Genomic DNA, 115,343 nt, shown 5'->3' on the forward strand with positions numbered 1-115,343 from the left:
ATGAATGAATTCTGGCAGTCCTGCGTTCAGAAATTGGAGCAGGAGCTTCCCCCCCAACAAATAAGTGCGTGGATACGTCCACTGGTTCCCCTGGACTTCGACAGCGAAGCCGGGGTGTTGCGCGTTTCTGCTCCTAATCGTTTCAAACTGGATTGGGTCCGCAAGAATTTCGCCACTCGCATAGAGGAACTGGCTTCGGATTTCTACGAATGTCCCGTAACGGTTCAGTTCGAGCTGCCTTCGGCCAGCGCGGCGCCTCGTCGCGCCCTGGCCGATCGTGCCGCTCCTGCGCCTGCAGGCAGCCCCGCCGGTGAAAACCTGGCCCCTCCTGTTGCCAACCCGGCCATGACGGCGGTGGTGGATGCGGTACAGGATCGTTCGCGCCTGAACGCCGAACTGACTTTCGACAACTTCGTGACGGGTAAAGCCAACCAGCTGGCACGCGCAGCGGCCTTGCAGGTGGCCGAGAACCCCGGTGTCTCCTATAACCCACTCTTTCTGTATGGCGGTGTGGGTTTGGGCAAGACCCACCTGATTCACGCGATCGGCAATGCGCTGGTCGCCAATGGCAATGGTGTGCGGGTACGTTACGTCCATGCCGACCAATACGTGTCGGACGTGGTCAAGGCATACCAGCGCAAGGCGTTTGACGAGTTCAAGCGCTACTACCATTCGCTGGACTTGCTGCTGATTGACGATATTCAGTTTTTCGCCGGCAAGAACCGTACGCAGGAAGAGTTTTTCTACGCCTTTGAAGCGATGGTGGCTCAGCGCAAGCAGATCATCATCACCTCGGATACCTATCCCAAAGAGCTGGCCAATATTGATAGCCGCCTGATCTCGCGCTTTGACTCCGGCCTGACCGTGGCCATCGAGCCGCCCGAGCTGGAAATGCGCGTGGCAATCTTGTTGCGCAAGGCTCAGGCCGAAGGCATTGCCATGCCCGAAGAAGTGGCCTTCTTCATTGCCAAGCATCTGCGCAGCAACGTGCGCGAGCTGGAAGGGGCGCTGCGCAAGGTTTCGGCCTACGCGCGTTTCCATGGCCGCGATGTCTTGACGGTGGAGGTGTGCAAGGATGCACTGAAGGATTTGCTGTCGGTCTCCAATGGGCAGATCACAGTGGAAAATATTCAGAAAACCGTGGCCGATTTTTATAAAATCAAGGTCGCGGATATGTACTCCAAGCGCCGCCCCGCCAATATCGCCATGCCGCGCCAGGTGGCCATGTATCTGGCCAAGGAACTGACCCAAAAGAGTTTGCCGGAAATTGGCGATCTTTTCGGTGGTAGGGACCACACTACGGTGCTGCACGCGGTGCGCAAAATCTCGGATGCACGCACCAAGCAAGCCGAACTGAATCACGCATTACACGTACTGGAACAAACTCTCAAAGGATGACCATGCAACTCGTTCAAGCTACCCGCGACGCATTGCTAAAGCCCTTATCCACAGTAGTTGGCATTGTGGAGCGCCGCCATACTTTGCCGATTCTGGCCAACATCCTGCTGCGTAAAAACGGCTCTGATGTCTCTTTCCTGGCAACCGACCTGGAAGTGCAGATCACCACCAATGCCGACTTTGGCGTGGGTGAGGACAATGCAGCCACCACGGTGGCGGCCCGCAAGCTGCTGGACATTCTGAAAGCCCTGCCCGACTTTGGCGATGTGCGCCTGGGCCTGGACAGCGGCAAGCTGACCATCCAGTCCGGCAAGAGCCGCTTTCAGTTGCAGACTCTGGAAGCCGCTGATTTTCCAGTGCTGAACCTGCCAGAGCAGTGGGACGTGTCCTTGAGCATGCCCCAGCGCACTTTGAAGCACCTGTTCAATACGGTGCACTTTGCCATGGCGCAGCAAGACATTCGCTACTACCTGAACGGTATGTTGCTGGTGTTTGAACCCGGCCTGGTACGTACGGTTACCACGGACGGTCACCGTCTGGCTCATAATGCCACCGCAATTGACGGCGTGCAGGAACGTCACGACATCATCGTGCCGCGCAAGACGGTGCTGGAAATGCAGCGTTTGCTGGGCGATACCGACGATCTGGTCAACATTGATGTGTCCAGCCGTCAGATTCGTTTCCGCTTTGGCGATGTGGAGCTGGTCTCCAAACTGGTTGAAGGCAAATTCCCCGACTTTGCTCGTGTGATTCCTTCCAACTACACCCGCCACTTCGATGTCAGCCGTGAAGTGCTGCAAGGCAGTTTGCAACGTGCTGCCATTCTGACCACCGACAAACTGCGTGGCGTGCGACTGCAACTGTCGCAAAACCAGCTGAAGATTTCTGCTTCCAACGCTGAACAGGAAGAAGCCGTCGAAGAGCTGGATATTGATTATGAACACGAAAGTCTGGACGTTGGCTTTAACGTCAGCTACCTGCTCGATGTGTTGGCCAGCATCAAGGACGAAACAGTCCGCTGGTCTGTGCAGCCCGATGCCAACGCCTCTGTGTTGATGACGCTGCCCGAGCAAGAAGACTTCAAGTACGTGGTCATGCCGATGCGCATTTAATGCAGCATGTTTGACCGGTATGGCCCGCCGGGCCATACCCGCTTGAAGCAGACAGGCTATTACAAGGTTTTATGCTATGACCGATCAAACCACGACCACCCAGCCAGCCGATTACGGCGCTGATTCCATCAAAATGCTCAAAGGCCTGGAGGCCGTGCGCAAGCGTCCAGGCATGTACATCGGGGACACCTCCGATGGCACCGGCCTGCACCACATGGTTTTCGAGGTGGTGGATAACGCGATTGATGAGGCCTTGGCCGGTCATTGCGACGATATCGTCGTCACCATCCACTCCGACAACAGCATTTCGGTGTGCGATAACGGCCGCGGTATTCCAACCGATATCCACAAGGACGACGAACACCAGCGCAGCGCCGCTGAAATCGTCATGACCGAACTGCACGCCGGCGGTAAATTCGACCAGAACTCCTACAAGGTGTCTGGCGGTTTGCACGGTGTGGGTGTGTCTTGTGTGAACGCCCTGTCCGAATGGCTGTTGCTGACCATCTGGCGCAATGGCAACGAACACCAGGTCGAGTTCCGCCGTGGCGAGCGCACTGCGCCCCTGGCGGTGACCGGTCCTGCAGAAGGCCGCACGGGTACTTGCGTGCGTTACCTGGCCGACGTGGAAATTTTCAGCAATATCGAATACCACCACGAGATCCTGGCCAAGCGCCTGCGCGAGCTGTCCTTCCTGAACAATGGCGTGAAGATTCGCCTGGTTGACGAGATTCAGGGCAAGGAAGAAGACTTTGCCTTCCTGGGCGGCGTCAAAGGCTTTGTGGACTTCATCAACCGCAACAAGACCCCGCTGCACCCTAACGTGTTCAGCGTGGCAACCGAGTCCAATGCTGGCGGTACGCCAGTATCGGTTGAAGTGGCCATGCAGTGGAATGATAGCTACGCTGAAACCGTGCTGTGTTTCACCAACAATATTCCCCAGCGCGACGGTGGTTCCCACCTGACCGGTCTGCGTGCGGCCATGACCCGCGTGCTGAACAAGTACATTGCCGACAACGAACTGGCCAAGAAAGCCAAGGTCGACACCTCCGGTGACGACATGCGCGAAGGCCTGGTCTGCGTGCTGTCGGTGAAGGTGCCCGAGCCCAAGTTCAGCAGCCAGACCAAAGACAAGCTGGTGTCCAGCGAAGTGCGTCCCGCCGTGGAAGAAGCCGTTGCCCGCACCCTGGAAACTTGGCTGTTGGAAAATCCGAACGACGCCAAGGCCTTGTGCGGCAAGATCGTGGAAGCAGCCCGTGCCCGTGAAGCGGCCCGTAAAGCCCGCGAAATGACACGTCGCAAGAGCGTGCTGGAAGGCGCTGGCCTGCCCGGCAAGCTGGCCGACTGTCAGGAAAAAGACCCGGCCCTGTGCGAACTGTACATTGTGGAGGGTGACTCCGCAGGCGGCTCGGCCAAGCAAGGCCGAGACCGTAAATTCCAGGCCATTCTGCCGTTGCGCGGCAAGGTGCTGAACGTAGAAAAAGCCCGTTTCGATCGTCTGATTTCCAGCGAGCAGATCACCACCCTGATCACCGCCCTGGGTACCAGCATCGGCCCGGACTTTGATATCGACAAGCTGCGTTACCACCGCATCATCATCATGACTGACGCGGACGTGGACGGTGCTCACATTCGTACCCTGCTGCTGACACTGCTGTACCGTCAGATGCCCGAGCTGATCGAGCGTGGCTATGTGTACATCGCGCAGCCGCCCTTGTTCAAGGTTAAGGTTGGGCGTGAAGAGATGTACCTGAAGGACGAGGCGGAGGAAGCGGAATTCATGTTGAAGCTGGCCCTGCGCGATGCAGTGCTGACGCCAGCTGAAGGTGCAGCTCCCATCACAGGCGAAGCCTTGTCCGACTACGCTCATCGCTACGTGAAGGCCAAGGCCGTGATTGAGCGTCTGTCGCGTCATATGGACGGTGATGCCCTGTCAGCATTGGCTGAAGGCGTGAAGTTGAACTTGGACTCGCAGGAAGCCGCCGAACAAACTGCTAAGGATTTGGAGAAGGCCCTGTTCGACGAAGCTGCCCCCACCGTCGTCAAAGTCTTTGCCGCCTTTGATGAAGGGAGCGAGTCCTGGCGTGTGGTGGTGCAGCGTCTGCACCATGGCAACATCCGTGTCACGGTGTTTGACCGCAACTTCGTGCGTGGTGGCGATCACCAAACTCTGGCCCGCGCTGGCGAGACCTTTGCCGGTCTGATCGGTGATGGCGCCATGGTGGCTCGTGGTGAAGGCGAGAAGCGTCGTGAAACCGCCGTGGATGACTTCCGTGAAGTCATGCAATGGCTGTTGACCGAAGCCGAACGCGGGCTTAGCAAGCAGCGCTACAAAGGTCTGGGTGAGATGAACCCCAGCCAGCTGTGGGAAACGACCATGGACCCCACTGTACGTCGTTTGCTGCGTGTGCAGATTGCTGATGCTATCGATGCGGATCAGATCTTCACCACGCTGATGGGTGATCACGTTGAGCCACGTCGTGCCTTTATCGAGTCCCATGCCTTGCAGGCGGGGAACCTGGATATTTAAGGCTGTAGGATCCCGTTGGAGTTTAGATTTTTCCCAAGTTTTTTAGATTTAATTAAGAAGGCTGCTTAAAAAGCAGCCTTCTTAATTTGAGATTTGCTGAGCTGCGTAGACGCCACTAACAAGTGTCGACTTCCGGCCTATTGTGTTGAAAAACTCGACTTTTAACGCTCGAACTCGGATTGAGGAAAAATCGACCTTCCAGAATCGCTCACATGCCACGATCAGACGTCAGCCAAGGGTTAAAGCACCCCTTCGAATGGCCCAAAGGTTGTTGATTTGGAGTTTTTCAACACAATAGGCCAATTGCGGACATTGAGTTTGGGATGGCGAACGAACTTTCGTCACGCCGACCACGTGAAGCCTGTTCTTGACCGCTATCGCAGCTGCTTAATGCGCTCTTGTAGAGTCAGAGCGACTGGGATGTTCATAGCTGCAAGTGCAGCAGCTATCTCGATAAGCGCCTGCCGCGCCTGAGCGTGTTGAGACAGGGTCTGTACGTCGGAACTCAATGCTGCCGCCACGAACTCCACCAATGCGTCGCCTGTGCCCTCGCGGTACCAGCTACTGGACGGCTCGGTTTCCTTCAGCAAAGCGGCGAGCCAGAGAAGCCCGTCAAGCCGAAGTGGGGCTCCGAACTTTGTCGTCAGGAAGTGGCAGAAACGGGTGACGCATTCATTGTCGCGAGCCAGGTGCGCGGCGGCCCAGCGTTCGTATATATCCTTCATCCGCATAGCTGCGCCCGGGGGCAGCCGGGACAGCGCATTCTCGTTGCCGAAGCCGAGCAGGTCGCAAACCAAGCGCTCGCCATAGAACCATAAGCCAGGTTGAGACCAATCTGCTGCGAGACCGTACTCCGCGGTGGCCCGCCAGACGCGCTCGAATGCCTCCGGATCGGCACCTTTCCCGAGGCGCAGGAACAAGCCGCTAATGAAGTGCTGCAACGCGTAGTGTGCTGCCGGACCGTGGGCGAGAACGGCTTCCCAAACCGCGCGCGCTTCCCCTGCGGGCGCCGCGATCGACAGGGCTCCGAGCTTCAGAAGTATGTCGTAGCCGAGGTTCTGGCTCGGCAGGTCGTACTCGCCATGCTTCTTCTCGTGCGCCTTGGCGTGCGTGGCGTCGTAATCCCAGATACGCAGCGCCAGGCGCGTGTCGAGATCGAAGTCGCCAGTGCCACCGCCTTCGATGAGCCAGTTAAACAGGACTTCGAGGAAGTGATTGTCCAGCGAACCGCCTCGTTTGCGCTGCGGTTTCCCCCGCCAAGCCGGGTCGCCGGCATTGTAGAGCCGCGTCCGTCGCTGGAAGTCCAAGCGTTCGAGGCCCGCGACCACGCGCTTGAAATCAAGCTCATCCGGCGTCGCATTCGGTCCACGGAGTGGAAAGCGCCGCAGCCGTGCGAGCCACACCCTCCAAACGCGCTCCGCATCGTCGCCCTCGTCGTGGTGCGGGGCGAGCAGGATGAGGCCCGACCAGAAGAGCCCGGCGCGGAGCAGCCGCCACCATGCGGTGCCAAGCTTCTCTCGATTGGCGTGGGCGACGCCGACCACAACGGCGACCGCTCGGGTGTCGCCGCTCGTCAGAAGGCGCAAGACGGCGGTCTCCCACTCCTGAACGCCATCTCCGTCGGCGAGCCACAGGTGCATGACCGCGTAGGCGGTGAACTTCAACTCGTCGCGGAGACTTCCCATGTGCCGCCCGCGAATCTCTTCTCCTGTCGACGCGACCGCCGCTATACCGGCGCGCACGGCTTCGAGCGCGTGTTTCTGCGCTTCAGGGTTCTGAGCGAGCCAAGCGCCGCCCAACGCGACGAGCGTGCCGACAGCGGCGAAGCGGCATTTCGATTTCACGTCTTCATCGTCCCCTTCCTCCCCCGCCTCACACTCCTTAAACAGATTGAAGAGGTACGTGGCCTCATCGTCGGTGAGTGGTTGGTCGCTCCGAAGCCGCTGTTCGCACCGGTCCGGCACGAGAAGATATGCGAGGGTGGGCGCGCTATCGGTCTGCCACGACTGCACCTCAAGGCTCAGTTCGTCAGGGCAGACGAAGCTCTGATTTTCGGCGCCTGTCGCCGGATCGGTGACGGTCTGGTAGTTGGCCCGGTCGAGCGCGGCGAAGAGCAGCTTGAACTCCAACGCTTCCTTCCGGTCTTCAGGCAACGTCCAGGTCGGCAGCAGTGCCTGAAGACGCCGCGCAACGTCGTCATCGATCAACAGGAGTTCGACAACGACATCGAGGAACTTCCGCTCCCGATGGGGTGCCAGGGTCCAATCACGGGCGAAGTTGAACATTGCCTCGCCGCCCTGGAGCCAGCTCCAGCCGATGAAGTTGTAGCCAATCTGCTTCACCCGCACGCTGTCCCAAAAGAACAGGTTTGGAGACGTCAGCAGGGCCGCGAGCGGCCCTGCTAGCAGCGACGGTCGATACTTAGCGACGTTGAGAAGCACGCTGACGAGCGCCGCGGAGTTCCCCTCCCGGAGTATCCTCTCGATATCAGCGGTGATGTCCTCACCCGCGTCGAGCCGCAGCATAAACCAGCGCTCCAACGCATCGAGAGCGCAGTACAGGTTACCGTTGCGCAAGTCATTGGACTGCGGCCAGCCGAATACCTGCCGCCAGCCAGGGAAGGTTTTCTCCAACCCGCCCGCAAATCGTAGTGTCACCGCGGGAGCCTCACCGGCGCGCCCCTTCATGACCTCGGCGACCCAGCGCTCTGTGCAGAAGTTCACCAGCGCGATGAGCGAGGTGAGCGCCGTTTCTGGGGCCAGTTGGAGGAAGGGGAAGAACGGGCTCTTCCAAAAGGCCGTCGGGTACGCGTCCTGGGTGTATTCGAGGCCGAGGTCCATGTCGAGCTGCGCGGAACCGTACTCCCGTTCCGGCTGGTCTTCGATGATGAGTGCGAGCAGGACTTCGGCCGCCAGCTCAGGCTGCGCTCGCATTAGAGACTGGATGCCGTTCTCCTTGATGCAGGCGGTCCGGAAATCCCTGTCGACCTTGCCGCTGGCCCCCAGAGGCCAAGGCGGCAAGCGCTCGCGGAACGACCCGAGGGAGGGCGGTATCCGCTTTCGTTTTTCGTGCCGTGCCTTGTATTCAGGGTCTGTCTTTAGACGCTCGGTGTGTGCCTTCGCCTCCTGTCGTTGAACCTCGGCAATGCGCCGTTTGACGTCAGCGTCAATCTCTCGGCGTCCCGCGAGTTCGAGCGCCCAATTCCCAATTTCGGTTGGCAGGTCGGCCGCACCAGCCAGTGCTGCGGTGTACAGCGACGGTTCATCCATCAGGTAGATAACGCCGTGCCCCTTCTCGACCTGCACGGTCCGGGCCATGGCGAGCGCCATATCCGCCATCTCCAGGCGGAAAGGCATCCGATTGCCGTTGCTCAGCGTGAGCGGTGTCTTCGTCAGCCAAGTTTCGATGACCTTCGCGAGAGCGGGTGAAATCAGTCCTGCCAGTCGTTCCCGTTGCGCAATGAGGAAGCGGAGAACTGGCGGCCACCGACCAAACACGATCGAGCGGTACTGCGCCTCCATGTACAAGCCGACTGCCGCGCTCAGCCCTATTCCGCCGCTGGTCGGCATCGTCGCAATGTGGTGGAAGCGCAGGAGCAGTCGCGTGAAGTGTTTCGCTCCGTTATTGAGCAGGAGGTCGACGCGTTCGGTCAGGAAGCGTTCGGCGTCAGGGTCCAAGCAGAGGGCATCAAGCAGGATATCGCCCGCCAGCTCGTTCTTAACGGCCTCAGCGGCTCCGAGGGCGACGTCCCAGGCCGTACCATTCTCTGCCGGCTGTCGCATCAGGAACTGGCCCAGCATCCGGAGCGCGTTCGTCCAAAGCGGATTGCTGGACAAGGCAGCCCACTGAGGCGTGTCCGTCCAAATCTGTTTCAGGAACTGGAAGCGTGCCCAATCCGCCGCGAGATCGTGCTCGAACTCGATACGGTTGGTCCGCTCGTTCAAACGCAACGGAAGTTCATCGGGCCGTTGTGTGAATGTCGCCGTGTCCGCAGGCTCCAAGCCGGTCAGCGCGAAGCTGCGCTCGAATAATGCTTCTCGTTGGGCGAGGCGCATCATCAGCGCCTGCACGTCCGCACGGTCCTTCGTCCAGTACTTCCATAGGCGGTCGGCAATAACGGTGTGAGAAGTTAGTCCGCCGGCGTTCGGCCCCAACGCCGTGCCTGCCTTAATGACCCACGCCAGTGTCCGCAGGTTCGTCAGCGCCGCGATGGTGTCGTCATGCGCGGCCAACCAGCCCAAGATCGGCGAAGGCAGAAGCGCCAACTTCACTGCATCGCTCTTGAGCGCCTCGACCTCGACCAGGTGCGCCTTCCGCCCGCCGAGTATCGTCTCCTCGCCTTCGATCCAACTTTGCGTTTGCGTGATGATGACGACCCGCCACGCACCCTCAGTCTCTTCGCCGTCGTTCGGCAGGATGGCTTGAAGCAGCTGGCGGATGACGACGAACTCGCCGGCCTCGATGCGTTCCGCAGAATCGATGATAAGCACGTTCCGTGGCTTAGCCGTGGCGTTCAGTACAAGCGAAAGTTCATGCGTCAGAGGCAGGACGCTGCGGCGCGCCGCGCTGAGCGCCGTCTTCAGGTCTTCCGGACCGAACCACACCTGGTTCCAAGATGGGTACGCACCGTCCAACACCGCCTTGACCAGCGCCGACTTGCCCGAGCCCGACTCCCCGAAGACCACCGTGACCTTGTTGTTGGCGACCGCTGCCTGGAACGACGCCTTCTCCGCTGTCCGAGGGACGGCATAGCCAGACGGTAACGCCGTCTCTATCCGCGCCTTGCGGTCCGCGGTGATGTTGTAGAGCGTTTCCCAATCACGCTCAAAGTCCGGATGGTGGCGGAGGCCGAACCGCCCCCGGAGCAAGGACAACAAGTCCGGGACGGTGATAGTTCCGCTGCGAAGGCGCACATCTTTTGCGACGTTGACGAGCTCCTTCCAGAGAGTCTGTGCTTCGTCTTCATGGCCAGACGCGAGCAAGCGACGGCATTGCGCGATAGCCTGAGTCTCGTCATCGGAGTACGCGAACTGAAAGTCGGTCGGCAGCACGTGCAGGCGACGAATGAGTTCGATAGTCTCTTCGTCGGACATGCCGCCGGGTTTCTGGACGCTGTCGAAGACATGCGACTGCCTTGTATTGCTGCGGATGCGGCTCATCGTGAGCGCCGTATCCGTGCCGCTGCACGCATTCTTCACTTCTCGCCACGCAGGATCAAACGCCTGCTGGGTGCCGCGCGTCACCAAGGCCAGTCCGTCGGTCGTCCGGTTGAACGGTCCCTGCGGGTCACGCCACTGTTCCCAGGCGCGCGTCACGAAGTCAGCGGGAAGACCGGCCGCGGTCACCTGAAAGTTCCCCTTCGCCGAGATCGCCAGCCGCCGCGACGCGCCGGTCTCCTGGGACGTCAGCAGCAGGTCGTCGACGCGCCAGCCCAAGGTCGAGACTTGGGCTTGGACCTGCGTGACGACGCCTCCGATACCCGGTGCGTTCTCGCCTGACAGGGCCTTCGCCAAGTGCCAAGCACTTATCAGGTCCTCGAATTCGAACCCGGCACCACTCGTCGACCGTAGCGTCGCAGCTGCGCGTTTCGTGCTGCCGCCGCGAGGCGCTTTCGGCTTCGATGTGTTCCTAGGGATGGCCATTAGCTTCCGAATGCTTTTAGTTCTGAACTATTGCCATATCTGTTGGCGAGAAGCAGGGGAGAGGCTCGTCACAGCCTTATGGTGGGCTAGAAGCGCGTCGTAGGTCCCCGATTGCTAGTTCCGCACCACTGAGTTGCACCGATAAAGTGTACCGCAGAGGAGGTGTCGAAGCCATCGCGCCTGTAGTCAAAACATGCGGTGCGCACCCGGAACAGACCTCCGGAACGTCTCCAAAGGGTCGGAAACGGAAATATCGAAACTCTATCTGTAGCGCCCACTATCGGCCATAAGCAGTTGCGGCGAACTCAGCGTAGCCTAGCGAAAAACCTCCCCGGGCGTTCAGCTAGTATTGTCGGTTGGCCTTCGAAAAACCACTTCTCCATCCCTTGCTTCGGCAAGGGATGGATACCCCCCAGATGTCTGAATTCTGATCGATTGCCTCGCAAAATTAGGAAAGAATGTCTGAAAAATGCCTTATTACGGCTGGATGTGTCTGAATTTTGCTGATTCGCGTGGATGATGACCTCTTCGAAAATCGCCATCGTTGATTGATGCAAATGTTGCGAAAAATCACGCGACGGTTGCGAATATCGATTTGCTTGCTATACTACCCTAAGTATTTGATTTGAAAGAGAAATTCACCCTTGCTCTTCAGTGCGAATAGCGCTATTCTTTTGTCCACTATTACCTAGTGGGAAAGGATATGGAGACAAGGATTAAAATGGGACCTGATGCGACCGTGCGCACAATTTGAGCATTGGTATGGTCGGTTGCCAATGAGTCCTTTTGCCGTGTACCTTCGCGAACTGCGCCGTCAGCGTGGCCTGAAACAAAGGGACGCTGCGGATCTGCTCGGTTACGAGCAGAGCTATATCTCTGCGCTTGAGCGTGGCGCCAAAGGCCCACCTAAGCGGGATTTTATTGCTCGTCTGATTCGTGTCTTGGCACTAAACGATGCTGAGCAGACAGAGCTTGACGAGGCGCTACGCAAATCCAAGCGCCAGGTTTCTCTTCCCTGTACGGCCCCCGTCGAAGAATACGAACTGCTTCGTGAATTGGAGCCTCAACTCGGGCGGCTCCATCCAGTACAAATCAAAATGATTCGCCAAGTCCTGGCGCTTCCCCAAGTTTTTTTCATGACTGTGCCCAAGGGGGGCATCGCCACAAATTCCTCTTGTGAAACGGAGGCGGCGATGACGTAAACGAAAAAAGCGAGCCCTTAAGGCCCGCCTTCCGGTACAGCAATCATTCTTCAACTCGCACCTGAAGTATCGGTTGCTCTCTCCAAGGCGTCAAGGCCCGATTCCCTTTCCATACTGATTTTTCGCGAGTTTTGAACTCTGCGAGGGTTCACTTTTGCCCGAATTTTCAGCGTGGATTCCCGAATTATGACTATGCGCGGACAGGCGCAGGGCTCCCTATTGCCTGCCGCCAGGAGAAAGCAATCATGTTATCCAGACGAGTAATCACGAGAAGTGGCCGGCACTTCAGGGGCAGGTACCCATCTAGAAAGTTGGGCAGGATGGTGGCGTTTGAGTCGCTGATCGAGCGCGACGTAATCCTGTTGCTGGAGTTCTCCAGAGGAGTTCAAAGCTACCAGGAGCAACCGGAGCGAATTGTCTACAGCGACGGACAAACCATGCGGGAGTACTACCCGGATTTCGAGGCAAAGCTGGCTTCAGGCCCGCGGGTACACATTGAGGTCAAGCCCAGCGCAAAACTCGACTCTCCCAAGATCGCCAAGAAACTTCAGCAGATCGCGACGCATTACGCCCAGCACCGGGATGAGTATTTTCGTGTCATTACTGAACTTGACGCCCGCAAGGAGCCGCTTCATACCAACCTGAAAACGCTCAGCCCATTGCGTGCAAAACCGGCAGCCTCGCCTCAAGACTTTCCCGTGCGCCTTCATGGCAAACCCTGGCATGTCCTGGAAGCCTCGGTAGGTCGCGCTGTCCTATTGAAGCAGGTTGCCTTGGGCAACTTGGTGTGCGACCTCGCCAGCCCGCTTCAGGGTGATCTCATGGTTTTCACAGCACAGGAGGCAGCGCATGATTCGCTTTACCTATAAACGCGGCTTGGTCTTCATTGAGAGCCAGATGCGCTGGACGCTGGAGCGTTTGCTGGTCACCGGCAAATATCAGCTGATCTCCGATGCCGGCGAAATTCGGAATTTTTTCCCCGACGAATTGCATGCTCGTTGGCTCAAAGGGGAGATGGTGATTGACGAGACTTGTCTGGGCACCTTAGCCAATGCGACCTACCTGGCGACGCCGCGAGACTTGTCCACGTACACAGCCCATCAGCAAAAAGTTGCGTTGCGCAAGCTAGGTTATCTACTGGCCATTGATCCTGAAAAGAATCGCTACAACCCGGTTCTATGGAAAAAGCTCATTGACGCACATGCAGCGGAAACCGGAGATACAAAGCCACCTTGTCCGTCGTCCGTACAGAACTGGTGGCGCAGGTATCGCACAACAAAATCGGTCCATGCGCTGATTCCTCAAAAGAAAGGTCGTGCAAAACCGTACCATGGGGATCGCTACGCCCTCTTCGAAGAGGCGGTTGCTGATGTTTACCTCACCCTGCAAAAACAACCCAAGTCCGCGGTTTATGAGCGTGTACTGCGTCACACCAATTCTTTGAATGCGTCCTTGCCGCCGGATTTGCATATACGGTGCCCAGCGCGTTCAACCGTCTATCGTTGGCTCGATGGTCTTCGCCAGGATATTGTGGACGGTGCTCGGCTGGGTGCTGAGGTTGCCCGGGCAAAATATCGCATCGCAGTAGGTGGGCTTAAGGTCAGCGGGATCCTTGAGCGCATCGAAATCGACCATACCCCGATCGACCTAATCGTAATCGATGCGGTGACAGGATTACAGATGGGCAGACCTTGGCTGTCGATAGCAACCGACAAGGCATCCAGGATGATCATGAGTTTCTACCTGAGCTTCAATACTCCTAGTGCTCACTCGGTACTCCAATGCTTGCGACGCGCGATTCTGCCCAAAACGGAATGGCTTGCCCGTTTCCCTGATATCAAAGGCGCATGGCCTGCTCAAGGGATTCCTGATCTGATTGCGATCGACAACGGCATGGACCTTCATGCCTCTGGGTTGCAGAAAGCCTGTGAAGAGATGGGCATCCAGATGCTGTTTTGTGGCGCCCGTACGCCGGAACACAAAGGCAGTATTGAACGGTTTTTCAGGACGATGAATCAAGGCCTTATCCATCGGCTGCCTGGCACTACGTTTTCCAATGTCGGTGAGCGCGGGGACTATCCTGCTGAGAACCTTGCCGCGATCACGCTCACAGACCTTGTCCACTTGATCACCAAATGGATCGTCGACATCTACCTGGTGCGCCCACATCGCGGAATTGGCGCAACCCCGCTCGCCAAGTGGTCCGAACTGGCCGGACGGCGTTCCATCGAGTTGCCGCTTTATCCTAAACAGCTTGAAGTGATCAGTGGCATTCCGGCCAAACGCACACTTTTTCATTACGGTATTGAGCTTGAAGGGCAGCATTACAACAGCCGTCAATTGCAGGAGCTGCGACGCCAATCTGGCCAGAACATGGTGGTTGATCTGAAGTTCTATGAGCATTCGATTAACTTCATCCATGTCTTCGATCCAATGGCCAAGGAGTATCTGGAGGTTCCTTGTGTTGATCCGGCCTACGCAAACAATCTTCCCAGGGAGGTACATCGCCTGATAAGGGAGCGGGCAAAGCAACAGTTTGGTGAAAACGCATCGTCCACTCAAATGCTCGAGGTCCGTGCGGAACTGGAAGAAATCATCGAGCAAGCGATCAAGAACAAGAAAATGGCTGTGCGCAAAAACGCCAGCGGTTTGCTCATGCATGACAGTGACGCTGTGCTGAACAACGAGGATCCGTTGGCTAAGGCACGCAAACCCATCAAAGAACTGGCGCCTGAGCTACCCGAGAATCTTCCGGCGGGCCTCGATGACGTGCTGCCGACATTGAGCGTGTTCACAAGAGGAGCGCAGCATGAAGCCCATTGATCTGATCCATATGATCGCTCCTCGGGCGGGTAGCGAACACGAGGCATTACATGGGTTTCGGCTGATTTCCGACCCGATTCAGCACCGACGTTTCAATACCGGCCTGTACAAAATGGCTGAGCTTCACCATGCCCGGCAGGTCAAGGGCAGCGGAGGTGGCGTGTTGATTACGGGGCCAGCAGGTGCTGGCAAGACGGTGCTCGTCTCTTCGTACGCCAGTCGCTTTCAACGCGAATCAACGCTGGGGAGTACCAAAATTCCTGTGCTGGTGGTGACGGTTCCGTCATCACCTACCGCCAAAAGTTTGGGAGAAGCGATTCTAATCGCACTCGGCTATCCGAAAGCCTATCGGGGAAGCGGCCCGCAAAAGACCGTCTTGATCCACGAGCTCTTCGAACGCTGCGGTGTGGAGCTCCTGATCCTGGATGAGTTTCACCATTTGTTCTACGCCCCGACCATTACACATTTTCGGGATGTCACTGATTGGCTCAAGAACTTGATCAGCCTGACGAATATCGCGGTAGTGGCCTGCGGCTTGCCGGAGGCGCAGTCCGTGGTGGATGCGAACGAGCAGTTGGCCAGGCGCTTTTCCGCCAGGTTTGCGCTGTCTCCGTTCGATGGCGCGACTACTGAGGATTTCACCGAATTTCGCGGCATTCTGAAGTTGCTTCAGGAATATCTTCCGGTACCGTTCGAAACGCCGATTTACGAGGCCAATATGGCGCGGAGAATGCTCATAGCCAGCCATGGCCTGATGGATTACGTTCGCAAGATACTGGAAGGTGCCATCAGTGTTGCGGCCAACCTTGGGGTCAAAGAAGTTGACCTTGATGTATTGGCCGCAGGGTTCCGCGACCGTGTATGGCGTGAAGTCCCGGACAGGCTAAATCCTTTTCATCCGGAATCCTATCTCAGGTCGTTAGATCGCAGCGGAGAGGTGTTTTACTTGCACACCCGCCATGATCCGGTAGGCTCGGCTTTAGCCAGGCGGATCAGCCTTAACGCCGTCAAGGTAGCAAAATGACAGGCGGGTTGTTGATCAAGCTGGCTCCCTATCGCACCGAAGGGCCCAACGGATACTTATTGCGCCTGGCCGAGGCGAACAGGCTGGAGTATTCCGATCTGCCGGATCTTGGTGTGACGTACGATGCCGATGCACTGCTGCGCAGTCACTTGCTGCCAGAGCGTGGCCTGGATCCAGCGTTGCTGGCCTGGGTGCAGAACATTGCCACCTTGAGGCAGAAGACATCGCGAGTATGGAATATGCGCTACTCGCGCTTCTGTCCTTTATGTCTCAACGAGGAACCATCCTGGCGTGCAGAGTGGGAGTTGTGCTTTTATGATGCCTGCGCCCAGCATGGGGTGTGGATGGTTGACCGCTGTTCGTCATGCCATGAGCCAGTGTCCTGGCGCCGTTCACAGGTCGTTAGATGTGGCTGTGGTGCAGATCTACGTGCGGAGCCATCCCACCTGGCACCAGCTGAAGTAACGCAGTTGTCCCAGGTCCTGTCGCGGAAACTGACAGGGCGCGGTGCGGCCGACATGCCGGAGCCACTGCGTGATCTCAATGTGGACCAGACCCAGCGGTTAATTCGATATCTTGGTATGCATCTGGATCCTGCCGGGGTGTCCAAGTCTCTGAAATTGAGCAACGTGGGTCGCATGGAAGTCTCGTGGCCTGTGACGTCAGTTGCGGCAGCGATCTTGTCTGGCTGGCCAACGGCGTTTCATGTGCGGTTTTCAGAAATCCAGGAGCGGTCAGGCGGCAAAAAGGTTGGGCTACCAAAGCTGTTCCAGAGGGCCTACAGCTATCTGTACAAGGGATTAAAAGAGCCTGCGTTCGATGCAGTGCGGTACTCCTTCGAGCAGTGGTTGGTGGAAAACTGGCGTGGAGGTTTGGCACTTCGAAACCGAAGACTGGCCGGGCAGTTACTGCATCGTGTCCATTGGATTCCGGCCAACGTAGCGGCCGAGCGGTTAGGCGTGCGAGTAGCGCGTATTCGGCGGCTTGTCTCGGAGGGGGTGATCGATGGTCACGAATCCTACAGCTCCACAGGCCGGCGCTTTCTGTTAATCCGTAAAGAACAGGTCGATGAGCTCACGCACGCTGATCTTTCCGAAGTCGATTTGACCACTGCGATGGAATATCTCGGACTGGGCAAGGTCCGAATGCGAGAATTGCTCAGGCTTTTGTTCCCCTCCGCGTATCGTCCTTTGAGCGAGTATGGATTTCCGCCATGGCGAATCAGTCGACAGGATGTCGAGCGCTACCTAGCAATCGGTGATGGCTTACCTGTTTTGGCCATTCCAGAAGAGTCGCAGGTATCGCTGTTTCATGTCTTGAAGTATTGGGCGTGGAGCGAGAATGAGATCGTCGACCTGATCGAGGCTGTTCGAGATGGTGCAATCGAGCTTGAAGGCCTGCTGGATGGTGCTGTCGGGCTGGCACGTTGGATCTTTGACAGCCCGTCGCTCAAGATTTGGCGACAGCGCCGCAATCCTGAGTTGTCGAACTGGCTGAGCGTGCCGCAGGTAGCCAAATTGCTGGGCCTAAAGCAGGAGGCGGCATACTGGCTCGTCAGGAATGAGTTCATTCCGGCAGAAAGGCTTCGTACCCTCAGGGGCTGTGGGGCGCGAGTCAGTCGCGCGGAGTTTGAACGATTCAAGGAGTCGTACGTGTTTGCCACGGAAATAGCGGAAGCGCTCAAGACCACTTCCAGGAAAGTTAGCGCGTTGCTGTCAGAGCAGGGAATTGTTCCGGCATCTGGCCAGGGGGTGGAGAAGTGTGGAAAAATCTTCTACGCGCGCAGCAAGACATTGATGGTTTTTTTGGAAACTCTGAACGTTTCTCTGCCAAGTGCAAATTTCGCTGCAATTGGCAGCGCGTCCCGGTGACTGTTGACCAATCTAACGCTCGTGTACTTTCTGGCTGCTTTCGGCTAAGAACGTTGATCGGCGATAATATCTTGCCTAATGTACGTAAACGCATGGGATGTGTGCCGTTTGACAGTTGTAGTTGGTGCAATATCGGCGCCCCATATCAGATTCCGTCTTTTGCACATCTAAACACGATTCACGTGAAGTTTTGATTAACGAGCTTTCCTAAATATTTCAGCCAAGTGTGTACCGGTGGGTCATCGTGCATACCGCATAAGATTGGCTATATAAATCTCATTTGGATTTTTCAGGACATTTATGGGAAATGTTTTTGCAGAGATTCCCCCTCCAAGCTACTGGCAGGATTTCGAGCTACTCACCCTTGATTTATGCCGAAAAAAATGGGGCGACGATTATGCAGAACGCAATGGACGCGAGGGGCAAAGCCAGTCAGGCGTAGATGTATTTGGCTACAACTATGGAGCTAAGGAGCAGACGGGGGTCCAATGCAAGAAAAGAAAAACGAAACTCAATGGTGTAGCTGCTCCATCAAGTTCACTAACGACCTTGGAGATTGACGCCGAAATTTCATTCGCGAAATCATTTTCTCCCGATTTAAATCGTTTTGTCATAGCAACAACTGGACCAAGAGATACCCACTTGCAGGAATACGTTCGGCTGTACAACCATAATGGTCACGCAATGAAAGTCTCTCTTTGGTTTTGGGACGATTACGTAGAAGCATTAAACAGCAACGTCAGTCTTATGTATCGATACTACGACAACGTTTTGAAATATCGGCAGCGCTATTCCGAGGATGAACATTATCTTCAAATGCTGGTTGTCGCGTTCGATCGCCCTGCTATTAGAACTGCATTTCATCTCGAAAACCGGGCGACCGACTTTATTGAAGCAATATCTCTCTTGCAGCAAGCCGTTACTACTGGTGTATTGAAAGATAAATCGGGACATGTCATCGATCAGTGCCGTGTCCCGAAAACGACTTCAGCCGAAATAAAAGACATCAAGAAAAAACTGCAATCGATAAGAGCCATTGCCACAGAAGGGATAAACACGGGGCGAATCATAGAACATCAGACGGTCATTGAAATATTAGATCGTTCTCTACAAGACCAACTAAACAAGTTGCGTAAGGATGTGGTTGAAAAATTGAACGCACTATTAAAGCCCGCAAATATCGAAGAGATCGAGATACGCGAATACTGAAAATCCAATTTCTAGTTTCAGCGGACTTTTTATGGCGGCCGTTGAACGTCGGCGTTAAATTTCATGGAGTGTCATATGCAGATGCTCAAAGAACAAATTGAACGATGCTTGGCCACTGAGTTTGAGCAGAAGCTATTCAAAGGAGCCTTGGACTTCCTAGATCAAGATGGTAACCCGCTTAAGTTCAATGCCTTTGCTTTTTCACTTCGGGAGCTTTTTCGGCATGTGATGGAGCGTCTCGCGCCAGATGAAATGGTGAAAAAGTGTTCTTGGTTTGTTCAAGATACAAATATTCAAGAAGGTCGCCTTACGCGGTTCCAGCGATTCAAATATGCAGTGCAGAAAGGGCTCAGTGATGAATTCACTAAAACCGACTTGAACATCGAGCTTGAAGAAACCTGGCCAGACGTGAAAAGTAGCATTGATGCACTTTCAAAGCTAACTCATGTAGGCCCTAAAACATTTGACCTCGATGGTGATGAAGGGCAAAAACGCGTCAAAGATGCGATTGAAGCACTTTGGATGATATTTGCTGCAATAGAAGATGCTAGTAGCGAGCTTGAGCAATCCCTGCATCATCACATTGATCAGGCTGTAGTTGCCGCATCATTGAGAGAGACCAACGCTCAGATTGATATCCTTAGCTCTAACAGCATCATCGAAGGAACTGAGATATCAAGTTGGGAAATTACAGCAATAAATGCACGAACTATTGAATTCTCCGGTGAAGGAACAGCCTATATTTCTATGGAATGGGGGCGGGATGATGATCATGCCCAACTGAATGATGAGTATCCCTTTACGTTTTCTGGGTATGCCACGGTTGATCAACCCATGAAGCCAATAGTTGAGGCCGAGGGAATTCAAATTGATACTTCGGACTGGTACGAATAGAATTTAATAATAAGTTGCAGCTGGCGCCCATGCCTCCAATAAGCTTTGACCAGTTTTCGCAAACCCTGTTGGTCAAGTTGAACCGGCAAGATGGTCAGCACTTAATAACATCTGTACCAAATAGGAAAATCTAAAAAATTGGGACGAATCGACCAAAGCCGTCCTATTCTAGGTTTCTAGTGCATTGATTTTGAAAGTTGCCAATCTAAGTTCAAATCGGATCCTACAAAGGCTGTCGGTGTTCACAGTTCCTGAAAGCTGTTCGGTTTGATGAAAACTGATCTCAGAAATTTGTGAAAAACCTCGCAGTGATGCGGATAAGAAAAATGGGCTCCGGCGTTCCTGCTGGGGCTCATTTTTTTGGTGATGACTGATGAGCTCTGAGTCTTAAAGATTCAGCGTCTTTGGGCAGGCTCAATTAATTTTTGTCAGTAGACACGGACTGATCAATTGCCTGGTGGGTTGGTGGCAATGGCGTCACGCGCCAGGAATGGAAAGGCGCGGAATCAAGCTGATGTGGTCTACTTGCAGTGATACACCCTGCTTCAGAACGAACTAAAAGAAGGGTCGTGGGATCTGATGGTGGCAACTGGCGTCGGCCTTGCAAGGCCTCTTGATCGATCGTAAAGACGCTGTAAATTATTCAATAATTCTTTGTTTGGAAATGGAATGCGACTGGACAAGTTTCTTGGTGAGAGCACGGATCTGAGTCGCTCAGACGCGCGTAAAGTGCTTAAAAGCGGAGAAATCACCGTCAATGGCGAGGTAGTGACCAAAGGCACTTACGTTGTACAAGAGGGCGATGTAGTGTGCTGGGATGATGAGCCGCTTGCCCTGATTGGCCTGCGTTACATCATGCTCAATAAGCCCGCTGGTTACGAGTGCAGCCTTAAAAATAGTGCTTACCCGTCTGTGATGATGCTGATCGATGTAGAAAAGCGCGAGCGCTTGCACACCGTCGGTCGATTGGATGTGGATACCACTGGGCTGATTTTGATTACGGATGATGGCCAGTGGACGCATCGTATTATCTCGCCCCGCCATCAATGCGATAAGGTCTACGTGGCGACCTTGGCAGAGCCTTTGCCTGATAATGCAGAAGAACTGTTCAAGGCCGGTATCTTGTTGAATGGCGAGGACAAGCCGACGCTGCCAGCCGTGCTGGAACGCATTGATGAACGTACCGCAAGGCTAACCATCCAGGAAGGGAAATACCATCAGGTGAAGCGTATGTTTGCTTCTCTGGGGAATCTGGTTCAGACCTTGCATCGCGAGCGTATTGGCTCTCTGTCCCTGGACGACAGCCTGGAGCCAGGCGAGTCGCGCTACTTAACGCCTGCCGAGGTGCAGCAGTTTGTAGAAGAAGGCTGAACTCCTGGCCCTTGGGTATGGCTTTGATAAGTCAAAGGTGTATCAAGCCCAAGGCTTTGATGTCCTGACACTGGGAAACCAGTCAAAAAAAGCGCTCAAACACATTCTGTTTGAGCGCTTTTTTGTACCTGAATTAATTGTCAAAGTGGCTGGTGGCGCGGTGTCCTGCCTTATTTAAGCGCCTTGCGCATGATGCTGGTGTTGTGTTCATAACCCAGTTGCTCATACAGAGCGATAGCACCCCGATTATTGCTCAAGACTCCCAGCTCGATGTAGTCCAGTCCACGCACTTGTGCCCACTCCTGGGCGGTCTGCATCAGCAGTTTGCCCAGTCCCATGCCTCGTGCCGATTCCGTCACGACAAGATCAATCACATAGGCAAAGTCATGCGGCGTGATGCAGTTGTACGGCGGGGTCTTTTGCTGCTGAACAATAATAAAACCCAGCGCCTGATCGTCCTTCTCGGCCACAAACAAGGCTGCCTGGTCCGACTCGATCATGGACTGGATAAAGCCCTCGTCCTGCCGTGCTTGCAGGTAGTAGTGCGGCTGCAAATGATGCATGTGGGCGAATAGCTCGGCGTACATATCTCCAATCGTGCCAATGTCGGCAAGTTGGGCGGGACGTAGGGTGGGCATGGTTCGGGCTCTTGGTCAGTAATAAAGCGGAAGCGAAAACAGAAGCGCCTTGATGGTAGGCCGGGCACGGGGAGGAGGCAAATCTTCTGTTCAGAATATCCCTTCAATAACAAGGGGTAATCCGCTTTCATGCAAGCCTGAAGCTTGGGTCCAGCTTCGTTCTCTGTACACCTTTTCGTCCTGAAAGCCGCTTCTGTACATTTACTCCTGTTTTTGTAAAGTATTTGTGCACGTACTTTACGACCGTCTTTTTCCTGAAAGCTCTTTGCCCGGGTTTCATAATGAGGCTCTGAAACCCTTGTGTATTCAGGTTTTTTATAAATATTTAATGGAAAACCCCAAGCTTATTTTTTTCAAAAAACTAGAGGTTTAAAGTAATATCACACTGTTTTTGGGCAAATTTTGTGTACATTTAATGCACGAAATTTACACGAGGCACTGAAATTTACACGCAATGCCTATAGAGGGGAGGAGATTGATGCAGACCCGTTTCTTGCGTCATGTTTGTAGTTGGATGTTCGGGCTGTCCGCACTGGCCATTCTGGCCTTGATGGCGGTGGCCTTTGCCGATGTCATGATGCGCAGCTTCGTGCGGCCGCTGTCTGGCGCTTTTGAATTAACCGAGGTGCTGGTCGGGGTGATGGTGTTTGCCGCCCTGCCCTTTGTCACCTTGAGTGGCAAGCACGTCAAAGTGTCCTTGCTGCGCTCTCTGGTGGGCAAGAACGTGCTGGTGCAAGGTCTGTTGCGTTGGTGCAGTCGCGTGGCGACAGGTGTGCTGATGGCCTTTCTGGCTTATCACCTGTGGGCCTTGGGTACACAGTTTGCGCAGACCAATTCGCGCGCGGTATTTGCAGACCTGCCATTGGCGCCTTTTGCTTACTTTGCAGCGGTGATGTGCGCCCTGTCCACGCTGGCCGCACTGTTCAGTGCTGACGGCGACGAGCTCGCTGAGGAAAAATAATGACTGTCGTTGTCACTGGCATGATCATCCTGATCGTGCTCATGGTCCTGGAAGTACCCATCGCGGTGGCGATGGCTCTGGTTGGTATTGGTGGCTTTGCTTACGTAGTTGATTGGGGCCCGGCCGCCTATATGGCTGCGGAAACCTCGTATCGCCTGGTTCATAACTACAACTTGTCCGTCATCCCGCTGTTCATCCTGATGGGCAATCTGGTGACACGGGCGGATGTCTCTAAAGATCTGTTCGATCTGGCTTATCGCTTTGTAGGCCATCGCCGTGGCGGTCTGGCCATTGCAACGGTGCTGTCGGGCGGTATGTTCTCGGCCGTATGCGGCTCCAGCTTTGCGACGACGGCCACTATGGCTCGGGTCGCCTATCCCTCCATGAAGCGCTATGGCTATGCCGATTCCCTGGCAGGCGGCGCTATTGCCTCGGCCGGTACCCTGGGTGCCATGATCCCGCCCAGCGTGCCCCTGATTGTCTATGGCGTGCTGACCAGCACGGATATTGGCAAGCTGTTTATTGCAGCCGTGTTGCCCGGTATTTTGGGCATGGTGTTGTATATCGTTGCGGTGATGGTGGCCACTCGCATGACTCCCGGTCTGGCAACGGCAGGAGAGCGTAGTTCCTGGCTGGAGCGCATTCGCGGCCTGAAAAGTGTCGGCGCCGTTTTACTGTTGTTCCTGCTGGTCATCGGCGGGATTTACGGCAACTTGTTCACGCCGACTGAAGCGGCCGGTATTGGTGCGGTGGGTGCGCTGCTCATCATGATTTGGCGTCGCAAGTTTTGCTGGCAGAGCTTGATGGGTGCCCTGCGTGAAACCGCCATGACCAGTGCCGCCATCTTCGTGATTATGGTGGGGGCACAGATCTTCACCACCTTTGTGAACGTGGCCGGCTTTACCGCCATGTTGTCCGACGCGGTCCAGCAATGGGACTTGCCAGGCTGGGGCATTTTGCTGGGCATTGTGGTGCTGTACCTGGTCCTGGGCTGCATGTTGGAAGGCATGTCCATGCTTCTGCTGACTTTGCCCATTGTCTTCCCATTGATCACGAATCTGGGCCTGGACCCGATCTGGTTCGGCATTCTGGTGGTCACCTTGATCGAAGTGGGCCTGATCACACCGCCCTTGGGGATGAATGTCTTTGTGCTCAATTCAGTGGTGCCGTCCATGTCGCTGGGCACCATTTACCGCGGCGTTATCTATTTTGTCTTTGCTGATCTGCTGCGCCTGGCGCTCTTGATTGGCATTCCCGGCATTGCTTTGTTTCTGCCCTCATTGATGTAAGCCATTTTTATTGAATCTGATTTTCTCGAAGGAATAAGCATGATTAAGCAAGTTAGCAAATGGGTGGGGGTAGCGGCAGTCGCCCTGGCAGCCAGCACCAGCGTTCAGGCACAGAACGTCACGCTGCGTTTTTCCAATTGGTTGCCACCCACCCATCCCATGGTGACCGAGATGTTGAACCCTTGGGCCAAGGATGTGGAACAGGCAACGGAAGGACGGGTGAAGATTCAGGTTTTGCCGCCTCTGGGCACCCCGGCTTCGCACTACGATCTGGTGCGTAATGGTGTGGCGGACATGACCATTGGTGTGCACTCCTACACCCCGGAGCGTTTCAAGTTGACGGAAATGGTGGAGTTGCCCATGACGGCCGAGAACGCTCAGGTGAACTCGCAGGCCTACTGGCGTACTTATCAGAAGTACTTCATGGGCAAGAACGAGCACGCCGGCACCAAATTGCTGGGCGCGTGGGTTCCTGGCTCGTACCAGTTGTGGACAGCCGCCAAGGTAGACAGCCTGGACAAGCTGGATGGCACCAAGATCCGTATTCCCGGTGTGCTGGTGGAGCGTATCGCCAAGTTGCTGGGTCTGGTGTCGATTTCCTCGACGCTGACCGAAGCCTATGACCAGATTTCGCGCGGCATTATTGATGGCATGTTCCAGAACTACACCACGGTGATCGACTTCAATCTGGCGCGCTTCATGCCGAACTTGTTCATCTTGCCCGGTGGTTTCTCCGCTTCCAGCCAGTTCATGGTGGTTAACGAGCGCAGCTGGCAGCGTATCAGCGAGGCCGACCGTGCCGCGATTGATGCCTTGTCAGGTGAAGCACTGGTCAAGCGTTTCTCGGGTATCTGGCAAAAGAACAATATGGCGGCTTTTGATCGCTTGAGCGCTGAAGGCATCAAGGTGCACCGCATTGAAGGCGAGCAGCTGGAAGCCATGAAGACCAAGCTGGCGGTGATTGAGCAGCAATGGTTGAGCGAAGCCAAGGGTGTGGAGGCTCAGGAAGCGCTGAACTTCTACCGCGCCGAGCTGCATCGCGTGGCTGCTGAATTGGGCGTTCCCAAGGACTAAGCCCGTCATGACACAGCATCTGGAAAGTGAATACAACGCCAGTTGGCATGTGCCCGACCATAAGGAGATTGTGGCCTCGTGGTCGGGGTTGGCCGAGCAGTTTCGGGCTGGTTCGCGTCATGAAGCCAATCAGCCTTACGGCCCGGAAACGCGTAATGTCATGGACATTCACTTTCCGGCTGTGGAACGCCCGGATGCGGCGGTGCTGATGTTCATTCATGGTGGCTATTGGCAGTCCATGGACCAGCGTCGTTTCAGCCATCTGGCACAAGGCAGCGTGGATAACGGCCTGATTACGGTATTGCCTACCTATACCTTGTGCCCGCAGGCGAGCGTGGCGCAGATCATTGATGAGCTGCGCCTGGCTTGTGCGACGGTCTGGCGACGTTTCAAGCGTCCGATCGTGGTGGCAGGACACTCGGCAGGAGGGCATTTGGCAGCTTGCCTGCTGGCTACGGATTGGCCCGGTTTTGCGTCGGACCTGCCCCACGACATGTTGCAGGCGGGCCTGGGTTTGTCCGGCTTGTATGACCTGGAACCGCTGACGCATATCGGCATCAATGACGCCTTGCAGCTCAATGCCGATACCGCCCGAGCCTCCAGCCCCTTGTTCTGGCCTGCCCCTGCCAATGGGCAGCCTTTCGAGGCCTGGGTAGGCGATGATGAAACCTCGGAATTTCATCGTCAAAGTCAGGAACTGGCCAAGGTCTGGTCGGGACAAGGGGGGGATACGGTGTATCGCAGCTTGCCGGGAACGAATCACTACAACGTAATTGCGGCCTTGGCCGTTAAAGAGTCCGTACTGTCAGAGCGCCTGGTCGCGCTGGCAAGCAACTGAGTTATCTCTGTCTTTCATTAGACAAACCACTTTTACCGGGCCTTTGGCCCGTTTTTTTTGTGCCTGCTTGATTCTCTTTAACTTTGTTCATTGTTAATAATTCGTCTTTAAACGAAAATAACGCAGAAAGACCGCATGGGGCGCTTATTTATTGGCAGGACTGGCAGGAGAGAAAAGACCATGAGAAGCAGATCACATGATGAGGCTATGGCCGATCTGTATCGCAGTGATCCGGCCTTGGCATTAGAGACTATCAATCAGATTTTGGAGGACGGGGATCAGGCCGAACTCCTGATCGTGTTGCGTCAATTGGCACAGGCTTTTGGTGGTGTGCAGGCAGTTGCCGAGCAGGCGCAGTTAAATCCGACGCAGCTTTACAGGACCTTGTCCCCCAAGGGGAATCCGGCCTTGAGCAGCCTGACGGCCATTTTGAAGGCAATGGGCCTGCGTCTTGCGGTGCAGCCTTTGTAGGCTTCTGGCGGATCATGATTTAGCATGACATTTCCCGCCCTGGACTTATTGTGATTCAAAGCCATTCATGACTGAAAACACCCCTGATACTCGCCCTGTGCATAAAGCGGCCTGCCATTGCGGAGCCGTTCGTTTCAATGTGAAGCTGACCGATGGTCTGCGTTCGGCGCGCCGTTGCAATTGCTCCTATTGCCGCATGCGTGGCGCGGTGGCGGTGTCGGCTAACCTGGCCGATATTCAGGTGGAGCAAGGGCAGGATGCACTGACGCTTTATCAGTTCAACACCGGGCAGGCCCGGCATTATTTCTGTTCGCATTGCGGGATTTATACCTTCCATCAGCGCCGTTCCAACCCGGAGCAGTATGGAGTGAACGTAGCCTGTATTGAGGGCATGAGCCCCTTCGACTTTGAAGAAGTACCGGTTAATGAAGGCCGTAGTCATCCCAAGGATCGTCCGGGCGGTGGCAGTGTGATTGCTGGCTGGTTGCGTTATCAGGCAAATCCCCAGGCGCAGGACGACTGACGTTGCGTGCCCGGTGGTTAAAAAAACGCCCCTTACGACTAGCGTAGAGGGGCGTATAAAAACAGATATCGCGGAACAGAATCGCGTATCTACGGAAAAACAGTACAGCGAGTCAGGGTGTGGCCCCCGAAGGGGCGTCCCGCTTTAGAACTTGTGGTTAAAGGCTACGTACAGCTGTGTGGCGCGTGCGTCTGGCAGGAAGGTCAGGTTCTGTGCATAGCCGCCGTACACGTACACCATGGTGCGCTTGGACAGGTCGTACTGATAACCCACCGAGTACACATGCTGACGTTTGGTCTGCGCATTGGGGCCGGTAATGCTCTCTGGCAAGTTGCGTGGATCTGCCATGTTCCAGCCCAGCGAGAAGCGGCCGCCTGCCAATGGTGTGGTCACACCAAAAGAGTAGGAGTTGATCCGCAGGCCTGGCACTGCTGCAAAGGAAGGCAGCGGGTTGGTGACGTTGCTCAGGCCAAAGACCTGGGTGGCGAACAGGCCGTCGCGAGTCTGGCCGATGCCGGCAAACACTTTGACCACATCAAAGTCGTAGCTGGCCGCCCCCGCCCAGGCGCTGACACGGGTAGAGTCGGCGGCAGGGCGTGCGCCGCTGGCAGACTGTTTATTGATGTGCAGTTGGTCGTAGACCAGAGCGGCGCTCAAGGGTCCGTTGTTGTAGCGCAGGCCGGTGGTCACTGCACGGATGTTGTTGTCCTTGCTGTTGGTGCCATCCGGGCGCTCGCTATCCCAGTGCTGCTGCCCGTTGATGTTGAAGGAATAGCCAATACCGAACTGAAAGCCGTTCAGCGTGGGCGATTGGTATTGAATCTGGTTGTCATAACGCACCGTGTTGGCCACGCTGAAGGTCGATCCAAAGCCTACAATTCCACCACCGCCCCCCAAGGGGTGAGCCATGCTGAAGTATTCGGTCGGCATATTGTTCTTCAGACCGAAATCCACCTGACCCCAGTCCTCGCCGGCCAGACCCAGTGTGGCCTGGCGGCCAAACAGGCGACCACCCTGAATGGACTTGCCGGTAGGCACATCAAAGCCGCTTTCCAGCACAAACTTGGCCTGCAATCCGTTGCCCAGATCTTCCGTGCCGCGGATACCCCAGCGGCTGCCAAAGTGCACACCGCTATTGGGGCCCAGACGTGAAGTCTTGAACTCGGTGGCATCAGTCCGGTCCCGGCTGTAGCTGCTATTACCCTTGTTCATGTCGTAGCCAATACCCGTGTCCAAAATCCCGTACAGGGTGATGGATGCGTGGGCTGCCGAGCTGGCCATCAGTAAAAACAGGGCCGTACTGACCGCGGTTTTATTTCTTGTTTTCAATTCCTCTTCTCCTTCGTGGTAGATAAAAAAAGCGTGCAGCAATCCCCCTACCGCAAGTGATGCAGCAAGAAACAGGCGCAACAAAGCAGGCAGGGCAAAGTGCCTGCGCCGTGTACCAGCGAAGGGGGTGTGGGGCGAGTACCGGCGGTACTCGCGGCAGGGGTCTTAGATCAGTTCAAGATCGACCAAAGTTTGGCGTATCACTTCTATCTCGGTGTCCTCGACCTCCAGAATGGGGCGGCGTACATAGGGCTGCACGGGTACGCCGCGCATCTTGAATGCAACTTTCAGTACCGAGGGTGAAGAGCCGTAGCGGCCGATCAGCTCGGGGGTGTACCAGCGTTGCAGGATCTGTATGTCTTTCTGGCCGCAGGCACGGGCGGCGTCTATATCGCCGCGCCAGATGTGGTTGTAAAAATCGGGCTGATAACGGCCCAACACGCCGCCTGCGCCAATCGTGCCGTCGCCGTCCACACTTTGCAGCAGGGACAGGCCGTGTTCGTCCATGCGAAAGCCGTACACACGGACCTTGTCTTTCAGGCGGAACAGCGTCTTGATGAACTGTTCAATGCTGGGGCTGGATTGCTTGATGCCGACGACACCATCGATATCTGTCAGCTGCTCCAGCAAATCCACCGACAAATCGATTCCGGTCCCGGCAGGCCAGTTGTAAATCACGATAGGCAAGGTGATTTCTTTGGCGATCTGCTGGTAAAAGGCCAGTATTTCCTTGTCATTGGGGCGTACATAGGGGGGCGGCGCAATCACGACCCCTTCATAGCCCAGTGCCTGGGCCTCTTGAGCAAGAGCGACTACTTCGGCGGGTGTGTAGCCGGTACAGCCTGCCAGTAAAGGCAATTTGCCGCGCATGGCGTCGGCACTGGCGCGGAACAGCTCTACCCGTTCCTGGTTGGACAGGCTGGTCCATTCGCTGGTGGTGCCGCCTACAAACAGACCGTGCATGCCCTCGGCATGCAGCCATTCCAGCATGCTGTGCAGTGCCGGTACATCCAGCTGTCGTGCTTCATCAAAAGGGGTGATGATGGTTGGGATATAGCCCTTCCAGTTCACCCGGTGTTTCTTGCTCATGTGTGTCACTTGTATGGGTTGAAGAAAAGAGGAGGCCTTTGGCTCAGGGCAGACGTGCCGTGGCTTCGATCTCGACCAGCATGTCTGGCAGCGCCAGATTGGCGACTCCCAGCAAGGTGTTGGCAGCCGGTTCGGCCCCCTCGTAAAACTCGTTGATCAGTGCGCAGATCGGGCCCAGCTCTTCAGGTGTATGGCCGACCAGGTAGGTGCGCAAACGCACGACATCGCGCGGGCTGGCACCGGCTTCTTTCAGGACGGTTTTCAGGTTCTGCAAAGCCTGGCGGGTTTGTGCGATGCGATCGCCTGCGCCCACTAACTGCCCTTCACCATTCCAGGCGACTTGTCCGGCCAGATGCACGGTGCGGCTGTTGTCCTGCACGACCGCGTGCGAAAAACCGAAGTTGGTGCTGTTGTAGAGCGATGCCGGATTCACGCATTCACGGCCCTGGGGGGCGTTCAGTGGTTGGCTGCGCTGGACCAGCTCAAAAATATTGCCCCAGGGGTCGGTGAAGTACTGGAATTGAGCACCGGCGGTCGGGCCAGAATCAAAGGCGATACGGTCCAATACTGTGCAGCCGTGCTGTTCAAGTTGTGCCACCGCCTGATCCAGATCGGCCACCAGAAAACCCAGGTGATGTGCACCCACATGGTTGGACTTCAGGGCTCTTTGGGTGTCGCTGGCAGGTTGTGCGTAGGCAAACAGCTCGATATGAAAGCCATTGGGCAGCACCATAAAGGCCAGTTCCAGCTTGGCATCGGGTATGTCCAGGTGGGCGTGGGTCCAGTCTTTGCCTTGCGCAGAACGGGGCAGGTCAGCGCTGTTGATGGGCCCCAGACGGTAGAGTTGGCGGGCACCAAACAGGCGTTCATAAAAAGCAATGGCCGCATCCAGATCGGGTACGGTCCAGGCGGCGTGATCAATTTGTTCAATAGCCAATGGCAAAACAGGCGATGTCATGAAGTCTCCGTTTATGCCCGTACGGGGGCTGTATACAAGATTGTGCAATAAAACTGCACATAATTTACGGTTAAATAATACTTTAGGCCTGTAGTTTTTTGTTGAAAAACCAGACTACGTATTTTCCCTAGGTAAAATATTGTTTATAAACAATGGCTTGTGATTTGTTTCTGTAAGATCTATATCGATGTGACGTGTAAAGTGCTTGTGCACACGTGTAAAGTCTGGAAGAATTCAGCACTGAAACTGCACGGTTTGTGCAGTTTCGGAACATGCATTTGCACACCATTAGGCTGCCTCTCTTACCCTATAATTCGTGAAGTTCGGCTACACATAACTACACGAACATAGGACTTCAGAATGATAGGCAAACGACTTCATGAGCTGCGCGTGGCCAAGGGTCTGTCCCTGCGGGAGTTGGGTCAGATGGTCAAGCTCTCGCCCACGCTGCTCAGTCAGGTAGAACGCGGTGTCACCACACCCAGTTTGACGACCCTGCGCAAGCTCAGCGGGATCTTTGGGGAATCCATGTCTTCCTTGTTCATGGATACCAGCAAGGGGCCGTCGGTATGGATCAGCCGCCCTGGTGAACGCATGTTGTTGCGTGGCCCGCGTGGGGGCGTCGTCTATGAACGGCTCACCCGTGGCAATGGCGAGATGGAAGTGTTCCGGGCTGTTTACGAAGTCGGTCAACAGTCCATGGACGATATGTCGCACCCGTCCCTGGAAAGTGTGTATGTGGTCCGGGGTGTCATTACTGCAGAGATTGATAAGGTAAGTTTTGACGTCAAAGCTGGCGAGAACATCAGCTTTGATGCACGCCAAAGCCACCGTTACCTGAACCGGGGAACGGAGGAAGCGGAAATCATCATGTCGATTACCCCGCCCGTCCCCTGATTGGTCTTGATCTGGGGCGAACGGTGTACCGCATCACTACACTATGAGCCCCAAGCCTGATTCTCTTTCCCCCCCTCCTGCCTGTGCCTCCGGCACTCTGCCCGCCCGGACGGATGTCCTGATCATTGGCGGCGGGCTGCTGGGCTGCGCCGCTGCCTATTACCTGAGCCTGGCGGGTGTGCCCGTGACCTTGATCGAACAAGGTGAGCTGGGCCTGCAGGCATCCAGCCAGAATGCGGGCAGCCTGCATTTTCAGATGGAATACCGCATGATCGAGGCGGGCCTGGAGGCCAGCAAACGCGCCTTGCAAGCCATGCCCTTGCATGTGGACGCCATTGCCCGCTGGCGGGCTTTGGAAGATCAGTTGGGTGTGTCGGTGGGCGTGCGCCAGAAAGGCGGCTTCATGCTGGCGGAAACGGCACAGCAAGCCCAGGTTCTGGAACAAAAAAGCCGCCTGGAAAATCAGGCCGGCCTGAAGGTCGAGCTGCTGGACCGGGCCGCGTTACAAGCCAAAGCGCCCTATTTGTCGGACTCCGTGCTGATGGGGGCTTTTTGTGCTGACGAAGGCAAGGCCGACCCGCGCCGTGCCAGTCTGGCCCTGGCCGCCGCCGCACGTGCCTTGGGAGCACAGATCGTCAGCCAATGCCAGGTTGTGGACTTGAAGCGTTTGGGTTCTGACTGGCAGGCCCAAGTGCTCAGTGGCGAGCAATGTCGCAGCAAGCAGGTTCTGATTGCGGCCGGTGTCTGGTCCGGGCGTATTGCGCAAATGACCGGCTCGCAGTTACCTGTCAGCCCGATTGCCCTGACCATGACGGCCACCGCACGCACCGCGCCCTTTATGGATTACCTGTTCCAGCACGTGGGACGACGTCTGTCCTTGAAGCAAACGGCTGAAGGCACGGTGCTGATTGGCGGCGGCTGGCCTTCCACACTGCATCACCGTAATGGGATCGCAGCTCTGGAACGCAAGCCCAGTCTGAACCTGGATTCTTTGCAACGCAGCGTACAGACCGCCTGCAGTGTCGTCCCCCAACTGGCCTCCTTGCCTGTCTTGCGCTCCTGGACCGGGGTGACCTCTTTGGTGTCGGACCAACTGCCATTGCTGGGCCAAGTGCCGCACCGCCCCGGTTTGTTCATTGCCACTGGTGGAGCCGCCTTCACCCTGGGTTTGACCTACGCCCATTTGCTGGTAGCGCAGATGCTGGGCCAGCCGCCCAGCCTGGATATCTCTGCCTACGATCCTGATCGTTTTAGGAGTTTGACCTTTGCCTGACGCACAACGCTTGCTGCATAAACGCCAGCGCTTCGAGCCAGCTGTGGTGACAATCAATGGTCATGAGACAGCCTGTTATCTCGGTGAAACCGTGGCGACGGTTTTGCTGGCGACCGGAGTCGGTGCTTTTCGTCGCACCGCCAGTGGTGCGCCACGTCGTCCGGTGTGCAATATGGGCGTGTGCTTTGACTGCATCGTGACCATTGACGGTGTGCAGGGGCAGCGCAGTTGTATGATTACGGTGCTTAACGGTATGCAGATCGAGGTAGCCGACGATGTCTGACATTCTGGATTTATTGATTGTGGGGGCAGGTCCGGCAGGACTGTCTGCGGCTCGAGTGGCTAGCTCGCAGGGTTTAAGCGTGGCCGTGCTGGACGAGCAGCCGCGCTTTGGCGGACAGGTATTCCGGCAGGCACCCGAGGAGTTTGCGGCAGCGGACCCGGACTCCATGCACACCTATCCTTTTTCACACAGCTTGTTTGCCTGGGCACGGGCCACCACGGCTGTGCAGTGGCATTTCAGTACCCTGGTGTGGGGGATTTTTGACGACCCGCAGGATGAGCATGTGCATCAGATCGGCACTGCTGGCCCACAGGGCGCCTCCGTGCTGAAAGCACGCCGGGTGTTGATTGCGACCGGGGCCTATGACTTGCCCGTGGCCTTTCCGGGTTGGACCTTGCCGGGCGTGCTGAGCGCCGGTGGGGTGCAAACCATGATCAAGAGCCAAAGCCTGATGCCGGGACAGCGTTTTCTGTTGGTGGGCGGCCATCCCCTGCTGCTTCTGGTCGCTGAGTTGTTGCTGGATGCCGGTGCACAGATTGCCGAAGTTGCCATCGCCCGCAGCTTGCCGTCCATAAAGGAAATGCTGCGCGCTACACGTGCTCTACCGGGACAGTCCCGGCTGGTTAAACAGCTGCTGGCGATCTTGTTGAAACTGCGTCGTCATGGTGTGCCTTTGCGCTTTGCTACGGGTATAGAACGTGTCCATGGTGACGAGTCCGTTCAGGCTGCCACACTATGTAAGGTGGATCAAAACTGGCACGCCATCGCGGGCACACAAAGACGTGTAGAGGCAGATACGGTGGTCGTGGGTTATGGCCTGCTTGCCAGTACTGAATTGGCGCGCCAGGCAGGCTGTGCCGTGCGGTGGGACAGTGCTGCTGGCGGCTGGCTAGTGCAGCATGATGACAGGCTGCACAGCACTCAGTCAGGCGTGCTGGTTGCTGGAGAGCAGACAGGCATTGCAGGGGCATTCAATGCCCATTTGCAAGGTGAGTTGGCCGCGTGGCAATGTGTGCTGGAGTTGCAGCAGCCAGTTGCCGAGACAGAGATAGCAAAAACCATTGCTGACCTGCAAGTGCGCCTGGGTCGTAATCGTCGTTTTACCGACACCGTTATTGCCTTGTCTGCCCCCAAGCTGGAGGCACTGGCCCAGGCAATCACCCCGGATACAGTGGTGTGCCGCTGCGAGGAAGTCACGGCACAGGAGGTGAATCAGTTTCTGGACGCCCATCCTTATGTGACGGATATCAATAGCATCAAATTGGCCTGTCGTACCGGAATGGGCATGTGCCAGGGGCGCTACTGCCAACACACCGTGGCGCAGATGCTGGCCAGCCGTTTGGGCCGGGGCATAGATCAAGTGGGAATTTACAAGGCTCAAGCGCCAGTGAAGCCTGTGCCGGTCGCGGCGTTGGCGCATATGGAGTAAGAGGGGCTTCTAACACAGGACGTACAGTGCAATGAAGAACGCCCCTTTTTTACAGGGGCGCTCTGTCCTTGGTTTTGTATTGTTCTTACACTGGCTGTTCCAGTATTTCCTGCAGGCGAGTCAGCAGCTTGTCGCTGGCGTTGTGCATATGCCGTTCGCAGATGGCAAGGGCGCCTGCTTCGTCGCCCGATGCAATGGCCGCAGCCAGTTCTTCATGTTCGTCCCAGATGGACAGACGCTGCTCTGCCGATTGCAGTACCGCCCCCATGACACGTCGCAGGTGTACCCAATGAACCTGTGCGCTCTCGGCGATCATGGGGTTGCCTGACGCTTCGTAAATTGCTTTGTGAAAGGCTTCGTCGGCTTCGATCATGGCGCGTACGTCATGACCACGAGCAACCTTGCGGCCCAGACGGATCAGGTCAGGGTCCAGTACGGCGCTTTGACGGGCCGCCAGTTTGGTAGCCAATGCTTCCAATGCGCCACGAACTTGATACAGGTGCCCGATATGTTCCAGATCCAGTGGGGCCACCATGACGCCCCGCCCTTCGGCATCTTGTAGCAGCCCATCTTTTTTCAGCAACTGGATGGCCTGCAACACCGGCGAGCGGGACACGTTGAGCTGCTCGGCAATGTCTTCCTGAGTGATGCGCGAGCCGGGGGCCAGAGAGCCGTCGCTGATGGCATCGAGCAGGATGCGGTAGACCTCGTCTACATAGTGTGGACGGGCCTGCAACTTACCGGAAAGCTTGGCATGCATGAGGTCTGGAACTCCGCTACAAACAAAAAACAAGTTAAGGCCGCAGCCTGGCTGCGGCCCTGGGTTTACATCAGGGCGTGGTCCGCATGGATTGCAAGAGCGCCGCCATGGGGTCCTGGTCTGACGTCGCTTGTACCTCGAACGGGTTGCTTAGCGGATCGTCTGCCTGTATCGCACCTGGGCTGAGCATGGGGGCGGGACGGTTCAGCTGGAGCAGGATTTCTTCTTCGCTCAGGCTGACTGTCTTGTGCAGGCCTCCCGTTACCAGTTGCGGATAGGCGATGACGATTCCTACCACCAGCAATTGTAGTACGACGAAGTAGGCTGAGCCCTTCCAGATCTGCTGGGTACGAACCCTTGGAATAGTTTGCTGGCTAACGGAATCCACATAGTCGGATCGGGGTGCCACGCTGCGCAAATACAACAAGGCAAAACCGAACGGGGGTGTCAGAAAGGAGGTTTGCAGGACCAGGGCGATGACAATCCCGAACCAGATCAGATCAATGCCCAGACTGTTGGCGACGGGTGCCAGTAAGGGCACCACAATGAATGCAATTTCAAAAAAGTCCAGGAACATGCCCAGCACAAAGATGATGGCGCTGACGGCGATGACAAAACCCAGTTCGCCGCCGGGAATGGCATCAAACAGGTGCTCTACCCACAGGTGGCCGTCTGCGGCACTGAATGTGAAGCTGAAGACGGTGGAGCCAATCAGGATGAACATCACAAAAATAGCCAGCTTGGCGGTATTTTCCAGAGCTTGATTGAGCAAGGACCAGTTCAGGCGTTTGCGTATCAGGGCCAGTATCAGCGCGCCAATTGCACCCATGGCCCCGCCTTCTGTTGGGGTGGCAATTCCCAGGAATATGGTGCCAAGGACCAGAAAGATCAGGATGACTGGCGGGATCAGGGCGAAGACGAAGCGTTCGGCCAGTTGCGAGAGCAGACCCCAGCCTGTAACCCGGTTCACAGTGGCAAACAGCAGCGCACTCATGGAGGCGACAACCAGAGCGGTGATGGCCACTTGATCCGTGGGAGCTTGAGCAGGCTGGGAAAAGACCTGGGCCATGACTTCGTTGTGCAGGCCTGCCCAGGTGAATCCGATGAAGGCGCACAGCAGGACCAACATGCCCAGCGACCGTCGTCCACTTGCGCCAGTGGCCGTCACCTGACTTCTGGCCTGTTCTGGCAGTGCTGGCATCCAGGAAGGACGGATCAAGGCCAGAACAATGACGAATGTAATGTAGATCACCAGCAGCAGGAGACCAGGGCCCAGTGCCGCTGCGTACATGTCTCCGACTGAGCGGCCCAATTGATCGGCCATCACAATCAGGACCAGAGACGGTGGCAGTGCCTGTACCAGAGCGCCTGAAGCGGTGATGACACCCGTGGCGATCTCCGGTTTGTAGCCATAGCGCAGCATGACTGGCAGGGAAATCAGGCCCATGGAAATTACGACAGCCGATGTGACGCCGGTGGAGGCGGCCAGAAGGGCCCCTACCAGGACAACCGAAACGGCCAGGCCACCACGGACAGCACCAAAGAGCTGACCCATGGTTTCAAGCAGGTCTTCGGCCATGCCCGAGCGTTCCAGGATGATGCCCATTAGCGTGAAAAAGGGGATGGCCAGCATGGTTTCGTTTTGCATGATGCCAAAGATGCGTAGCGGCAAAACCTGGAACAGATTGGTCGGAAACAGGTCCAGTGCAATGCCTAGTACGCCAAATACCAGGCCGGTGGCGGCCAGTCCGAAGGCCACAGGAAAGCCGGTCAGCAAGAGCACAATCAGGCTCAGGAACATGATGGGGACGAAGTAGTCCGTGATAAAGGTGGCAATCATCGTGCGCCCTCCTGTGCGGTCGATAGCGCTTCGGCTGGCACATGAATAGGCGTGTCCTGGGCATTATCTTCAGCAATGCAGTCCGGCCCTTTGCCTGTCAGGAACAGGATACGTTTGACCAGCTCGGCCAAGCCCTGAAGCAACAGCAGGCTAAAGCCGGCAGGAATCAGCAGGTAGGCGGGCCAGCGCACCAGCCCGCCGGCATTGCCGGACATTTCACCCGAATGCCAGGCGGCGGTGAAAAATCCCCAGCTCAGGTTGATGACAAAAATACAGAACGGGATCAGGACGACAACAATCCCGGCGATGTCCACCAGGTTGCGTCCCCGCGCCCCCAGGCGGGTGGAAACGAAGTCGATACGAACATGGCTGTTATGCAGAAATGCGTAGCCTCCTCCCAAGAGAAAGACAGCCGCATACAGGTACCACTGAGCTTCCAGCATGCCGTTGGAGCTCAGGTCAAAAGCCTTGCGAGTGATGGCGTTGCTGGCGCTCAAAATGGTGGTGGCCAGCAATAGCCATTTGATGATGAATCCGATACAGCGGTTCAGGTGGTCTATTCCCCCCACCATGGTTTTCAATGCAGTCATTGTTGTCTCCGCGAATATTGTTGTGTTCGTCGTTGTGCTGCCGGGGAGTGTTTGATGGCGGCCGTGTGCAAGCCGCTCTGTAGCAGGTGCTGTGTTGACTCCTTGGGCTACGAGCGTGCCCGAAGTAAATGGGGTGTGCCCTGGCGGGAGCCAGGACCAGGAGATGGCCTTACAGGTCCAGAACCAGTACGCCCGAACGTGCGCGTGAAACGCAGGCGGTCAGGCAGTGGCTTTGCTCGTCGGGACTGAGGATGTAGTCCTGGTGATCCACATCGCCTTGCAGATAGTTGATGCGGCATGTGCCACACAGGCCCGATACGCAGGAGGTGGCAATCGGCACACCGGCTTGCGTCAAGGCATCGCTCAGGGATTGATCGGGTGTAACCTCAATGCACTGGCCGGTACTGGCAATCTGCGCCACGAAGGCACCGGGAGGCAGAGTATTGGCACTGGGGGCGGGTTCAGGCGCCTTGAAGTGTTCGCAATGCACGGAACCGGCAGGCCAGTGCGAGCTGGCCTGCGCACAGGCTTGCATGAAGCCGGCTGGGCCGCAGTAATACACGTGGGTGCCGTCAGCAGCATTGGCCAGCAGGTCCTGCAGGTTCAGACCTTGTGCGGGGTTGCCGTTGTCCAGATGCAGATGCAGGCGGCCTTGCTCTTGCCATGTGAGCAGTTCGGAGCCAAAGGCGGCCGTGTCGTGGCTGCGAGTGCAGTAGTGCAATTCAAAGGGCTGGCCCTGCGATTCCAGAAAGTGGGCCATCGCCTTGATGGGGGTGATGCCTATCCCCCCGGCCAGCAAGATGGAGCGGCGTGCGTTCGGGTCCAGTCGGAAATGATTTCGGGGCGTGCTGACGGTGACTTGCTGCTGGACCTGCAAGGCGTCGTGCAAGGTGCGTGAGCCGCCTCGTCCATTGGCATCGCGCAGGACAGCAATGACGTAACGATGACGCTCATGAGGCGGGTTGCACAGCGAGTATTGGCGGATCAGGCCGGGTTGAATATGTACGTCTATATGGGCACCGGCCTCAAAGGCGGGCAACTCGCCACCCTGAGGACAGCTGAGTTCATAAGAATTGATGCCTTGTGCTTCGTAGCGGATTTGCCGGATCCGCAGTGACAGCAGCCCGTCCGGGTTGGTAGCCGCCTGGACGGGAGTGGCGGGTTCTGCAATGGCGTTCATGGCGCTCTCCGTATGGGGCACCCGCCCCTTTGGAGCGGGTGCGGCAGGCGATCAGGATTCAGCAGCAACAGCGCTGAGCGATTGTTGAAGTTCCTGCATGCTCTGTTTGACGAAAGCCTCGCGTTCCGAGCCTTTCAGATTGTCGGCCGAGGTCAGGATGCGCACGATTTCGCGCGTGGCATGTCGGCGGCGTGCGACTTCCTGGGCCAAATCCTCGGACTCGGGAATCGCCAGGACATTGCCCGAGCAATAGCTGTTGGGGGCACCCCCACAGTCTTTCAGCCATTGGGCAAAGCCTTCGGGGGTCGCGGCAGGGTTGGAGCCACGCAAGGCATCGCGCAACATCTTGCGGAACATGTACAGCCCGGCGTCGAACTTGGTCGGGTTCTCCAGGGCATGGACCGCAATCGGGCGCTGGCTGATGATGGCCTCGTAATCGCCCGGTGCCTGCTGGCATTCCTTGTAGTTGTGACGGGCACGGTGGTCGGACGGGATGGGTGGCAGATCTTCCAGCTTGTATTGCCCAAAGCGCTCGGGACGGCGCATCGCAACCTGCCCTTCCAGAAAGTCGATGGTCTCGTAGCCCACCATATCCTTGTTGCCCACTCCGCGTGTATCAATGCCAGGGCCCATGACGCGCCAGCCAATCATCTTGCTGTTCTGGTCGTCCACGGGGACGGTCCAGCGCACGATGTGAAAGCGGCTGAAAAACTTTTGCTGGGCACCGTCTTCGGACGTGTAGGCATGCAGGCTCAGATTGGGCAGGACCTGGTGCTGAACACGGATAAACAGATTGTCCTTGCTGGCACGACGCGCACCCGCGCAGGCCAGGCTGCGGCCATTGTGTACCGGGATGAACTGCATGTCGGGGGCTACTTCCATGGAGGCTGCGCCCACCTCATCAAACGTGGTGCCCTGGTAGTTGCCGCCTACCACGTTCTTGGCAGCGTGCAGTGCGGTGGGGTGGAAGTTGTCAGCGGCATTGTCTTGTACTTGCAGCCAGTTGCAGTGCTGGAAGTTGCTGAAAGCCACCAGTTCATCACCAGGCATGACGGTGAAGTTTTCTTCCCATTCGGGGAAGGGAGGTTCGGCATCGGGTGGGCCCATATAGGCAAAAATCAGGCCATGGCGCTCGAAGGCTTTGTAAGCACCCTGGCGGATGGAGCAGGCGTACTTTTCGCCCTCGGCCTCTTCGCCTTTCGGATAAGGGACATGCAGACAGGTTCCGTCTACGTCGAACACCATGCCGTGATAGCAGCACATAATGCCCTTTTCCTGGATGGCACCGTATTCCAGGGAAGCGCCACGGTGGGCGCAATGGGCGTGCAGCAGGCCGATCTGACCGCTCTTGTCGCGAAAGGCGACCAGTTCTTCACCCAGTATTTTCAGGAAACGTGGGGTGTCGGTCAGTTCCGCTGCCATGCAGACGGGATGCCAGAAGCGGCGCATGTATTCGCCCATGGGCGTACCAGGACCGACTTCGGTCAACTCAGGGTCGTGATCAGGAATGCGGTTGGTGTAATAGCCGCCGTAGGGAATCAGTTTCTTTTCGGTCATGTCGTCCTCGTGTATAGATCAATGGTGGAAAGGGTCAGGCTACTTTTCGGTCGACCAGCGCCTGGGCGCTGATCCAGGGCATCATGGCGCGCAGCTGCTCGCCGACGATTTCAAGGCGGTGGCGCTGGTTCAGGCGTCGATGGGCATTCAAGGAGGGTTGGCCGGCACGGCTTTCCAGGATGAAATTCTTGGCATAGGTGCCGTCCTGGATGTCGCGCAGCAAGACTTTCATGGCCTGGCGTGTGTCTTCGGTCACGATGCGTGGACCGGCCTGGTATTCGCCAAACTCGGCATTGTTGGAGATGCTGTAGTTCAGGTTGGCGATGCCACCCTCGTACAGCAGATCCACAATCAGCTTCAGTTCATGCAGGCATTCGAAATAGGCCATTTCTTCGGCATAGCCCGCCTCAACCAAGGTTTCGAATCCACACTTGACCAGATCCACCATGCCGCCACAGAGCACCGCCTGCTCGCCAAACAAATCCGTTTCGGTTTCTTCACGAAAATCGGTTTCGATGACGCCGGAGCGTCCGCCGCCATTGGCGATGGCGTAGGACAAGGCCAAGTCACGAGCCTGACCGGAACGGTCGGCATGAATGGCGATCAGGTGGGGAACCCCGCCGCCTTCCACGTAGGTGGAGCGCACCGTGTGGCCGGGTGCCTTGGGGGCGACCATGATGATGTCCAGATCGTCGCGGGGCTGGATCTGGCCGTAATGGATGTTGAAACCGTGGGCAAAGCCCAGCGTGGCGCCGGGGCGGATATGGGGGGCGACTTCCTGCTCGTAGACGCGGGCAATGTCCTCGTCAGGCAGCAGCATCATCACGATATCGGCTTGTTGAACGGCAGACGCGATGTCTGCCACAGCCAGACGGGCAATGGCGGCCTTGTGACGCGAGGCACTGTTGGGGCGCAAACCCACGACCACTTCCACGCCAGAATCACGCAGATTCAATGCGTGAGCATGGCCTTGAGAGCCGTAGCCGATGATGGCAACCCGGCGTTGCTGCACCAGGGCCAGATCGCCGTCCTTGTCATAAAACACCTTCATACTGCCTCCTTTTTGTGAGTTCTGTGTTCTGTATACAGAGTTCAGTATTGTGGGGCGATATTCGAGGTGTCAAGGAAAAATTGGCAGGTCGGGGGAAATCCCTAGGACAGAAATTTTGCTTAGCGCATCGGGGTCAGGCTGGCCTCGCGCAGCAGCCATTCACGCAGGTGTTCAACGCGTTTAAGCGTGTCGCGGTGATTGCGGTAGTAGAGAAAATGCATCTCGCGTTGCAGGCTGCGACCATTGGGGGCGGGCAAGACGATCAGTTCCCGATTGTCCAGTTCGCGTTCGGCAAAGCGTTGTGTTTCCAGGCAGACACCCAACTGGTCCACCGCTGCTGCAACTGCCATGGCACCGCGGTCAAAGGACAGACGTGGACCGGGGGAGGAGGCCATGCCATTGCTGCCAAACCAGTCAGCCCAGCTGACCGGACTGATGGTGGAATCGATCAAGGGCAAATGCAGGTACCAGGGCTGATGCAGAGCCAGACTGGCATAGAGTTTGGGCGAGCATAAAGGCAACAGGGGTTCAGGATGCAGCGACTCCACCACCAGCCTAGGGTCGTGGCTGGGGGCATGTCCGTAGCTGATCACGCAGTCAATGTCGGTGGACTGGTGCAGATCGGGCGGCGTGGCATCCGTGCGCAAATGGATGGCTAAGCCGGGATGATCCCGCATGAAAGCATGTAGACGGGGCCCCAGCCATTTCACCGCCAGGCTGGGAGCGCAATGCACGGTCAAGGCGTGCGTACCCCCGCTCTCGCCTTGTGTGTCCTCGCAAAGCCGGGCCAGCTTGTCCAGCAAGGGAGTCAGTTCCCGATAGAACTCCTGGCCTTGGCTGTTCAAGCTGACACGCCGGTTGTGACGGACGAACAGGCTGCGTCCCAGATGAGTCTCCAGGCTTTTGACCTGATGGCTGATCGCGGAAGGAGTCAGGTGCAGCTCATCGGCCGCCAGGCTGAAACTCTCCAGACGGGCAGCGGATTCAAAGGCTCGTAGCCAGGCGAAATTAGGGATGGCTCGCATAAGGGTGCCTTAAACAGATGAATATTTTTAATCAATAGCTGAAAAAGCTTCGTTTGTCATTCATGGTTTTCGACCTCTACCATGGTTTTACGTTTCACCCGTACGCTGCGCTGGATGGGCTGGCGTGCGGGCAACGCAACATCTTGCCGAACCCGAAGGAGACCTTCCCATGAACGCTAAACCCGATATCAATGAAATTTTGGCCATGACGGGCCGAAAGTCCATTTACCAGCCCGAGCAGCAGGGCCTGATCTATCCCGAAGAGCCCCAGTTTGAGTCTTTTGAAGAAGCGCGCACGCATTTGAAGCAGCGCCTGGTGGCCGCCTGCCGTGCCTTTGCCCTGCATGGTCTGGACTATGGCTTTGCTGGTCACCTGACCATCCGTGATCCCGAGCATCCCAGCTTGTACTGGACCAATCCCATGGCCGTGCACTTTGCCGATGTGAAGGTTTCGAACCTGATTCTGGCGGACCACGAAGGCAAAGTGGTGGAAGGCGATTACGCGGTGAACCGTGCCGGCTTTGTCCTGCATGCTGCGGTTCACGAAGCACATCCCGACATCGTTGCCATGTGCCATGCCCATACGGTTTATGGCACTGCGTTTGCCTCACTGGGCCAGGAAATCCTGCCTATTACGCAGGATGCCGCCGCCTTTTTTGAAGACCATGTTGTCATTCGCGAAGAAGCGGGTCAGGTTGCCGTGGAAACCAAGGCTGGTCACAAAGTGGCTAATGCCTTTGCGGGCGTCAAGGCAGCCATTCACCAGAACCATGGTTTGCTGACGGCCAGCCGCCACAGCATTGAAGCCGCCGCTTTCTGGTTCATTGCGCTGGAACGCTGCTGCCAGCAGCAATTGATGATTGCAGCAACCGGCATGACGCCAACACTGGTGACCCCCGAACGTGCCCGTTACAGCCGTGAGCACGTAGGGAGCGAATACATTGGCTGGCTGCACTTTCAGCCGATCTGGGAAAACCTGTTGCGCACCCAGCCCGATATGTTTGATTGATTCGTCCCGCAGGCAGCTTGATCCGTTGGGGGCAAGCTGCTGACTTTGCATAAATAAAACGAGGAGACACAAGCGTGGAACGACGAGCAATGCTGAAACTGACCGGCCTGGCCGGCATTGTGGCCAGTGGCATGGCCCCTGCGGTCGTCAAGGCGCAAGAGAATTTGCGCTGGCGACTGGCATCGAGCTTTCCCAAGCACCTGGATACGATTTATGGCGGTGGGGAAGTCTTTGCGCAGAAAGTGCGCGAGCTTAGCGATGGCAAGTTCAATATCTCCGTGCATGCGGGTGGGGAGTTGATGCCGGCCATGGGTGTAGTCGATGCGCTGGAACAGAACTCGGTGGAAGCGGCTCACACGGCGCCCTACTATTTCTTTGGGAAGAATGAGGCGTTTGCCTTGAGCTGTGCCATTCCGTTTGGCATGAACTCTCGCCAGCTGACGGCCTGGATGTATCACGGCAATGGCTTGAAGCTGACACGTGATTTTTATGCTAACTACAACATCGTCAACTTCCCCTGTGGCAACAGCGGTGTGCAGATGGGTGGCTGGTTTCGCAAGCAGATCAATACCCCGGAAGACATACGGGGCCTGAAGATTCGGATTGGTGGATTGCCCGGTAAAGTCATCGAGAAGCTGGGTGGCATTCCGCAAAACATCGCCGGTGGCGAGGTGTACCAGGCGCTGGAAAAAGGCGTTATTGATGCCGCCGAGTGGGTGGGGCCGTATGACGATTTGCGACTGGGCTTTCACAAGGTCGCGCCCTATTACTATTACCCAGGCTGGTGGGAGGGTTCAGTAGGGCTGGATCTGCTGGTCAACAAGAAAGCGTATGACGGCTTGTCGCAGCACTACAAAGATATTGTCTCGGCAGCCAGCACGTATGCGCATCTGGATATGCAGGCCAAATACGATGCCCGTAACCCAGGTGCCCTGAAAGAACTGGTCGGTCAGGGAGCCAAAGTCTTGCCTTTCTCCAAGGAAGTGCTGGATGCCTCATTCAAGGCGAGTGAGGAACTGTATGCCGAACTGAATGCAAGCAATCCGCAATGGCGTACGATTTATGCGGATTACCGTGCGTTCCAAAAGGATGAGCTGCTGTGGTTCCGCTTCGCGGAAGCACGCTTTGATCAGTACATGCAGACCGTGTCTTTATGAATGAGTGGTAGGAGTAGCCGGACCTCGAGGCCGCTTTCTGTTATGGAAAGCGGCTTTTTTTTGTGTCTGGGAGCAGGTGGTTTCAACCCCACTATTTAGCGGAATACATGCCCAGGCCATGATTTTTTTATATAAATGTATAGATTAACGTCCGTACAAATAAACCGACAGACTGCGTCGGTGTTTTCCCTTAAATTCAGGCGTATTCCCCTGTGGGCGCTGGTTATAAGGTCATTATCAATCCATATTTCCATAGACAAGTATCGGCTCCTTATTATATTGTTCGTATCAAACAACAATTATGTCCGGTCAATTAATAGGAGCAGGTCCATGAAAAACGGGATACGGGGTGTACTGGCAGCAGCAGGGATGGTGGCCGCGCTGGGCGCGCAGGCTCAAACGCTCAAGCTGGGTGTGGTAGGAGGCATGACAGGTCCAGGCGCGCCCTGGGGGCTGGCTATTGATGGTGGCGTGAAAATCGCCGTGGATGAAATCAATCAGGCCGGTGGCCTGGAAGTGGGCGACAAGAAGTACAAGGTTGAAGTGCTGACTTACGACGACCACTACAAGGCAGCAGATGCAGTAACCGCCACCAACCGTCTGATCGATCAGGATGAAGTGAAATACATTATCGGTCCTATTGGCTCGGCCTCGGTCATGGCCATGAAGCCGATTACCGAGCGCAACAAGGTCATCATGCTGTCCAACAGCTACTCGACCGAAGTGCTGGATGCGAACACGCAATACATGTTCCGCGTGCTGCCTACGCAGTACGAATACAACCGTCAGCTGATTGGCTGGTTGAAGCAGGAGCGCCCCGAGCTGAAGCGTCTGGCGATCCTGTCGCCTAACGATGCGACCGGCTGGAGCACGCAAAAGATCCAGACCGCTGCCTATAAGGACGCCGGTTACGACGTGGCTGAAACCAAGTTCTTCGAGCGCTCGCAAAACGACTTCCGCACCTTGCTGACCAGCATTCTGGCCAAGAACGTGGACTTCATCGAACTGGACACCGTGCCACCCGGCCCGGCCGGTATTGTGATACGTCAGGCACGTGAAATGGGCTTCAAGGGCCAGTTCACCAAGTTTGGCGGCAATAACGTGGCTGAAACCGTGAAGTCTGCCGGTGCGGACAATGCGGAAGGAACCTTGGTGTATTTGTCTGCCGATCCGTCCAGCGAGCCCTACCAGAAGCTGAGCCAGGCTTACGCCAAGGTCCACAGCAACAGCATGGATGACTTCGTTTTCTACTTCTACGATGCCACCCGCCTGCTGTTCAAGGCCATTAACGAAGCTGGCACCGTGGACGATACCGATGCCGTGCGTGCCCGCATTGAAGCCAATAGCAGCTTTGACGGTATTCAAGGCGCGATTGTGTGGGGCGGAAAGGATGTCTATGGCGTGAACCACCAGATCGCCACCCCGGCCTACCTGGGTGTGATCGAGGGCGGCAAGGCCAAGGTCATCAACAAGTTCGACGCCCGCTAATTACCGGTTTTGTTTCAGTACGCACTCCGCCACGGCGGTGGAGTGCACCTTGATACGGTTAGCAATTATGCAGATCGCAATGCAAATCGCCATCATCGCCCTGATGTCCACGTTCGTGTACGCCCTGGTTGCCCTGGGTTTCACGCTGGTGTTTGGCATCTTGCGGGTGGTGAACTTCGCTCACGGCGAGTTCTACATGCTGGGCGCTTACGCCATGTATGTGTTTTATGGTCAGTTTGGCTGGCCCTACCTGCCCTCTATCGCGGCCGCTGCCGTGCTGGTGGGATTTCTGGGCTTACTGGCTGAACGCGGCCTGTTCCGTCGCTTTGTCGGCGACGAGATGGGCGGCATGATCATGTCCCTGGCTTTGGCGATTACCTTGCAGGCGGGGATCTCGCTGCTGTTCTCGGTGGACGAGCAATCGGTACGCCGTCCGGTGGAAGGTGCATGGCAAATTGGCCAAGCCTTTTTCGCCAAGGATCAATTGCTGATCGTAGGCATGAGTGTGCTGGCGCTGGCCGCCTTCTATTTTCTGATCGAGCGCACCCGTATCGGCATGACGATACGTGCGGTGGCGCAGGATCGGGAAGTGGCACGTCTGCAAGGCGTCAGTTCCTGGAAGATCATGGCCTTCACCTTTGCCTTGAGCTGCGGCCTGGCCGGTTTGTCGGGTGCCCTGATGGCGCCGGTCTACACCGTGCACCCCTATATGGGCGAAGCCGTGGTGGTGAAAGCCTTCATTATTGTGGTTCTGGGTGGTCTGGGCAGCTTGCCCGGTGCGGTGGTTGCCGCCCTGATTCTGAGTGTTACCGAGGCCGTGGCGTCAACCTTCTATAACGCGACCGTGGCCACCATGCTGTCCTTCCTGATCGTGATGGCCGTGTTGCTGGTCAAACCCAGCGGTTTGATGGGGAAATCGTCATGAGCGCGATCAAAACTGCTTCTTTCTATCCGCGTGATGGCGCCCTGCAATGGGTCTGGCATGCCGTCGTGGTCGCGGTGCTGCTGGGCTGGCCCGTGTGGGCCGGACAGCCTCGCTTTGCCCTGCATCTGGCCATCATGGTGTCGCTGTACGCCTGCCTGGCCATGAGCATGAATCTGGTTTTGCGCATCGGCCAGCTCTCGCTGGCGCATGGTGCCTTGTTCGGGCTGGGGGCGTATGCCTCGGCCATTTTGAGTCGAGATTATGGCTGGTCCTTTCCAGCCGCGTTTTTGGGCGCCGGAGTGCTGACGGCAGCATTAGCTGTGATCACCGGCCCTATTTTTATGCGTATCAAGGGTGTGCATTTCGCACTCTTGACCTTCGCCCTTGGCGAAGCCGTGGTGCTGTGCTTTATCGAGTTCCACGAACTGTTTGGCGGCAATAACGGCTTTGGCCAGATTCCGGCCCTGCAAGCCAGCTTGCCGATTCCTGAAGGGCGTTACGGCGTTTATCTGGTGACGGTCAGCTTTGCCTTGGTGGTGTATTTCGTGCTGCGGGCCTTGTACCGCCGCGAATGGGGCATGGTGGCGGACTCCCTGCATCAGAACGAGCAGTTGGTGCGCTCCGGTGGTTTGAATGTGCTGCGCTTTCGGGTCAGTGTGTTTGTCCTTAGCGCCCTGATTGCCGGCTGGACAGGCAGCTTGTATGCCCACTACCAAGGCTATATCTCGCCTGATTCCTTCGGTTTCTGGACAGCGGTGAATGCCGTCATCATGAATGTGCTGGGTGGTGTGGGTGCCCTGGCTGGTGCCGTGGTGGGGGCCGCAATCCTGATCCCCCTGCCCGAGTTGCTGCGCGACTTGCAGCAGTATCAGCGCCTGATCTATGGCCTGACTTTGATTTTGCTGCTCTTGTTCATGCCGCAAGGTTTGGCGGGTCTGTGGCGTAAGTGGCGCGGCGCGCGCAAGGAGGCAGCATGAGCGTGCAATTGAATGTTCAGGGTCTTAGCCGACATTTTGGTGGGATCCGCGCGGTGGACGAGGTGTCCTTCAGCACGGCTCCCGGTCAGATTACCGGCGTGATCGGCCCCAACGGCGCCGGTAAAACCACGCTGTTCAATCTGATTGCCGGTACGACCAAGCCCAGCGCGGGTGCTGTCACCATGGATGGTGCCGCGATTACGGGTCGCCCGGCCGCGTCCTTGGCGCGCCAGGGTCTGGTGCGTACCTTCCAGATGACGCATGTATTTGCAGGCCACACGGTATTTGAAAACCTGTATCGCGCGGCTCTGTTCCGTCAGTTTCCTTCGCCCTGGTCGTTGTTCAACCCTTGGGGTGTGCGTCGTGGCCGCGAAGAGGCCGCGCGACAGGCAGAACAAGCCTTGGCCTTGATTGGCCTGGAGTCTGTAGCCGATGAGCAGGCCGATTCGCTGGCCTATGGCTTACAGAAGATTTTGGGTGTGGGTATGGCCCTGACAGCCATGCCCCGCCTTCTTTTAATGGATGAGCCCGCTGCTGGCCTGAACCCGGTGGAAACCGTGGCTATGGCCGACCTGATTGAACGCATCCACGCCAGTGGCATTGATGTGGTGGTGGTCGAGCACGATATGGGGCTGGTGATGCGCCTGTGCCAAAAGCTGGTGGTGCTGGTTAACGGTCGTTTGCTGGCCGAAGGCCCGACCGCACAAGTGCGTCAGGACCCGCGGGTGATTGAAGCCTATCTGGGTGCGGATCTGGACAAGGAACCTGGTCTGGAGCCAGCCGTGGAGGTCCGCGCTGCGCAAAACGGGACGGGACATTCGGCTTCGGTCTCTACGACTGGTCAGGGAGCTGCCAAGGTCAGCAAGCCTGCGCCCATGCTGGAAATCAAGGACTTGAGCGTGTCCTATGGCGCAGTACGGGCCTTGGACAAGGTCAGTTTTGCGGTGGAAGAAGCCAGTGTGTGCGCCGTGATCGGAGCCAATGGAGCGGGTAAATCGACCCTGATGAAAGCCATTAGCGGTCTGGTGCCGGTTGCTGGGGGAGAAATCCTGTTGGAAGGCCAGCCTATCCAGAACTTGAGCGCAGAACGCCGTGTGAATCTGGGTATTGCCCTGTCTCCTGAAGGCCGTCGCCTGTTCCCGGAACTGACGGTACGCGAGAACCTCTTGATGGGGGCCTATCTGCGTCGCGATCAGGTCGACATTACGGTGGATCTGGAACGTATTTATGGCTACTTCCCGCGTCTGCTGGAGCGCGAGCAAAGCCAGGGTCGCCACCTCTCGGGTGGCGAGCAGCAAATGTGTGCGATTGGCCGTGCCCTGATGTCCCGGCCCCGCCTGCTCTTGCTGGATGAACCCTCCCTGGGTCTGGCCCCCGCAGTCACCTTGGAAGTGGCCCGTGCAATTCGTCAGATCAGCCAGGACGGCACCACGATTGTGCTGGTGGAGCAGAACGCTCGCCTGGCGCTGAAGTTGTCGAATCACGCCGTTGTGCTGGAAACCGGGCGCTTGAGTCTGGCGGGCGACAGCAAAGACATCATGAATAACCCACAAATTGCAGCAGCCTATCTGGGCCACGCCGCAGAGGCTTCGCATCATGCCTAATATTTACCAGGTCGCCATGTTCAATGCCGAGCGCTACCCCGACAAGGTAGCGGTTTCGGACGAGCGCCAGGCCTTGTCCTTTGCTCAGTTCTGCGCCCGTGCGCGCGCCTTGTCGGCTTATTTGAAAGGGTTGGGCGTACAGCCGGGGGATCGGGTAGCCATCATGACGCCCAATTCCATCGACTATCTGGCCTTGCTGCATGCCACGGCCGTAGGCGGTTTTTCTCTGGTGCCAGTGAACACCCGTTACGGTGCTGCTGAATTGCGCTACTTGCTGGACGATGCCCAGCCCACGGTGTGCATTGTGGACCCGGCCTACCGTCCCTTGCGCGAGCAGATCGAGTCCGAAGGTGGTTTGAACAGTGCCGTGCAGTGGCTGGAGCATTTGCCTGAGGCCTTGCCCGATCACCGTGCGGATGATCCGGTGCAGCACCGCTTTGGCCGTGTGGGGGATGAGGATGTGGCCATCATCATGTACACCTCGGGTACGACCTCGGCCCCCAAGGGAGCCATGCTGACACACGGCAATTTGTCGGCCAATGCGGTGAACTACATCATGGAGCTGGGCATTGATGCCAACAGCCGCTCCTTGCTGGCGACGCCCTTGTTTCACATTGGCGGCTTCGGGGTGGTGAATGGCCCCATTCTGTATGCCGGTGGCAGCTTGCATGTGGTTCCGCGTTTCGAGGCCGATGCGGTCATGGACGCGTTGCGTTTGTACCAGCCTACGCATGTGTTTTTGTTGTCGGCCATGTGGGTGGGCTTGACCGATCACCCTGAGTTTAAAGAGCTGTCCCTGCCCGGTGCCCAGTTTGTGCAAACTGCGGCTGCGCCTTTGGGCCAGTGGCGTCAGGACTTGATCCGAACCGTGTTTCCCAATGCTGAATTCAGCTGGGGCTTTGGCATGACGGAAAGCTGTGTCACCACCATCAAGAATCGCTACACGCAGGAGATTCTGGAGCATCCCGGTTCCATCGGCTACCTGTGGCGGCATGTGCAGTACCGCTTGGTTGATGCAGACGGCAAGGTGCTGCCCGATCAGCGCGGGCCGGGCGAAATGCAGGTGCGTGGCCCGACCGTGTTCAAAGGCTATTGGCGACAGCCCGAGCTGACTGCCCAGGTGCTGGATGCCGATGGCTGGCTGCACACGGGCGATTTGATTCGGGTGGACGATGAAGGCTTTGCCTATTTCATGGGCCGCAGCAAAGATATGATCAAGACAGGTGGCGAGAACGTGGCCGCGCTGGAAGTGGAAAACTGTCTGGCCAGCCACACCGATGTGCGCGAGGCCGCCGCCTTTGGCCTGCCCCACGAGTATTGGGGCGAAGAGCTGGTTGCCGCGATTGTGCCCGCTAATGGCCGTGAGCCGGATGTGGAAGTGCTGCGCGAGTTTTGTCGGGAAAAACTGTCCGGCTTTAAAGTACCCAAACGCATCTTTATTGTGGATTCCCTGCCCCAGTCCTCTTCGGGCAAAGTGCAGAAGTTCCTTCTTCGACAAAGGTATGTCTGATGCTGACTTCTTTATCTCTGTTTGACCCTGCCGTGCTGGCTGCCTGGGCCAAGCGCGCCCGCGCCGATGATTTTGTACGGCAGCACAGTGTGCTGGCCGATGTTTGCGTGGCGCTGCGCAATACCGACACCGGCGAGCATAGTTGGCTGGCCGTGTCAGAACAGGATGTGCAGGCGGGCACAGGCCCGCGTGAGGTGCCGTTCTGGCTGGAAGGCGATAGTGCTGCCTTTGCGGATCTGGCCCAGGGCTTTCCATTTAACCGCTTGGTGCGTCAGCACCGTCTGGTTGTGGGAGGCGATTTGCGCGCCTGCGTGCAGAACTGGATGTTGTTGTACGCCCTGACCCGTCTGACGGGCGAGCTGGAGGTCTGAGCATGCCTTATGTGACAACTGCGGATGGTATCCGCGCCTATTACGATCTGGCCGGTTCCGGTCCGGCCTTGGTGATGGTGCACGGCGCCAGTCAGGACAGCCTGTCCTGGCAATATGTGCTGGACCACTTTGCGCCCTTTTACACGGTGTATGCGCTGGATTTACCCGGTCACGGCAAGAGCGGCATGCCATTGGGTGGCCCTCATACTGTCACCCCGCAAAATGCTCAGTATTTGCTGCAGTTTCTGGATGCGGCAGGTATCCAGAATCCGGTCTTGATGGGGCACTCCATGGGCGGGGGTGTTGTCGCCCAGGCCGCTGCCATGGCGCCCGAGCGTATTCGTGGCCTGGTGCTGGTCGATGGCGCTTCGGTGAACGTAGTGAAATCCTCCGGCTATAACCCGCGTATTCTGGAGATGGCGCGTATCAATCCGGGCGACTGGTTTGAAGTGACCTTTCGCACCTTGATGGGCACCCTGTCCGACCCGGCCCGTGCGCTGGAAGTGGTGACGGATGCCCGTCGTTGCATTCCGGCGGTGGCCTTTGCGGATATCTGCGCTTTTGGTGGTTTTCGCATGGAACAGATTCTGGACGATATCCGCTGCCCGGTGGTGATCGTGGAAGGCAGCGAGGACTGGTCCGTGCCGCCAGAGTCCGCCAGAGAGGTCGAACGCTTGCTGCGAGAAGGCAAAGTTCCGGTGGAATATATAGAATGGCCGGGCATCGGGCATTTTCCCCAAAGTGAATGTCCTGAGCAGTTCACCCGCGACACCCTGGCTGCGATGCGCCGCCTGTCTCTTTAAGCTGAAAACCGTATGGCAAACACCGAATCCCAGTCCAGCGCCAAGCCAACCCTGTATCAGAACATGAGCGATCGCTTGTTGGAGCTGATCCGTTCGGGCTATTACCCCGTCGGCTCCAAGCTGCCCACCGAGATGGAGCTTTGCGAGATGTACGGGGTCGGTCGGCACACGGCGCGTGAAGCCATACGCAAGCTGACCGATCTGGGTTTGATCGAGCGGCGTCGCCGTGCCGGTACCACCGTGATACGCCAGCATCCCAAGCCGCAGTTTGGTCTGGCGCTGGATACCACGGACCAGTTGCAGCGCTATCTGGAATTTACCGATTTGCACGTGCATAAAAAGGCGGTTTGTGTGGATAAGCAGCCACCTGAAACCGCGCTGGACGGTGAGCCGGCAGATTGGGTGAAGGTGGAAACCTACCGTAGTGTGCCGGGCAGCAAGCGCGGCATTTCCTGGACAGATATTTATCTGCGCAAGGAATACCAGGCGGTGGCTGACCGGATTTCCACCCAGCCCGGTGGTGTGTATCCGCTGTTGGAGGAGCACTGTGGCGAAGTGGTGGAAACCATCGAGATGGAAATCTCCGCCTCGCGCTTTCCCCCGCATGTTGCCCGCTTTCTGGGCTACGAGGACTCCGACCCGGCGCTGCTGATTATCCGTACCTTCCGCAATCTGGCGGGCAAGGTCATGGAAGTGGCGGTCAGCTTTTACCCACCTTATGAATTCCGCTACGTCACGCGCCTGTCGCGCAGTGATGGGAGCCATCGCTCGCAGAGCTGATTTTTCCGAACCTTTGGGGAGACATTCATGAAACGCAAATATGGCCGCAGTGTGACGGTCAAGGTGACGGGCGACCATGCGCTGGTGCGCTTTGATCGCGGCGTGAACCGCAATGCTATTGATCAGGACACCTTGCTGGCCTTGACGCAGGTGGCGCAGGATCTGGCCTTGTCGCTGGAGATTCACACCGTGGTGCTGACCGGGGCCAAGGATATTTTCTCGGCCGGGATTGATCTGAAAGATCCGCAAAAGTGGAACGACGAGCAGGCAGGCTTGCTGGAACGACGTGATGTGGCCCAGCGTGGTGCACGCTTGTGTCGCCTGTGGGAGGAACTGCCTCAGTTGACGATTGCCGCCATTGAAGGCGCCGCCGTCGGTGGTTCGGTTGCTCTGGCGCTGGCGTGTGATTGGCGTGTGGCATCGCAGTCATCCTTTTTGTATCTACCTGAAGCCAAGGTGGGCCTGAACATGGGCTGGGGCGCCATTCCACGCATGGTGAACATGCTGGGTGCCGCTCGCACCAAACGTGCCATCTTGCTGGCCGAACGCTTCGGTGCTGAACAGGCGCTGGACTGGGGCCTGCTGGATGAGGTCTGCGAGCCTGGTCAGGCCGTGGCGGTGGCACAGTCTTTGGCCAAGCGGGCTTCGGAGTCGCCTGCGGCGATTATCCGCATGACCAAGGAGTCGGTGAATCAGGTCGCCAATGCCATGAACCGTCTGGGCATTTATATGGATGCCGATCAGGCGCTGGTGTGTCGCGACAGTGTAGAAGGAGCCCAGGCGCGTGCGGGTTTTTTGTCCGCTGGTCGAGCCTAGATAAAACGGCTCTGCTTGGGGGCGGTCAGCGGACCGGCGACCAGGGCGGGAGAAGGTATTTTGTCGGACCGCGCTTGAGTGCGCTGCGGGCGCATCGCTTTTGATGTCGCAGAGGTCTGAACAATAAGTCCCACACCCAGCTTGGCTTGCAACCCAGAAGTTGGAGACTGCTCCAACCTTTGGGGGGGCATGACTACGTATGATGAGCAACATAAGCTGGACGTGGCCCAGCCCGAGCCTTGGTGAGACAGCCCTTTGCCTTGTTTTGATGCCAAACAGGTCACGACGGCCTGTGGGGCGGCACAATCTGCGTGGCGTTACTGTGCGCAAATAGTGTGTTACGTGCCCCTATCCGCGTTTGCGGACAAGGGGCTATCTACATCGAGGTATCAGGCGGTTTGACGCTCTTGTGCCAGTCGTCCCATCCCTTGCGGAAATAAATCCAGGCCAGCTGTCGCCACCAGATCCCAGAAGCCAGCAGGCGAGCTGGACACGACAGTGACGCCCAGTTTGTCCTCGACCTGACGTACGGCTTCCAGCGATACCAGGCCTCCGCAAGACAGCAGCAAACCTTGTGCCTGACCGGGGGCCTGCTCTTGGGCGATGTCCCACGTCTTCAGACACAGGTCTACCAGCTCCTGCGTGCTGATTTTCGACATGGCCGTGACGTCGTTAACGCCTAGTCCATAAGCGCAGACGGCCTGGATCTGGTTCTGGCCCAGAAATCGGACCAGGCGCTGGTTTACGTCATCAATATAGGACGAGGCCACCGCTACCCGTTCGATGCCGCTGACACGCAGACCGCGCAAGATGGCATGGCTCATGGTGGAGCATGGCAAGCCGGTGGATTCATGCAGGCGGGCCACCAGTTCTTCGTTAAAGTCCGAGCCACGGTAAAAGCTCAGCGATGTTCCCATCAAGGACACGGCCTGGGCGCCACGGGCAGCCAGTTTCTGGGCTGCTTCCACCACCTGGTCAATAACCTGGTCATAGCCTTCCTTGTCCACCGAACTGAGCGCCAGACCTTGGGCGATGAAATCGATTTCCGGGTACATTTCCGGACCTTCCGGAGGCACCAGACCGGCGGCTGGCGGCACGATCAGGCCAAGTACGGGGCGCTGGGCGCCAGAGTTGTCAGTCGTCATAACAGTAGCTGCTTGTTTCATTGTTTAAAGTCGAGTTGGGCGGTCTTGATGACATTGGCCCAGCGTTCTGTTTCTTCACCCAGCCATTTTTCGGTGGCCTGGGCATCTTGATAACCGGCTACCGAACCTTGGGCCAGAAAGGCATCCTGTACTTGCTTTTGCTGCATGCTGTTTTCCAAGGCCTTGCTGACGGTGGCGATCAAGGCCGGGTCCACGTTTTGTGGGGCCAGCATGAACAGTGACGGTGTCACGCTATAGCCAGGAATGGTTTCCGAGACGCTGGGCAGATCGGGCATGCCGGGGAAGCGGCGCTCGGACAAGGTGGCCAGCAGACGAATGCGGCCGGAGTTGGCCAGGCCAATCGAGGAAGCCAGGCTGGCAAAGGACATGGACACTTCACCGGAGGCCAGAGCCTGACTGGCGGGAGCGCCACCGCGGTAAGGAACGTGCACCAGTTCGGTTTTGGTCTGCAAGGCGAACAGTTCACCACCCAGATGGTGCACCGAGCCTACGCCCACCGAGGCGAAGGTTTCTGTTTGAGGGGGCGCCTTGCGGATGGCCTCGATCAATTCGGCCACGGTTTTGACAGGGCTGTCGCCCGGAACGGCCAGCGCCAGATCAGACTGGCCCACCATACCGATAGGGGCGAAGTCACGCTGCAAGTCGTAGCGCAGCGCCGGGTAAATATATGGGGCGACCAGCAAGGAGGTATCGGCAAACAGCAGCGTGTTGCCATCGGCCTGGGATTTGGATACGTAGTCGGCAGAAATGGTGCCGCCTGCGCCGGATTTGTTTTCCACAATTACGGTGCGGTCCAGCTCCTTGCTTAGCGCCTGAGCGGTGACGCGGGCCAGGGTGTCGACCCCGCCGCCGGGGGCAAAACCCACGACCAGGCGAATGGGTTCGGCAGCGTGTAAAGCGGCCACAGGGCTTAATGTCAGGGCGAGCGCAGCCAGCGCACGCCGTGTGAAACGGCTTGCAAACATGAGAAAGTCTCCTCGGTATGAGTGGTAGTTTTTTTAGCTAATTATTAATTCAGTGCCGCATATAAAACCCGGCTAAAGGGTTGAGCTGGGCGTTTAGCCAGCTATAGCGCTCGCGCTTGTCGAACTCCCATTTCTCGGGATGGGCTTGGGCGACACGACGCAGGGATTCGGCCCCGGACAGCACATGGCTGGCCGCTGCCTGCATGGCGCTGGGGCCGTCACGTTGGGCCAGGGCCTGGGTCAGTGCCTGATGTTCATGCCAGGACTGCTCCATGCGGTTTTCCTGATCCAGATGGCGGTGGCGGTAAGGGTTGGTCAGACGGCGCAGATGTTCAATTTGCTGCACCATGAAGGTATTGCCGGCAATGCTGTGAATCAGGGCGTGCAATTCGGCGTTGTACGTGGCGTAGTCAGCCAGGCTTTTGTCCTGCAGGGCCTTGGCACCGCGCTTTTGCAAACGCTCCAGTTCGCGAATCTGGGCATTGCTGATGCGGTAGGCCGCCAGTTGCGTACAGGCACCTTCCAGCAAGGCCAGGGTTTCCAGCATTTCTTCCAGTTCTTCAATGGTGTGCTGGGTGACAAAAATCCCGGCGCGCGGGGCGATGCGCACTTGCCCGGTGGCCGCCAGTTGCAGCAAGGCTTCGCGCACCGGGGTGCGTGATACCCGGAAAAACGTGCACAGCAAGGATTCATCAATGGCGCTGCCCGGCGGCAGATCACCGCTGGCAATGCGGTGCTCCAGTTCGATTCGTACCCGGTCGGTATTGCTAAGCGTCATGTCTGTCTCCCAAGCCTTTTCCTGTTTTTTAGGCTTAAATGATTCTAGGGAGGGGTTTTTGATATATCAATTAAGGCTTATCCGAGGGTAAAGAAAGTTTTGCCCCGTTTTGATTCGGGAAAATTTCACGGATAATCATTTTTTGCCCCCCCCCCTCTGCCCCTGTTCGGTCATAGGGGAAAGCACGCTATTTTTCGGATAAAAAAACCATGAGCGAAGAACGGAAACCGCTGGATGCGTTGGCCAGCGGCGCCATGCTGGTCCTGTGCCTGATCTGGAGCTTTCAGCAGATTTTGCTCAAGGCCACGGCCAATGACATGGCGCCTATTTTTCAGATCGGTTTGCGCTCGGGTGTGGCCTGTGTGCTGGTGGCTTTGCTGGTTCTGGTGCGCACGCACAAGCTTGCCTTCACCGAAGGGGCCTGGAAGCCGGGGCTGATGGCCGGTTTGCTGTTTGCGCTGGAGTATTTGCTGCTGGGTGAGAGCCTGCGTTTTACCTCCGCAGCGCACGTGGTGGTGTTTTTATATACCGCGCCCGTGTTTGCGGCTTTGGGCCTGCATATTCTCTTGCCGTCCGAGCGTCTGGCCCGCTTGCAATGGGTAGGGATCGGGCTGGCGGTGGCGGGTATCGCCATTACCTTTTTGGGCCCGGCCAGCATGGACGGGGCTGATCTGGGACGCATGTTGATCGGGGACTTGATGGCCTTGGCTGCCGGAGCCTTGTGGGGCTTTACCACCGTACTGATCCGCAGCACGCGCCTGTCTGCTGTGCCGCCTTCGGAAGCCTTGCTGTATCAGCTATTCAGCGCTTTTGTGATTTTGATGGTGGCCGCTGTCGTGACCGGGCAAACCGATATTAATTGGTCCGGCTTGCTGGGCGCCAGCCTGGTGTTCCAGTCTGTGGTGGTGGCGTTCTTGAGTTTTCTGGTCTGGTTCTGGTTGCTGCGTAATTATCAGGCGTCGCGCCTGGGGGTGTTTTCCTTCGCAACCCCTTTGTTCGGTGTTTTATTCGGCGCTTTCCTGCTGGGCGAGGCCATAGAACCCCGTTTTGTGATGGGCGCTTTACTGGTGTTGATGGGCATTACCCTGGTCAGTGCCTATAGCTGGATCAGTCAACTGCGACGTCGCAGAGCCTGATTGAAGCAGCGAAATGATGCGAACGGTCTCAAGGCGCAATGCGTTGTCGCAAGCTGCTCTTTAACCATCGGCAAAACTGGCGGGCCTCACTTTGCTGTGGTGATTGTGCGTTGACATAGGCCATGTAGCTTGCGCCCGTGGCCACCTGGCCAGGGCCGAATTCTCGCAGGACGCCATCGCGTAGATGATCCATCACCAGTAAACGCGGCACAACCAGAAATCCGGAACCGGCAATGGCCCCGGCAATCGCGAAAAACAGGTGATCGTAGGTGGCGCTCATCAGTAGCCGCGAAGGCTCAATACCCTGATCCAAAGCCCATAAACCCAACATGTCCGGTCGTGAGCGCGCGGTCACCATAGGCCAGTGTTCCCAGGCCTGCCCGCTGTGCTGCTGGATCAAGGCAGGTGCTGCCACGCATACCAGCTCTTCGCGTATGAGCTCCCAGCTTTCGCTGTCGGGCAGGCTCAAGTCACGGCTGATCAACACATCAAACTCTTCATTAGGACGGGGTGGCGACAGATTGGTGATCAGATCAATTTGCATATGGTGCTGGGCGGTGAACTGGCCAAGCATGGGCACCAGCACCGTCATTGAAAAGCTGGGCATGGAGGTGCGGACTCGCAGCCTTTCGTGCTGATCCTGTTGATGGGTGATTTGCTGAATGGCCATCTCCAGGGTAGCCATGGCATCTTTGACCGTGTCATACAGCTGCAGGCCGGCTGCCGTCAGCTCAATATAGGGGCCGCGCCGAATGAACAGAGCCTGTTTGCTGACTTTTTCCAAGGTGGCGATATGTCGGCTAACTGCGCTTTGGGTGATCCCCAGGCTTTGGGCCGCTCGGGTGAAATTGCCTTGTCGGCCCACCGCGACAAATACGCGCAAGGGAACCAGAGGAACATTCTCAAGCATGATTAAAACTCATGATAGGGTCACGGTTAGCAGGGGGTGGAAGTAGGGTGTAACAGAACGGTCATCTAAGATAAATACCATGATTTTCATGCAATTTTATTGAAATTACAGGAAATAATCATGCAAAACCGTTTCCCTTATCTATCCGCTTTGCTCATGCTTTCCTGCTTGGGTACGGGGGCTGCCAAGGCGGATGAAGTGGTGTTGTACTCCTCCAATAACATCGATGTGGTGAACACGGTGATCGAGCAGTTCCGTCAGGTTCACCCCGAGATATCGGTGTCCGTGGTGCGGGCTGGTTCCGGTGCCTTGATGCAGCGTATCAAGGCCGAAGCAGAGCAACCCTTGGGCGATTTGTTCTGGTCCGGTGGGTTTTCCACCTTGTCGCAGTATGCCGAGTACCTGGCGCCCTATTCGTCGCCCGAGGCCAGTGCTGTAGGTGCCCAGTATCAGGGAGCTGAGCAACGTTGGTTGGGTACCAATACCCATGTCACGGTGTTGATGCTTAACGAGCGGCAGTTGGGCAAACTCAAGGCGCCTGACAGCTGGGCGGATCTGGCTGATCCGGCCTGGAAGGGCAAGATCGTGATTCCAGATCCGGAGCGCAGCAGCTCTTCTTATGTTGCCTTGTATGGCCTGCAGGATTTGATGGGCCAGGAGGTGTTTGAGAAGGTTGTGCGCAATGCAGTGGTGGTCGGAACCACCTCCGGTGCCTACGAGGGCGTTGCCAATGGCGAGTTCGCGGTTGCGGTAACGATGGAATATGCCGCCTATCAATATGTGGCCGGTGGTCTGGATACGATTGACCTGGTCTACCCCAAAGAGGGCACTTTCTTGTCGCCGGAAGGCATGGCCTTGATCAAGGGCGGGCGTAACCCCGAATCCGCTCGCAATCTGTATGACTTCCTTGCCTCCCGCCCTGCGCAGGAAGAGGTGTTCAAAAGCGCGTTCCGTCGCCCTTTGCGCAGCGATATTGCCGTCAATACGCTGACAAGCTTGCCTGCCATGGATCAGATCCGTGTGCATGCGCTGGATGATGATCGTATGGGTGCGGATCGTGAAGACTTCCTGGCACGTTGGCGTGCACTGGTTTCCCAACGCTAGGCGGGACTGGTATGCAGATACATCTATCAGGTATTGAGCAAAGCTACGGCTCGCAAACTTTGTTTCACGGCTTGGATCTGGACATCCCCAGTGGCTCCTTGTTTACCCTGCTGGGGCCATCGGGTTGTGGCAAGACGACCTTGCTGCGCATGCTGGCCGGGTTTGTGCGCCCTGATCATGGCAAGGTGCTGTTCGGCCAAACAGACATGACGCGAGTGCCTGTGCACAAACGCAATGTGGGCATGGTGTTTCAGGATTACGCGCTGTTTCCGGATCGCAGCGTGCTGGATAACGTCAGCTACGGTTTGCTGGCGCGTGGCCAGTCTCGCTCCCAGGCTCGTGTCCCCGCGTTGGAAATGCTGGCGCGCGTGGGCTTGAAGGACAAGGCAGATGCTTTGCCGTCGGCCTTGTCCGGTGGGCAGCGACAGCGAGTGGCCATGGCACGCGCTTTGGTGATCAAGCCCGATCTGCTCTTGCTGGATGAGCCCTTGTCTGCCCTGGATGCAAAGCTGCGCACCGATCTGCGCGAGATGCTGCGGGACCTGCAGCAGGAAGCCGGCATTACTACCGTGTTTGTGACGCATGATCAGGAAGAAGCGCTGAGCGTGTCTGATTACATTGCCGTCATGGATCGGGGCTGCGTCCGCCAGGTCGGGACGTCCGAGCAGATCTACCGCTGCCCTGACAACAGCTTTGTGGCTGATTTTGTGGGAGGGGCCAATCTGATCGAGCTGCAGGAGGAGCTCGGCCAGGCTGCAGATGGCTGCCGCCGGTTCCGTACGGCGGGGGGCATTGTGCGTATTCAGTCTGTCGGACGTTTTACCGAGCGGACGATGTTGGCCTTGCGGCCTGAAACTCTGAGTGTGGATGCTGTGCGCCCGCTGGGCGAGGGTGACATTGCGGCGCGGATTGAGAGCGTGGATTACCGGGGTCCCAGCACGGCTTATCAATTGCGCACGGAGTTCGGTTTCCTGAGGGCAGTGGTCTGGAATACCGGTGTCAGTCAGAGTTGGGCCCGGGGCGATGCGGTGGTATTGCGCGTTCCCGAATCGGCTCTCTTGGTGGAGCGCACATGATGCTGGGTTCTTTGCGACGCGATCCAGCCTGGCTGATGCTGGCCCTGGGTGCAGTGGCTTTGCTGGGCTACTTTTTGCTATGGCCAGTCCTGTCCATGCTGACCAGCTCCCTGTTCAACAAGGATGGTCAGTTTGGTTTGCACGGCTACGTGCAGTTTTTCTCCGAGCCTGCTTATCGGGAGAGTTTGTTCAACACCTTGTGGCTGGGTGGGGCCGTAACCGTGTTTAGCCTGGTGCTGGGCGCTGGTTTGGCTCTGGCTGCGGCTCGTTTTTCCTTCCCCTTGGCTACTTGCCTGGGCGTCTTGCCTTTGCTGACCTTGGTCATTCCGGACGTGGTGGTTGCAGCAGCCTGGATTGTGGTGCTGGGTAAACAAGGCGTGCTCAATAGCGTGCTGGCTCCTTTGGGCCTGGAGCTGCCTTCTTTGTATTCGTGGTGGGGTCTGGTGTTTGTGATGACCTTGAACAACTACGTGTACGCCTATGTCGCTGTGCTGGTAGGGTTGAAGTCCATGGACCGCAACCTGGAAGAGGCGGGGCTTAGTCTGGGTAGCTCCCCGGCTCGCACCTTGCGCACGGTGACCTTTCCTTTGATGATGCCGGCTTTATGCGGTGCAGCGGTGCTGGTCTTCATGCACGTTATTGGGGATTTTGGCGTTCCGGCCATTTTGGGAGCCCGTACCCCCGTGCTGGCGGTCAAGACTTATAACGAATTTGTCAGCGAAATGGGCGGTAACCCGCAAATGCAGACCACCATGGCTTCTTTGCTGGTGTTTCTGGGTTTGGCCTTGCTGCTGATTCAAAAGTGGGTTGTAGCCCGACGCACCTACCAGATGGAGTCTGGACGAGCTCCGGAGCGCGTGCCCTTGCGTGCCTGGCAGGCCGCTGTGTGCGCCTCTTTGGTATCGATCCTGATTTTGCTGTCAGTGCTACCCGTGATGGTGGTGATTGTTACCGCATTTACGCCCTCTATTGGACCGGTGCTGAAGTATGGCGGCTTTACCTTGAGCCATATGCAGCAAGCTTTGGTGCAGGCACCCGGGCCTTTGTACAACTCCTTGTTGCTGGGCGCCGCAGCGACCAGTGCCGGTGCCGTATTTTCCATCGTGGCCGCCTATCTGATCGTAAAGCGTCCTTCCGGTCTGAGTACAGGTCTGGATGTGCTGGTCATGTTGCCCTTGACGATTGCGGGCACCGTATTGGGCATTGCCTTGATCAATGTGTTTAACAGTGGCTGGCTGGTGCTGACCGGCAGTTGGGTCATTATGGCGCTGGCTTACTTTTTACGCCGGGTGCCCACCAGTGTGCGTGCAGCCATGGGACCTTTACATAACTTGCGTAGCTCCATCGAAGAGGCTTCCATCAGCCTGGGCGTAGCGCCGATGCCAACCTTTGCGAAGGTCGTTTTGCCGGTGGTATGGCCTGCCGTGATTGCCGCCACGGTGTTGATGTGGATCACGACCCTGTCGGAATTATCCGCCACGGTGGTTCTGTATTTTGGCGGGATGAGCACCCTGCCTATCGAGGTTTTTCAATTGGTGGACAGTGGGCGTTTGGCACAGGCCAGTGCATATAGCCTGGTGCTGTTGATGGCGATCTTTTTGCCGTTGCTGCTGACCCGTTTCATTTTCAAAGTAAAAGTAGGATGGACACAATGAGCTCTGTGCAATGTCAGGAAGAGATCGCGCTAGCCCAGCGCGTGTTGGGAGCCAAGGCATCGGCCACCAAAGAGATGACGCGTCTGGCCAATCAAATGCGGCAACAGGGGCAGTCTGTGATTACCCTCAGTCAAGGCGAGCCGGACTTTGCGACCCCCGAGCATGTGCGTCAGGCGGCTAAAGAAGCAATTGATCGTAATGAGTCCCGCTATACCGAGGTCGCTGGCACCCTGGCCCTGCGTGAGGCCGTAGTGCGCAAGTTCGAGCGTGACAATGGCCTGCACTTCAGCCCCGATCAGATCCAGGTGGGTTGCGGGGCCAAGCAAGCCTTGTATAACGCCTTGCAGGCCACCGTGCAGGACGGGGATGAGGTCATCATCCCTACCCCTGCCTGGGTGTCTTACCCTGAAATGGTCTTGTTGGCAGGTGGCCAGCCGGTCATTGTGCGTTGCAGTGCCCAAGCCGGTTTCAAGCTGCAAGCCGACCAGCTTGAACGTGCCATCACCCCCCGTACCAAATGGCTGATGCTCAATTCTCCCTCCAATCCCAGTGGTGCCGTGTATTCACGGCAGGAACTGGAAGCGCTGGAGCAAGTGCTGTTGCGCCACCCACATGTCTGGGTGATGGCCGATGATGTATACGAAAAAATTCGCTATAGCGATGAACCCTTCGCAACGCCTGCTGCCTTGTCTCCATACATGGCGGCGCGCACCTTGACCATCAATGGTGTCTCCAAGGCCTATGCAATGACCGGCTGGCGGGTGGGGTTCGCCGCCGGTCCGCTGCCTCTGATCAAGGCCATGAATCTGGTGCAGTCGCAAGCGACGTCCCATACCAGCTCCATCAGCCAGGCAGCGGCCGTGGCCGCATTGGATGGCCCCATGGATTTTCTGCCCGAGTTTGTGGAAGCGTTCCGCCGTCGCCGTGACAAGGTGGTAGCCGCGCTCAATGCCATGCCGGGCATTGAATGCGATCTTCCCATGGGCGCGTTTTACGTGTTTCCCAGTTGTCAGGGCGTATTGGGTTTGCGAGACCCTTCCGGTCAGTTGATCAGTACCGACAAGGACCTGTGCATGTACTTCCTGCGCAGTGCAGGGGTGGCTGTGGTACCAGGGTCGGCATTTGAACTACCCGGTCACTTCCGGGTGTCTTATGCCTCCAGCGATCAGGAGCTGGAGGAGGCGATGAGCCGCATTGCCCAGGCCATTGCTCGACTGAGCTGATCCCCTTACGGAGAAATAGTGTGAATAGCAAAAAAAATCAGGTGTTGAAAGAAGCCTTCTCCCAAGGGCGTTTGATGACAGCGATGGCCGCACATAACCCGCTGTCTGCTCGGCTGGCGCAGGATGCCGGTTTCGGAGCGATTTGGGGTAGTGGTTTTGAGTTGTCAGCCAGTTATGCCGTGCCCGATGCCAATATTCTTTCGATGGGAACTCACCTGGAGATGATGCGGGCGATTGCCTCAAGCGTGGATATTCCATTGATTGCCGACATTGATACCGGCTTTGGCAATGCGGTGAATGTCAGTTATATCATCCCGCTGTATGAAGCGGCGGGTGCCAGTGCCATTGTGATGGAGGATAAAACCTTCCCTAAAGACACCAGCTTGCGAGCGGACGGGCGTCAGGAGCTGGTACGGATTGAAGAGTTCCAGGGCAAGATTGAAGCGGCTTGTGCTGCGCGCCATGACCCTGATTTCTTGATTATTGCGCGAGTCGAGGCCCTGATCGCTGGCCTGGGGCAGGAGGAGGCCCTGACGCGGGGGCTGGCTTACGAGCAGGCGGGTGCAGATGCCATTCTGATTCACTCCAAACAAGCTACGCCAGATCAGATTCTGTCTTTTGTTCAGGCCTGGACCGGCAAGGTGCCGCTGGTGCTGGTGCCAACAGCCTACCCTCAACTGACCGAGGCGGACATTGCGCAACTGGGCAAAGTGGGCGTGGTGATTTACGGCAATCATGCGATTCGTGCGGCTGTAGGGGCCATGCAAGCGGTGTTTGCCCAAATTCGTCAGGATGGCGGCATTCAGAATGTGGATTCCGGCCTGCCTTCCGTCAAAACCATTATTGGCTTGCAAGGCGATGCCCATATGCGGCAGATCGAGGCTCGGTTTCTGCGCTAGAAGGGACAGTATTGGGCTTCGTATAATGGCTGATGGCCCGACGGCGGGCCATTAGCCGGATGAATACGATGCCCAAATCTGCACAAGGCCCTATCCCGGTCACATTGTTGACCGGTTTTCTGGGCAGCGGGAAAACGACTTTGATCAATCGCGCTTTGCGAGAAGCGCAGATGGCCGACACCCTGGTCATCATCAATGAGTTTGGGCAGACGGCGCTGGACCATCATCTGGTGGCGCATAGCCAGGAAAATGTGATCGAGGCTATGGGTAGTGGTTGCTTGTGCTGCACCATACGGCGCGATCTGGTACAGACCTTGCGCGACATTACCTGGCGTTTTTCGCGGGCAGGCCAGAGACAGTTCCGACGGGTTCTGATTGAAACGACCGGGCTGGCCAATCCTGCCCCTATCTTGCATACCTTGTTAAGCGATCCGCAACTGACCGGGAAGTACAGCCTGGCGGGTGTGGTGACGGTGGTGGATCTGGAGCATGGGCTGGAAACGCTGGCGCGCCATGCCGAAGCGCGACGGCAGGTGGCCGTGGCAGACCTGCTGCTGTTCAGCAAGCGCGACCGGGTGGATGCAGGGGCGGAAACGGCGCTGCGTGAATACGTGTGCGGTTTGAATCCTTTGGCGCAGCAGCAGATTTTGTCGGCCGCGCAGCCCGTTGCGCCCAGTTTGTTGGGCTTGGGCGAGCAAGCCGGACAAGGTCGGGCCTGGAGCTTGGAAGCGTTCGAGGCATTGGGGCAAGATACTGGCGATCACGATCACGATCACGATCATGTGCATAGCCATAGCCATAGCCATAGCCATAGCCATAGCCATAGCCATAGCCACGGCACGTGTACCCTGGCTGGCAGCGGCAACGGCAACGGCAACGGCAACAGTCAGCCCAGCAGTCTTGAGTCTGCTCACTTGCATGGAGCAAGCTCCAACGAGTCCGCGGTCGGCCTGCCTGATGTTTCCCGCCATGGAGATTCCATCTACTCGTTAAGCGCCCTGTTCCCCCAAGCTCTGCCCGCCGACAAACTGCAATCCTGGTTGTCGGATCTGTGCCAGTGGGCAGGCCCTCGCCTATTGCGCCTTAAAGCTGTTCTGCCCGTCCAGGGCATGGACCAGCCGCAGGTGATTCATGCCGTGCAACATCAGTCCTATCCTTGGCAGGCCGTGCCGCAGTGGCCCTGGCCGGATCAACAAGGGCGCATGGTAGTGATCACACAGGATCTGGATTTCCAGGAGCTTTGGGCGCGGTTGCAGGCTTTGGATACGGCGGTTCGAAAGACGGATTGATACTCGCAGAGTCCGAGCCTCTCTTGGCCGGATTTTCTCTAGTCGTTGACTTCGAGCCTTTTTTGATCGGATTTTCCTGAGTCGCCGGGAGCTTGCTGGAGCATTGTCTCCTGGTTATCCGAACCGGCTTTCCACCGCTGCGGCAGACAGCACCCCAAAGCCGAAAAAAAGGACGCCTAAGCGTCCTTTTCAAAAGCCTTTGGGCTAACAGAGTTTATTGGGGCTCTACGCCCACTTTCTTGAACAATGCGGCCCACTGGGGCACTTGTTGCTCCACCTTGGCTTGCAAGGCAGCCGGGTTGGCTTCTTTGTCCATGACCGTTGCGCCCAGGGTGGCCATGCGGCTTTGGAAGTCCTTGTCGGCCATGCCGGCTTGAAGCGCTTTTACCAGGGTATCCACGACAGGCTGGGGTGTATCTTTTGGTGCCCACATGCCGTGCCAGATGCCTACTTCAAAGTCCTTGAAACCAGACTCCTGCATGGTGGGCACGTCCGGGAAGGTCGGGACGCGCTCGCGGCTGGTGACAGCATAGACCTTCACCTTGCCGGATTTGATTTGCTGGGTGGTGTTGGTGGTTTGGTCACACATGATGTCCACCTGCTTGCCCATCAAATCCGCGATGGCCGGGGCGGTGCCTTTGTAGGGCACGGTCAGCAGTTCAATACCCAGTGCCTCGGTGAACATGGTGCCGCACAGGTGGCTGGCCGCGCCAATCCCGGCGTTGGCCAGGGAAACCTTGTCCTGGTTGTCCTTCAGGTACTGCACCAGCTCCTGAATGTTGTTGGGTGGGAAGTCCTCACGGGCAATGATGGTCATGGGAACGTCAACGACCAGACCGATGGGAGACATGCCGTTGATGGCGTCATAACCGGGCTTTTTGTACAGCGAAGGGGCGGTGGAAAAGCCGATGTGCATCAGCAGTATGTTGTAGCCATCCGGCTTGGCGCGGGCGACCTGGGAAGTGCCAATGGAGCCACCTGCCCCGCCTTTGTTTTCCACCACAATGGTTTCACCCAGAACTGGGCGCATGGCTTCGGCCAGAGCGCGTGCCACGTTGTCCGTGGGACCGCCCGCCGCAAAAGGTACCACCATATTGATGGGGTGGTCCGGATAACCGGCTGCCTGTGCGGTAACCGAGCAGGCCAAGGCCGCGCCCAGACTGACAAACAGCTTGTTTAATGCAACAGCCATAATGCCTCCTTGATAAGGATTACTTATTCTTTTGGGAGATACTTGGGTCCGGTCGCTCTGTGTTGCGAAGCGTTGCAGGAGTGGCTTTATTCTACTGAGGGTGGACGTGTTTCTTTTTCAGGTCTAACCCTAGTAAGGGGCGTGAATGGACTAGGGGAATATACGGGGGCTCGCATGGCGAGCAAGCCACAGCCAGAGGTTGTGGCTTGCCAAGGTGCCTGCTCAGGCAGAGGCTGGTTTATGCAGTACCGGCGTCAGATAGGCGATGATGGAAACAGTCAGTGCGGCGGTGGCGATCAGACTGCAGAAGATCATCAGGCCCTGGTCCAGACCCAAATGGTCGGCCAGCCAGCCCAGACCCAGAATAGGCAGGATGGCACCCAGATAGCCGGTGATCAGGTAGGTAGACGTCAGGCCGGCACGCTGATGCGGGGGCGAGACACGCTGCACGATGGACATGCCGCCGTACATGCACAGGCCGTGGCCAAAGGCGGTCAGCAGCACGCACAGGATGAATAACAACGAGGAACTGGCCCACAGATTGATCAGCAAGGCGATACAGGCCAGGGTAAAGGACAGCAGACCCACGATGACGCTGCGCTTGGCGGGCCAGCGGCGGATCAGCAGCTGGAAGCCCGAGGACAGAAACAGAATAATCCCGATGGAAAAGCCGCTGGTGGCCGGGCCGTGCCAAGGCACCATTTGCGCCATGAAGCTGGGGGCCAGAGAGGCGAACAGGCTGAACATGGCAAAGGCGCAACAGGCGGACAAACAGCCAATCAGATAAGGGCGGCGCAGATGGGTGGCGGGCAGTGTCAGGCGCGGCATCCAGGTGCGCCAGTTGGTCTTTTGCGGTACCGGCTGTTTGCTGGCAATGGGTTTGATCTGAAACAGGGCATAGATGGCCAGCACGCCCAGGGCCATGGAGGGGATATAGCTGGAGAACAGTGGATTTGGCACCCACTGTGCAATCAGGCCGCCTACGACCGGGCCCAGGCCAAAACCAAAGGCCAGCATCAGTGAGGTGGTAGCGGCAGCACGTTGCACGTCTCCGCCCCGGTTAAATTGCCCCAGACCGATGGAGGCTGAAGTCACAATCATGCTGGAGGCCATCCCGATCATGATGCGGCTGAACACAAAGCTGCCTACATCCCAGGCAAAGGCGGACAGGGTTACGCCGCTGGTCACCAGAGTCAGGCCGGTACGCAGCACGGGCATAAAGCCTTTCATGTCGCTCAAGCGGCCCAGAAACAGCAGGCCCGTCAAACCAGCGGCCATATAGGCCACGTACAGTTGGGTAATGTGACTGGCGTTCAGGTCCCAGCGGTCCTGATACAGCGGGTATAGCGGGCTGGCCAGGGCCGTGCCCATCACCCCGATACACATGGCGATACTGATCCACACGTAGGGGTCCCACTTGCTCTTCTTGCACGCCGGGCGCGCAGCCGCAGGCTTGTCAGCAGCCTTTTGCTGGGCTGGATGGTTCAGGTTCTGTTCGACCCGTGCTTTTTGCAGGGTCCGAGCGGGGGCGCTGGCGTGAAAGTCCTTGCAGCTTTGGGAGTCTCGCCAGCTTTCATGCAGCACCCATTGTCCTGGGGGCTGGTCTTTGCGCAATACATCGAAGCGTAAACAGGCGCTGTTGGCTCGGGCTTGTTCAGCCAGCGAGTCTACATAAGCGGCCTGTGCCTGAGGGTCCAGATCGGTGAAATGGTAGTTTGTAGTGCGAAAGTACGTATCGCCCATACGGCGCAATCCTTGACAGCGAAATCATTCGGGACCATCAAGGATACTCTTTCGTGTCTGCACTGACATGGCAATTCGCTGACACTAGGCTGGCTGGCGTAAATCCAGATGTATATCAGCTACACGCACAATTTCGGCTTCGTGGTCCGGGTCGCGCCAGGTGTCCTGACAGGCCATCTGGTGCCAGCGCTGCATGGCAGGCAATTCCAGTATGCGATTCATGTAGTCCTGACAGGTTTCGTCCAGTTTCAGACCATAGGTTTGCAGGCGAAATACCACGGGAGCGTAAAAGGCATCGACGGCGCTAAAGCGCTCTCCGGCCAGGAAAGGGCCGCCAAAACGGCTCAAGCCTTCTTGCCAGATGGTTTGCAGGCGTTCCAGCTCGCCTTGCAGACGCATGTCCTGCTGATGGTGGTGGGCGCGCAGGGCGACGGCAAAGGGGCAGAGATTTCGCAAGGAAGAAAAGTTGGCGTGCATTTCTGCACTGGCGCTGCGCGCCCAGGCGCGGGCAATGGGGTCTATGGGCCAGACGCCGGGATGCTGTTCGGCCAGGTATTCGGCAATAGCCAGACTGTCCCAAATGATCTGCCCATTGGTATGTAGCACAGGTACTTGGCCCGCCGGTGCCATTTCATGGAAAGCCAGGGTGCTGAAGGAGGGGCCAAAATTGAACCAGCGTGCGTCAAAGTCTATGCCCAAGTGGCTCATTAATAACCAGGGGCGCAAGGACCAGGACGAATAATGGGGATTGCCCAGAACAAGGGTATAGCTTTTTGAGGGTTGCATGGCGGCAAGCTTTCACGAAGGTGATGGTGTTTGCACTTTAGTAGGCTTTGTTCTGCTTGGGTAGTACCAGTGCCGGCTGAGCGTTTTGGTATGCTGTTTTTTTTTGCGGATTTGGGGAGCGGTGTGTATGGCGTATGACCTGGAGAAACGGCTGGTGATTGGGCTGGCTTCCAGCGCTTTGTTTGATCTGAGCCAGTCCCATCAGGTCTTTCTGGAGCAAGGTGAGGCGGCGTATCGTGATTACCAGCTGGCGCGCGAGCATGAGCCCCTGAAGCCGGGCGTGGCTTTTTCCTTCATTCGGCGCTTGCTGGCCCTGAATGATCTATCGCCCGACGATCCCTTGGTCGAGGTCGTGCTGCTGTCTCGTAATGACCCCAATACAGGTTTGCGGGTGATGAATTCCATTCGCCATCATGATCTGGACATTACGCGGGCGGTGTTTCTGCAAGGGGGCGACCCCAGCCCTTACATCCAGCCGCTGTCCATCAGCCTGTTCCTGTCGGCCAATCAGGAAGACGTGCATCGGGCGGTGCAGCAAGGCTATCCCGCAGGTCAGGTTCTCAATTCTTCTTACGAGGATGCTTATGACGACCAGCCCATTCGCGTGGCTTTCGACTTTGACGGAGTGATCGCGGACGACGAGTCCGAGCGCGTGTATCAGCAGGAAGGTGGTTTGCCGGCCTTTTTCGAGCATGAAGTGCGTTTGGTGCAAAAACCGCATAATCCCGGCCTGTTACAGGCGTTTTTGCTGAAATTGGCGCATATTCAGGAAGTGGAGCAATTGCGCCAGGAGCAGGATGCCAGCTATGTGCCGCGTCTGCGAATTGCGATTGTGACGGCACGCAATGCACCGGCTCACGAGCGTGTCATCAATACCATCCGCAGCTGGGGTATTGAAGTGAACGAGGCCTTCTTTCTGGGTGGCATTGAAAAACGTCGGGTGCTGGAGGTTTTGCAGCCCCATATTTTCTTTGATGACCAGACCACCCACCTGATTCCCACCGCGCAGACTTTGCCGTCCGTGCATATTCCGTTTGGGGTGGTGAACCATCCGCCAGTGAAAGTGGTGGTGCCGGAGAAAAAGAAAGGGCGGAAACAGGCCAAGACAAAGCCGCGAACTGATGCTTGATCAGGCGCGGCTTGGTTCCTGGGGGCACCCAGTCCTCAGACTTGGGCCAGGGCGCGGCTAACGGCGCGTGCAGCGGGCTGGATCAGGCTGGCTAGCGCTTCGGGGCTGATCGCCTCAAAGCGTTCCAGCGTACCCAACAAGGTCAGGCTGCCGAAGATACGCTTGGCATCATCAAAAATAGGCGCGGAAATACCGCCTATGCCCGGATTGATCTGCTCTTTGGTGATGCAATAGCCTGCACGGCGCAGTTCCTGCATATGGGCGGAAAATGCCGGCCACTCCCTGCCCAGGCGCTGTACATAATCAATTTCCTGGTTTTTCTCGTACAAGCGGCGCAGATGGCGGGTGGGCAGGTAAGCCGTGACGATACGGGCTGTGGAGCTGCGGAACATATCCATGGTGCGGCCCCGGCCAAACAGCAGCTCGAAACGCTCCGGCCCGGTTTCCTGATGGGTGGTCAATATGCGTTCGCCATATTGCTGGCCGATCAGGACATCCAGTCCGGTCTGCTCGACCAGCGAACGCAGCAAGGGGCGGCAACGGCTGACCAGCGGATCAAATTCGCGGATCAGCAGATCCATTTCTATAAACCGGGGCCCCGGCGCGTAACCTTCGGGACTGCGTATCAGCAGGCCGCTAGTGCATAACTCTTTCAGGTAGCGATAGGTTGTCGCGGGAGGGTAATTCAAGCGAGCGCAGATGGTTTCCACATCCAGAACCGGAGTGTCTGCACCGTACAAGTCCAGAATTTGCAGCATGCGTCTTAGACTATTCATGTGCCCTCGTAGAAGCGGAGTTGTTGGTTCTCTATTCTAACCATGCTGCGGCGTGTCAGTGGAGCGCAACATCGGGCATTGGCCGGGTCTACTGGTTTATACCTAAACCATCAGATTATTCGAAAATTATTCTCAGACTGCGGTAATAATCTGAGGCATAAGCGGGTCTGTTATGCATTTGCTTACACATGGCCTACTCCTTTTGTGGCGTCGGGTTCTACGCGGGCCCGGACCCGGTTTTTTTGAGGCGGACATGGATCAGGCTCAGCCCAGTCAGGTGTCTTTAGAGATCAAGAATGTGCTGTTCATCATGTGTGACCAGTTACGTACAGACCACCTGTCCTGTTATGCCCCTGGGGGCGCATTAAAGACCCCCAATCTGGATCGTCTGGCCGCCATGGGTGTGCGCTTTGATCGTGCCTATGTGAACTCTGCCGTCTGTGGCCCGTCGCGGGCCTCGTATTACACCGGCCGCTATCCCTTGTCGCACCGGGTCACCTGGAATCGCGTTCCCCACCCCATTGACGAGCTGTATCTGGGCGATTATCTGGCCCAGTCCGGGCGAGACTGCCATCTGCTGGGCAAGACCCATCACGTGCCGGACCCGGCCGGGGCCAATGCCCGACGCTTCCAGGTTCAGCCCGAGGCGGCCGAGCGCTTCTGGCAAGGCGGCTTTACCGCGATTGAACGCTACGACGGTCACTTTGAAATGGGCCCGGATAGTGAATACCGCCAGTATTTGCAGGCTCAGGGTTACGACAGCGAGCGTCCCTGGGAAGACTATGTGATTGGCAGCCAGGATGCCCAGGGTCAGTTTGCCTCCGGTTGGTACATGCGTAATGCCAGCCTGCCAGCACGGGTACAGGCGCAGGACTCTGAAACCGCCTACTTCACCCAGCGGGCCATGGATTTCATCACGGCCAAAGGCGAAGAGCCCTGGGCCTTGCATCTGTCTTTCATCAAACCGCACTGGCCTTATAAAGCGCCAGCGCCCTACCACGATCGCTTTGGCGCGGAAGACGCCTGTACGCCCCTGCGTGCAGGGCACGAGCGCCAGAATGCACACCCCGTGCATGCGGCCTATCAGCAGCATGAAGAGTCCCTGTCCTTTGCCCAGGACGAGGTCTGGCGCACGATCAAGCCTGTCTATATGGGCCTGGTTCAACAGATCGATGATGAAGTCGGCCGTTTGCTGGACATGCTGGAACAGCAAGACCGCCTGAAAGACACCCTGATTATTTTCAGTTCCGATCACGGCGATTTGCTGGGCGACCATTGGCTGGGCGAGAAAGAGTATTTCTTTGAAAACGCCATACGCGTTCCGCTGATCGTGGTTGATCCACGGACTTCAGCGAATGTCACACGTGGTCAAAGCAGTGATGCTTTTGTCGAGTGCGTGGATGTCACCCCTACGATTCTGGATGCCTTGCACCTGCCCGCCCAGGAGCACCGGGTGGAAGGCCGTTCGCTGATTCCCTTGTTGCACGGCCAGTCCGACTGGGCACGTGAGTACACCGTGGCCAGCCTGGATTACGCCTATCGGGAAGCCCGCCAGATTCTGGGCCGTGGCGTGGATGAATGTCGTGGCCTGATGCTGCGCGATAGCGACTATAAATACATACATTGGCAAGGCTATCGGCCACAATTATTCGACTTGAAGCAAGACCCTGACGAGCTGCACGACCTGGGCGCAGACCCGGCGTATGCAGCGGTTTGTCGGCGGATGAAAGAAGGCCTGCTGGACTGGCATGACACCCTGAAAGGGCGTGCCAGCGAGAGCTGGGCTGCGGTAGAGGATCGTACCAATGCGCATGAGCGCATGATGAATATCTTGATTGGACGATGGTAAATGCGCTGCGGGGGGCTACCAGTCGGTGGCGGGCCGCAATCAATAACGATAAGGAGTGGACAATGAAGCAGCTTAAAAATACGACGCTGGCCCTGTTGTTGGCAGGTGTGGGTGCTTTGGCCCCGATGATGGCTCAAGCCGCCTGGCCGACTACGGACCAGGTGCGTATTGTGGTCCCCTACCCACCCGGCACCGAGCCTGACATTCTGGCCCGCGATCTGGGTGTGCATCTGAACAAGGCCACCGGCAAGGTCTTTGTGATTGAAAACCGTCCGGGCGCCAACGCCATTATCGGTACTGACAATATCGCCAAAGCCAAGGGGGACGGCTCGGCCCTGCTGATGGTCGATAGCCTGGCGGTATCGACCAACCCGCTGCTTTACAGCAACCTGCCCTACAAATGGGAAAAGGACCTGAAGCCGGTCACCACAGTCGCTGGCGTGAACCTGTACCTGCTGGTGCGTAATGATTTCCCGGTCAAGGACTACAAGGAATTCATCGCCCAGGCCAAGAAAGCCAATGGTGATACCAATGTGGGCACCGGTGGCCGTGGGCACGTCACGCACCTGGGCATGGGCTTGCTAGCCCGAGAAGAAGGGGTGAACTTCACCTACATTCCCTACAAGGGCATGGCCCCGGCGACAAACGCCATTCTGGGCGGTGAGACAGATGCCATGCTGGTCGGTGGCATTCTGGCATCCCAGCACGTAGATGGCGGCAAGGTGCGAGTCTTGGCGGTAGGCGCTGACAAGCGTACTGAACTGCTGCCAAATGTGCCGACGGTGCAGGAAGCAGGTGGCCATGCCAACAGCATTCCGACGACGACTTTTGCGCTGTTTGCCCCCGGCACCACGCCGGATGACACCGTGAAAGAAATTCAGGAAAAGGTGGATGCTGCCCTGAAGACCCCCGAAATGCAGGCTGCCTTCAAGAGCCGTGGTCTGGCCCAGTTCTTCACCACCCCGGCCCAGACGCTGGAGCGCGTGCAGAATGACTCCAAGGTCTATTCCGAGCTGATTCCGACCCTGGGTATCCAGCCTGAGTAATGGGCTATCTGGCAGAGCCATACATCTGATCAGTAGCCTGGCTGCTGACGGTGATGGCTCTGTGAAGCCTCAAGGTTGGAAAGGATAAAAAAAACACCACACACGCCCCGTTCAGATGGGACCTGTGTGGTGTCTCTTGAATCTGGGAGTCGCTACAGACCAGGTTCAGAACGCCAAGCCCGCGCCATGCAGGGTTAGAACCGATAGTGTGGCCGGGCGGGCTGCGTTTTACTGATCGTTGTAGTCGTGCTGCTCGGAGATCAGACGCCGCAAGGTGGTTTTGAGGGCGCCGACATCCAGCGGTTGCAGGCGCTGCACCACTTCCTGCTCGTGCAGGCGAGCCTTGGCAATCAGGCCGGAGATCAGCGTTTGGCCTTCTTCGGTGATGCGTACCAAGGTGATGCGACGGTCCACATCGTGGGCCACGCGGCGCAGCAAACCTTGCTTTTCCAGGCGATCGAGCAAGCGTGTGACGGTGGGTTGCTTGGTGGTGGCAATACGAGCCAGATGGCCGATGCTCACTTCACCCGCGCCGGACAGGGTGGACAGCACACGCCATTCGGAAATGGACAAACCGTTGCTTAGCACCACTTCATGGAATTCGGCAGAGATCAGCTGGCTTGCCTGGGCCAACAAGGCGGGCAGGTAGTTTTCGACAAAGACGGTGTCGTGTTCGGTGGGGCTCATGGTGCTTATTGTCATTACAGGCTAATGGGTGCCGCAAGGCAGCAACAGGGCTCACTATAACCAAGCTGTCCGCTCGCGTGTCGCAAATAATTTAGCTACTTTACTAGGGAAAACCATGAGAATGGATATGTTGAGATATAAACATATTCCGATGAAAATAAATACCATGTTCACAATGAGCGGTAAGTAAGGAAAGAAAAATGGCTGAGCGATCGTTTGTCGAAGAAGTCAAAAAGCTGCGCCTGGGTGATGGAGACGTATTCAGTGGCGAAGGCATCCTGGCGGTGACCAAGGCCCTGCTGGAATCGGGCGTGTCCTACGTGGCCGGTTACCAGGGTGCGCCTATCTCGCACTTGATGGACGTGCTGGCAGATGCCCAGGACATCCTGCAAGAGAACGGAATCCGTTTTGAAAACAGTGCCAGCGAGGCAACGGCGGCGGCAACGCTGGCTGCGTCGGTTAACTACCCGCTGCGTGGCGCCATCACTTTTAAAGCAACCGTGGGTACCAACGTGGCCTCGGACGCGCTGGCCAACCTGGCCTCCGGCGGGGTCAAGGGCGGTGCGCTGATCATTGTGGGGGAAGACTACGGCGAAGGCTCGTCCATCATGCAGGAGCGCAGCCACGCTTTTGCCATGAAATCGCAAATGTGGATGCTGGACCCCCGTCCCAACCTGCCCTGTATTGTGCAAGCAGTTAAAGACGGCTTTGATCTGTCCGAAGCGTCCAACACCCCCGTGATGTTGCAGCTGCGTATTCGCGCCTGTCACGTGCATGGTCAGTTTGTGGCCTCGGATAACCGCCGCGCCAAGTTCACTATCAAAGAAGCCATGGAGCAGCCCACACGCGACATCAATCGCATTGTGTTGCCGCCTGCCAGCTTCCTGCATGAAAAAGAAAAGATCGAACAGCGCTGGCCTAATGCCGTCAAGTTCATCGAAGAGCGTCAGTTGAATGAATTCTTTGCTGATGGCGCCGATGACGTCGGTCTGATCGTTCAGGGCGGTGGCTACAACACCGTGATCCGTGCTCTGGAACACCTGGATATGGCCGACGTGTTCGGCGAATCCAAAGTGCCGATGTACGTGATGAACGTGGCCTACCCGCTGATCGAATCTGAAATCGTCCGCTTCTGTGAAGGCAAGCGTGCGGTGCTGGTGCTGGAAGAAGGTCAGCCCAACTTTGTTGAACAGAACATCTCCGACATCGTGCGCCGTCACAATGTGGATGTGACCTTGCACGGCAAGGATCTGTTGCCTCTGGCCGGTGAATATAACACCGCCACCATGTTGAAAGGCCTGCGTGCCTTCATGGAAAAATACGAGCGCATCGAGCCCCTGCCAGCCCGCAAACCACGCGTGATCCCGATGAAAGTCGAGACCGTGGAGCGTCCCAAAGCTGAGCAAGCCAGCCTGGTGGAAGTGGAAGCGGCTGAAGTCAAACCCTTGGGCAGCCTGGACGAGAACGTTCACGCCCGTCCGCCAGGGTTTTGTACCGGCTGTCCCGAGCGTCCTATCTTTACCGCTTTGAAGCTGGTGGAGCGCGAGCTGGGCGAGCACCACGTGTCGGCTGACATTGGCTGTCACCTGTTTTCCATTCTGCCGCCCTTCAACCTGGGTAACACCACCATGGGTTACGGCCTGGGTGGCGCCGGCTCGGCTGCCTTGAACGTGGATTCGGACAAGCGTGCGATCTCGGTCATGGGTGACGGTGGTTTCTGGCACAACGGTTTGACCAGTGGTATTGCCAACGCCGTGTTCAACCGCAGCGACAACCTGACCATTGTGATCGACAACAGCTACACCGCGGCTACCGGTGGTCAGGACATTCTGTCCTCCAAGGCCAAGAACGAAACGCGCAGTACCGGTCACCTGATCGAGAAAGCCGCGCGTGGCGTGGGTGTGGAATGGCTGCGCATGATTCGTCGCACCTACGACTTGAAGACCATGACGGCAACCCTGCGTGAAGCCCTGACGACCAAGGAAAAAGGTCCCAAGGTGCTGGTGGCGCAAAGCGAATGTATGTTGAACCGTCAGCGCCGCGAGAAAGGCCAGGTGCGTAAAGCCGTGGCGGCGGGCGAACGCGTAGTGCGCGAGCGTTTTGGTGTGGATCCGGATACGTGTACCGGCGATCACTCCTGCATCCGCTTGTCCGGTTGCCCGTCGTTGTCGATCCGCCCCAATCCGGACGCCCTGCGTCAGGACCCAGTGGCGAACGTGATGAACAGTTGTGTGGGTTGCGGTCTGTGTGGTGAGGTTTCCCACGCCGCGATTCTGTGCCCGTCTTTCTACCGTGCACAAGTAGTCAGCAACCCGACTGGCTGGGACAAGTTCCGCGAAAAAACCCGCCGTAGCTTTATCGGCTGGTTGCAGCGTCGTGACGCTGCCCGTCGTGAACGTCTGGCCTTCTAAGCACACCCGTAGAGATTTTTATCATGCAGATCAAACCAATCAAGATTGCTATTTTGGCCATGGGTGGCGAAGGCGGCGGCGTGTTGGCCGACTGGATCGTCAACCTGGGCGAACAAAACGGCTACTTTGCACAGACCACCTCGGTGCCGGGCGTGGCCCAGCGTACCGGCGCCACGATTTACTACGTGGAACTGTTCCCGCACTCGGCCGCCGTGGATGGCAAAAAGCCTGTGCTGGCCCTGATGCCCATGCCCGGTGACGTGGATGTGGTGCTGGCTTCCGAGCTGATGGAAGCCGGTCGCGCCGTACAACGTGGCCTGGTCACAGAGGACCGCACCACGCTGATCGCTTCGACTCACCGTGTCTATTCCATTGCCGAAAAATCGGCCATGGGTGATGGCCGTGTGGACGACAATGCCCTGATTGCGCACGCAACCCAGGCTGCCAAGCGTTTTGTGTATTTCAATATGGAAAAAGCGGCCGAGGATTCGGGCAGCGTAATTTCCGCCGTGCTGTTTGGCGCATTGGCCAGCACTGGTGTGCTGCCCTTTAGCCGCTCGCAGTTTGAACAGACCATCGAACGCGGTGGCGTGGGCGTCAAACCCAGTCTGAAGGCTTTTGGTGCAGCTTACGCCCGTGTCGCTGAAGGCGATGCTGGCAAGGCCGATTCGGAAAACAAGCCGGTTGATATGGCGACGCTGGCCCCCCGCGACCCTGCAGTGGCCAAGCTGATTGACCGCGTCCGTGCCGAAGTGCCCGAGCAGGCCCAGCCTATCGTGGTGGAAGGTGTGCGCCGTGTGCTGGATTTTCAGGACGTGGCCTACGCCAATCTGTACCTGGACCGCCTGAAAAAGATCAGCCAGTTTGCCCGCCCTGACGATGTGGCCCTCATTCGCGAAACCGGCCGCTACCTGGCGCTGTGGATGTCCTACGAGGACGCCATTCGCGTGGCCGAACTGAAAACCCGCTCCAGCCGTTTTGACCGTGTGCATAAAGAAGTGCGCGCTGCCGACGGCCAGATCGTGGCGATCAACGAATACATGCACCCCCGCGTGGAAGAAATCAGCGAGATCCTACCGTTTGCCAGCGTTGGCCGTTGGTTGATGCGTCCTACCTGGGGCAACAAGCTGGTGAAATCGCAGACCAAATCCGGTCGCGTGATTCAAACCAGCTCGGTGCGCGGCTTCATTCCTTTGTACCTGCTCTCGGGCTTCAAGCGCTGGCGTCGTCGTACGCTGCGCTACCAGGCTGAGCAGCAGCGTATTGAGGGCTGGTTGAAGCAGATCGAACAGGCTGCCGATGCTCATCCGGCCCTGGCTCTGGAAATTGCTCAGTGCCAGCGTTTGGTCAAAGGGTATGGTGATACCCATGCCCGTGGCTTGCGTAACTACCAGACCGTGATGTCGGCTCTGGAGCGCAACCCCAGCACCCTGTCACCTGCCATTTTGGGTGCCTTGCGCGATGCGGCTTTGGCCGACGAGCATGGCGTCAAGCTGGAGGCTGCACTGCGCCAGTACGCACTGGTGTAAGGGCGACACCGGGCCGCTTTCGGGCGGCCTTGGTGAAAACCCTTGAGGAAGCGTTTTTATCCCGCCAAATACTTTATTTCTAAAATATTCATAGTAGAATATAAATTCGGATTGGCACTGCGACCAAGGCCCTGAAAGCCAGACATCCCGTGTCTACTTGGCCACTTGTTCAAGCAAGAATATCCCGCCTGTTGGTCAAACTGAATTAGCCAAAGCTTGGGGGAAAAAAATATGAATCAAAGCGAAGCAGCACTCGAATTTTTGGTAGAACCGGCCGATGCCGGCTTTGAAGGCCGCGTCGGTCCCAAGGACCCCGCCAGCCTGAAATTGTGGTTGCGCATGCTGACCTGCACCAAGCAGATCGAAGACGAAATTCGTCGCCGCTTGCGCCAGAATTTTGATATTTCGCTGGCCCGTTTCGACTATATGGCCCAGCTGTATCGTTACCCGCAGGGCCTGAAGATGGGCGAATTGTCGCGCTATCTGATGGTAACCGGCGGCAATATTACCGGACTGACTGATGAGCTGGCCCGCGAGGGCATGGTGTCTCGCCAGAGCAGCCCCACCGACCGACGTGCTTGGGTGTTGCGTCTCACCCCCAAGGGCAAGAGCAGTTTCGAGGCGATGGCCCAGGCCCACAGCGACTGGATTGCGGAAATGTTTGAAGGTCTGGGCACGGAAGAGGTCGTGCACATCCATCAGCATCTGGGCCTGTTGCGGGTCCATCTGCAAAGCGCTGCTGGCTAGCATAAGGTGCATCCTGCCAGGCCTGTAAGCCAGGCAGGATGCGGATAGCGTCACGAACAGGCGCACAAAACACTTGCTAAAAAGGTGTCTACAACATGGTTTCCAAGCTGTACGAACAAGAACATCGCATCCGTTTTTCGGAATGCGATCCAGCGGGTATCGTTTTTTATCCGCAGTACTTTGTGATGTTTAACGACCTGATGGAAGCATGGATCGACTCCATGACCCCCGAGGGTTTTCACAACATGATCGCCAGCAAACGGGTGGGCATGCCCTCGGTGCATATCGAAGCCGAGTTCAAGTCCATCAGCCGTATGGGTGATGATGTGGTGATGAGCCTGGGTGTGGAACGCATTGGCAATAGCTCCTTGACGCTGCTGTTGCGCTGCATCGGTAAAGACGGTGTGTTGCGTATGCAAGTGCGCCAGACCGTGGTGACCACCTCGCTGGAGACGCACCTGGGTATTCCTATCCCTGATTTCCTGCGCAACCCCATGCAAGAGTATGTGATTGCCCAGCCAGAAAGCAGCAAGGCTTGATCTAGTTTGAAGTAGTAGCAGGCAGTGTGCAGGTCAGGTATTTTTTTTGATTTAAATAGTTGACTTGTATAATATTTATTAATAAATATACTATGCTCAGAAGCATGTATTCAGACCATACGGACATATCATGAATATCGTATGTATTGGCGGAGGCCCAGCCGGCTTGTATTTCGGTTTGCTGATGAAGTTGCAAAACCCTCAGAACGAGGTTTTTGTCGTCGAGCGCAACCGACCGTACGACACCTTTGGCTGGGGTGTGGTGTTCTCGGACGCGACCATGGAAAACCTGCGTGAAGCTGACCCTGTGTCCGCGCAGACCATCGGTGACGCGTTCAACCACTGGGACGACATTGAGTGCCATTTCAAGGGTAGCGCCGTGCGCTCCAGCGGTCATGGCTTTATCGGGATTGGTCGCAAGAAATTGCTGAACATCCTGCAGGCTCGCTGTGAAGAAGTGGGCGTCAAGCTGGTGTTCGAGACCGTGGTCACGGACGAAGCTGAACTGGCCCGCAAGTACAACGCCGATATCCTGATTGCTTCTGACGGCATCAACAGCGCCATTCGTACCCGCTACGAAGACGTGTACCAGCCCGATATCGACACCCGTAACTGCCGCTTTGTGTGGCTGGGTACGGAAAAAGTGTTCGACGCCTTCAACTTCATTTTTGTTGAAACCGAACACGGCTGGTTCCAGGCTCACGCCTACCGCTTCCAGGATGGCCTGTCCACGTTCATCGTGGAAACGCCTGAAGAGACCTGGCAGAAAGCCGGTATTGGCGAAATGTCGCAGGAAGAGGCCATTGCCTACTGCGAGAAGCTGTTTGCCGACCATCTGGATGGCAACAAGCTGATCAGTAACGCGACTCACCTGCGCGGTTCGGCCATCTGGATCCGCTTCCCACGCGTTATCTGCAACAAGTGGGTGCACTGGCAAGATTACGGCACCGGCAAGAAGGTTCCTGTGGTGCTGATGGGCGATGCCGCTCACACCGCTCACTTCTCCATCGGTTCCGGCACCAAGCTGGCTCTGGAAGATGCCATTACGCTGGCTCAGCACATGGACCACGAGTCCATGGAAGAGGCCCTGAAAGATTACGAAGCCGCTCGTAGCGTGGACGTATTGCGCATTCAGAACGCCGCCCGCAACTCGACCGAATGGTTCGAGAACGTGGCCCGTTACGCCAATATGAAGCCCGAGCAGTTCACCTACTCCATGCTGACCCGTTCGCAGCGCATCTCGCACGAGAACATGCGTATGCGTGACGCGGCCTGGCTGGAAAAATACGAGCGCTGGATGGCGACCGAAGCTGGCATGAAGCTGGCCGACGGTGAAAAGGCTCCCTCGCCCATGTTCACGCCCTTCAAGCTGCGCGACATGCAGTTGAAGAACCGTGTCGTGCTCTCGCCCACGCTGATGTACAGCGCCAAGGACGGCATGCCCGGTGCCACACACCAGGTGCATTACGGCAGCCGCGCCATGGGTGGCGCTGGCCTGATCATGGCTGAAATGACGGCCGTGACGCCTGAAGGTCGTGTCACTCCCGGTTGTACCGGTCTGTGGAACGATGAGCAGGCCAATGCCTGGAAACCTGTGGTGGCTTTCGCCCACGAACAGGGTGCCAAGATCGGTGTGCAACTGGGCCACGCTGGCCGTCGCGGTTCGACGCAGCTGGGTTGGGAAAAAGCCAATCAGCCGCTGGCTGAAGGCAACTGGCCTTTGGTGTCGGCCTCCGCCCTGCCTTACCAGGCTGGCGTCACTGCCGTGCCTGCCGAGATCACCCGTGCCCAGATGGACGAAATTCGTGACGCCTTTGTGGCCGCCGCCAAGCGCGCTGACCAGGCTGGCTTTGACTGCATCGAATTGCAAGCCGCCCACGGTTACCTCTTGTCCAGCTTCATCTCGCCGCTGACTAATCAGCGTAGTGACGAATTTGGTGGTAGTCTGGAAAATCGCATGGCTTACCCGCTGGAAGTGTTTGCCGCTATCCGTGCCGTCTGGCCAGAGAACAAGCCCATCCTGGTGCGTATCTCGGCAACAGACTGGGCCGAAGGTGGCAACACGGCGGACGACGGGGTGGAAATCGCCCGCCTGTTCAAGCAAGCCGGTGCCGATCTTATCGACGTGTCCTCGGGTGAAGTGGTGCTGGAGCAGCAGCCAATTTACGGCCGCATGTACCAGACGCCATTCTCCGACCGTATCCGTAACGAAGCCGGTATCGCCACCATGGCGGTGGGTTCGATCATGGAAGCGGATCACGCCAACAGCATTATTGCTGCAGGCCGTGCTGACCTGTGCGCCCTGTCGCGAGGCTTTCTGGCCGATGCGAACTGGCCACAACGTCAGGCTGCGGAGCTGGGTTACACCGACCTGGCCTGGCCCGTTCAGTACGAATGGGGCAAGGACTGGTTGCAGCGCCAAATCAAACGTGCGCCAGTGGCCCAGGACGGCCCTGCCAAGTCATAAAACACGAAAGGAGACAGCATCATGTCGGAAGAACGTTTTGACACCCACCGCGAAAGCGTGCTCGGTCGTGCAGATGTTGAGGACACGCCCGAACTGGTGAAGTACTACCAGGATTTGACTCAGTTTGAGGCCGGTGCCCTGTGGACCGTGGCCAACAAGATCGAGCCCTGGGAACCCAAGTCCGAATCCGTGCCTGTGGTCTGGCGCTACCGCGACCTGCGCGATTACGTGTTGCGTTCGGTGGATCTGGTCAGCCCTGAAAAGGCCGGTCGTCGTGTGATTTACCTGAACAACCCCGGTCGCCAGGAAGTCTCGGCGGCGGTGGGCTGGCTGTACTCCGGTTTGCAGGTCATGAAACCGGGTGAAGCGGCTTCCGCACATGCGCACTCCTCCTCGGCCCTGCGTTTCATCATGGAAGGCCGCGGTGCCTACACCATCGTGGACGGCCACAAGATGACCTTGGGCGCCAACGACTTCGTGCTGACGCCTAACGGTTGCTGGCACGAGCACGGTGTGGAAGCTGACGGCCTGCCTTGCATCTGGCAAGACGGTCTGGACATTCCGCTGGTCAACGCCCTGGAAGCCGGTTTCTACGCGGTTCACCCGGATCTGACCCAGGCCATTACGCACCCCGTCAACGACGCGGTGGGTATCTGGGGTGGTCGTGGTCTGAAGCCCACCTTGCACGACTGGCAAAAACCGTACTCGCCCCTGCTCAAGTACGAGTGGGAGCCCACCTACGAAGCCTTGTCGGCCTACGCCAAGGTAACGGACGGCAGCCCCTTTGATGGCGTCATCATGGACTACATCAACCCGCTGACCGGCGGCCCTGTCATGGCCACCATTGGTGCCAGCATGCAGATGCTGCGCCCCGGTGAACACACCAAGGCCCACCGTCACACCGGCAGCATTATTTACCAATGCGCCAAGGGTGAAGGTTATTCGATCATCAATGGCAAACGCTTTGACTGGCGCGAACGCGACATTTTCTGCGTACCATCCTGGATGTTCCATGAGCACGTGAACGGCTCCTCGTCTGATGACGCTTGCCTGTTCTCGTTCCATGACCTGCCCGTGATGCGTGCCCTGAATCTGTACCGCGAAGAAGCGCTGGCAGAGAACGGCGGCCATCAGGTCCTGCTGTAAGACTACTTGTTTAACTTATTTGGACGGCCTGCCAAGGCGGGCCGACCCGATTTATTCAAGCCATCTGCACAAGATGGCCCAATCTGGAGATAGAAATGCGTCTTGTAACGTACCGTAGTGAAGTTGCTGCCGCTGGCCGCTTGGGTGCCATTGTGGGTGATCTGGTGGTTGACCTGGGTTACCTGGGCGACGCCACAGGCCACATGCTGCCTGACAATATGCTCGATTTCATCGACCTGGGCCCAGCCGCTGTGACTTCCACGGCTCGCTTGCTGGAAACCTACGCCGACGATATGCCTTTCGGTGTGGCGCTGCCCCTGGCCAACGTCAAGCTGTTGGCTCCTATCCCACGCCCACGCAAGAACATCTTTGGTATCGGCCTGAACTACGTGGAACACGTAGCCGAATCCAGCCGTACTCTGGACACCTCCAAAGAGCTGCCCAAGCAGCCCGTGATTTTCTCCAAGCCACCAACCACTGTGGTTGGCCCTGGCGATGCCATCGAGCACAACAAGAACATCACTCAGCAAATGGACTGGGAAGTGGAACTGGCCGTGATCATGGGCACCCGTGCTCAGCGCGTGGCCAAAGAAGACGCCCTGAAGTACGTGTTCGGTTACTCCGTCATGATCGACGTGAGCGCCCGCGACTGCCGTCGTGCCGGTCAGTGGATCTACTCCAAAGGCCAGGACACCTACGCTCCTTTCGGCCCCGTGATCGTGACCGCTGACGAGCTGACCGACCCGCACAACCTGAACCTGAGCCTGACTCTGAACGGTGTGACCAAGCAAAGCTCCAACACCAAGCACATGCTGTTCAACGTGAACGACCTGATCGCTGACATCAGTGCCGGTATCACGCTGGAACCCGGTGACATCATTGCTACCGGTACCCCGGAAGGCGTGGGCGCTGGCCGTGATCCTCAAGAGTGGATGTGGCCTGGTGACGTAGTGCACGCTGTGGTTGAAGGCATTGGCGAACTGCGCCACCCCATCGTGGACGTCACCCCCCAAAACTAAGTAAAGGAGAGCATGATGCTGGAATTGCGTCAGTTCAAGGCCGCCGCCGTTCAGGCAGCGCCCGTGTTCCTGGATACGAATGCGACTATTGAAAAAGTATGTCGCCTGATCAACGAAGCGGCCGATAACGGTGCCGAGCTGATCGCCTTCCCCGAGGTGTTCGTCTCCGGTTACCCCTACTGGAGCTGGGTGATGAACCCGATCGACGGTAGCCCGTGGTTCGAGCGCCTGTGCAAATCGGCCATCGAAGTGCCCGGTCCCGAGATCCAGAAGGTTGCGCAGGTTTGTCGCCAGCGCAAGGTCAACGTGGTGTTGGGTGTGAACGAGCGCAGTCCCGTTGGCATCGGCACCATTTACAACACGCTGGTCACCATCGGCGCTGACGGTCGCATTCTGGGCCGTCACCGCAAACTGGTTCCCACCTGGGCTGAAAAGCTGACCTGGGCCAACGGCGATGCGTCCTCGATGCGCGTGCATGACACCACTATTGGCCCTCTGGGTGCCTTGGCTTGCGGTGAAAACACCAACACGCTGGCTCGTTTCAGCCTGTTGTCGCAAGGTGAACTGGTACACGTTGCCAGCTACATCGCCTTGCCCGTGGCACCGAAAGACTACGACATGGCGGAAGCGATTCGCCTGCGTGCTGCTGCTCACTGCTTTGAAGGTAAGGTGTTTACGGTTGTGGCTTGCTCGACGGTTTCCGAGGAAATCATCGAAGCCATGTCGGCCAGCCACCCTGAAGCACGTGATCTGCTGGCTCGTCCCAACAGCGCGTTCTCGGGCATTATTGGCCCCGATGGCCGCGTTCAGGGCGAAGCACTGATCGACAAAGAAGGCATTGCCTACGCCGACATCGATCTGTCGCGCTGCATCCAGCCGCGTCAAATGCACGACATCACTGGTCACTACAACCGTTTTGACGTGTTTGACCTGCGTGTGAACCGCAAGGCTTTGACTCCTGCCCGCTTTTACGAAGGCGACGCAGCGTCCCAGCCAGACCTGAATCCTGCCGAGTTCTCCGTTCTGGACGACAAGGAAGCGTAAGAAGGTTCAAGACGGTCCCTTTCCCTGTGTGGATCGGGACCGTTTTTTGACAGGTCTCTTTGCTCAAGCGACCTGCTCAAAAAAAACCGCCGTGGCTTTGCCGCAGCGGTCCAAGATGCAAGCTGCCTTTGTAAGGAAGGCGGTGCCGGGCCTGAAGGAGCGGGCTGTTTTAACGGCTGGTCCCTATCCTGCGCCATGCAGGGCAGGCAACGATAACGACGACATAAGACCCAAGTAGGAGATGAAATGAGCGACAAGAACCCATTGGCAGCCTTTATCCAGGCGATCGACAGCAAGCAGGTCCGTTTTGTGGATCTGACCCAGACTCTGTCTCCCAGCTTCCCCGCCTTGCAACTGCCCCCCCAATTTGGCCAGACTGCCGGTTTCTCGATTGAGCGCATCAGCCAATACGACGAAAACGGCCCAGGCTGGTACTGGAACAACTTCACCTGTGGCGAACACACTGGTACCCACTTTGACGCTCCTGCGCACTGGATTTCCGGCAAGGACCATCCAGACAACACGGTCGACACTATTCCAGTCGACAACTTCCTGCGCCCTGCCGTGGTGGTTGATGCTTCTGCTGAAGTGGCCCAGAACGAAGACTTCATTTTGACCTCCGAGTTCCTGTTGAACTGGGAAGCCAAGCATGGCCGTATCCCTGAAGGCGCCTGGGTGCTGTTTCGCACCGACTGGTCCAAACGCGTGAACGACGCCGAAGCCTTCCTGAACATGCGTGAAGACGGTGCTCACACGCCTGGCCCAGCTCAGGAAGCGGTAGAGTGGATGATTCACGAGCGCAAGGTTCACGGTTTTGGCGTTGAAACCATCAACACCGACGCTGGCCAATCCTACTCCTGGCCTATTGGCTACCCTTGCCACACCCTGATGCACGGTGCCAACCGTTACGGTCTGCAGTGCCTGTGCAACCTGGATCAGCTGCCCCCTCAAGGTGCACTGATCATGTCGGCCCCGTTGAAGATTGAAGGCGGTTCCGGCAGCCCATTGCGCGTGGTCGCACTGGTTGCTCAGTAAGTAGAAAACGGTGGGGAAGTGGCAGAACTGTGTACCATGCGGTTCTGCTGTTTTCTCACCTAGTGGTTTTCCATTATATTCGGCAGTATATATTTATCCGTAAACTATTCATCAATAAAATAAATTCACAAAAGAATGAATAGAGATCCAGCCATACAGCCAGTCTTGGTGTCAGGCAGCCGGTTTTAGCGGAGACAGTAGACGAGCCTTACGCAGCCTTTTTCAGGTTACGCGATACCGTCCCATTGCCCCCTGCGGCGCTACATCATGCCACGGCTTGGCCTTTTTGGCTGGGTAATTGATGTAGTCATGCTCAATGGTAGGCACATGATGGATACTTTTGAACTCGTTATCCGGGACATCCAGAACGCATCCCCGCTGATTCGCAGTTTTACGCTGGAGCCTGCCCAGGCCGGTTCCCTGCCCGCGTTTGCGCCGGGTTCGCACCTGCAGGTACAGATTCCTGATCTGAACGATCACCGCTGCTATTCCCTGATTTCGCTGGACGCCGACACGGCACAGGGCCCGACCTGTTACCGTCTGGGCGTGCGCCTGGAAGACAACAGCTCGGGTGGTTCGCGCTTCATGCACAGCCTGAAAGTAGGCGATACGCTGCGCGTGGCTGGTCCCAAGAATGATTTCCCCTTGCATGCTGCCGCTGAAGGCGAAACCGAAACCGTGCTGATTGCCGGTGGTATCGGTATCACCCCCATTGCCAGCATGGCCGCTGCCTTGCATCACCAGGGCCGCCCTTATCAGCTGCACTATGCTGGTCGCAGTGTGGAACAGTTGGCCTTTCTGGATGAGCTGAGCGCCCTGTCCGGCCCGGCTCTGCGTCACTACGCGGACGACAGCGAAGGCCGTTTCTGCCTGAATACCCTGCTCGACGGTCTGTCTAAAGACCAGCACATTTACGTCTGCGGCCCCAAAGGCATGATTGATGCCGTGATCGAAGCCTGCAAGCAACGTGGCTGGCCTGGCGACCATGTGCACTTCGAGCTGTTTGTGACGGCTGCTCCCCAGGAAGGCGACCAGCCTTTTGAAGTGGAACTGCGCCAAAGCGGCGTGACCCTGCAAATTCCCGCTGACAAGACCATTGTGGACGTGATGGAAGAGCAGGGCCTGGACCCCATGATCGACTGCAAGCGCGGCGAGTGCGGCGTCTGTACCTGTGATGTGATCGAAGGCGAGGTTGACCACCGCGACTACTTCCTGAGCGACTCGGAAAAAGCCAGCAACAAGGTCATCCAGATCTGTATTTCCCGCGCCAAGACCCCGCGTCTGGTGCTGGATCTATAAGCCCAAGGGCGACGGAGAACATGATGGAAAAGTATCGTGATAATCCCCAGGCCATCCGCGAATTGGTACGCGAGGCCGAGGTCCACAAGGATTTGTACATCAACCAGGAGCTGTTTGAACTGGAGATGGAGCAGTTGTTCGTCAATACCTGGGTCTACGTTGGCCATGCCAGCCAGGTGCCCAATAAAGGCGACTTCTACACCACGACGGTCGGCACTGAATCGGTCATCATGGTGCGCCATACCGATGACAGCATCCGTGTGCTCTACAACCGATGCCCGCACAAAGGTGTGCAAGTGGCGGGCGAGACCTGTGGCAACACGGGCAAGTTCTTCCGTTGCCCCTACCACGCCTGGACGTTCAAGACGGACGGCTCCCTGTTGTCCATCCCTTTGAAGAAGGGCTACGAGAACACCGGCTTTGAATGCACCGAAGGCAGCAAGGGCATGGCCGCAGTACAGAACGTCAAGGTGTACCGCGATTTCGTGTTCTGTCGACTGGCCGATGAAGGCATTGGCTTTGAGGAATTCTTTGGCGAGTCCCTGAGCACCATCGACAATATGGTGGATCGCTCCCCCGAAGGCCGTCTGGAAGTGGCCGGTGGCGTGATGCGTTACATGCACCAGTGCAACTGGAAAATGCTGGTTGATAACCAGACCGATACCTGTCACCCCATGGTGGCGCACGAGTCCTCGGCGGGTACTGCTGTGAAAGCCTGGGAAGCGGCCCCTCCGGGTACGCCCAAGCCCATGGCTGTTGAATTGTTTGCCCCCTTCATGTCGCCTTACGAGTTCTACGAAGGCATGGGCATTCGCGTGTGGGAAAACGGTCACGGCCATACCGGCGTGAGCAATTCCATTCACGCTGATTACTCCGAAATTCCGGGTTACTGGGACCAGATGGTCGAAGCCTACGGTGAGGAGCGCGCCAAAGCCATTTTGGGCGATACGCGTCACAACACTTGCTACTTCCCCAACATCATGGTCAAGGGCCCGATCCAGACCTTGCGTTTGTTCAAGCCGCTGGCCGCTGACAAAACCCTGGTGGAATCCTGGACCTTCCGCCTGGTGGGTGCACCTGACACCTTCCTGGAACGCACCCTGATGTACAACCGCCTGATCAACGCACCGACCTCCATGGTCGGTCACGATGACCTGGAAATGTACGAGCGTGCCCAGCACGGTTTGCAGTCGCGTGGTCGCGACTGGATGAACCTGGCCCGTCTGGTGGAAAAAGACGAAGACCAGCAAAAGAACGTGGTGATCAACGGCACCAGCGAAATGCAGATGCGCGCCCAGTTCCGCGCCTGGTTGAAGTTCATGCTGCCCGAGCAGCAGGCCAAGAAAGAAGAGGAATAACCATGAGCGAAATCAGCCGTCAGGCCCTTATCGATTTTGTGTATGCGGAAGCCCGCCTGCTGGATGAGCAGCGCTACGAGCAATGGCTCGACCTGTTCACCGAGGATGGCTACTACTGGATGCCGCTGGTGCACGATCAGCAGGACGCCCGTTTACACGCGTCCCTGATGCACGAGGACAAGCTCTTGCTGCGTATCCGTGTGGAACGTCTGGCAGGCCGCCGTACCTTTTCCCAGCAGCCCAAGAGCCGCAGCCATCACCTGCTCCAGCAACCCACTGTGGAAAGCATGGACGAGGAAAAAGGCGAATACACCGTGCGTTGCGCCTTCCATTACACGGAAACGCGTGGCGACAACCAAGATATCTATGTGGGTTGGAATACCTACACCCTGGTGCGCCAGGACGACGCCTTGAAGATCCGTCTGAAACGGGTGGATCTGCTCAATTGCGACGCGCCTTTCGGCAATATCCAGTTGTTTATGTGACAGGACAGGAGAATTTTTGATGGCCAACACCACGGTCTACCAGGCTTTTCGAGACACCGCCCAGAAATGGGGCGACAAGCCCTTTGTATGTACCCTGCCTGAGACCGCCGAGATCTACGGTATTGAAGCGGGCGAGCTGACTTACGGTCAGGCTCTGGAGCGTATTGACGCCTTGCGCGCCGGCTACGCCGCTGCTGGCTACGGCCACGGCCACCGCGTCGGCATCCTGCTGGAGAACCGCCCCGTGTTCTTCCTGCACTGGTTCGCATTGAACAGCCTGGGCGTGTCGATTGTGCCAATCAATCCTGATTTGCGCGCTGCCGAGCTGGAATACCTGATCGGCCATTCGGAAATGATCATGGCCATTGCCCTGCCCAGCCGTCACCAGGATCTGGTGGAAGCAGCTCAGCGTGCAGGCCAGCCCTTTGCCATCATGGCCGACGGCGATGTGCCACCCATGGTAAGCCGCGCCGCCGCCCGTTCCTGTGACATTCCTGACGAACACAGTGAATGTGCTCTGTTGTACACCTCCGGCACCACAGGCCGCCCCAAGGGCTGCATGCTGTCCAACCAGTACTTCCATTACGCCGGTGAGTGGTACCGCGACATTGGTGGTCTGGCTTCGCTGGAGCATGGCAAAGAGCGCATGCTGACTCCGCTGCCCCTGTTCCACATGAATGCCATGGCCTGCTCGACCATGGCCATGGTCAAGACCGGCGGTTGCCTGATCTCCCTGGACCGTTTTCACCCACGCAGCTGGTGGGATTCGGTGCGCGAATCCGGCGCAACCGTGGTGCATTACCTGGGTGTGATGCCTGCCATCCTGATGAAGGCCGAGGCCAGCGAAAAAGACCGTCAACACAGCGTGCGCTTTGGTTTTGGCGCCGGCGTGGACCGTGGTCTGCATCCTATCTTTGAAGAACGCTTTGGTTTCCCGCTGCTGGAAGCCTGGGCCATGACGGAAACCGGCGCGGGTGCCAGCATCATCGCCAATCACGAGCCGCGCTTTATCGGCACCTCCTGCTTTGGCAAGGAAATGCCCGTGGTGGAAGTGCTGTTGCGCAAGGACGATGGCGAACCCGCTCAAGCCGGTGAAAACGGCGAATTGCTGGTGCGCTCGGCCGGTGACAACCCACGCTACGGCTTTTTCTCCGGCTACTGGAAAGACCCGGCTGCAACCGACGAAGCCTGGGAAGGCGGCTGGTTCCACACGGGCGACATTGTGTGCCGTGACGAACAAGGCTATCTGCACTTTGTGGACCGCAAAAAGAACGTGATCCGTCGTAGTGGCGAGAACATCGCTGCCGTGGAAGTGGAAAACATCATGCAGCAGCACCCGCTGGTGCGCTCCATTGCCGTGGCCGCCGTGCCCGACGCCATCCGTGGCGATGAAGTGATGGCGCTGGTGGTGCCGCACAATCCTATCGAAACCCAGGAACAGCGTGAACAGGCTGCCCAGGAAATGGTGCAGTGGGGTCTGACCCAGCTGGCCTATTTCAAGGTGCCCGGCTACGTTCTGTTTGTGGATGCTTTGCCGCTGACTTCGACCAACAAGATCCAGCGCGGTGAACTGAAAACGGTTGCTCTGGCTGCGTTGGAGAACCCGGCCTGCGTGAACACGAATCACCTGAAAAAACGTCAGGAGGCCTGAGCCCATGGCCTTGCCGCAAGCAGCCCGCCAGGGCTATGACGATGTGGTGCTGGTCGCCCCGGTGACCATCCCCTACGAGCGCCATTCCGAGCAGACCGCGCATTGGTGGCTGGGTGCGGCATTGGGCCAGTTGCTGGCCCAATCCGGCCTGAAAAAAGCCGATGTCGATGGCGTGTGCGTATCCAGTTTCACGCTGGGTTCGGACACTGCCGTAGGCGTGATGCAGCATTTTCAGATGAGCCCACGCTGGCTGGACCATATCCCCATGGGTGGGGCCAGCGGTGTGGTGGCCATGCGTCGTGCGGCCCGCGCCGTGCAGTGTGGCGATGCGTCCATCGTGGCGTGTATTGCGGGTGATACCAACCACCGTGAATCCTTCAAGAACACGGTGTCGGGCTTTTCCCGTTTCTCCCAGGATGCCGTCTACCCATATGGTGCCGGTGGCCCCAACGCCAGCTTTGCGCTGCTGACGGACTACTACATGCGTCACTACGGTGCCACGCGTGAAGATTTCGGCAAGCTGTGCGTCGCCCAGCGCGATAATGCGCTGCGCAACCCGCATGCCCTGATGAAAAAACCGCTGACGCTGGAACAGTACATGGAGGCGCGCGTCATTGCCGATCCCATCCACTTGTTTGACTGCGTGATGCCGTGTGCCGGAGCCGAAGGCTATCTGGTCATGCGCCGTGAACAGGCCGAAGCACTGGGCCTGCCTTATGTCCGTATCCGTTCTACCATCGAGCGTCACAACGCTTTCCCTGAAGACCCTGTGCAGCATCGCGGTGGCTGGGCCATGGACAAGGATGCGTTCTACGAACATGCGGGCCTCACCCCGGCAGACGTGGATTTCATGGAAACTTACGATGACTACCCCGTCATCAACGTCCTGCAGTTTGAAGACCTGGGATTCTGCGCCAAGGGCGAAGGCCCGGAGTTCATCCGCAAGAACACGTTTACGGTGGACGGCAGCTTTCCCTTCAATACCAGTGGCGGACAGCTATCGGTAGGCCAGGCCGGTGCAGCAGGCGGCTACCTGGGTCTGGTTCAGGCCTTGCGCCAATTGACGGATACCGCAGGCGACACGCAAGTGGCCAATGCCCGCATCGGCCTGGTGTCCGGCTTTGGCATGATCAATTACGACCGTGGTATTTGTACTGCTGCGGCCTTGCTGGAACGGGGGCAGTCATGAGCGACACCCAAATCTTGCCACCGGGTGCACGCAGCGCCACGGCAGCCGGACTGACCGAAGCCGCCCAACGCGGCGAATTCGCCCTGCAAGTGTGCCCGTCCTGCGGCACGGTGCAGTATCCCGCCCGCGATGTGTGCGGCCATTGCCTGCACACGACGCTGAACTGGCAGGCCGTTGCCGACACGGGTGTTCTGCAGGCCACGACCACCTTGCATCACAGCAACGAACCCTACTTTCAGGCACGACTGCCCTGGCGTATCGGCACAGTTGCCCTGGATTGCGGCCCTTTTGCCATCGCCCACTTGCCCGAAGGCGGGCAGGCGGACGAGAAAGTGCGCCTGAGTCTGGAGCTGGATGCTGGCGGCGTAGCCGTGCTGGTGGCGCGCCCTGCGCCCTGAATTTGCCTGGAGACAATCAAGATGACACAAGCTCAATACACCGCCATTGTGACGGGTGGCAGCACCGGTATTGGTGAAGACATTTGCCGCAAGATGCTGGATCAGGGTTACACCGTGATCAGCATGGCGCGCAATGTCCTGCCCTGGACGCACGAGCGTCTGCACTGCGTGCAGGTGGATTTGCTGGATGCAGCAGCAACCGAAAAAGCCGCCAAGGATATTGCCGAGCGCTTTGAAGTGACCCACTTCATCCACAACGCAGGCGTGATCTGGCCGGCCTTGCTGGACGAGGTCAAGCTGGAAGACTTGCAGGGTCTGACCCAGATTCACCTGGGCGCGGCCTTGCAGATTACTCAGGCAGTGGTTCCTGGCATGCGCGAGCGCCACTTTGGCCGCATTGTGCTGATGTCTTCGCGGGGTGCGCTGGGTCTGCAAACCCGTACCGCCTACGCGGCGACCAAGGCTGGCATGTTGGGCATGGCCCGTACCTGGGCGCTGGAACTGGCGGACCAAGGCATTACCGTCAACGTGATTGCCCCCGGCCCCATCACTACCAATATGTTCTACGACGTGGTCGAAGCCGGTAGCGAGCGCGAAGCCAAGCTGGCTGCCGCGATCCCTGTGAAGCGTCTGGGCCGTGCGGACGACATTAGCCGCGCCACCCTGTTCTTCTCGGACCCTGAAAACAGCTTTATCACGGGTCAGACCCTGTATGTCTGCGGTGGTGCCAGTGTGGGTACGCTGACGATTTAATGTCGATGGGAGCATTGTAGCCTCGCTCCGATTTGGTGTTTTTAGTATTCATTGTGAGCTAGCTGCCTTTTAGGCAGCTAGCTTTTTTTTGTAAGTTGTATTTGGATTTCAATGGAATATTGCTTGATATTATCCGTTCAAAGGTTCTCATTTTTAGTAATAATTCTTAGATAAGAAAATCAATTTATCTAATTTTTTCATATTTGATTTTCCCTTTATTTCTTGAAATAATTTGTCCTAGGTCAAAAAATATATTTTACGGATATGTTTCAGAGTGAGGGAGTAATGAGTGTTGATTTAAATTTTAGGCTGCAAAAACATAGATTCAGCCCAGATATACTCTTAGATATCAAAAAATTGTATAAATTAGATAATTATCACTCTATTTTTGCTCTGTTTTCTAACTATTTTTTTGTGGTGCTATCTTTTTTTTAGCCGAAAAATGGTTTTTTTTAGCTCCTTTGTCTATTTTAGTTATAGGGGCTAGGCAGAGGGCTTTAGCAACGCTGCTTCATGAATCTAGTCATCTTGTTCTTGCTAAAAATAGAATATTAAATAGAGCTATAGGTAGTTTTTTTCTGGTTGTTTGGTTTTTCAAACATGGGATTCTTATAAAAAATCACATGTCCTGGATCATCATATTTTTCTTGGTAATAAGCATAGGGATCCTGATTATTCTTATTATATTTCTTCTGGTGTTTACAACAAGCAGACTAGATTAGGTTTTTACTTAAATTTTTTTATAAAACCTATTTTTCAAATTAATTTTTTTGAAAATTTACGATATTTAATTGGGCATAGATTATTAAAGAATTTAAGTGGTTTTGATCTATTCTCTATGCTTCTTTCTTTGTTCGTTTTTGGGGCCATTGGTGCATATTTTGTAGGCTGGTATTTTTTCTTATTATATTGGCTTCTCCCCTATTTAACTGTTTTTCAAACTATTAGTTGGTTTATTGAAACTGCTGAGCATTATCCTCTTGTAGGTAAGGCTGAAGTTGATTTGTATGCTTCTAGAAACAGGTTTGGTAATGTAGTAGAGAATTTTTTTACTGGCATTCATAATGAGCGATTTCATCTCGTACACCATCTTTTTCCAGCTATTCCTTTTTGGAATATGAGGAAAGCGCATTCTATTTTACTCAGAGATGGTAGCTATTTTTCTGTTAACTCTAGATTTGGTGGAATTTTTTCTTCTACTACTCACTCTCCACCCTTATGGTTAAGTAATTCATTTCAGGTTAATAAAAAGGATTAGTTTTGTTTTCCTTGAGATCAGGTATATTTTTTGCATTTCTAGCTGCATTTCTTAATTCTACCATTGCTATTTTTAGCAAATTCTTATTGCTTGAGATGGATGGTGCGTTGATTGCATTTTATCGAGCATTGCTAGGGGTGGTGGTTTTATGGGTTTTTTTTCCAAGGCGTTCTAATTTTCCTTCCGATTGGCGCGTAGTTCTGATTTGCGCATTTTTTGGTATTTTTTGTTTGTTTTTTTTTGAAACAAACGCTTATCAACATGACTCTGCTGCTAATGTGGTTTTTTCTATGATGGCTTGTGCGGCATTGAGTGCGTTTGCTCTGGAGTCCTGGTTTGCTCGTCGCTTGCCTTCGAGGGGGCAGTTGCTTGGCATCGTTTTATGTTTGCTCGGGCTTACCTTTTTGTTTGATTTGGCTAATCCCCAAGGTCTTCAAGGGATTGGTATGGCTGCGCTGGCTGGTTTGGGCTACGGCTTGTTTACGGTATTGGCGAAGCGTTGGGGTTTAGGTAGTGGTATTTTTGTTACGCGATCACTGTTAATGGCCGGATCTATATTTTTATTTTTTCCTGCTGCTCAAGTAGGCTTTGTACTACCTAGCCAAGAGGCTTGGGTGTTGATCGCCTTATTGGCAGTTGTGCCGTCTATGCTGGGCTTTTATTGCACAATACGAGCTGTTTCATTGACGTCCGCCTCTAAGGTCCAGGTATGTGAATTATCCGAACCTGTTTTTGTGATGATTGCTTCATTACTGATCTTTCACGAGCAGCCCACGGTAATGAGCTTGTTAGGGGCCGCGGTCATTTTGATCGGTATTTATCAGTTCGCGCGCTCGTAGAGCGGGCGGGGATAGCGACTGCCTTAACAGGCGGAATCTATCAACTCCGTCCTTCAATGTCTGGATCTATGCCTGATATTGTGGGGGGGCTGTTCCATTAAATGGCCTTTTTATCCCCCCAGGCGTACTTCGAGCAGACTGGTTGGAGAGGGGGCTGCATGAAGCCAAACGGACCTTCCGGTGGCCACTTTTTTCCCCTCCGTAAAGCCAATGTTTGCCTGCCCTCCGTAGAGTAGAGTCAGTCGTCACGGCTGCTGCGGCAGAGTTCCGCTGCTCCTGCACAGGACAAGTGCACTTGTTGCTGGCCATATTTCTTGCCATGTGAGATAGAAACCACGAATCCATGATTTTGGATGTAATTAAGGGTTTCTTTCTATTTACCTGGATTTGTTCATCTATAAACTATTTAGAACAGAAATATAACAATGCGCGTCGATTTTTCGAGGTGCATGATGACCCAAAAAACGGGCCTTCGCCGGCCAAAAAGAGTGGAGCTGTAATGAACGACGATCTGCCAGGAATGGAGCTGGTGCGTTCACGTGGAGTAGTACGAGTTGTAGAGACAATTCTGGATGCTGCCTGTGTGGTCATCTTGATCCTGATGACAGGGATCACTACCGTGGACGTGATAGGCCGGTACGTATTTCACGCCCCTTTGCTGGGCGCTTATGAAGCCAGCGAACTCTTGCTGGGTGTGCTGATTTTTGCGGCCTTGCCGCGTGTTACCTGGCACCAGCAACACTTGACCGTCAGTCTGATTGACGCCTGGCTAGGTCCAGTGGCGCGTCGTATCCAGCAATTCGTGATCAATGTGGTCTCTACCGTCATGTTGGCCGTGTTGACTGTCTACCTGTGGAGTCACGCCAACGAGCTGGCCGACTACGGCGATATGAGCAACGCCTTGCAAGTGCCCATTGCCCCGTTTGCCTACATCATCGCCACCATGACCGGCATTGCCACTGTGGCTTCCCTGTTCAAGATTTTTAGCTCTCCAAGCCGATAAAGACGGAGTTTTTTCATGTTGATTTCTATTATCGGACTGGCTGTCCTGCTGGGTAGCTTATTTCTGGGTTTGCCCATTGCCTGGGGCATGTTGCTGGTTGGTACGTTGGGTTTTGCCTTCTTTACCGGCATGGAAGCGGCCTTGACCATGGCGGCGCAGACCAGCTACGACACGGCCATGAGCTACAGCTTTACCGTGCTGCCGCTGTTCATCTTGATGGGTAATCTGGTCAATGCCTCGGGTTTGTCCAAGGACCTGTACAAAGCTGCCCACGCCTTTATTGGTCACCTGCGTGGTGGTCTGGCGATGGCCACGATTGTTGCCTGTGGTGCCTTTAGTGCACTCTGTGGCTCCAGTATGGCCACCACAGCGGCCATGGGTCGTGTGGCCATGCCCAATATGCGCAAGTACAACTATGACGATCGTCTGGCTACCGGCAGTATTGCGGCAGGCGGCACCCTGGGCATTCTGATTCCGCCCAGCGTGATGATGGTGGTCTACGGGATCTTGACCGAAACCGATATTGGCAAGCTGTTTGCCGCCGGCTTCCTGCCCGGCATGATTGCCATGCTGATGTACCTGATCACGGTGATGATCATTACCGCGATCAACCCGAATCTGGGCCGTCCTGGCGAAAAAGCTAGCTGGCGCGAGCGCTTTGAGGCGACCAAAGGCGTGATGGCCATTACCGTGCTGTTCATCGTCATCATGGGCGGTATTTACGGGGGTGTCTTCACCCCGACAGAAGCGGCGGGTATTGGCGCTGCAGCGACCTTCTTGCTGACCCTGAAGCGTCGTGGCTGGCAGCCTCGCATGTACCTGACGGTGCTGATTGAAGCCGCTCAAACCACGGCCATCATGTTTGCGCTGGTGATTGGTGCGCTGGTCTTTACCAACTTCCTGACCGTGGCTGGTTTGCCTAATCAGTTGCTGGGTTTCATCCAGGGCATTGATGTGTCGCCCATTGTGGTGATTCTGATCATCTGCGCGATTTACCTGGTTCTGGGTTGTTTCCTGGAAACCATGTCCATGGTCATGCTGACGGTGCCTATCTTCTACCCGATTGTGGCCTCTCTGGGCTTTGATCTGGTGTGGTTCGGCATCATCGTGGTGGTGGCTGCTGAAATCAGTCTGATTACCCCTCCGTTGGGTCTGAACATTTTCATGATCAAGAACGTGATGCCCGATGTTCCTTTGGGCACCATTATTCGGGGTGTGACTCCCTTTGTAATGATGGATATCGTGCGTTTGCTCTTGCTGGTGTTTGTCCCCTGGATTGTTCTGGTTGTCCCGAACAGTATGTAAACCCGGCCCGGATGCAGTTGTGATCCGGGCAGCAGTAAAGCCGCTGGGTGTGCAGGTCCAGGACCTGTTTACTGTCCCATCAAGTGGCCTGGACGCCGGGCTGTAGTGGCCCGGCAGCAAAATAATTTACGAGGAGTCGAGATGCGTGTTTTCAAAAAATTGGCCTTGAGCCTGGGCCTGGCTGCAGCAGCCCTGGCACCGACCATGCCTTCGGTTGCGGCTGAAGTTACCACCCTGCGTTTTTCCCAGTGGATGCCTCCAGGCCACTTTATTGTGACCAATATGTTTGAGCCCTGGGCTCAGGAAGTGGAAAAAGCTACCGAAGGCCGCGTGAAGGTGGAGTTCATCAACGCGCTGGGCAAGCCGCAAGCTCACCTGGATCTGGTGCGTAACGGTATTGCTGATATGGGCATGTCGGTACACAGCTACACGGCTAACCGCTTCCCGCTGATCGAGTTTGCCGAACTGCCCTTCACCACTGATGACGGCGGCGTGAACTCGGTGGCTTACTGGCGCACTTACGAAAAATTCATGATGGGTGCCAACGAGCACAAGGGCGTGAAACTGCTGGGTATGTGGACCAGCCCTGCCACCGTGATCTTCACCAGTCAGGACAATGTGCAAAGCATTGACGATCTGAAAGGCAAGAAGCTGCGCTCGCCTAGCCCTTTGTTTGATGCGATTGGCAAGGCCCTGGGCATTGTGACCGTGAACGCGCCTGCTTCGGACAGCTACGAAATGCTGTCGCGTGGTGTGATCGACGGTATGTACTTCCAGTACGACCAATTGGATAACTGGAAACTGGACAAGCTGGTCAAGACTGCCGTGTCGGTGCCCGGTGGCTTTGGCAAATCCAGCCAGTACATGTTCATGAACGAGCGCAAGTGGAAGAGTCTGTCGGAAGCCGACCGTGCTGCTATCGAGAAAATCAGCGGCGAATGGATTGCCAACGACTTCGGTTCCAAATGGCAGGCTGCCGAACAGCAAGCCATTGAGAAGCACACCGCAGCTGGCCTGAAAACACTGCGCATCCAGGGCGAAGCTGCAGATCAGATGAAAGAGCGTCTGGCCTTTGTTGAAGAGGACTGGATCAAGGCTGCCGACAAGAAGGGCATTGACGGTAAAGCCGCTCTGGCCTACTTCCGCGAGCAGATCAAAGAGCTGAGCGCTGCCAAGTAATCCGCAGTACTACTACAGTTTTGGCCCCGTTTTTCTTTGGGAGAGCGGGGTTTTTTTATGTTTTTGGGAGGGGCTGTTGTAAGGGCAAAGGATAGGCAATCGGGCCCATGCTTTAGCCCTGATCGACGTTTCTCCCTGTAAAACGCCGCTTCAGGCCCTGAGGGGTCTGGCAGGGCTGACCACTTGCCGGTGCTGCGCACCGGTGCCCTGGTCAAGAAAGAGCTACGGGCGCATCCTGAACTCGCCGGGTACTTGGTCCCCCGGACCAAGTACAAGCGTCCGGCTCAAACAGCAGGATGCTTGCATCCCTACGCTCTCCCTTGCCTGCGGCAAGTAGTCTGACTCGCCCTGCCAGTCCCCCCAGGGCCTGAATCGGCTTGCAGCGGAGGAAATGCACAAGTCCTCAAGCTTTAAGGCGTGGGCGGTGGTGCCCCCGTCTCCAGGTCATAGTGCTGATTGACGGCATATTCATTGATCACCGCCTTGCTGCGGAAGTATCGGGCCATGGCCTTGGGGTCGAGGTGCATATCGAAGCGATCCCGCGAACGCAACGTGGGCAGGAAAAAATACTTAGGTAGTTTTACGTGATGACGCTGATGTTTGGGGGCATCGGCCAAGATAGCGCGTCGTACCTGATCCTGCTCCCAGGTGCCGTGATAGCTGCGCAACATTAATCCGCTGGATACCAGCCATAGCGTGCCGCAGGCCCCCAAGGTTACTAACAGGTTGCGCTGCATGGGTATAACGCGTTGCCCTTGCGCCAATAAATCATGTCCGTAAATAGACAAGGCCACCAGCAGATACATCAAGCCGCCATTCAAGGCTCGCTTGGGGATATTAGGTGCCAGAACCAGAATGGCGTTGGCCAGAAGCGATGCGCCAATGAGCAGCCACATTGCCCGGCGTACAGATTCAGAAGACGCAGGCCCTATGGCAAAACGCCAAACCAGCATCACTAGAATCACCCCCCAGTACCGCAATAGGGCGTCCGGGAAACGACGACCAAAATGCTCCCCAATGCGCCATAACAAGGGCTGGTCATACCAATGAGCAAAGACCTCTGCGCGTACTTGATTGCCCGGAGCCAGGACCAGCACGGCGACTCCCAGCCCCATACAGAGCAACCAAACCAGATGCCATGAACCGAGCGAACCTGTGCGCTGAAAGTGCCTTAGGCCCAGATACGCCAGCAAACACCAGCTGATAATGCCGGTGTTTTCATTGGAACAACCGGCTAGCAGGCCCAGAAGGCAGAGCGCCAAGCCTGTGATCATAGAGGGCTTGTCCTTTTGCAAGTAGTAAATAAAGGCCAGCACAAAACCGAAGTTGAACAGATTGGGCCACAGGTAGTTGGCGGCGCCTACCAACCAGAATGTGGTTTGCCCCAGATGGGGGTTGACCAGCCAATACAAGGTGAACACCAGCAGCAGTAAAGACGGGCGCAAAGCTCGTCCGGCCAGTTGGGCCCCCAGTGCTGTCAGTACCGTGACCAGGCCAAACAGGGCCGCTGTATTCAGTGTGGCTTTCAGCCATCCCGGAGCCAGCGTGAGCATGGCGCTGGAGAGCGTATCCGAGACCAGACGACCGCTCCATTGCAGGTAATGTTGCTTGATCGACGTCCATGCAATGCCTTTGTTGGCGTAGTTGAAGTCGTCCGAGATCATGGGGGTGAGCCAATAAATGGCCCACGTAGCCATCACGGCCAGCACCGCAAAAGTAATAAAGGCCCAGGCACCAAAACGGTGGCCGAGCAGGGCCTGGCTGAATCGGGATTCAGCAAAAGAGAGAGTTGGGCTCATCGAGATGAAGCGGCGTGTTTGTGGCCAGGCCAATGACGACGGTATTACACATCGCTCGCCGTCCTGGGTGTTCAGGCCCAGGTGATATTGATTATTCACTTGGCGGGAAGCGAGGAATTATCTCAGATACCCGTTGAAACACAGCGTTTAACCACTTTGCTGATCGTCATCCTTTAAATCTAAACCAAATCGGGGTTTTCCCTGCTTTTGCGGCTTCTTGCGCTTATTGGCTAGGCGCTGCGCAAAGTGGATATACCGACAAAAAGAGCACTTCTACCATTGGCTCCATCGTCATACCTAAAAAACAAAAGGAGAACGGACGTGGGGGACATCAATAAAAAAATAGCAGCAGTGGTTCTGGGTGCAGGGGTATTGGGCGCCGGCCCGGCCTGTGCAATTGAAGGTAATGGTCTGCCTATTTATCCCGATGGTTTGGAAAACTTCATGAGTGGCGCTCTGCCGCCGCCCGGTGTGCACTTGCTGATGTACGGCGGTGCCATGCGTTACGACTCGGTGCGTGACAAGAATGGCGACAAGTTGCCTATTCCTGACTTCAAGGTCGATGTGGCAATGGTTGCGCCGCGTCTGGTCTGGGTGACGGACCAGCAGGTGTTTGGTGGCCAGTTGGCATTTCATGCCCTGGCTCCCCTGCTGACCGTCAAGGCGCAAGCCGCCGGTCAGTCTCAGCGCCGCAGTGGTTTGGGTGATGTGGTGTTTGGTCCGGCCTTGGGCTTTCACCCCAGCGAGAAGATGCACTACATCCTGGGCGTGGATTTTGTCGCCCCGACTGGTCGCTACAAAGTGACCGACAGCGCCAACCTGGGCCGCAACTACTGGGCCATTCAGCCCGCCGCTGCCTTCAGCTACATGCAGCCCAGCGGCATCAACCTGGATTTGAAGATGATGGTGGACTTCAACTTCCGCAACAGCGACACCGAAACCCGTACGGGTAAAGCCATTCACGCCGATTACGCCGTGGGTTGGGGTTTTGGCAATGGGCTGGTGCTGGGTGTGGGTGGTTACGCCTATCAACAGATTGAAAGCGACCGTGGCCCCATGGCCGGTGACAGCAAGGCTCGTGCCTTCGCCATTGGTCCCAGCCTGCGTTACGCCAATGACAAGGGGCTGCTGATTACGGCCAAGTACCAGCAGGATCTGGGCGTGCGTGGCCGTCCCGAAGGAAAACAATTTTTTGTAAAAGTAGCGGTTCCGTTCTAAGGGCCCGCGGCAGGAGAGCGAGATGAAAGGATTGAAAGACAAGGTAGTCATCGTCACCGGCGGCGCAACACGTGTTGGCGCAGGCGTGGTCGAGGTGCTGATGGGCTATGGCGCACGTGTGGCCGTGTTTGATATTGATGCCGCAGGTGGTCAGAAAGCCGTAGGCAACGATGCTGCCAAAGCCAAATTCTGGGAAGTGGACATTACCAGCGATCAAAGCCTGAATGCCTCCATCGAGCAGGTGAAGGCGCATTTTGGCCGTGTGGATGGTCTGGTCAATCTGGCTTGTTCCTATCTGGATGAAGGCATGGCTTCCAGCCGTGAAGATTGGCTCAAGGCCTTGGATATCAACCTGGTCAGCGCGGTGCAGGCTGCCAAGGCTGTGCGTCCCTTGCTGCCGCGTGGCGGCTCCATCGTCAATTTCACATCCATTTCCTCGTCGATCGCTCAAACCGGGCGCTGGTTGTACCCGGTCTCCAAGGCCGCCTTGTTGCAACTGACACGCAGCATGGCGCTGGACTTTGCTCCTGACGGTATCCGTGTGAACTCGGTCTCGCCCGGCTGGATCTGGTCGCGTGTGATGGACGAGCTGACTGGCGGCGATCGCGCCAAAACCGATCGCGTGGCCTCGGCATTTCACATGCTGGGCCGCGTGGGCGATCCCCAGGAAGTGGGCGAAGTCGTGTCCTTCCTGCTCTCGGATTCCGCCAGTTTCGTGACCGGTGCTGATTACGCCGTGGATGGCGGCTACTCGGCCATGGGCCCAGAGCAAGGTGTACCCGCCATTCCCAAATTGGCTGAATAAGAAAAACCAGGACGCCGCCGCAGTGGCGTCTTTAGCTCCCTCAGAAGGAAAAAATCATGCGTAAAGTTGCTATTGTGGGCGCTGGCCAGGCTGGCATGCCCGTTGCATTCGGTCTTTTGGCCAAGGGCTACGACGTAGCCGTTTTTACCAACCGCAGTCCCGACGATGTTCGTGGTGGCCGCGTGATGTCCAGCCAGTGCATGTTTGCCGAGGCGCTGGACGTAGAGCGCCGCCTGGGCCTGAATTTCTGGGACGACGAATGCCCGCCTGTACAAGGCATCGGCTTTGCCCTGCCCAACCCTGAACAGCCTGACACCAAAGCCGTGGACTGGAGCGGCCGTCTGGATCGTGAAGCCCAGGCAACTGACCAGCGCGTAAAAATGCCTTACTGGCTGGAGCTGTTCGAGCAGCGTGGCGGCAAGCTGATCATGGAAGACGTGGGCGTGGCCGAACTGGAGCGCATCACCCAGGAGTACGACCTGACCATGCTGGCTGCCGGCAAGGGCGAAGTGGTCAAGCTGTTCGAGCGTGACGATCAGCGTTCCATGTACGACAAGCCTCAGCGCGCCCTGGCCCTGACCTATGTACATGGTCTGGAGCCTACGCCTGAATACTCGCGCGTGTCCTTTAACTTCATCCCCGGTGTGGGCGAATACTTTGTGTTCCCCTCGCTGACCCTGTCCGGTCCCTGCGACATCATGGTGTTCGAAGGCGTGCCCGGTGGCCCACTGGATCGTTTCCGCGATGCCAAGACGCCCGAAGCTCATTTGGAGCAAAGCGTTTCTTTCCTGCGCGAATTCCTGCCTTGGGAAGGCGATCGTGCCCGTAATGTGGAACTGACCGACGCCCAAGGTTACCTGTCCGGTGCTTTCCCTCCCACAGTTCGTAAACCTGTGCTGACGCTGCCTTCGGGCCGCATGGTGCTGGGTCTGGGTGATGCCGTGGTCGTGAACGACCCCATTACCGGCCAAGGTTCCAACAACGCCGCCAAAGCCGCCCAAGTGTATCTGGACAGCATTTTGCAACGTGGTGAAGGCGCGTTTGACCGTAACTGGATGCAGGAAACGTTCGAGCGTTACTGGGATTACGCCAATCTGGTGGTGCGCTGGACCAACTCCATGTTGAAGCCACCAACCGACTCTTCTTTTGCCTTGTTGACCTCGGCTCAGCAATCGCCCGCCCTGGCTCATTTCCTGGCCAACAGCTTTAACCACCCGCCGGTTCTGTTCCCGGCCTGGGAAGATCTGAGTGCCGCTCAGGCATTGATCGAGAAGACTCGCAGCCAATCTGTGGCTGCCTGATAGATAGTATTCAAGGAGACGTATCATGACCCCCACCGCAACGCTGCAAGACTCCTCGTCCCAAACCGCTGCCCAGCGGCAGGCCGTGTCTGCCCAAGCGTTGGCAGCCGCTGACGCCAAACCCACACCGTCCAATCTGAATGTGGTCGATAGCCGTGCGTTTCGCCAGGCACTGGGCCATTTTCCAACGGGTGTGGCCATTGTCACGACTCGTTGTCCCGATGGCCGGGCGGTGGGTCTGACCATCAACTCCTTTACGTCCCTGTCGCTGGAGCCGCCCCTGGTGATGTGGAGCCTGGTGAATCACTCGCCCAGCCTGGAAATTTTCGAGAAGTGCAGCCACTTTGCGATCAACGTGATCAGCCAGGAACAAGTGCCCGTGGCCCTGGGGTTTGCCAACTCCCAGGTCAAGGACAAGTTTGCCCTGGTCTCGCATGTGGATGGTGAAGAAGGCGTGCCTTTGCTGGACGACTGTGTGGCGACCTTTGTGTGCGAGAACTACCGTCAGCATGAAGGTGGCGACCACACCTTGTTTATTGGCCGTGTGGTGCGCCACACCACGCTGACCGAACACGAGCCTGCGGTGTTTCACCGTGGCCGTTTCGCCAACCTGACCACGCCTAGCGGAGACCGTTGAAATGAGTGATGCGCACAGCGCTGATGTAGTCATTGTCGGCAGCGGGATGAACTCCCTGACCTGTGCCGCCTTGTTGGCCCAGCGGGGTTTGTCGGTGACAGTGCTGGAGCGCAATGCGGTGGCCGGGGGCTGCATCCGTACGCAAGAGCTGTTCCCCGGTTTTACCCATGATGTGCTGTCCAGTTGGTATCCCTTGTTCATGGGCGGTGCATCCTATGCCACTTTGGCTGAACCCTTGGCCAAAGCCGGTCTGGAGTTTGTCAAAGGCGAATACAGCACGGGTCTGGCCATTCCTGGTGGCCCGTCGCTGGCCTTGCGTCAGGATATGGACGACACCGTACGTCGCTTCAATGACTGGATGCCGGGTGAAGGCGATGCCTTGGGTGCCATGGCGGCTCGCATGTTTGGCCCGGATGCCGGTTTGGTATTTGGCTTGCTGGGCGGTGAGCCTTACCGTTGGCCCATGGCCAAACTGGCGTTTGGTGCCTGGCGCGAACGGGGGCTGGATGGCTTGATGTCCTTTGGCTCGCAAGCGCTGGAAAGCTTCCGACGCTGGGCCATGCGCGATCTGCGCAGCGATTTGGCTCGCGCCATGATTGCTCCCTGGGTGCTGCATAGCGGTTTGGGCCCGGATGAAGCCAGCTCGGCCCTGATCGGCAAGCTGACCTTCAGCGCCGTGGTCAGTGGCGGTATGCCTGTCGTCAAAGGCGGCAGTTATCAGATTGTGAAAGCCTTTACCCGCATCATCGAAGAAGCTGGTGGCGCGGTACTGACCAATTCCCATGTGGATCGCGTGTTGGTGGAAGGCAATAAGGCGACGGGCGTGTGCGTCGGTACGCAGCGCTATCTGGCGCGTCGTGCCGTGGTGTGTAACGTGACGCCGGGTCAGTTGTATGGCGACCTTTTGCCTGAAGTTGAACCCGAGTTGTTGAAGTCCGCCCAGGATTATCACTATGGCCGGGGCGGCATGCAGATACACTTTGCCTTGAGTTCCCCGCCCGACTGGGTGGACCCGGAGCTGCGCCATGTCCCTATGGTGCATGTGACGGAAAGTATGGAGCAGGTGTGTTCCTCGGTGGTCACGGCCAGCAATGGCTACCTGCCTGCCAAGCCGACCTTGGCCGTGGGCCAGCCGGTGGCGGTGGATGTGACTCGCGCACCGGAAGGGCACTGGATTCTATGGGTACAAATGCAGGAGCTGCCGCGTCACATCAAAGGCGATGAAGCGGGCGAGATTCCTGTGCCAGCTGATGGACGCTGGAACGAAGCCGTGCGCGAGGCTATGGCCGATCGCGTTCAGGCTCGTCTGGAAACCGTCATGCCTGGCTTGGCCGCCAAGATTATCGGGCGTCGTAGCGTCAGCCCGGCGGATCTGGAAGCCTTGAACATGAATCTGGTGGGGGGCGATCCGTATAGCGGTGTGTGCTCACCGGATCAGTTCTTTTTCATGCGTCCTTTTGCAGGACACAAGAACGCGCGCAATGGCAACACGCCCTGGCGCAATCTGCATCAAATTGGTGCGTCGGTGCATCCAGGCCCTGGCTTGGGTGGTCAATCCGGCTATCTGGCAGCCCAGCGTATCTTGAAGGGGTGAGAGGACGGGTGAGGCGGTCAGCTTAGTGCTGGCCGCCGCGCACTCGTTGCAGGGTCTCGCTAGGCGTTTCGCCAAAGCGGCTGCGGTATTCGGCGCTGAAACGGCCTTGGTGGGCAAAGCCCCAGCGCATGGCCAGGTCGGCCAGCGTCAGGTTAGGCTCGTTGGAATGGATCAGTTCGTGGCGCAGACGGTCCAGACGAACCTGGCGCAGGTACTGCATGGGGCTGACGCCGTAGTGGTCTCTGAAGGCTTGCTGCAAGGTGCGGGAGCTCACGCCCGCAATGGTGCTGAGTTCGTCTACCGTGACCGGCAAATGGGCCTGCTCATGCAAGTGGCTGGCTACTTTCTTCAAGTGGCGCGGCAAGATGCGGGCGGGGTTCAGGGCCTGAATCTGAGCCGGTGGGTGCAGATCCAGCAAGGTTGTCACCGCCAATTGCTCCAGCTGGTTGATAATCAACGGCGAGCGCCGGATGTCTTCGTAGTTGCGTGCACAGTCCAGCACGTAGCGCAGCATGATTTGCCAGGAAGGCTGGGTGTGAGCTTCCAGGCGTACCGGAAACAGCAAACCTTGCGGGCCTACGTCCAGGCCCATGCCACGGGCGGCCTGTTCCACCAGATTGCGGTCTATCTTGAGCATTAATTGCTCATTATTGGCGTGCCAGACCATGTCCACATCCTCGTTGGGATTCAGGATCGTGGCGGCGTAGGGACTGGAGTCCACAGTCTGGCCACCGCAGCGAATTTTGGCGGTGCCGTATTGGGGCATCTGGACCAGGTAGAAACCGGCCAGGTGATCGGGTTGTATGTGTACGTCGGCGCCATAGCCCAGGCGGCTCAAGGCGACCTGACCAAACTGGGCGTGTCGCAGCCGGGTTTGCAGGGTCTGGTCGGCACGTAGCTGCTTGAGCTGGTGCGACTTGAACATATCGCTGACAGATTTGCGCACGTGTTCCAGGTCAGCAGAAGCTACACGTGCCCAGTGATCGGGCTTATTTTCCATGTTTCATGTGCCTAGATGGTTCTGAAAGGCAGGAAGGATACGTAAAACCTTGAGTTTCAACGGTTTGCAGCGGCTTTATTTTAGTTGTAAAGTATATCAGTGGGCCACCGGGATTTCCCGCAGTCCCGTTTAGTTTGTTGTGTTTATTAACAGAGAGAACCGTGCAGAAAGACTTTCACTTCTACGAACCCACACAAGGCCATGGACTGCGCCACGACCCGATCAGTTCTATTGTGGGTCCCCGTGTCATCGGCTGGATTGGCACCAAAAGCAAGGAAGGTGTGCTGAACCTGGCTCCATACAGCTTCTGCAACGTGTTCAACTACCGCCCGCCTGTCATCGCTTTTTCCAGCGTGGGCTACAAAGACAGCGTGCGTAACGCAATTGAAACCGGCGTCTTTACCTGGAACCTGGCTACCCGTGATCTGGCCGAACCCATGAACATGACCAGCCTGGAACAAGATGTGCGCGAGTTTGAAGTCGCGGGCCTGACGCCTGTGGATTCCCGCCTGATTGATGCCCCCCGCGTGGGCGAGAGCCATGCCTCGCTGGAGTGCAAGGTGACGACGCACTTCCAGTTGAAAGACTCGGAAGGTAAGGATCTGAACACCTGGATGGTGCTGGGTGAAGTGGTCGGCGTGCATGTGTCGCCCAACAGCATCGTGGACGGCATTTACCGTACCGCGATCCCACGTCCGATTCTGCGTGGTGGTGGTCCTGGCGATTACTTTGAGATTACGGACCTGGCCTTGTTTGATATGCCACGTCCCAAGTCCTGATAGCAGGGCTGTAGTCAGAAGCCGCTGGTTGGCGGCTTCATTAGGATGGTTGCAAATGCATAACGGCGCCGCAAGGCGCCGTTTGCTTTATGTCTGCTCAGAGTGTGGCCGAAGTCTTTGGGCGGTTTTGCCTTTTAGCCTTTGGACGAACCGCCCGCTGCCAGGAATTGCGCCAGGCGGGGGCTGCGTGGCGACACCAGCACTTCTTCTGGCGGGCCTTCTTCCTCGATTTGACCTTCGTGCAGATACACCACCTTGCTGGAGACGTTGCGCGCAAAGCTCATTTCGTGCGTAACCACCACCATCGTGCGCCCTTCTTCGGCCAAATTCTGCATAACGCGCAAAACCTCGCCCACACGCTCGGGGTCCAGCGCCGAGGTTGGCTCGTCAAACAGCATCACTTCAGGTTCCAGCGCCAGCGCACGGGCAATCGCCACACGTTGCTGCTGGCCGCCCGACAAGAAGGCCGGGTATTGTTTGGCCAGATCGCGCGACAGGCCCACCTTGTCCAGATACAGCTCCGCTTTGGCAATGGCCTGCGCCTTGTCCATGCCCTGTACATGAATGGGCGTGGCGGTAATGTTTTCCAGCACCGTCATGTGGGACCACAGATTGAAGTGCTGGAACACCATGGCCAGGCTGGTGCGCAGGCGCTTGAGCTGTTGTTTATCTACCGCAACCAGTTCGTCCGTTTTGGGGTCCAGACGGGTTTTCAGTTCCTCGCCCTTGATGACGATACGGCCGGAATTGGGCGTTTCCAGAAAGTTGATGCAACGCAGAAACGTACTTTTGCCCGAACCACTGGACCCGATCAGGCTGATGACATCGCCCGGCTCCGCGCTGAGAGAGACTCCCTTGAGGACCTCCAGGGAACCATAGCGTTTGTGAATATTCTCGATGAGCAGGTTGGGCATGGAAAACGGTATCGTATTGAAAATAAAAAAGACCGGCGCGACGCGGCAGAGGGGATTACAGCACAGACTGGCCGTCAGGCAAATCATTGATGCTGTGGTTTTCCCGTACAAATCTGTGGGTCTAAACGGATTTGCGCGCATTTCTGGGTTTATGATGCAGTCTTTCCCGCAGCCCTGATCGGGCTAAGGGCGCAGCGCAAGCCGCGTTTTAGCCAAGCTTAGGTGTCCGTTACAGGGGACCTGTTTCTAGAGAGTGTTGTCATGAAAAAAGTGGTCCGTGCCAAGCTGCATGGTATCAAGGTGACCGGTGCCGACTTGAACTATCACGGCTCGATCACCCTGGATCCTGAAATCTGCGAACAAGCGGGCATTTTACCCATGGAGTTTGTGGAAATCTGGAATAAGGACAGTGGCGCCCGTATTTCTACCTACGTGATCTTCGGTGAACCCGGCTCGCGCTGTGTGGTCCTGAACGGCGCGGCGGCCCGTACCTGTCAAAAGGGCGACACCGTCATCATCTGCGCAACCGAATACGTGATGAACTCCGAAGACCTGTATTCCTTGCGCCCTACCGTGCTGACCTTCACGCCGGAAAACGAAGTGGATGAAGTCATGCACTACGAAGTGGCCAAGACCGCCCAGCGCGATTACGACTTCCGCGTGGTTCGCGACGATCGCCCTCGTGGTGCCGAGCGTTCACTGGCTCGTGTGGATGTGGACGCCCTGTCCGCAGACCTGCGCTCCCGTGGCCTGGATGATCGTGCCATTGCCGACATCCTGTCCTGCCACCTGGCCGATTTCGCGCCTGCGAACCAGAACTGATTGAATGTCACCGGGCCGCATCAGGCCCGCTGATGGCTTTATTGAAAAACGCGGTGTTCACTGCCTCTGGCAGCAAACACCGCGTTTTTTGCTTTAGCCCGTTCGTGGCCCAATGACTTCTGGCGCTCCAGCCTGAATATGGCGTTTCGTGCAGCGCCGTAGTGCCGCGTATCGTCAGTCCACAAGATACCCAGAGCGCTGCGATCAGAGCGCTTGAGTACCTTGTTCATCACGTTCAGCGTCAATATTGGGCGCGCAGTGTCAGCATCACGTTGCGTGGGTCGCCGTAGTAGTTGTAGGCGCGTTCGTGGGCAATATAACGGTAGTACTTCTTGTCGAACACGTTGTTCAGGTTGAGGGTGGCTGAAACCTTGGGCGTGAAGTCGTAGCGCACCATCAGATCAGCCACGGCGTAAGGATTTTGCTCGATACGGATCGTGCCGGCCGTGTTCTCGTACAGGAATTTGGTCTGCCACGTGAAGCCACCCCCCACTGTCCACTGACGCAACGAGCCTGGCAGGCGGTAAGAGGTAAAGAGCTTGAACATATGTTCTGGCGTGCGCGTGTTGAAGGGCTTGCCTTGGTTGGCCGCATCTTTCACGTACTTGGTGGTGTTGTAGGTATAGCCAGCCGTCAGATTCCAGCCTGGGGCCAGTTCACCTGTCAACTCCGCCTCAATCCCTTCGCTGCGCACTTTGCCTGCGGCAATCGAGCAGTAGTCGCTGGTGGTATAGGGGCACGGTTTGGGGCCGTCCAGATCGGTCTGGGCGCGGTTGGTTTCTTCGATACGGAAGGCCGCCAGCGAAGCCTGCACGCGGCCATCCTGGAATTCACCCTTGATACCCGCCTCGTAGTTGGCACCCACGATGGGCTTGAGTAGCGAGCCGTTGCGATCGATGGCGTTTTGCGGACGGAACACGTCGGTATAGCTGGCGTACAGCGAGTAGTTATCGTTCAGATCGAATATCAGACCGGCGTACGGTGTGAACTCGCCACTGACCTTGTAGCTCGAGGAGGCCGTGTTGGCGCCGGTGAGCAGATTGGTGCTGTCGCTGCTGTAGTCCCACCAGCTCCAACGACCACCCACGATCAAGGTGAGCGGATCGGCAAGACTTAGACGAGCAGCAGTATAGATGCCCGACTGCTTGGTGGTGGTGGCGGTGCGCGATTCATAAGGCCCAATATTGGGCGGAGGCAGCGAGGTGGGGTCCCAGTTAAAGACATCGGGCCGGATGCGGGCGTATTCACGCAGCGGCACCTGGTCGGTTTCGGTGGGATTGCGGCGCATGTTCGCACCTACTACCAGCTCATGCTTGCGGCCCAGCAAGGAGAATGGGCCCGAGGCGTACAGGTCCACGCTGGTCTGGGTGCGGTTCAGGCTGCTGGCTCGTGCGTAGTTCAGGAGTGGGCCCTGGTGCGTGTTGCGGTCCACGCCCGCGCCCGAGGCGGACAGAAACACCGTGTCTACGTCGTAGTGCTGGCGGTTGGCCGACAGCTTGGTCTGCCAGCCGTTGTCCATCTCCCAGGTCAGGTCGCCGAACACGGTGGTGCTGCGGGTGGCCCGGTGGTTCCAGTCGGCACCCAGGTAAGTGCTGCGTGGCAGTTCGAGATCGCCGCCATCGTCAAAGAAGACGACGCCAGTGCCGTTGGGCGTACCCTTGGTGCGCTGATGGTCCACCCCCACGGTGGCCGTGATGGAGGGAGTGAAGTCGTATTGCAAGACGCCATACAGCACTTCCTTGCGTTCCTTGACGTGATCCACGAAGGAGTCGCGGTCGTCGTGCACGGCCACCACCCGCCCACGCAGATCACCGCTGTGGTTGAGAGGACTGGAGACGTCGGCTTCCACACGGTAGCTGTTCCACGATCCCACCATCGCGCTGCCGCTGGCGGCAAATTCACGGGTGGGTTGCTTGCGCACCAGATTGAGCGTGCCGCCCGGGTTGCCGGCCCCCTGCAACAGACCCGCCGCGCCGCGTACCACTTCCACGCGATCGTAGATGGCCATGTCGGCGGCCGCTTCCGAGCCGCCTGCGCCCAGCGAGACAGGCACGCCGTCAAGCTGTGCCGTATCCAGCGAGAAGCCGCGGATCTGATAAGTCGTGCCCAGCACTTCGCCTTCTTGTACCTTGACGCCGGTGGCCTGCTTGAGTGCGTCATTAAGCGTGAGCAAACCCTGGTCGTCGAGCCGCTGGCGCGTGATCACGCTGACCGACTGCGGGGTTTCACGTGCAGTCAGGTTCATGCGCGTGGCCGAGCTTGCCGATGCGTTGGTGTAGCTGCCTGTGCCTTCGGTTCTGGGATCGAGTCGTCCCCGTACGGTTACGGTGCTCAGCTGGGTGACGTCACCGGCAGGTGCCTCTGGGACTTGGCGCAGATGGTAGCTGCCATCCGAGCTGGCAACAGCAGTCAGGCCAGTACCGGCCAACAGTGCATCCAGCGCGGCCTGGGGCGAAAACGTGCCGGAAACGCCTGGGCTGTTTCTGTCCCTGGCCAGCTCACCGGCTCCAGCGACCAGTACGCCGGATGCGCTTGCAAAGCGAGCCAGCGCTGTGCTCAAGGGGCCTGCTGGAATGCTGTAGCTTTGTTGTTTGGCAGACGCACTATTGATGGTTTGGGCGTGGGCTTGAGGATGCCAGCTTGCCAGGCTCAATGCACCGCTGGCCAGGGCGAGTTGCAGCACGCAGGCCAAGGGGCTTAGTTTGAAACCGGGTCGGAAAAAGTGCATGGCACCAAAAGAGTTCGCCCCTCGGGCGACAGGCTGGGAATAGCCGGGCATGATGAATTCTGCTCCTTGGAAGCGGTGTAGTCGGCGAGAGCGAGCCGGTTTGCATGTGTCCTGGTCAGATTCTGGTTTTGTGCCAGGAGACGGGTAAAACGATGCCCTCATCAGGTATATCGAACACGCCAAGGAAAAGCGGAACTCGGAAAAGTGGAAATAGCCGGTTTGAAGCATTGGGCCGCTTGAATAGGCCCGTAAACTGGCTTGTCATGCACGGCGGCTGATGCCCGTGAATGTGTGTCTGAATCAAGGTCAGTGCTCGGCAAGTTCAATGCTGACCCACCAGGGCAGGGTTCGTTTGATGCGAATGGGCAGCACCCCTTCCAGCATTCTCAAGGCCCGGTCCGGATCGGTGGAGGGATAGCTGCCAATCACAGGCAGCTGGGCCGCCTCGGGTGAAACGCTAAGGTGGCCGCCGCGATAGCGCTGCAATTCGCGCACGACCTCGATCAAGGGTGTGTTGTCGGTGACGAGGATGCCTTTGGTCCAGCTTTGCCGCTCGGGCAGGACAGCAGTGGTAGCCGCAATCTCGGTACGCGAAAGCTGTGTCTGCTGACCGGCATGGATAATGTGCTGCTGGCGCTTGTTTGCCGTGTCCACCTGTACTGCGCCTTGATACACCGCCAGAAAAGTTTCCTGACCGTCCAGTCGCACCGTAAAGCGTGTCCCCAAGGCACGCAGCAAGCCTTGACGGGTTTCGACCAGAAAGGGCCGTGCAGGATCGGCCGCTGTATCGATCAGAATTTCACCCTGAACCAGGGAGAGCAGCCGTTGATTGCCTCGGTAGTCGTGGTTCATTGCAGTGTCGGAGCTGAGCCAAACGGTAGAGCCATCGGGCAAAGTCAGTTGGTGGACTTCACCACGGGCGGTGCGATGCTCGGCTGACCAGGCCATTACTGTGCCGGGCAAGGACGTATGCTGCCAAGCCAGCCAACTGCCCAAACTGCTGCCTGCCAGTGTGCCCAGGCCCAGCAGCAATTGGCGGCGGCGTCCCATTCGTCGGTTGGCCAGGCAATAGCTTTGGACGGCAGCCTGGCGGCTGTCGCTGCTTTGGATCGGTTCAAAGCGGCCACTGATGCGCTCTACATACTGCCAGGCCTTACGATGCTCGGCCTGAGCGGCCAGCCAGCCTTGCCAGCTTTGTCGGTCCTGGGCCGAGGCCTCGTCCGAGCGCAGCAGGGCAAACCATTCGGCGGCCTGCTCCAGCGCGTCAAATGAAGGCTCCAGCGTATCGTCGGGATGCAGTTCGGAAGTGCTCATAGGGGGGCGTACAGGCAATCAGCGTGGCTCGGGCAGGCTGGACGCCTGATGCACGGGCATGTCAGCGGCGGTATGGCGGGCTTCCAGTTTCAGGCAGCACAGCATGGCCTGGCTAAGATATCGGTGCACCATGCGTGTGGACACGCCCAGCGCCTCTGCAATTTCCCGGTTGCTCATGCCGTCGGCCATGGCCATGAAAAAGGCATTGCCCACTTTGGCAGGCAGGGTGCGCAACATGCTGTCTATCTCTTGCAGGGCTTCCAGCACCAGGGCCTGGTGTTCGGCAGAAGGAACCAGGGCGGCCGGGCGGTTGGCCAGCTCTTCCAGCCAGGCTTGTTCAATCTGACGGCGTCGCCATAAGTCCACGCACATGCCATTGGCCATGAGCCGCAAATACACACGGGCTTCGGGTTCGCTGCCGAATTGACGGGGTTTTTGCAGCAGTCGGACAAAAACGTCTTGGGCCAGATCGGCCGCATCGAAGGAATTACCTAGCCTGCGTCGTAGCCAGCTATGCAACCAGCCGTGGTAATTTCGGTAGAGCGATTCCGTGTCGGGTGAGAAGGCGGCATTGTGCATGATGCGTTCCAGTGGTGCCTGCTCGACCAGAAAAATGGTAGAGAATCGGGCAATGAGAACTGAGAATAATTCTCAATTATCAGAAAAAACCGCCCATTCGGCAAGTTGCCGTGGGCGGTTTTACTGTTGGCATCGCAAGCGATCAGGCCTGATCGCGCCCTTCTTCTACAGCATGACAAGCCACTTCTTGCGGCCCGGTTTGCAGCAAAGCCGGGGCTT

The 115,343-nt window shown here is 57.0% G+C and carries 99 protein-coding genes (1 of these 99 running past the window's edge); 71 read left to right on the plus strand and 28 right to left on the minus strand.

Annotated elements, in window-relative coordinates; genetic code table 11:
* The 3 genes from dnaA (at nt 1) to gyrB (ending at nt 5,040) form a co-directional block, all read left to right on the plus strand.
* On the plus strand, nt 1-1,398 hold the full coding sequence (dnaA, locus tag NBV64_RS00005; RefSeq protein WP_009461437.1) for a chromosomal replication initiator protein DnaA: 1,398 nt from the start codon (nt 1-3) through the stop codon (nt 1,396-1,398).
* 2 nt (nt 1,399-1,400) lie between these two features.
* The gene (gene dnaN / locus NBV64_RS00010; protein WP_009461439.1) at nt 1,401-2,510 is read left to right on the plus strand and encodes a DNA polymerase III subunit beta; all 1,110 of its coding nucleotides are present in this window, start codon (nt 1,401-1,403) and stop codon (nt 2,508-2,510) included.
* A 76-nt stretch (nt 2,511-2,586) separates the two neighbouring features.
* Nucleotides 2,587-5,040, plus strand: coding sequence for a DNA topoisomerase (ATP-hydrolyzing) subunit B (gene gyrB / locus NBV64_RS00015; RefSeq protein ID WP_035269481.1), 2,454 nt, complete (start codon nt 2,587-2,589; stop codon nt 5,038-5,040).
* Between the two features lie 374 nt (nt 5,041-5,414).
* Here gyrB and NBV64_RS00020 read toward each other — a convergent pair whose 3' ends face one another.
* Entirely contained in the window at nt 5,415-10,553 is a 5,139-nt protein-coding gene (locus NBV64_RS00020; protein WP_250756359.1) for an ATP-binding protein, read from the minus strand.
* Nucleotides 10,554-11,458: 905 nt separating this feature from the next.
* Between NBV64_RS00020 and NBV64_RS00025 the strand changes: the two genes are divergently transcribed.
* The 8 genes from NBV64_RS00025 to NBV64_RS00060 all read left to right on the plus strand — a co-directional run bounded on the left by NBV64_RS00025 (nt 11,459) and on the right by NBV64_RS00060 (nt 21,076).
* Nucleotides 11,459-11,884 carry a helix-turn-helix domain-containing protein gene (locus NBV64_RS00025; RefSeq protein WP_250756360.1) on the plus strand — a complete coding sequence of 142 codons (426 nt, stop codon included), beginning with the start codon at nt 11,459-11,461 and terminating at the stop codon, nt 11,882-11,884.
* 320 nt (nt 11,885-12,204) lie between these two features.
* Nucleotides 12,205-12,753, plus strand: a complete 549-nt coding sequence (locus NBV64_RS00030) for a TnsA endonuclease N-terminal domain-containing protein (RefSeq protein WP_250756361.1) — start codon at nt 12,205-12,207, stop codon at nt 12,751-12,753.
* Nucleotides 12,734-14,707, plus strand: a complete 1,974-nt coding sequence (locus NBV64_RS00035; RefSeq protein WP_250756362.1) for a TnsB C-terminal domain-containing protein — start codon at nt 12,734-12,736, stop codon at nt 14,705-14,707. Before NBV64_RS00030 ends, NBV64_RS00035 begins: the two co-directional genes overlap by 20 nt.
* Entirely contained in the window at nt 14,694-15,731 is a 1,038-nt protein-coding gene (locus NBV64_RS00040) for a TniB family NTP-binding protein (protein ID WP_250756364.1), read from the plus strand. The genes NBV64_RS00035 and NBV64_RS00040 overlap by 14 nt, the downstream gene beginning before the upstream one ends.
* The gene (locus NBV64_RS00045; protein WP_250756365.1) at nt 15,728-17,602 is read left to right on the plus strand and encodes a TniQ family protein; all 1,875 of its coding nucleotides are present in this window, start codon (nt 15,728-15,730) and stop codon (nt 17,600-17,602) included. Before NBV64_RS00040 ends, NBV64_RS00045 begins: the two co-directional genes overlap by 4 nt.
* Nucleotides 17,603-17,902: 300 nt before the next feature.
* Nucleotides 17,903-18,811: a hypothetical protein gene (locus NBV64_RS00050; RefSeq protein WP_250756366.1), complete on the plus strand. Its 909-nt coding sequence runs from the start codon at nt 17,903-17,905 to the stop codon at nt 18,809-18,811.
* A gap of 75 nt (nt 18,812-18,886) precedes the next feature.
* Entirely contained in the window at nt 18,887-19,705 is an 819-nt protein-coding gene (locus NBV64_RS00055; RefSeq protein ID WP_250756367.1) for a pPIWI-associating nuclease domain-containing protein, read from the plus strand.
* A 669-nt stretch (nt 19,706-20,374) separates the two neighbouring features.
* Complete coding sequence (locus NBV64_RS00060; RefSeq protein WP_250756368.1) at nt 20,375-21,076, plus strand: pseudouridine synthase; 702 nt, start codon at nt 20,375-20,377, stop codon at nt 21,074-21,076.
* A 170-nt stretch (nt 21,077-21,246) separates the two neighbouring features.
* Here the strand turns inward: NBV64_RS00060 and NBV64_RS00065 are convergent, their stop codons facing one another.
* Nucleotides 21,247-21,714 (minus strand): GNAT family N-acetyltransferase, encoded by a 468-nt coding sequence (locus tag NBV64_RS00065; RefSeq protein WP_060186788.1) that lies wholly within the window; start codon nt 21,712-21,714, stop codon nt 21,247-21,249.
* Nucleotides 21,715-22,192: 478 nt separating this feature from the next.
* Between NBV64_RS00065 and NBV64_RS00070 the strand changes: the two genes are divergently transcribed.
* The 6 genes from NBV64_RS00070 to NBV64_RS00095 all read left to right on the plus strand — a co-directional run bounded on the left by NBV64_RS00070 (nt 22,193) and on the right by NBV64_RS00095 (nt 26,870).
* Nucleotides 22,193-22,675: a TRAP transporter small permease gene (locus NBV64_RS00070; RefSeq protein WP_045930463.1), complete on the plus strand. Its 483-nt coding sequence runs from the start codon at nt 22,193-22,195 to the stop codon at nt 22,673-22,675.
* Entirely contained in the window at nt 22,675-23,964 is a 1,290-nt protein-coding gene (locus NBV64_RS00075; RefSeq protein WP_250756370.1) for a TRAP transporter large permease, read from the plus strand. Before NBV64_RS00070 ends, NBV64_RS00075 begins: the two co-directional genes overlap by 1 nt.
* A 39-nt stretch (nt 23,965-24,003) precedes the next feature.
* The gene (locus tag NBV64_RS00080) at nt 24,004-25,038 is read left to right on the plus strand and encodes a TRAP transporter substrate-binding protein (RefSeq protein WP_250756372.1); all 1,035 of its coding nucleotides are present in this window, start codon (nt 24,004-24,006) and stop codon (nt 25,036-25,038) included.
* Nucleotides 25,039-25,045: 7 nt separating this feature from the next.
* Nucleotides 25,046-25,876 carry an alpha/beta hydrolase gene (locus NBV64_RS00085; protein ID WP_250756373.1) on the plus strand — a complete coding sequence of 277 codons (831 nt, stop codon included), beginning with the start codon at nt 25,046-25,048 and terminating at the stop codon, nt 25,874-25,876.
* Nucleotides 25,877-26,056: 180 nt separating this feature from the next.
* On the plus strand, nt 26,057-26,347 hold the full coding sequence (locus NBV64_RS00090) for a helix-turn-helix domain-containing transcriptional regulator (protein ID WP_042485083.1): 291 nt from the start codon (nt 26,057-26,059) through the stop codon (nt 26,345-26,347).
* Nucleotides 26,348-26,414: 67 nt separating this feature from the next.
* The gene (locus NBV64_RS00095; protein ID WP_060186784.1) at nt 26,415-26,870 is read left to right on the plus strand and encodes a GFA family protein; all 456 of its coding nucleotides are present in this window, start codon (nt 26,415-26,417) and stop codon (nt 26,868-26,870) included.
* Between the two features lie 144 nt (nt 26,871-27,014).
* Here the strand turns inward: NBV64_RS00095 and NBV64_RS00100 are convergent, their stop codons facing one another.
* The 3 genes from NBV64_RS00100 to NBV64_RS00110 all read right to left on the minus strand — a co-directional run bounded on the left by NBV64_RS00100 (nt 27,015) and on the right by NBV64_RS00110 (nt 30,246).
* On the minus strand, nt 27,015-28,199 hold the full coding sequence (locus NBV64_RS00100) for a porin (RefSeq protein ID WP_250756375.1): 1,185 nt from the start codon (nt 28,197-28,199) through the stop codon (nt 27,015-27,017).
* 165 nt (nt 28,200-28,364) lie between these two features.
* A complete protein-coding gene (locus NBV64_RS00105; protein ID WP_240209139.1) occupies nt 28,365-29,288 on the minus strand; it encodes a dihydrodipicolinate synthase family protein in 924 nt (307 codons plus the stop codon).
* A 43-nt stretch (nt 29,289-29,331) separates the two neighbouring features.
* Nucleotides 29,332-30,246, minus strand: coding sequence for a Rid family hydrolase (locus tag NBV64_RS00110; protein WP_230940662.1), 915 nt, complete (start codon nt 30,244-30,246; stop codon nt 29,332-29,334).
* Nucleotides 30,247-30,606: 360 nt separating this feature from the next.
* Here NBV64_RS00110 and NBV64_RS00115 point away from each other — a divergent pair, with 360 nt between their 5' ends.
* From NBV64_RS00115 to NBV64_RS00130, 4 genes are read left to right on the plus strand one after another with little or no spacing between them, the layout of a single operon-like run.
* Nucleotides 30,607-31,143 carry a helix-turn-helix domain-containing protein gene (locus NBV64_RS00115; RefSeq protein WP_026483973.1) on the plus strand — a complete coding sequence of 179 codons (537 nt, stop codon included), beginning with the start codon at nt 30,607-30,609 and terminating at the stop codon, nt 31,141-31,143.
* A 43-nt stretch (nt 31,144-31,186) separates the two neighbouring features.
* The gene (locus NBV64_RS00120) at nt 31,187-32,416 is read left to right on the plus strand and encodes an NAD(P)/FAD-dependent oxidoreductase (RefSeq protein WP_250756376.1); all 1,230 of its coding nucleotides are present in this window, start codon (nt 31,187-31,189) and stop codon (nt 32,414-32,416) included.
* Complete coding sequence (locus NBV64_RS00125; RefSeq protein ID WP_250756378.1) at nt 32,409-32,699, plus strand: (2Fe-2S)-binding protein; 291 nt, start codon at nt 32,409-32,411, stop codon at nt 32,697-32,699. Before NBV64_RS00120 ends, NBV64_RS00125 begins: the two co-directional genes overlap by 8 nt.
* On the plus strand, nt 32,692-34,128 hold the full coding sequence (locus NBV64_RS00130) for an NAD(P)/FAD-dependent oxidoreductase (protein WP_250756379.1): 1,437 nt from the start codon (nt 32,692-32,694) through the stop codon (nt 34,126-34,128). Before NBV64_RS00125 ends, NBV64_RS00130 begins: the two co-directional genes overlap by 8 nt.
* An 85-nt stretch (nt 34,129-34,213) precedes the next feature.
* On the opposite strand, the gene NBV64_RS00135 is transcribed toward NBV64_RS00130, so the two are convergent.
* The 7 genes from NBV64_RS00135 to NBV64_RS00165 all read right to left on the minus strand — a co-directional run bounded on the left by NBV64_RS00135 (nt 34,214) and on the right by NBV64_RS00165 (nt 42,131).
* Nucleotides 34,214-34,888 (minus strand): GntR family transcriptional regulator, encoded by a 675-nt coding sequence (locus NBV64_RS00135; protein ID WP_026483969.1) that lies wholly within the window; start codon nt 34,886-34,888, stop codon nt 34,214-34,216.
* A 70-nt stretch (nt 34,889-34,958) separates the two neighbouring features.
* Nucleotides 34,959-36,728 (minus strand): TRAP transporter large permease, encoded by a 1,770-nt coding sequence (locus NBV64_RS00140; protein ID WP_250756381.1) that lies wholly within the window; start codon nt 36,726-36,728, stop codon nt 34,959-34,961.
* Nucleotides 36,725-37,318, minus strand: coding sequence for a TRAP transporter small permease subunit (locus NBV64_RS00145; protein ID WP_060186779.1), 594 nt, complete (start codon nt 37,316-37,318; stop codon nt 36,725-36,727). Before NBV64_RS00145 ends, NBV64_RS00140 begins: the two co-directional genes overlap by 4 nt.
* 169 nt (nt 37,319-37,487) lie before the next feature.
* Nucleotides 37,488-38,498 (minus strand): PDR/VanB family oxidoreductase, encoded by a 1,011-nt coding sequence (locus tag NBV64_RS00150; RefSeq protein WP_035269425.1) that lies wholly within the window; start codon nt 38,496-38,498, stop codon nt 37,488-37,490.
* A gap of 51 nt (nt 38,499-38,549) precedes the next feature.
* Nucleotides 38,550-40,055 (minus strand): Rieske 2Fe-2S domain-containing protein, encoded by a 1,506-nt coding sequence (locus NBV64_RS00155; protein ID WP_250756382.1) that lies wholly within the window; start codon nt 40,053-40,055, stop codon nt 38,550-38,552.
* Between the two features lie 34 nt (nt 40,056-40,089).
* Nucleotides 40,090-41,151 carry a ketol-acid reductoisomerase gene (gene ilvC, locus NBV64_RS00160; protein ID WP_274984805.1) on the minus strand — a complete coding sequence of 354 codons (1,062 nt, stop codon included), beginning with the start codon at nt 41,149-41,151 and terminating at the stop codon, nt 40,090-40,092.
* A 74-nt stretch (nt 41,152-41,225) separates the two neighbouring features.
* Entirely contained in the window at nt 41,226-42,131 is a 906-nt protein-coding gene (locus NBV64_RS00165) for a LysR substrate-binding domain-containing protein (RefSeq protein WP_083055143.1), read from the minus strand.
* A gap of 169 nt (nt 42,132-42,300) precedes the next feature.
* Here NBV64_RS00165 and NBV64_RS00170 point away from each other — a divergent pair, with 169 nt between their 5' ends.
* From NBV64_RS00170 to NBV64_RS00220, 11 genes are all read left to right on the plus strand, one after another.
* Nucleotides 42,301-43,140 carry a class II aldolase/adducin family protein gene (locus NBV64_RS00170; protein ID WP_060186776.1) on the plus strand — a complete coding sequence of 280 codons (840 nt, stop codon included), beginning with the start codon at nt 42,301-42,303 and terminating at the stop codon, nt 43,138-43,140.
* A gap of 74 nt (nt 43,141-43,214) precedes the next feature.
* Nucleotides 43,215-44,297 (plus strand): TRAP transporter substrate-binding protein, encoded by a 1,083-nt coding sequence (locus NBV64_RS00175; RefSeq protein ID WP_172401126.1) that lies wholly within the window; start codon nt 43,215-43,217, stop codon nt 44,295-44,297.
* 330 nt (nt 44,298-44,627) lie between these two features.
* Nucleotides 44,628-45,785, plus strand: a complete 1,158-nt coding sequence (locus tag NBV64_RS00180; protein ID WP_009461449.1) for an ABC transporter substrate-binding protein — start codon at nt 44,628-44,630, stop codon at nt 45,783-45,785.
* Between the two features lie 79 nt (nt 45,786-45,864).
* A complete protein-coding gene (locus NBV64_RS00185) occupies nt 45,865-46,710 on the plus strand; it encodes a branched-chain amino acid ABC transporter permease (RefSeq protein WP_021447158.1) in 846 nt (281 codons plus the stop codon).
* Entirely contained in the window at nt 46,707-47,687 is a 981-nt protein-coding gene (locus NBV64_RS00190) for a branched-chain amino acid ABC transporter permease (protein WP_021447157.1), read from the plus strand. The genes NBV64_RS00185 and NBV64_RS00190 overlap by 4 nt, the downstream gene beginning before the upstream one ends.
* Nucleotides 47,684-49,291, plus strand: a complete 1,608-nt coding sequence (locus NBV64_RS00195) for an ATP-binding cassette domain-containing protein (RefSeq protein ID WP_250756384.1) — start codon at nt 47,684-47,686, stop codon at nt 49,289-49,291. The genes NBV64_RS00190 and NBV64_RS00195 overlap by 4 nt, the downstream gene beginning before the upstream one ends.
* A complete protein-coding gene (locus NBV64_RS00200) occupies nt 49,284-50,801 on the plus strand; it encodes a class I adenylate-forming enzyme family protein (protein ID WP_250756386.1) in 1,518 nt (505 codons plus the stop codon). Before NBV64_RS00195 ends, NBV64_RS00200 begins: the two co-directional genes overlap by 8 nt.
* Entirely contained in the window at nt 50,801-51,172 is a 372-nt protein-coding gene (locus NBV64_RS00205) for a hypothetical protein (RefSeq protein ID WP_021447155.1), read from the plus strand. Before NBV64_RS00200 ends, NBV64_RS00205 begins: the two co-directional genes overlap by 1 nt.
* 2 nt (nt 51,173-51,174) lie before the next feature.
* On the plus strand, nt 51,175-51,975 hold the full coding sequence (locus NBV64_RS00210) for an alpha/beta fold hydrolase (RefSeq protein ID WP_115634699.1): 801 nt from the start codon (nt 51,175-51,177) through the stop codon (nt 51,973-51,975).
* A 12-nt stretch (nt 51,976-51,987) separates the two neighbouring features.
* The gene (locus tag NBV64_RS00215) at nt 51,988-52,755 is read left to right on the plus strand and encodes a GntR family transcriptional regulator (RefSeq protein WP_250756387.1); all 768 of its coding nucleotides are present in this window, start codon (nt 51,988-51,990) and stop codon (nt 52,753-52,755) included.
* 27 nt (nt 52,756-52,782) lie between these two features.
* On the plus strand, nt 52,783-53,571 hold the full coding sequence (locus tag NBV64_RS00220; protein WP_021447154.1) for an enoyl-CoA hydratase/isomerase family protein: 789 nt from the start codon (nt 52,783-52,785) through the stop codon (nt 53,569-53,571).
* 389 nt (nt 53,572-53,960) lie between these two features.
* Here NBV64_RS00220 and NBV64_RS00225 read toward each other — a convergent pair whose 3' ends face one another.
* The 3 genes from NBV64_RS00225 to NBV64_RS00235 are packed head-to-tail and all read right to left on the minus strand — an operon-like array spanning nt 53,961 to nt 56,480.
* A complete protein-coding gene (locus NBV64_RS00225; protein ID WP_009461470.1) occupies nt 53,961-54,716 on the minus strand; it encodes an arylmalonate decarboxylase in 756 nt (251 codons plus the stop codon).
* A gap of 17 nt (nt 54,717-54,733) precedes the next feature.
* Nucleotides 54,734-55,702 carry a Bug family tripartite tricarboxylate transporter substrate binding protein gene (locus tag NBV64_RS00230; protein ID WP_009461472.1) on the minus strand — a complete coding sequence of 323 codons (969 nt, stop codon included), beginning with the start codon at nt 55,700-55,702 and terminating at the stop codon, nt 54,734-54,736.
* Nucleotides 55,703-55,751: 49 nt separating this feature from the next.
* Nucleotides 55,752-56,480 (minus strand): GntR family transcriptional regulator, encoded by a 729-nt coding sequence (locus tag NBV64_RS00235; protein ID WP_009461474.1) that lies wholly within the window; start codon nt 56,478-56,480, stop codon nt 55,752-55,754.
* A gap of 209 nt (nt 56,481-56,689) precedes the next feature.
* Between NBV64_RS00235 and NBV64_RS00240 the strand changes: the two genes are divergently transcribed.
* Nucleotides 56,690-57,616, plus strand: a complete 927-nt coding sequence (locus NBV64_RS00240; RefSeq protein WP_250756388.1) for a DMT family transporter — start codon at nt 56,690-56,692, stop codon at nt 57,614-57,616.
* 28 nt (nt 57,617-57,644) lie between these two features.
* Here NBV64_RS00240 and NBV64_RS00245 read toward each other — a convergent pair whose 3' ends face one another.
* On the minus strand, nt 57,645-58,526 hold the full coding sequence (locus NBV64_RS00245; RefSeq protein WP_009461478.1) for a LysR family transcriptional regulator: 882 nt from the start codon (nt 58,524-58,526) through the stop codon (nt 57,645-57,647).
* 120 nt (nt 58,527-58,646) lie between these two features.
* Here NBV64_RS00245 and NBV64_RS00250 point away from each other — a divergent pair, with 120 nt between their 5' ends.
* The 6 genes from NBV64_RS00250 (at nt 58,647) to NBV64_RS00275 (ending at nt 65,772) form a co-directional block, all read left to right on the plus strand.
* Nucleotides 58,647-59,630: an ABC transporter substrate-binding protein gene (locus tag NBV64_RS00250; RefSeq protein ID WP_250756389.1), complete on the plus strand. Its 984-nt coding sequence runs from the start codon at nt 58,647-58,649 to the stop codon at nt 59,628-59,630.
* A gap of 11 nt (nt 59,631-59,641) precedes the next feature.
* Nucleotides 59,642-60,706, plus strand: a complete 1,065-nt coding sequence (locus tag NBV64_RS00255) for an ABC transporter ATP-binding protein (RefSeq protein ID WP_250756391.1) — start codon at nt 59,642-59,644, stop codon at nt 60,704-60,706.
* Complete coding sequence (locus NBV64_RS00260) at nt 60,703-62,361, plus strand: ABC transporter permease (protein WP_021447150.1); 1,659 nt, start codon at nt 60,703-60,705, stop codon at nt 62,359-62,361. Before NBV64_RS00255 ends, NBV64_RS00260 begins: the two co-directional genes overlap by 4 nt.
* On the plus strand, nt 62,358-63,584 hold the full coding sequence (locus tag NBV64_RS00265; RefSeq protein WP_239054942.1) for a pyridoxal phosphate-dependent aminotransferase: 1,227 nt from the start codon (nt 62,358-62,360) through the stop codon (nt 63,582-63,584). The genes NBV64_RS00260 and NBV64_RS00265 overlap by 4 nt, the downstream gene beginning before the upstream one ends.
* Nucleotides 63,585-63,604: 20 nt before the next feature.
* The gene (locus NBV64_RS00270; RefSeq protein WP_009461482.1) at nt 63,605-64,483 is read left to right on the plus strand and encodes a phosphonopyruvate hydrolase; all 879 of its coding nucleotides are present in this window, start codon (nt 63,605-63,607) and stop codon (nt 64,481-64,483) included.
* A gap of 68 nt (nt 64,484-64,551) precedes the next feature.
* Nucleotides 64,552-65,772 (plus strand): CobW family GTP-binding protein, encoded by a 1,221-nt coding sequence (locus NBV64_RS00275; protein WP_250756393.1) that lies wholly within the window; start codon nt 64,552-64,554, stop codon nt 65,770-65,772.
* Nucleotides 65,773-65,986: 214 nt separating this feature from the next.
* Here the strand turns inward: NBV64_RS00275 and NBV64_RS00280 are convergent, their stop codons facing one another.
* From NBV64_RS00280 to NBV64_RS00290, 3 genes are all read right to left on the minus strand, one after another.
* A complete protein-coding gene (locus tag NBV64_RS00280) occupies nt 65,987-66,964 on the minus strand; it encodes a tripartite tricarboxylate transporter substrate binding protein BugD (protein WP_009463834.1) in 978 nt (325 codons plus the stop codon).
* A gap of 222 nt (nt 66,965-67,186) precedes the next feature.
* The gene (locus tag NBV64_RS00285) at nt 67,187-68,707 is read right to left on the minus strand and encodes an MFS transporter (protein ID WP_250756394.1); all 1,521 of its coding nucleotides are present in this window, start codon (nt 68,705-68,707) and stop codon (nt 67,187-67,189) included.
* Nucleotides 68,708-68,791: 84 nt separating this feature from the next.
* On the minus strand, nt 68,792-69,493 hold the full coding sequence (locus NBV64_RS00290) for a glutathione S-transferase (protein ID WP_031232823.1): 702 nt from the start codon (nt 69,491-69,493) through the stop codon (nt 68,792-68,794).
* A gap of 127 nt (nt 69,494-69,620) precedes the next feature.
* Between NBV64_RS00290 and NBV64_RS00295 the strand changes: the two genes are divergently transcribed.
* Nucleotides 69,621-70,622, plus strand: coding sequence for a 5'-nucleotidase (locus NBV64_RS00295; RefSeq protein WP_115634711.1), 1,002 nt, complete (start codon nt 69,621-69,623; stop codon nt 70,620-70,622).
* Between the two features lie 35 nt (nt 70,623-70,657).
* Here NBV64_RS00295 and NBV64_RS00300 read toward each other — a convergent pair whose 3' ends face one another.
* Entirely contained in the window at nt 70,658-71,398 is a 741-nt protein-coding gene (locus tag NBV64_RS00300; RefSeq protein ID WP_031232822.1) for an IclR family transcriptional regulator, read from the minus strand.
* A gap of 253 nt (nt 71,399-71,651) precedes the next feature.
* Here NBV64_RS00300 and NBV64_RS00305 point away from each other — a divergent pair, with 253 nt between their 5' ends.
* Both NBV64_RS00305 and NBV64_RS00310 read left to right on the plus strand, forming a co-directional pair.
* Nucleotides 71,652-73,247 carry a sulfatase-like hydrolase/transferase gene (locus tag NBV64_RS00305; protein ID WP_250756396.1) on the plus strand — a complete coding sequence of 532 codons (1,596 nt, stop codon included), beginning with the start codon at nt 71,652-71,654 and terminating at the stop codon, nt 73,245-73,247.
* A gap of 62 nt (nt 73,248-73,309) precedes the next feature.
* Nucleotides 73,310-74,293 carry a Bug family tripartite tricarboxylate transporter substrate binding protein gene (locus NBV64_RS00310; RefSeq protein WP_250756397.1) on the plus strand — a complete coding sequence of 328 codons (984 nt, stop codon included), beginning with the start codon at nt 73,310-73,312 and terminating at the stop codon, nt 74,291-74,293.
* Between the two features lie 228 nt (nt 74,294-74,521).
* On the opposite strand, the gene NBV64_RS00315 is transcribed toward NBV64_RS00310, so the two are convergent.
* Entirely contained in the window at nt 74,522-74,980 is a 459-nt protein-coding gene (locus NBV64_RS00315; RefSeq protein ID WP_009463827.1) for a MarR family winged helix-turn-helix transcriptional regulator, read from the minus strand.
* 200 nt (nt 74,981-75,180) lie between these two features.
* Between NBV64_RS00315 and NBV64_RS00320 the strand changes: the two genes are divergently transcribed.
* The 21 genes from NBV64_RS00320 (at nt 75,181) to NBV64_RS00420 (ending at nt 99,634) form a co-directional block, all read left to right on the plus strand.
* On the plus strand, nt 75,181-77,391 hold the full coding sequence (locus NBV64_RS00320) for a thiamine pyrophosphate-dependent enzyme (protein ID WP_009463826.1): 2,211 nt from the start codon (nt 75,181-75,183) through the stop codon (nt 77,389-77,391).
* A gap of 23 nt (nt 77,392-77,414) precedes the next feature.
* On the plus strand, nt 77,415-78,920 hold the full coding sequence (locus tag NBV64_RS00325) for an indolepyruvate oxidoreductase subunit beta family protein (RefSeq protein WP_009463825.1): 1,506 nt from the start codon (nt 77,415-77,417) through the stop codon (nt 78,918-78,920).
* Nucleotides 78,921-79,151: 231 nt separating this feature from the next.
* Nucleotides 79,152-79,667, plus strand: coding sequence for a MarR family winged helix-turn-helix transcriptional regulator (locus NBV64_RS00330; protein ID WP_009463824.1), 516 nt, complete (start codon nt 79,152-79,154; stop codon nt 79,665-79,667).
* A 95-nt stretch (nt 79,668-79,762) separates the two neighbouring features.
* The gene (locus NBV64_RS00335; protein ID WP_009463823.1) at nt 79,763-80,206 is read left to right on the plus strand and encodes an acyl-CoA thioesterase; all 444 of its coding nucleotides are present in this window, start codon (nt 79,763-79,765) and stop codon (nt 80,204-80,206) included.
* Nucleotides 80,207-80,336: 130 nt separating this feature from the next.
* Nucleotides 80,337-82,673, plus strand: coding sequence for a bifunctional salicylyl-CoA 5-hydroxylase/oxidoreductase (locus NBV64_RS00340; protein WP_250756398.1), 2,337 nt, complete (start codon nt 80,337-80,339; stop codon nt 82,671-82,673).
* 21 nt (nt 82,674-82,694) lie between these two features.
* Nucleotides 82,695-83,819, plus strand: coding sequence for a cupin domain-containing protein (locus tag NBV64_RS00345; protein WP_009463821.1), 1,125 nt, complete (start codon nt 82,695-82,697; stop codon nt 83,817-83,819).
* A gap of 95 nt (nt 83,820-83,914) precedes the next feature.
* Complete coding sequence (locus NBV64_RS00350) at nt 83,915-84,838, plus strand: fumarylacetoacetate hydrolase family protein (protein WP_009463820.1); 924 nt, start codon at nt 83,915-83,917, stop codon at nt 84,836-84,838.
* 15 nt (nt 84,839-84,853) lie between these two features.
* Nucleotides 84,854-85,882: a carbon-nitrogen hydrolase family protein gene (locus tag NBV64_RS00355; RefSeq protein ID WP_009463819.1), complete on the plus strand. Its 1,029-nt coding sequence runs from the start codon at nt 84,854-84,856 to the stop codon at nt 85,880-85,882.
* A gap of 246 nt (nt 85,883-86,128) precedes the next feature.
* The gene (locus NBV64_RS00360; RefSeq protein WP_009463818.1) at nt 86,129-86,917 is read left to right on the plus strand and encodes a cyclase family protein; all 789 of its coding nucleotides are present in this window, start codon (nt 86,129-86,131) and stop codon (nt 86,915-86,917) included.
* A 330-nt stretch (nt 86,918-87,247) separates the two neighbouring features.
* A complete protein-coding gene (locus NBV64_RS00365; protein WP_009463817.1) occupies nt 87,248-88,216 on the plus strand; it encodes a PDR/VanB family oxidoreductase in 969 nt (322 codons plus the stop codon).
* A 23-nt stretch (nt 88,217-88,239) separates the two neighbouring features.
* Nucleotides 88,240-89,574: an aromatic ring-hydroxylating dioxygenase subunit alpha gene (locus NBV64_RS00370; RefSeq protein WP_009463816.1), complete on the plus strand. Its 1,335-nt coding sequence runs from the start codon at nt 88,240-88,242 to the stop codon at nt 89,572-89,574.
* A 2-nt stretch (nt 89,575-89,576) separates the two neighbouring features.
* Nucleotides 89,577-90,059, plus strand: coding sequence for an aromatic-ring-hydroxylating dioxygenase subunit beta (locus tag NBV64_RS00375; RefSeq protein ID WP_009463815.1), 483 nt, complete (start codon nt 89,577-89,579; stop codon nt 90,057-90,059).
* Nucleotides 90,060-90,078: 19 nt separating this feature from the next.
* On the plus strand, nt 90,079-91,710 hold the full coding sequence (locus tag NBV64_RS00380) for an AMP-binding protein (RefSeq protein WP_026483929.1): 1,632 nt from the start codon (nt 90,079-90,081) through the stop codon (nt 91,708-91,710).
* 4 nt (nt 91,711-91,714) lie between these two features.
* Nucleotides 91,715-92,899 carry a thiolase family protein gene (locus NBV64_RS00385; protein ID WP_083055163.1) on the plus strand — a complete coding sequence of 395 codons (1,185 nt, stop codon included), beginning with the start codon at nt 91,715-91,717 and terminating at the stop codon, nt 92,897-92,899.
* Entirely contained in the window at nt 92,896-93,297 is a 402-nt protein-coding gene (locus NBV64_RS00390) for a Zn-ribbon domain-containing OB-fold protein (protein ID WP_026483927.1), read from the plus strand. The genes NBV64_RS00385 and NBV64_RS00390 overlap by 4 nt, the downstream gene beginning before the upstream one ends.
* Before the next feature lie 21 nt (nt 93,298-93,318).
* Nucleotides 93,319-94,050: an SDR family NAD(P)-dependent oxidoreductase gene (locus tag NBV64_RS00395; protein WP_026483926.1), complete on the plus strand. Its 732-nt coding sequence runs from the start codon at nt 93,319-93,321 to the stop codon at nt 94,048-94,050.
* A gap of 586 nt (nt 94,051-94,636) precedes the next feature.
* Nucleotides 94,637-95,308: a fatty acid desaturase gene (locus tag NBV64_RS00400; RefSeq protein ID WP_200914606.1), complete on the plus strand. Its 672-nt coding sequence runs from the start codon at nt 94,637-94,639 to the stop codon at nt 95,306-95,308.
* A gap of 2 nt (nt 95,309-95,310) precedes the next feature.
* Nucleotides 95,311-96,147, plus strand: a complete 837-nt coding sequence (locus NBV64_RS00405) for a DMT family transporter (protein WP_022983398.1) — start codon at nt 95,311-95,313, stop codon at nt 96,145-96,147.
* A 499-nt stretch (nt 96,148-96,646) separates the two neighbouring features.
* Nucleotides 96,647-97,150 carry a TRAP transporter small permease gene (locus NBV64_RS00410; protein ID WP_009464436.1) on the plus strand — a complete coding sequence of 168 codons (504 nt, stop codon included), beginning with the start codon at nt 96,647-96,649 and terminating at the stop codon, nt 97,148-97,150.
* A 15-nt stretch (nt 97,151-97,165) separates the two neighbouring features.
* Nucleotides 97,166-98,455 carry a TRAP transporter large permease gene (locus tag NBV64_RS00415; protein WP_021447142.1) on the plus strand — a complete coding sequence of 430 codons (1,290 nt, stop codon included), beginning with the start codon at nt 97,166-97,168 and terminating at the stop codon, nt 98,453-98,455.
* Nucleotides 98,456-98,596: 141 nt separating this feature from the next.
* Nucleotides 98,597-99,634: a TRAP transporter substrate-binding protein gene (locus tag NBV64_RS00420; RefSeq protein ID WP_250756400.1), complete on the plus strand. Its 1,038-nt coding sequence runs from the start codon at nt 98,597-98,599 to the stop codon at nt 99,632-99,634.
* Between the two features lie 410 nt (nt 99,635-100,044).
* On the opposite strand, the gene NBV64_RS00425 is transcribed toward NBV64_RS00420, so the two are convergent.
* A complete protein-coding gene (locus NBV64_RS00425; RefSeq protein WP_250756401.1) occupies nt 100,045-101,433 on the minus strand; it encodes a DUF6056 family protein in 1,389 nt (462 codons plus the stop codon).
* Nucleotides 101,434-101,763: 330 nt separating this feature from the next.
* Here NBV64_RS00425 and NBV64_RS00430 point away from each other — a divergent pair, with 330 nt between their 5' ends.
* From NBV64_RS00430 to NBV64_RS00450, 5 genes are read left to right on the plus strand one after another with little or no spacing between them, the layout of a single operon-like run.
* Nucleotides 101,764-102,651, plus strand: coding sequence for a SphA family protein (locus NBV64_RS00430; RefSeq protein ID WP_035269964.1), 888 nt, complete (start codon nt 101,764-101,766; stop codon nt 102,649-102,651).
* 22 nt (nt 102,652-102,673) lie between these two features.
* Nucleotides 102,674-103,456: an SDR family oxidoreductase gene (locus NBV64_RS00435; protein ID WP_009461225.1), complete on the plus strand. Its 783-nt coding sequence runs from the start codon at nt 102,674-102,676 to the stop codon at nt 103,454-103,456.
* A gap of 56 nt (nt 103,457-103,512) precedes the next feature.
* Nucleotides 103,513-104,757 (plus strand): styrene monooxygenase/indole monooxygenase family protein, encoded by a 1,245-nt coding sequence (locus tag NBV64_RS00440; RefSeq protein ID WP_009461224.1) that lies wholly within the window; start codon nt 103,513-103,515, stop codon nt 104,755-104,757.
* Between the two features lie 25 nt (nt 104,758-104,782).
* Nucleotides 104,783-105,394, plus strand: a complete 612-nt coding sequence (locus NBV64_RS00445) for a flavin reductase family protein (RefSeq protein ID WP_009461223.1) — start codon at nt 104,783-104,785, stop codon at nt 105,392-105,394.
* 1 nt (nt 105,395) lies between these two features.
* Nucleotides 105,396-106,988 (plus strand): phytoene desaturase family protein, encoded by a 1,593-nt coding sequence (locus tag NBV64_RS00450; RefSeq protein ID WP_250756402.1) that lies wholly within the window; start codon nt 105,396-105,398, stop codon nt 106,986-106,988.
* A 22-nt stretch (nt 106,989-107,010) separates the two neighbouring features.
* Here NBV64_RS00450 and NBV64_RS00455 read toward each other — a convergent pair whose 3' ends face one another.
* Nucleotides 107,011-107,988, minus strand: coding sequence for an AraC family transcriptional regulator (locus NBV64_RS00455; protein WP_250756403.1), 978 nt, complete (start codon nt 107,986-107,988; stop codon nt 107,011-107,013).
* Between the two features lie 161 nt (nt 107,989-108,149).
* Between NBV64_RS00455 and NBV64_RS00460 the strand changes: the two genes are divergently transcribed.
* Nucleotides 108,150-108,767 (plus strand): flavin reductase family protein, encoded by a 618-nt coding sequence (locus NBV64_RS00460; protein WP_035269337.1) that lies wholly within the window; start codon nt 108,150-108,152, stop codon nt 108,765-108,767.
* 134 nt (nt 108,768-108,901) lie between these two features.
* On the opposite strand, the gene NBV64_RS00465 is transcribed toward NBV64_RS00460, so the two are convergent.
* Nucleotides 108,902-109,681 (minus strand): ABC transporter ATP-binding protein, encoded by a 780-nt coding sequence (locus NBV64_RS00465; RefSeq protein ID WP_009461219.1) that lies wholly within the window; start codon nt 109,679-109,681, stop codon nt 108,902-108,904.
* On the opposite strand from NBV64_RS00465, the gene NBV64_RS00470 reads away from it, so the two are divergent.
* Entirely contained in the window at nt 109,680-109,859 is a 180-nt protein-coding gene (locus NBV64_RS00470) for a hypothetical protein (RefSeq protein WP_021447139.1), read from the plus strand. The two genes, NBV64_RS00465 and NBV64_RS00470, sit on opposite strands and share 2 nt — an antisense overlap.
* 83 nt (nt 109,860-109,942) lie before the next feature.
* Complete coding sequence (panD, locus tag NBV64_RS00475; protein WP_250756405.1) at nt 109,943-110,503, plus strand: aspartate 1-decarboxylase; 561 nt, start codon at nt 109,943-109,945, stop codon at nt 110,501-110,503.
* Between the two features lie 241 nt (nt 110,504-110,744).
* Here panD and NBV64_RS00480 read toward each other — a convergent pair whose 3' ends face one another.
* From NBV64_RS00480 to NBV64_RS00495, 4 genes are all read right to left on the minus strand, one after another.
* Nucleotides 110,745-113,282, minus strand: a complete 2,538-nt coding sequence (locus NBV64_RS00480) for a TonB-dependent siderophore receptor (protein WP_250756406.1) — start codon at nt 113,280-113,282, stop codon at nt 110,745-110,747.
* Between the two features lie 255 nt (nt 113,283-113,537).
* On the minus strand, nt 113,538-114,545 hold the full coding sequence (locus tag NBV64_RS00485) for a FecR domain-containing protein (protein ID WP_250756408.1): 1,008 nt from the start codon (nt 114,543-114,545) through the stop codon (nt 113,538-113,540).
* Between the two features lie 18 nt (nt 114,546-114,563).
* A complete protein-coding gene (locus NBV64_RS00490; RefSeq protein WP_035269335.1) occupies nt 114,564-115,124 on the minus strand; it encodes a sigma-70 family RNA polymerase sigma factor in 561 nt (186 codons plus the stop codon).
* Between the two features lie 142 nt (nt 115,125-115,266).
* A protein-coding gene (locus tag NBV64_RS00495; protein WP_250756409.1) for an ABC transporter ATP-binding protein crosses the window boundary here: on the minus strand, nt 115,267-115,343 show its end. Its footprint extends 928 nt past the window's final position; only the last 77 of its 1,005 coding nucleotides appear in the window; its start codon lies beyond the right edge, outside the window; it ends in the stop codon at nt 115,267-115,269.

The sequence above is a fragment of the Alcaligenes sp. DN25 genome, assembly GCF_023674485.1.
In the GTDB taxonomy this organism is placed as follows: domain Bacteria; phylum Pseudomonadota; class Gammaproteobacteria; order Burkholderiales; family Burkholderiaceae_B; genus Alcaligenes; species Alcaligenes phenolicus.

Bases quoted from the DNA above. Each gene is read 5' to 3' on its own strand.
- dnaA (WP_009461437.1), top strand. From the start codon at position 1: ATGAATGAATTCTGGCAGTCCTGCGTTCAGAAATTGGAGCAGGAGCTT.
- dnaN (WP_009461439.1), top strand. From the start codon at position 1,401: ATGCAACTCGTTCAAGCTACCCGCGACGCATTGCTAAAGCCCTTATCC.
- gyrB (WP_035269481.1), top strand. From the start codon at position 2,587: ATGACCGATCAAACCACGACCACCCAGCCAGCCGATTACGGCGCTGAT.
- NBV64_RS00025 (WP_250756360.1), top strand. From the start codon at position 11,459: ATGAGTCCTTTTGCCGTGTACCTTCGCGAACTGCGCCGTCAGCGTGGC.
- NBV64_RS00030 (WP_250756361.1), top strand. From the start codon at position 12,205: ATGGTGGCGTTTGAGTCGCTGATCGAGCGCGACGTAATCCTGTTGCTG.
- NBV64_RS00035 (WP_250756362.1), top strand. From the start codon at position 12,734: ATGATTCGCTTTACCTATAAACGCGGCTTGGTCTTCATTGAGAGCCAG.
- NBV64_RS00040 (WP_250756364.1), top strand. From the start codon at position 14,694: ATGAAGCCCATTGATCTGATCCATATGATCGCTCCTCGGGCGGGTAGC.
- NBV64_RS00045 (WP_250756365.1), top strand. From the start codon at position 15,728: ATGACAGGCGGGTTGTTGATCAAGCTGGCTCCCTATCGCACCGAAGGG.
- NBV64_RS00050 (WP_250756366.1), top strand. From the start codon at position 17,903: ATGGGAAATGTTTTTGCAGAGATTCCCCCTCCAAGCTACTGGCAGGAT.
- NBV64_RS00055 (WP_250756367.1), top strand. From the start codon at position 18,887: ATGCAGATGCTCAAAGAACAAATTGAACGATGCTTGGCCACTGAGTTT.
- NBV64_RS00060 (WP_250756368.1), top strand. From the start codon at position 20,375: ATGCGACTGGACAAGTTTCTTGGTGAGAGCACGGATCTGAGTCGCTCA.
- NBV64_RS00065 (WP_060186788.1), bottom strand. From the start codon at position 21,714: ATGCCCACCCTACGTCCCGCCCAACTTGCCGACATTGGCACGATTGGA.
- NBV64_RS00070 (WP_045930463.1), top strand. From the start codon at position 22,193: ATGCAGACCCGTTTCTTGCGTCATGTTTGTAGTTGGATGTTCGGGCTG.
- NBV64_RS00075 (WP_250756370.1), top strand. From the start codon at position 22,675: ATGACTGTCGTTGTCACTGGCATGATCATCCTGATCGTGCTCATGGTC.
- NBV64_RS00080 (WP_250756372.1), top strand. From the start codon at position 24,004: ATGATTAAGCAAGTTAGCAAATGGGTGGGGGTAGCGGCAGTCGCCCTG.
- NBV64_RS00085 (WP_250756373.1), top strand. From the start codon at position 25,046: ATGACACAGCATCTGGAAAGTGAATACAACGCCAGTTGGCATGTGCCC.
- NBV64_RS00090 (WP_042485083.1), top strand. From the start codon at position 26,057: ATGAGAAGCAGATCACATGATGAGGCTATGGCCGATCTGTATCGCAGT.
- NBV64_RS00095 (WP_060186784.1), top strand. From the start codon at position 26,415: ATGACTGAAAACACCCCTGATACTCGCCCTGTGCATAAAGCGGCCTGC.
- NBV64_RS00105 (WP_240209139.1), bottom strand. From the start codon at position 29,288: ATGAGCAAGAAACACCGGGTGAACTGGAAGGGCTATATCCCAACCATC.
- NBV64_RS00110 (WP_230940662.1), bottom strand. From the start codon at position 30,246: ATGACATCGCCTGTTTTGCCATTGGCTATTGAACAAATTGATCACGCC.
- NBV64_RS00115 (WP_026483973.1), top strand. From the start codon at position 30,607: ATGATAGGCAAACGACTTCATGAGCTGCGCGTGGCCAAGGGTCTGTCC.
- NBV64_RS00120 (WP_250756376.1), top strand. From the start codon at position 31,187: ATGAGCCCCAAGCCTGATTCTCTTTCCCCCCCTCCTGCCTGTGCCTCC.
- NBV64_RS00130 (WP_250756379.1), top strand. From the start codon at position 32,692: ATGTCTGACATTCTGGATTTATTGATTGTGGGGGCAGGTCCGGCAGGA.
- NBV64_RS00135 (WP_026483969.1), bottom strand. From the start codon at position 34,888: ATGCATGCCAAGCTTTCCGGTAAGTTGCAGGCCCGTCCACACTATGTA.
- NBV64_RS00140 (WP_250756381.1), bottom strand. From the start codon at position 36,728: ATGATTGCCACCTTTATCACGGACTACTTCGTCCCCATCATGTTCCTG.
- NBV64_RS00145 (WP_060186779.1), bottom strand. From the start codon at position 37,318: ATGACTGCATTGAAAACCATGGTGGGGGGAATAGACCACCTGAACCGC.
- NBV64_RS00150 (WP_035269425.1), bottom strand. From the start codon at position 38,498: ATGAACGCCATTGCAGAACCCGCCACTCCCGTCCAGGCGGCTACCAAC.
- NBV64_RS00155 (WP_250756382.1), bottom strand. From the start codon at position 40,055: ATGACCGAAAAGAAACTGATTCCCTACGGCGGCTATTACACCAACCGC.
- NBV64_RS00165 (WP_083055143.1), bottom strand. From the start codon at position 42,131: ATGCGAGCCATCCCTAATTTCGCCTGGCTACGAGCCTTTGAATCCGCT.
- NBV64_RS00170 (WP_060186776.1), top strand. From the start codon at position 42,301: ATGAACGCTAAACCCGATATCAATGAAATTTTGGCCATGACGGGCCGA.
- NBV64_RS00180 (WP_009461449.1), top strand. From the start codon at position 44,628: ATGAAAAACGGGATACGGGGTGTACTGGCAGCAGCAGGGATGGTGGCC.
- NBV64_RS00185 (WP_021447158.1), top strand. From the start codon at position 45,865: ATGCAAATCGCCATCATCGCCCTGATGTCCACGTTCGTGTACGCCCTG.
- NBV64_RS00190 (WP_021447157.1), top strand. From the start codon at position 46,707: ATGAGCGCGATCAAAACTGCTTCTTTCTATCCGCGTGATGGCGCCCTG.
- NBV64_RS00195 (WP_250756384.1), top strand. From the start codon at position 47,684: ATGAGCGTGCAATTGAATGTTCAGGGTCTTAGCCGACATTTTGGTGGG.
- NBV64_RS00200 (WP_250756386.1), top strand. From the start codon at position 49,284: ATGCCTAATATTTACCAGGTCGCCATGTTCAATGCCGAGCGCTACCCC.
- NBV64_RS00205 (WP_021447155.1), top strand. From the start codon at position 50,801: ATGCTGACTTCTTTATCTCTGTTTGACCCTGCCGTGCTGGCTGCCTGG.
- NBV64_RS00210 (WP_115634699.1), top strand. From the start codon at position 51,175: ATGCCTTATGTGACAACTGCGGATGGTATCCGCGCCTATTACGATCTG.
- NBV64_RS00215 (WP_250756387.1), top strand. From the start codon at position 51,988: ATGGCAAACACCGAATCCCAGTCCAGCGCCAAGCCAACCCTGTATCAG.
- NBV64_RS00220 (WP_021447154.1), top strand. From the start codon at position 52,783: ATGAAACGCAAATATGGCCGCAGTGTGACGGTCAAGGTGACGGGCGAC.
- NBV64_RS00225 (WP_009461470.1), bottom strand. From the start codon at position 54,716: ATGACGACTGACAACTCTGGCGCCCAGCGCCCCGTACTTGGCCTGATC.
- NBV64_RS00230 (WP_009461472.1), bottom strand. From the start codon at position 55,702: ATGTTTGCAAGCCGTTTCACACGGCGTGCGCTGGCTGCGCTCGCCCTG.
- NBV64_RS00235 (WP_009461474.1), bottom strand. From the start codon at position 56,480: ATGACGCTTAGCAATACCGACCGGGTACGAATCGAACTGGAGCACCGC.
- NBV64_RS00240 (WP_250756388.1), top strand. From the start codon at position 56,690: ATGAGCGAAGAACGGAAACCGCTGGATGCGTTGGCCAGCGGCGCCATG.
- NBV64_RS00245 (WP_009461478.1), bottom strand. From the start codon at position 58,526: ATGCTTGAGAATGTTCCTCTGGTTCCCTTGCGCGTATTTGTCGCGGTG.
- NBV64_RS00250 (WP_250756389.1), top strand. From the start codon at position 58,647: ATGCAAAACCGTTTCCCTTATCTATCCGCTTTGCTCATGCTTTCCTGC.
- NBV64_RS00255 (WP_250756391.1), top strand. From the start codon at position 59,642: ATGCAGATACATCTATCAGGTATTGAGCAAAGCTACGGCTCGCAAACT.
- NBV64_RS00260 (WP_021447150.1), top strand. From the start codon at position 60,703: ATGATGCTGGGTTCTTTGCGACGCGATCCAGCCTGGCTGATGCTGGCC.
- NBV64_RS00265 (WP_239054942.1), top strand. From the start codon at position 62,358: ATGAGCTCTGTGCAATGTCAGGAAGAGATCGCGCTAGCCCAGCGCGTG.
- NBV64_RS00275 (WP_250756393.1), top strand. From the start codon at position 64,552: ATGCCCAAATCTGCACAAGGCCCTATCCCGGTCACATTGTTGACCGGT.
- NBV64_RS00280 (WP_009463834.1), bottom strand. From the start codon at position 66,964: ATGGCTGTTGCATTAAACAAGCTGTTTGTCAGTCTGGGCGCGGCCTTG.
- NBV64_RS00285 (WP_250756394.1), bottom strand. From the start codon at position 68,707: ATGGGCGATACGTACTTTCGCACTACAAACTACCATTTCACCGATCTG.
- NBV64_RS00290 (WP_031232823.1), bottom strand. From the start codon at position 69,493: ATGCAACCCTCAAAAAGCTATACCCTTGTTCTGGGCAATCCCCATTAT.
- NBV64_RS00295 (WP_115634711.1), top strand. From the start codon at position 69,621: ATGGCGTATGACCTGGAGAAACGGCTGGTGATTGGGCTGGCTTCCAGC.
- NBV64_RS00300 (WP_031232822.1), bottom strand. From the start codon at position 71,398: ATGAATAGTCTAAGACGCATGCTGCAAATTCTGGACTTGTACGGTGCA.
- NBV64_RS00305 (WP_250756396.1), top strand. From the start codon at position 71,652: ATGGATCAGGCTCAGCCCAGTCAGGTGTCTTTAGAGATCAAGAATGTG.
- NBV64_RS00310 (WP_250756397.1), top strand. From the start codon at position 73,310: ATGAAGCAGCTTAAAAATACGACGCTGGCCCTGTTGTTGGCAGGTGTG.
- NBV64_RS00315 (WP_009463827.1), bottom strand. From the start codon at position 74,980: ATGAGCCCCACCGAACACGACACCGTCTTTGTCGAAAACTACCTGCCC.
- NBV64_RS00320 (WP_009463826.1), top strand. From the start codon at position 75,181: ATGGCTGAGCGATCGTTTGTCGAAGAAGTCAAAAAGCTGCGCCTGGGT.
- NBV64_RS00325 (WP_009463825.1), top strand. From the start codon at position 77,415: ATGCAGATCAAACCAATCAAGATTGCTATTTTGGCCATGGGTGGCGAA.
- NBV64_RS00330 (WP_009463824.1), top strand. From the start codon at position 79,152: ATGAATCAAAGCGAAGCAGCACTCGAATTTTTGGTAGAACCGGCCGAT.
- NBV64_RS00335 (WP_009463823.1), top strand. From the start codon at position 79,763: ATGGTTTCCAAGCTGTACGAACAAGAACATCGCATCCGTTTTTCGGAA.
- NBV64_RS00340 (WP_250756398.1), top strand. From the start codon at position 80,337: ATGAATATCGTATGTATTGGCGGAGGCCCAGCCGGCTTGTATTTCGGT.
- NBV64_RS00345 (WP_009463821.1), top strand. From the start codon at position 82,695: ATGTCGGAAGAACGTTTTGACACCCACCGCGAAAGCGTGCTCGGTCGT.
- NBV64_RS00350 (WP_009463820.1), top strand. From the start codon at position 83,915: ATGCGTCTTGTAACGTACCGTAGTGAAGTTGCTGCCGCTGGCCGCTTG.
- NBV64_RS00355 (WP_009463819.1), top strand. From the start codon at position 84,854: ATGCTGGAATTGCGTCAGTTCAAGGCCGCCGCCGTTCAGGCAGCGCCC.
- NBV64_RS00360 (WP_009463818.1), top strand. From the start codon at position 86,129: ATGAGCGACAAGAACCCATTGGCAGCCTTTATCCAGGCGATCGACAGC.
- NBV64_RS00365 (WP_009463817.1), top strand. From the start codon at position 87,248: ATGGATACTTTTGAACTCGTTATCCGGGACATCCAGAACGCATCCCCG.
- NBV64_RS00370 (WP_009463816.1), top strand. From the start codon at position 88,240: ATGGAAAAGTATCGTGATAATCCCCAGGCCATCCGCGAATTGGTACGC.
- NBV64_RS00375 (WP_009463815.1), top strand. From the start codon at position 89,577: ATGAGCGAAATCAGCCGTCAGGCCCTTATCGATTTTGTGTATGCGGAA.
- NBV64_RS00380 (WP_026483929.1), top strand. From the start codon at position 90,079: ATGGCCAACACCACGGTCTACCAGGCTTTTCGAGACACCGCCCAGAAA.
- NBV64_RS00385 (WP_083055163.1), top strand. From the start codon at position 91,715: ATGGCCTTGCCGCAAGCAGCCCGCCAGGGCTATGACGATGTGGTGCTG.
- NBV64_RS00390 (WP_026483927.1), top strand. From the start codon at position 92,896: ATGAGCGACACCCAAATCTTGCCACCGGGTGCACGCAGCGCCACGGCA.
- NBV64_RS00395 (WP_026483926.1), top strand. From the start codon at position 93,319: ATGACACAAGCTCAATACACCGCCATTGTGACGGGTGGCAGCACCGGT.
- NBV64_RS00410 (WP_009464436.1), top strand. From the start codon at position 96,647: ATGAACGACGATCTGCCAGGAATGGAGCTGGTGCGTTCACGTGGAGTA.
- NBV64_RS00415 (WP_021447142.1), top strand. From the start codon at position 97,166: ATGTTGATTTCTATTATCGGACTGGCTGTCCTGCTGGGTAGCTTATTT.
- NBV64_RS00420 (WP_250756400.1), top strand. From the start codon at position 98,597: ATGCGTGTTTTCAAAAAATTGGCCTTGAGCCTGGGCCTGGCTGCAGCA.
- NBV64_RS00425 (WP_250756401.1), bottom strand. From the start codon at position 101,433: ATGAGCCCAACTCTCTCTTTTGCTGAATCCCGATTCAGCCAGGCCCTG.
- NBV64_RS00435 (WP_009461225.1), top strand. From the start codon at position 102,674: ATGAAAGGATTGAAAGACAAGGTAGTCATCGTCACCGGCGGCGCAACA.
- NBV64_RS00440 (WP_009461224.1), top strand. From the start codon at position 103,513: ATGCGTAAAGTTGCTATTGTGGGCGCTGGCCAGGCTGGCATGCCCGTT.
- NBV64_RS00445 (WP_009461223.1), top strand. From the start codon at position 104,783: ATGACCCCCACCGCAACGCTGCAAGACTCCTCGTCCCAAACCGCTGCC.
- NBV64_RS00450 (WP_250756402.1), top strand. From the start codon at position 105,396: ATGAGTGATGCGCACAGCGCTGATGTAGTCATTGTCGGCAGCGGGATG.
- NBV64_RS00455 (WP_250756403.1), bottom strand. From the start codon at position 107,988: ATGGAAAATAAGCCCGATCACTGGGCACGTGTAGCTTCTGCTGACCTG.
- NBV64_RS00470 (WP_021447139.1), top strand. From the start codon at position 109,680: ATGGAAAACGGTATCGTATTGAAAATAAAAAAGACCGGCGCGACGCGG.
- NBV64_RS00465 (WP_009461219.1), bottom strand. From the start codon at position 109,681: ATGCCCAACCTGCTCATCGAGAATATTCACAAACGCTATGGTTCCCTG.
- panD (WP_250756405.1), top strand. From the start codon at position 109,943: ATGAAAAAAGTGGTCCGTGCCAAGCTGCATGGTATCAAGGTGACCGGT.
- NBV64_RS00480 (WP_250756406.1), bottom strand. From the start codon at position 113,282: ATGCCCGGCTATTCCCAGCCTGTCGCCCGAGGGGCGAACTCTTTTGGT.
- NBV64_RS00485 (WP_250756408.1), bottom strand. From the start codon at position 114,545: ATGAGCACTTCCGAACTGCATCCCGACGATACGCTGGAGCCTTCATTT.
- NBV64_RS00490 (WP_035269335.1), bottom strand. From the start codon at position 115,124: ATGCACAATGCCGCCTTCTCACCCGACACGGAATCGCTCTACCGAAAT.